Below are 91,443 nucleotides of genomic sequence, written 5' to 3' on the forward strand. Positions count from 1 at the left end.
ACGATGACCGGGTTCTTGCTGTCGTTGATGATTTCAAATTGGATGCCGGAAAAATCCGCGTTGCCCTGGGGCGTGCTACCGGTGATACTGTCCCGCTTTTCAACGGCAATGCCGCCCCGGACCACTTCGTTTTCGGCAGTCACCACATAAATCTTTTTGTGCTCTCTGACCTGCACTGTCTGCTCCGTGAAGGTCTGGAGCATGGATTCATTAGTGGCAACCTCTCGCACGGTATAGGTGCCGTATGGGAGAACCTCGTCCTCCGTGCTCGCATAGCCGCTCTCGTCAGTAACAAGGGTGGTGACCACCTGACCGGGAGCGTAGGTAGTGCCCTCCACCTCTACCGGGTTCCGGCTGCTGTTGACAACCTCAAAGGTGATGCCGGAGAAGTCCGCGTTGCCCTGGGGAGTCTCCCCAGTCTTGCTGTCCCGCTTTTCTACAGCAATGCCGCCCCGAACCACGTCATTCTCTGCCGTGAAGGTGTACATTTTTCCATTCTCGGCAACCGTAACCGGGATTTCCTCGGTGAAAGTTTTGAGCATGGACGCGTTGGTGGACTTCTCGCGGATGAGATAATCACCATAGGGCAGCACATTGGGGCCGGTGGTGGCCACGCCCTGGGCGTTGGTGGTTATAGTGACAGCCACCTCGCCGGGCGCGGCTTTCTTGCCGCCCACCTCCACGGGGTTCGTGGACTTGTTGACGATCTCAAACTGGATGCCGGAGAAGTCCGCGTCGCCCTGGGGACGCTCCCCGGTCTTGCTGTCCCGCTTCTCAACAGAAACACCGCCCCGCATGACCGTATCCGTCACGCTGGCGGTGTTGTCGTTGAACTCATCGTTTGACCCTGCGGGGATCTCGCAGAGCTGGGTGGACACGTCGCTGACCAGATACCCCTCGCCCGCGCTGATCTCCCGGAGCGTCCAGTCCTCTCCGTAGGGATAGTAGTCCGTGGTGAACTGGCCGTTCTCGTCCGTAGTATATTCCTTGACCAGCTCGTTCTCCTTGTATACACCATACTTAGCGCCAGCCAGAGAGCCGTTGCCCTGGGGTGTGGAGCCGGTTCTGTCGTCTGTTTTGGTGACTGTCACCCGCCAGCGTTTCAGCTTGTTCTCGAAGTGGATGGAGGCTGTCTGGCCCTCGGTCAGCGTAAAGGTTTGCGACTGAGGTTTCACATACTTGTTGGGGACGTTGATTTCTGTGGCGGTGTATGTGATTTTCGAGCCATCGGCGGCATAGATGGGCAGGCCCTCGATGTCGATGTTGCCATTGGCGTCGGTGGTCTTGGTGGTACTGCTGCCATCGCTGCCGGTGATTTGGAACTGGATACCCTCCACCTTGCCGTCCTCGGAGGTCTTGACCAGACCTGCGCTGCCTACCGCGTCGGTCTTGACCTTGATGTAGCAGCGGACCGGTTCGCCACCGTCCGCGTTGTAGGTTGCAAAGTTCTGCTGGGATGGGTCACTGGTTCGCCAGACTGCTACCGCGCCCTTGCCACCAGCTTGAGAATCCACATTGGTGACCGCTGAGGAAGTTTTGGGGCTGAGAATGGCCTCCGTCGATGAGAGGGTAAGTGTGTTTCCATTGGCACTAACCTTCACGCCGGGCAGACAAGCCTCAAAGCGGAAATTATCCAGCACTTTATTGCCATCCGTTACAGTAGCGCTATATTTGGTACCATCCCACTTCATGGTGATGGTGCTGGCTTTGTCTGGCTCCTTATGTGCAAAGCTGGGCACCTTCATGTAGTCGTTAAGCCGTTTCTTGAAATCCCGGTAGTATTCCAAAAACTTGGTGGGATTGTAAGCGTGGGGTGCGCACTTTTCCATATCCTCGTCCACCGCGGCCTCCACGCCGAACAGTCCGTCCCCCTGCATAAAGGCATGGCCGTTTATGGTCTCCCAAATCAGCAGCTGGGTCACAGCCCACTTGTCGCCATTGTCGCTGGGGCCTGCCCAAAAGTCCGCCGCGTTCCACTGGAAGCCCAGGGCCATGATGGTTCCTACCGTATCCTGTGCGTTTACGGTAAGGTCTGTCCAGGTATAGGGGGTTCCGCCTGTAGCGCCTTTTTCATGCTCCAGGCAGTACGCCGCTATGTTTGTGCCGTTAATGAGCATGGTCTTGGCGGGCATCTGGCTCACATATTCTCCCAATGTAGTCAGGGTTCCCACATCTGATTTGAAACAGTAATACCCCATCTGGAGGACGCCAGCCGTGCCCGCTCCCGCGGCGGCCCTGGTCCTGGCCCTTTGAAGGGAGGACCAGATCTGCGTGGCGTCCACCTGGGCCAGCTCGGTTTCATAGGGGCTGTCCGGCTGGGCGGCAGGCTCCGGGCTGGCGCTTGATTCAGCGCTTGGTCCTGGCGTTGAATCAGCCTCCGGTGTGGGGCTGGGTTCTTCATCCTGGCTTGGCTCCGGGGATTCCTCCGGGCTGGGTGTGGCCTCCAGGTCTGGCTGGGGAGCAATGTCCGGCCCGGCGCTGGGTTCGGGCTGGCTGCTCTCTGCGGGGGCCTCGCTGGGCGGGGCCTGAGAGGAGAGAGGTTCATCCGGCGGGGCCTCTGTGGCAAAGGCAGAGTAAGGCAGGCCGCTCAAGCAGAGCATAACGGCCAGAATCAAGGCCAGAGTTCGTTTCATTGTTTTCTGCATATATTTTATTCCTTTCTGATAATTATTATAAGTGTTAAAAGAGAGCACAAAAAAAGGACCTTCTGTTTTTCAGAAGGCCCTTGGCGTTAACCGTCAGTACAGGAGGTAGAATACTCCCGGCTCCGGTTCCGTGAGATAGTATCTGTCTGTGTAGGGATGCAGCTCCAGCAGGTAGTATTCGATTTTCTCCGCTATCCCCTGTGCGCCGCTGTATTGCTCCCAGCGCATAGGGCCTGCCCAGCCAGCGCCCTCATAGCAGAGGCCCCGGTCATACTGAACCGGGCGGGTCAGGTTCAGCGCCGCTTTTATTTCCTGCATTTTCTGACTGTCAGGTTTATCTGCTGGGTGGTAGAGTAAGGCGAAATATCCGTCTTCTTCCTTTGCCGTGATGAAGAAACGATCGCTCGCAGTGCGGGTGAGTGTCTGCTGGATGAGATTGCCTATGGCAGACGAGCTACGGGAGTCGCTTTCTTCATTTTCCCAGCTTCCCGCTGGGACGATAGCACAATCCGATGAATTCAACAGTGTGGGGTCCCACTTGGCGGTCGTGCCATCATAGGAAAAGTAGGGGTCATCGTTCTTGCCATGGAGCACATAGTCCAGAATCTTTTCCGGGTCCTGGTTGGGTTTGAGTTTGGCCCGGACCTCGTCCGTTATGGGAATTCTGGGCGCATCCGGGTCGGGAGAGGGGCTGGGCGTTACATCCGGGCTGGGAGAGGGCGTGGGAGGCTGGGGGTTCTCACTGCCGCCGTTTGCCAACAGTTCCCGGCTGCTGTAGAAGATCTGCGCCACCTGCGCCCTGGTGGCTGTGCCGCTTGGGTCCAGTTTGCCGCCGCTGCCGTTGATGATTCCGTGGGTTATGGCCCATTCCATGGGGTACTTGGCATAGTTGGACACCTTATTCCCATCCGGGAACTGCTCCAGCAGGCCAGCCCGGACCGTCAGGTCGCAGTTTGTGAACTTGGCGTAATTGTAGAGAATCACCGCCATCTGTTCCCGGGTCACGCTCTTGCCGGGGCTGAATTTTCCGCCCCCTGTGCCGTTCACAATGCCGTTCTGCGCGGCCCACTCCACATTGGGGGCGTACCATACCCCGGCTTTCACATCGCTGAAACTGCTTGTGGGATAGTCCTTCGGGTCAATCTTGGCTTTGTTCCCCAACACCGTCACGAACATCCCACGGGTCATGGGTTCTTCCGGGGAAAAGGTGGTCGAGGAGGTCCCGCTGAACAGCTTTTCGCTCACGGCATAGTCCACCGCCGTATAGTACCACTTACCCGGCTTTACGTCCGTGAACTTCTCTGCCGCTGCATTTGCAGGAAAGGGTACGCTCGACAGCATGACTACAGCCGCACCCGCTGCCAAAAATCTTTGAAACAACTTTGACATAGGTTACACCATCCTTTTGTGGTTTGAGAATTTTTCTAACCACAGCATACCGCAAATGGTGTGCCTATGTCCAGCGCTTTTTGAAAATATCCTGCAAAAAATTGCGAGAAATTTGTATGGTTAACCGAACAGCGCAGAATCAGGCTCTTTTACATGGACGGGCCGCAGTCAAAAGGGAGATCGTCCTCCGGGTCGAGATCCTCCGGGGTCGGCGCATATTCCCTCTCCGGCGGGACGTCCTCGTCTCTAAAACTGAGCCTGGCGTCCTCCTGGCGCTGGCCCTGCTGCATGGTCAGTTCGTAGGAGTGGAGTATCTGCCCATACAGGGCCTCCCGCGCCTCTTTCGTGACCGGGAAGAACACCGGGCGGGTCAGCTCGGTGCCGTCCTTGACGTAGCTCTGCTCCGGCTCTTTCACGAACAGGCCGTTCCTGGAATCGAAGATACGGAATCCTCTAACAGCAAAGGCCCCGGCAATGTTGACGTTTGCCGTGGCCTTGAGCTTGCTTTTTGAGCTGCTGATGGGGAAGACGCGGACAGTCAGATCCGGGAGCGGGGGCGGGGCCGGAGCCTCTTGGGGGATTGCCCCGGCGCCGGTCTGGGCCTGTTGGGGAGCGTCCGTCTGGGTGTGTTCTTTTCTCTTTGCCATTTTAACCTCCTGCTATTCTTCATGGCTGTTCTCCGCCCAATCCGCGATGATCTTCGCCGCAGCCTCCAACTGCTGGGCGGGAGAGAGGCTGGTTAGAAACTCAAAGGTCCTCTGGCTCTGGGGGCTGCTCTCAGCATGGTGCATGGCCTGGACCAGCAGTTTGATCATCTGCGGAGGCTCCGTGGAACAATTATCACAGATGCGCTCCCGCTTGATCAGGGCGCAGTCCTCGCTGACTACGGCGAAGCTCACCACGTCACCCCGCGCCATGCCGATGGCGTCCCTCACCTCCTGGGGGATTGTCACCCGGCCGCGTTTGCCGAGAATTCTCAAAGTTTTTTCATCGTTCATTTCCATATATACTTCCTTTCCACCGGGGCAAAGCCCGACAATGATATTTGCTCTGGCAGCACCAGCGATGTATCGTAGTTGGAGATGAGCAGCTCCTGATACATATTCCCAGGGTCGTACCTCTGGGCCAGATTGTTGATGCGCTCGATCTTCTCGATGTAGACCCCCGGCACACTGTACAGCGCCCGGATGGTGTCGCAGTCATTGTAGGACAGTAACCAGCGGGCTTTTATTTCCAGCAGGATCTCTGCCAGCAGCATATGGTCCGGGAAGCCGAACAGATTGCCGTAGTAGTCCTCGGTCAGCACATAGGGAGGGTCCAGGTAGAAGATGGTACCCTCGCTGTCGTGGGTCCGGAGGAGCCGCTCATAGCTCATGTGCTCCACCACCACATACTGGAACCGCTCCGCGACCGCGTCTATCAAGGGGAAAGCCGCCCAGGTGGACCGTGGGCTGGCCCCGAATGATGTTCCTCCTCCGCCGTAGCTCTGCCGGATGAGCTGATAGAAGTCCCGCGCCCAAAGGACAGGGTCCTTGTTGTGCCCTCTGGCAAGCCGGGCCTTAACAGTGTCGAAATCCTCCCGGGAGTTGAGGATGTACCGAAGGGCGGCTTGCAGCTCCTTGGGGTGATCGCGGACCATGCGGAAGAGGTTGACAAGGTTGGAGTTGAAGTCATTGTAAAATTCTTTGGCGGAACGCTCCTTGTTCAGCAGGACAGAGGCCCCGCCGCCGAACACCTCCACATAGGTTCGCTGCCTGTAGTCTGCCGGGAACCGGCTGATAATTGCCCTGCATAGGGCTTGTTTCCCGCCTATCCACGGGATCATGGACTGAATAGTACCACCTCCATTTCTCTGGGTATTTTTACTCTAATGGGCGGCCCCCTGACCATATTTCGCTCACTCCTATTTATCGGTGTTGACCGGGTGCTTGACCCGGTCCTTTTCCTCGGCGCGTTTCGCGCTGTTCCAACCGTCCAGCGTTCCGGTAAGGTAACCAGTGATGCGCCGGATGCGCTCAAATTCGCGGCCCTCGCCAACTGCCTTTTTGCAATACTTCATAGTGACAGCTCCTGCATGGGTTGCTGACCCGCTGCCAGCACATTGGCCCTTTCCTCGATTTCATGCCAGATAGTTTCCTGCTGGCGGCTGTCTTTCCCCTTGACCGTATCGCACAGGTCCGACATGGCGTCCGGCAGTTCCAACAGGGCCTTCGCCTGTTCATCGTCCAGCTCGTTATACTCCATCGTCAGCAGGATGTCCTCCCGCACCAGGTACTCCCATGCTTTATACAAGATTTGCTCGGGAGGGAGGGCCAGCAGTTCATCCCGGAAGGCTGCCTGCTCCTGGCACAGCTTTTCATACAGCTGCTCGTCCGGCGTAGCCTGCTGTTCATTTTGGATTACCGTGAAACTGTCCTCGAAGGGCATAAGGCTCAGCGACCGCCCGTTGTCCCACTTCATGAGCAGGCTTGGCTGGTCGTCTACACCGACTACCGTCCCGCAGAGACCGGGCGGCATATCCCGCTCGTTGTTGCACAGGCTGTGCAGTTGGATTCTCGTCCCCACCGGGTACTGCCGCCTGACCCGCTCAACCTTATTTCTGTCAAAGTTCATCCGGTTTCCTCCCCTCTGTAAATAGCAGCCGGTTGGCCGCACTCAGTCCATAGCCCCGGATCAGCATGGCGGTCTGTATCACCAGGAAGTACCGGGGGGACAGCACACTTGTGTCGGCCAGTTCTGTGAGAGATACCGTCCTGCTGCCTGTGATGATGTCCTTTGCCACTGTGAAGCAGACGTAGGCCATGGCGTCCAAACGCCTGGGCTTTATGGCAGTGATGTCGATTTCATTAGTTCCGATGTGATTCTCGGCCTGATGCCAGAGCCGGGAGTCTGCTGTCAACAAAAAAAGGGCTGCAGTCATCTTGCGACTACAGCCCTTGTGGTACCTGATTTCTTTCTCGAACAGTACGCCGTGGTTATCGTTGCGGAAAACCATATCACATTCCACCCATCTCCAAAATGTTTTTTGACTCAGGCTTCGGCGACGGCCCAGCCAGCCTCGTCTCCCAGATTACCGGGTCATCGTAGTTCCAGTGGTTTATACAGCTCAGTCTCTGCTCAGGTTCGACAAATTTCTGATACAGGCGGGGGAAATAATCCGGCAGGTCGAGGGCCTCATATGGATAATTGATCCCCTTGTTGTACTCGATATGATGTTACTTTGATTTGTTTCCATCGCGCTCTCCTTTCCTCCGCTGCTTTCTCTCCAGATCCTGTTGTATCTCTTTGGCCTCCGGCGGCTCCCGCTGGAAACCGGGGATCTGTTTCATGAAACTTTCGTAAGCCCTGTCTGTTATGCTTTCTGTGAAGTTTGGCATAAAACTTCCTCATCCCTTTCGGTTAAAATTATTTTCGGGCAAAAGAAAAGGGCCAGGAATTTCTTCCTGGCCCACCCGAATTTCTTTATTTATTCTTTCTTTTTCCGCTCTCTTTCTGAACCACGCAGGTTCAGATCCCAAAATCAGGGGTGGCATCCCCCAAAACACGGGATTTTTTACGGCCCTTTTTTGGCCCCTTGAACGCCAAAATTCCCCGGAATTCCGGGGAATTTTGGGGATGGCATCTTTTTTGTTAGGTCATCTTGGTGGACCATCAGGGACTCGAACCCCGGGCCGACCGGTTATGAGCCGGTTGCTCTAACCAACTGAGCTAATGGTCCCTAACAAATAATTGAGCTTATAAAACATCTAGTTTAAGATTATAATACCACATTTCCTTCCAGTTGGCAAGGCCTTTTTTATGAATCATGGATTGAAATTCAACTACTTATACTTATATAAAAAAAACGAGCTGAAGCGTTGGCTTCTTACCCGTCTTTTCAGACTCTTTTATGAAAGCTTCTTCCCATAACATATTGACTGAAAAACAGCATTTCATAAAGCTTTTGGATGCTACAAATCAGATCCCGAAAAAGTCTAGTGCCTTTTGTATGGACAAGTCCCAAAATGGCCACTCATGCCCATAGCCAGGAACTTCAAAAAATTCTGCTTTTAAGCCAATTTCTCCGGCATGTTTTTTGAATTTTTTGTATTTTTCCCATATAAGCTTGTCACTTTCTCCACAGGAAAAGAAAAGTTTAGGGAATGAAGCATTTTCCATCATCTCTGGCAGGCGGTCCCAAATATTGGCCGGAGACGCCAAATAGCTTTCCATGCCGCCCAAACTGTTTACCAAATTCTCTACACGCTTATTGAACATTTCACCAGCGGCGCCTTGCGCGTCTCCATCATATTTCGGCGTTTTCATCTCGTGGAGATTGGTAGGCGCGTTGGATAAGCTGGCAGCTCCCGCAAATTTTTCAGGGTTAGACACAGCATATTGCATCGCGCCGTTTCCCCCCATGGAAAGCCCCGCAATAAAATTATCCGGTTGGGCGGACGAGGCCGGTAACCACCCGTACACCAGGGGCATTAATTCATCCAGCAGATAGTCCCATGCATAATAACCCGTACCAAAGTTTGGCCAATTTAGATAATAAGCATTTGCTCCACTGGGCATTACCACCATAAGATTTCGCTCACAGGCATATGCTTCTATGTTTGTCTTTCGCACCCAGTCGGTATAATCGCCAAAGGTGCCATGCAGCAACCATAAAACCTTATATTTTTTCTCTGGGTTGTAAAATTCGGTGACGGAATCCTCCATCTGGCGGTCTGGAAGTATTATATTCACATCCGTGTTATTGCCTAAATACTGACTAAGGAAATTTAAATGAATAAGCGCCACACTGCTCACCTGCTATTCTCAAATTTTAGCAAAGGCTCGGTCTAAATCCTCCAAAATATCCTCCACATTTTCAAGACCTATGGACAAGCGAATCATTCCACCATCAATGCCGGCCGCAGCCAGTTGCTCGTCGGTTAATTGCCGGTGGGTCTCGCTGGCTGGGTGCAGCACACAGGTGCGAATATCCGCCACATGCACTTCATTAGAGGCTAATTGTAGCGCATCCATAAACTGGGCCGCTGCCTGCCGCCCGCCTTTGATCACAAAAGAAGTCACACCGCTGCAACCCTTCAGATACTTTTGGGCCAGCGCATAATCCGGGCTAGAGGGCAGTCCTGGATAGGAGACACTGACCACCTTTGGAGATTTCTCTAAATATTCAGCAACTCGTTGTGCATTTTCGCAATATTTGCCCATGCGGACCGGGAGAGTTTCCAAACCTAAATTCAGCAAAAAAGCCGAATGTGCGGCAGGATACATGCCAAAGTCACGCATTAGCTGCATCCGTGCTTTAATAATATAGGCCATTTTCCCATAAGTTTCTGTGTAAGAAATACCATGATAGGACTCGTCAGGCTCGGTCAATTCAGGAAAGTTTCCGTTTGTCCAGTCAAAGTTTCCGCTGTCTACAATCACGCCCCCCACCTGTACAGCATGTCCATCCATATACTTTGTGGTGGAGTGAATTACAATATCCGCGCCAAACTCGAAAGGCTTACACAAGATAGGGGTTGCGAATGTATTATCAACTACCAGCGGCACGCCCATTTCATGCGCAATTTTGGCAAAACGTTCAATATCCAAAACCTTCAGCGCAGGGTTTGCAATGGTCTCGCCAAAAACCAGCTTTGTGTTTGGTCTAAAGGCAGCCTTGATTTTCTCGTCGCTTTCGGCAGAATCCACATAAATACATTCTATCCCCAGTTTTTTCAACGTAAAGGAGAAAAGATTGATGGTTCCACCATAGATGGTAGGCAGACTAACAATACTATCTCCAGCCTTGCATATATTGAGAATTGTCAGCAGTGTGGCCGCCTGGCCAGATGTTGTGCACATGGCGGCCACGCCGCCCTCTAAAGCGGCAATTTTATCCTCCACGGCCATCACCGTAGGATTTCCAAACCGGGAATAACATAATCCCTTGGTGGGGTCATCAAAAATCTCTGCCACCTGGGCGGCAGAATCATAAACATACGTGGTACTTTGCACAATTGGCAGCACACGCGGCTCACCATTTTTAGGCGTATAGCCCGCGTGCAGGCATTTTGTTTCATCTCTCATTCTTTGCCACCTCCTATTCGCTGATGTGGCCGGAACTGACCCCCTGCACCGCATCACCTAGGGGCAGCCATTCCATAACCTTCAAGATGTACTCATCCCAGAACTTCCAGTCGTGCCCACCCGCGCTCTCACGCCAGGTAACGTCATACCCCAAGCTCTGCAATTTATCCCGGAACTCATGGTTAGGCTGAATCAGGCCGTCCTCGGTGCCACAGGCCAAATAGAACTTTGGTTTTTCCGCACAGTCCGCCTGCCTTTCCGCCAATGCGGTATAGTCGTTTTCACCGCCCAGAACTTTATCCAACTCGCCAAAAACAGACTCATAATAGCCACGGTTTGTCATCAAATTATCCGTGTATTCCGAGTTCAAGTTTTGCTCGTTAAGAACCAGCGCGGCAGACAGGCCACAGATGCAGCCAAAGGTCTCTGGATGCTGCAAACCATTGACAATGGCGCCGAAACCGCCCATGGACAGCCCGCCAATGAAAGTGTCCTCCCGTTTTCTGGACAAAGGAAAGCTGCGGCGGGTAAACTCCACCAGATCTTTCGAGATGAAAGATCCATACAGGGCGCTGGTTTTCCTGTTATCTACATAAAAGCTGTTGTCACCGCTGGGCATCACCACTGCCAGGTTTCGGTCCTGAGCCCAAGCCTGCAGCCGGGTACCTGTGACCCAGTCTGTGTAGTTGCCAAAAATGCCATGGAGCAAGTAAAGGGTTTTAAAAGGATGTTCTTCGGGCTGGGGCTGGCCGGGAAAAATGATCTTATCCGTGGGCAAAATCACGTTGATGGGAACCATCCTCATCAGTGATTTTGAACAGAAATTGCATGTGATAAGCGCCATAATTTACCTCCTGATTTTATATAAATTGTTGTGGCTACACATAGGTAAAACTTACCGCCAGCTTTGCGCAGCTTATTCCAAAGCCGCCAGGGATTCCTGAATCATCCGCACCTTCTCCGCCAGTTTTTCACCGTTAGATCGCACGCCCGCCACCACATTTTCTGGGGCTTTGCTCATAAAGGTCTCGTTATTCAGTTTGGCGTGGACCGTGTCCAGCTGCTTTTGGGCCGCGGCCAGCTCCTTGTTCAGCCGGGCCCGCTCGGCCTCTCGGTCAATCAGGTCGTCCATGGGTAGGTAGCCCTTGCAGGCAGAGGTCACCACAGCCACCGCGCCCGGCACCTGGAAGCTCTCGCCGGTCTGCACGCCGCTGCAAAATGCCAGCCGCTGTATGGCATTTTTCTCAATTTCAAAGGCCTCGGGTTGTGCGGTTTCTATATAAAGATGGGCCTTGCGGCTGGGCGGCACATTCATTTCGCTGCGGCGGGTGCGCACACCGGTGATCAGCTCCATCACCTTTTCCATCTTCACCTCTTCCTGGGGGAAGTCCAGGCTTTCGTCAAACTCCGGCCACTTGGCCACCATAATGGCCTCCCCCTCGTGGGGCAGGCTCTGCCAAATTTCCTCGGTGATAAAGGGCATAAATGGGTGCAGCAGCTTCAGTGTGTTGCCTAAAACCCACACCAGTACCTGCCGGGCACGCTGCGGGGAATTATCAGAAATATTTTCGTCGTTTTGGGCCATGCGCAACTTAGCCAGCTCAATGTACCAGTCGCAGAAATCGCCCCAGAGGAAATCGTACACTTTCTGCACCGCCACGCCCAGCTCAAAGCGCTCCAGGTTCTCGGTCATGTCTCTGGCTACACGGTTGAACTTGCTAACGATCCACTTGTCCTCCAGCTCCAGCTCCTGGGGCAGATGAGGGGAGACGTCTCTGCCGTCAATGTTCATGTGGATAAACCGGGCGGCATTCCAGATCTTATTGGCAAAATTCCGGCTGGCAGCCACCTTCTCGTCGGAGTACCGGGTGTCATTGCCCGGGCTGGTGCCAGTAATAATGGTCAGCCGCAGGGCGTCGGCGCCGTACTGGTTAATCACGTCCACTGGGTCAATGCCGTTGCCTAAGGACTTGGACATCTTCCGGCCTTGGGCATCCCGCACCAAGCCGTGGAACAACACGGTGTCAAAGGGCGGCTGGCCCATGTGCTCAATGCCGGAGAAGATCATCCGGGCCACCCAGAAGAAAACAATGTCGTATCCGGTCACCAAGGTGTTGGTGGGGTAAAAATATTCTAAATCCCTGGTATTTTCCGGCCAGCCCAAGGTGGAGAAGGGCCAAAGCGCCGAGGAAAACCAGGTATCCAGGGTGTCAGGGTCCTGGTGTAGCGCGCCGCCGCAGTGGGGGCAGGCTGTGGGGTCCTCCTGGCTGACAATGGTCTCGCCGCAGCTGTCGCAGTACCAGGCGGGAATCTGGTGGCCCCACCACAGCTGCCGGGAAATACACCAGTCCTTAATGTTCTCCATCCAATTATAATAGACCTTCTCCATGCGCTCGGGAATAATCTTCACCTTTTTGCCGCGCACCGCGTCAATGGCCGGGCCTGCCAGGGGCTCCATCTTCACAAACCACTGGGTGGAGATGCGGGGCTCCACCGCTGTGTGGCAGCGGTGGCAGGTGCTCACGTTATGGCGCAGGGGCTCGGTCTTTAGCAGGTAGCCCCCGGCCTCCAGGTCGGCCACAATCTGCTTACGGGCGTCCTTGCCGCTAAGGCCCGCGTATTTACCGCCGTTTTCGTTTATGGACCCGTCGTCGTTCATCACGTTAATGATGGGCAGATCATGGCGCTGGCCCACCGCAAAGTCGTTGGGGTCGTGGGCAGGGGTAATTTTTACCACGCCGGTACCGAAGTCCATCTCCACATAGTCGTCAGCCACAATGGGGATTTCCTTGTTCATCAGGGGCAAAATCACTTTTTTGCCAATTAAATGCTGGTACCGCTCATCGTTGGGGTTCACCGCCACGGCGGTATCCCCCAGCATGGTCTCCGGGCGGGTGGTGGCCAGCTGGATGTCTCCGCTGCCGTCGGCCAAGGGATAGCGCAGGTGCCAGAAGAAGCCGTCCTTTTCCTCAAATTCCACTTCCGCGTCAGAAAGAGCGGTGCGGCAATTGGGGCACCAGTTAATCAAGCGCTCGCCCCGGTAGATCAGCCCCTTCTCGTACAGCTTGACAAACACATGGCGCACCGCCCGGCTGCACCCCTCGTCCATGGTAAAGCGCTGGCGGTCCCAGTCGGCGGAGGAGCCCAGCAGCTTTAGCTGGCTGATGATGGTGCCTCCGTACTTCTCGTTCCAGGCCCACGCCCGCTCCATAAAGCCGTCCCGGCCCAGGTCCTCCTTGCTAATCCCCTCCTTGCGCATGGCCTCTACAATTTTCACTTCGGTGGCCAGGGCGGCGTGGTCGGTGCCCGGCAGCCACAGGGCGCTGTAGCCCTGCATCCGCTTCCAGCGGATGAGCACATCCTGGGTGGTCATGGTCATGGCGTGGCCCACATGAAGCTTGTCCGTAATATTGGGCGGGGGCATCATAATGGTATAGGGCTTTTTGGCCGGGTCTGCCTCCGCGTGGAAAAAGCCCCCCTTTTGCCAGAAATCATAGATGCGGCCCTCCACCTCTTTGGGCTCATAGGCCTTTGCCAGTTCTGTCTGCATTTTTTACTTCCTCCCTTATCTAAGGTTACGGGACTCTGGTCTCGTCTGCCGACTGGGCCGGCACTGTACAAGAGCAATGCTTTGCTCTTTGCCACGGGCAATCAGCGCCCCGCACCCTGCTGGGAAACTTTTTAAAAAAAGTCCCCCTGGACCTTTTAAAAATTTTCACTTCGAATGATTTCGGAGAACCATAGATTGATGAACTTCTGCCACGAGCCAGTAGAACCTGGAACCGGGAACGTTTCGAGACGAAGGGCATTTCTGGGCCGCCATAGCCCCCATGGCTTCCTCTGTAACCAAAGCCCCGCACGGACGCGCCCAGAACCCAGCCCCCACCGGGGGGCGCAGGCCCATATCATTACCATAAATCAAAACCGTCTCCGGCCCCGCTTATTCCACCGCGCCGGTGTATTGTGCGTACCGGGCGAACAAAGCCGCCGCCTCGCTGCGCTTGGTATTGTTCCGGGGATGAAAGCTCCCTTTGTCATCCCCTTTCACCAGGCCCACCGCCGCGCAGATATATACCGCGTCCCGGGCCCAGCCCGCTATGACCGCGTCATCCGGAAAATCCGCTACCCCAGCGGCGCCCGCGTCCAGATCAAAGGCGTTGCACAGCACCAGACACATTTCCTGGCGGGTAATAGGGTCTCCGGGCCGGAATTTTCCCCCGCTGCCCTGCATGGCGCCGGTCTCTTTGGCCCAGGCCACCACCGGCGCATACCAGGCCCGGGTGGGCACGTCGGGAAAGCTCTCCACTCCCTGGTAGGGGGTTAGGTCAATGCCCTGCACGTTGGCTACGGCTTTCACAAATTCTGCCCGGGTAATGGTCTTATTGGGCAAAAAATTGCCCTTTGCGTCTCCGGAAAAATACCCCAGGCCAGCCACTAGCTCTACATTGTCAAAATACCAGGCGTCCCGCTTTACATCTGGAAAAGTGGGCTGGGGATAGTCCTGGCCGATATACACATAGGCTTCCCGGCTTTTGGTGGGATAAATTTTACCCGGAACCGTGATGTTTTCCGCCTTATAGGCGTCCCACTCCACGTGGGATTCCTGCTGGTCAAAAATCTGGCCCTGGGCGCGGGTTTTGCTGCCAATCAAAAAGTAGGTGTATACCCCGAGCCGGTCCTGTCCGTCGTCCCAGGTCAGGTCCAGGTTATACCACAGGCCGTCATCCATGAGCACGTTGTTCCACATGTGGGTGGCGCTGGAGACGCAGACGCAGGGAATGTCCAGCAGGTCGCAGACCAGCTTCATGGCTTTAGAGTAACCGTCGCAGACCGGGTCGTAAATATCCCCGCCAATCAGGCCGCTGTAGGCGCTGTGGCTTAGGATTTCTTCCTTTTCGGTGGGCCGCACATGGTTATAGCTGGACCGTTGTGCCAGCAGGTCGTGGGCCACCTTCAGTTTGCTGTAGGTATCTGGCTGCCTTGCGGCCTCGTCGGCCACCTTTTGGGCCTCTTGCATCATCTCGGTCCGCATGGCCTCCTCCTGGCCCCCATGGGGCAGCTCAAAGCCATAGTAAACATTGCTGACCTGCACCTTTGAGGCCCCCCAGGCACTGCTATAAAACACGCCGTAGGTGATGGTCCCGTCCAGCCACAGCAGGTCTGGCCGGTCGTAGCGCAGGGCAATGACAGCCGCGCCCATATCATTATAAATAGAGTTATACACCTGCTGGGCGGCCTGGTCAGCGGGATAAAAGGTGTGGTCTCGAATGCTCCCGTCAATGGAGACGCCGTTGATTCCAGAGACGTTTACATAGACCGCTCGAATGCCGTCAATATTTACCGCATTGCGAATCTGGTCAAAAGTGATGCTTTGCAAAGCGTTGTAGCAGGCCTTCTGCCGGGTGTTCAAACAGCTATACATAGAGCCACTTATCCCGGCGTTGGCAGAGGACTGGTAGCTTTCGGCGGGTAGTGCGCCAATCTCCTCTCCCAGTGCCATCTCTACATGGGCCGAGGCGCTGGGGTCCGCCGCGGCTATCGCCACAGGGGCCGCGCCCATAAGAACCAATACGGCCAGCGCGCCTGCCAAAAGCCGCTTGAGGTCCAATATGCTAAAATTCATTGCCGCACATCCCTTCATTAGGAGAGTTTATTCTCTGATATTATCCCTCATTTTCCCGAGATTGTCAAGTATTTGTGGCATAGGGGGAGTGTCCAAAACGAGGAGATAAAAAACAAGCTCCCGGCGAGCGCCATGAAAAGTTTCGTCAACCTTTTCAAAGGTTGCGGGGGTTTTTAGGGGCGGCGCCCCTAAACCGCCGGAGGCCGCTCTTTCGTCATAAACTCTTCTTTTCGGACACTCCCTGGCATAGGCCCGCCTTGTAGGCTACAGGACGGGGCGCAGGGGCGTCAATCTTCCAACATCCCTGCAAAAAAACGGAATACGCCCAGTCCGTCCACTGTGTCAGGGCGGGCATGGGCCAGGGTCATGCGCTCGGGGTGCCACTGCACCGCAAATACCCTTCTCTCTGGGCAGGCCAGGGCCTCCACCACGCCGTCTCCAGCCAGGGCCGCTACCTGGAACCCCTTGGCCACCTGCCCGGCCCCCTGGTGGTGGGCGCTGTTAACAAAAAATTCCTCTCCATATATTTCTCGCAAAAAGCCCTCTCCCGCAGTCACCCGGTGGGCTTTGTCACCTGTGGACTCCTCCCACCGGTGGGCGGCCGCGGTGGGCAGGTCCTGAACCAGCGTGCCCCCAAAGGCCACGTTCAGCACCTGAAGCCCCCGGCAGATTCCCAGAATGGGCCTGCCGGAAAACTGTGCCACCAGCCCTAGCTCCGCCCGGTCCAGGTCTGGGTCCACCCCCCGGCTCCCCTGGTTCTCCTGGCCAAACAGAGCGGGGTCCAGGTCTCCGCCCCCAGGCAGCAGCAGGCCATGGCATCCCTGGGCTAGGGTCTGGTCCCAAGAAACCACCGGCGTTAGGCCGCAGGCCGCCAGGGCCGCTATGTAGTTGGCCCGGTGTTCCGCCTGGCCGTAAATAAATATTTTTTTCATAACAGCCTCCCGCTTGTATAATGAAAAGATTGATCAGCGCCCCGTTTAAACCAGCGGATAGCCGCTGGCTAAAAATCGAGCGCTATTATTATGCGTGGGTCTGCCATCAGGAATATTCCCGTCTATGTCTGTCAGTCGCCGTGGAATTTTCAGAAAATTCAACCTTTTTTTCTTGATTTTGCCCCCGCTTTCCCTTATAATGGGAAAACCTCGACCGAATGAAGAAAAGGGGCTTTTGCAAAAGTGTCTGCCTATATTTATATGCCTCGGGTAAAGATTCCGCCACAACTTTTTTGCGACCATTCTCCTCTGGCCTCTCTTCTTTTGGGTGTCAAGGGAAAACGGAGCTGAATTCTCAAGGCCTTGCCCCGGCCCTTACAATAAAACAGCAGGGCTTCTCCAACGAGGCCCAGAGAAAAGGGGAGACAGCTTATGAATCGATATAATTCCACAGAGAGGGTCCGTTTCTCTGTTGAACAAAGAGCTTTGGCACAGCAGCCCCAGGAACAGAAGGAATATGTTCGCCGCTCTCAAGGGCGGCAGCCCGCTGAACGCAAGGCCGCCCTGGTTATTATGGGCGCGGCGATAGCCTGTGTGCTGATTGTGGCCGGTGCCATCTGGCACACGGGGCGTTCCACCGGCAGCGCGGCCGACCCGGCGGTGCACCTGGAGGTAAGCCGGAACAACGACAGCTTCGCTGTGCAGGCGGGAGGTTTTACGAACGCCCCGGCCTCCACGCCTCTGCCGGGCCAGGACTACCAGCAGCTCTCGGACCCCCTGCTGGTGCTGGTCAACGACCAGGTGCCCCTGCCCCAGGACTGGGAGGTAACCCCTAACTTTATTGGGGACGAGATTGTGGATATTCGGGCCTATAGCCAGCTGGACGCCATGTTTTTGGCAGCGGAGCAGGACGGCGTCTCTTTTTGGGTGTGCTCGGGTTACCGCAGCGTGGAGGACCAGGAGGACATCCTGGCCCGGGAGATCCGCCTGCACATGCAGAACGACGGTATGAGCCAGGAAGAGGCCCAGGAGCTCTCTTTGCGCACCATTGCCCGGCCCGGCTACAGCGAGCACCACACGGGCCTGGCCGTGGATCTGAACGACGTGAGCGACAATTTTGAAGAAACCGAGGCCTACCGCTGGCTACAGGCCCATAGTGCAGACTACGGCTTTGTGCAGCGGTACCGCCAGGACAAGGTGGATATTACCGGCATAGACAACGAGAGCTGGCACTACCGGTATGTAGGGGTAGAACACGCCCAAGAGATGAACCGGCTGGACCTATGTCTGGAAGAATATGTGGAGTATTTAAAGGAGCAAGGGGTACGGTAGCCTCCTTATGTTGAAAGGGAATGCCCCTTCTGTAACCTGGCGGAAATATTGCCCGGCCCAGGAAATGAAGAAAACTGGTATACAGCCAATCGTTTTAATAAAGCCGTGCCTGCCGATGCGTGGCCCCACGCCCCAGGGCCTTCGAAATCCCGTCACGATTCGGCAAAATCAAGCGATCAAGCGGATCGCCGCATCACAACAAAATGGCACCCGTGCGCGCGGGGGCCATTTCTGGTTTTGACGTGGATCTCTATGTGTGGGAAGCGGCAGTGGCGGGGCATAAAATCTCACGATAGAACGTTTCAAGAAGTTTCAATCGCTGGAAACAACGCTAGGGAATATCCTGCTCCTCCTAATCTACTTTAATTCCTCCTGAAATGTTAAATGATCAATGGCAATTAGGCCAGTGACAAAAATTTTGATGGATTTTAGCAAAAGCTCAATGACGGTAGACTCATCTGGTCCATGGGCGCCGCCATGGCCCGGGCGGAAAATGCTTCGGTCCGCATATTGAGAAAGGTCCCCGCTAAATCCCATTCCATAGGAGATGGAATAGGGCAGTTTTCGGGCGTAGGTCCCGCCAGGCAGTACAAAGGGTTTGAGCTCCTGATGCATGATACGGTTAAAATGATGGGTAAGAATGTCCACCACCGGGTGATCGGCAGGAAAATGATGGGCCGGGTCCACCCTCTGGGGCTGGGCCTGGTACCCGTGACTTTTACAGACCCCCGCCATATCCGCCAGAATCTTTTCCGCGTCTCCTGTGATGGGATAGCGGATGTTTACGGTCAGCCGGGGTCTGCCCTCTTCCAGAGACAGCATAGAGCCCACACAGGTCATTTTACCAGAGTCCGGGTCCTCACAGCCAATGCCCAGGGTCTGGCCATAGCAGTCTGTATTTACCATGTCCGGCAGGGCCAGCACCGCGTCGTCTTGGGGAGACAGCGCGCCGCTTTCCCGCAGCCCTTTGATCAAAATGCCAATGGCATTCCGGCTGTGTTCGGGAAACGCTGTGTGCCCGGCGCTTCCCTTGGCTGTCAGTACCAAGCTGCCTCCCCTGTCCTCCAGAATGAATTTTTCCCGAAGGGCATCCTGGGCTGCTATTACCCGGCTGGTCTTTTTCAGCTGGGCCAGGGCGGAATCAGGCACTACGTTATCTGCCACACCTCCCTCCAGCCGAAGAATGCTGTCGCTCAAGGGCTCTTCAGAGGCCAAAATTTCGGTAATAATACCCTTCTCTCCATAGCACACCGGGTAGTTACTGTCCGCGATAATGGAGAAGGGCGGCGTGGGGTAGTGTGCCAGATAGTACTTTATATCCTCCATGCCCTGCTCCTCATTAGTGCCCAAAAACAGCTTCAGGTTGTGGCGCAGAGGAATGCCCAGGTCACGAATACAGCGCAGCACATAAAAGACCGCCATGGTCTGGCCCTTGTTATCTTGGGCGCCCCGGCCAATGATCATCCCATTCTTAATAACGCCCTGGTAGGGCGGGAAATCCCAGTCCTCTCCTTCCGGCACCACGTCCAGGTGCCCCCAGAACCCAATGGTCTCTCCCTTGCCCCCCATATCGATGCCGCCCATATAGTCCTCATAATTTTCTGTCAAAAAGCCGTGCCTCTTCCCCAGGTCCAGCATAGCGTGCAGCGCGTCCCGGCAGCCCTGGCCATAGGGCTTTACCGGGCTGTTCTTTTCCGCCACACTCTTAATACGCACCTGGTCCACAATGTCGTTGATAAGCTCCTGTCTGTGTTCTTCAATCCACTGGTCTATTTTTTCCTCCCAAATAGCTGTTTCCATGGTTAATCCTCCCACATTGCTTCTCTTACCCAGCGGAACCGCTCCAGCTCAAAAGGCGGCAGAATGGAACAGTCCGCCCCCAGTATCAGCCCCTCCAGGCCGCCCTGCTCCCTGCGGTATTCGGCGGCCAGCCTTCTGGCCTCTTGCTGAATTTCCTCTTTTGTTCCTAAATATAGCAGACTGCCCACCCGGTTGTCAAATCCGCCCAGCACCGAGCGGCTGCCAAAATACGCCTTGCCCTGGGCCAGGCTAAGGCCGTCAATATAGGCGGCCCAGTTTACAGTCCCGGCGGGGTATCCCCGCCAGCGGGACAGCCGGTTTTTATTGCCGTCCCAGGCACAAAAATGCGCTATATTATATTGAGAATACCGGTTGGCTGTTTCCAAAATCTGTAGGTCCGCCGGGCGGACAATTTCATCATATTCTTCATCCGAGAAGCGGGCCTCCTCCGCGCCCTGAAAGCAGACGAACAGCCCCAGGCAGCCGGTCTGGGTTAAAATGCGCTCCTCCACCCGGCAAAGGGTGCTGGTAATCTCCTGTAGAGCCAGCAAAACAGACTTTTTATCTTGACGGAGCAGCTCTGCCAGAACATCGTCGCCAATCTTTCGCAACAGCATAAAGGAGGAAAATAGGTTAAAGTAGGTTACCACCTCATCCTTTAGCAGTTCGCTGGTCCACGCGGCTCTTTCATACAGGTCTTGGCTATACTTTTCCCGGGGGCCGTCCGCCACGGCCTTTACCAGGTCGGATACGGTGCGGATGTTTTGGAATTCAAAAGGAGCCGTAAAACCATCGTACATAATCTTGATAAAGTCCATCCCTGTTTCCTGGTAAAACTTCAGATGATATTGGGCGCTTTCTTTTCCCATAGGCGGCCTGCCGTTTTCGTCCCGAAAATGCCGCCAAAAGCTGACTGGCACATGGTCCACGGGTTCGCCCCGCAAAGCCGCCAGCACTCTTTCCTTTCGGTTCACAATCATTCCTCCTTATAAAAAAAGCCGGCGCCCCCCAAAAATCATTTTCTTTCTTCGTTTAGAGCGCCGGCTTTTTCTATGGCAATACCGCACAATTCTATGTACCGTATTGCGCAGCCAGATTTTTCTTCAGAGTGTACAGATTGAGCGCCGTCCATCTCACCATTGACAAGCGAAAGCTGTGCCCTATCACGGAAAATCTGCAAGCAAGACGGTGCTTAGAATGGTGCGGTGTTGCCCTATATTTTATTGATCCAAAAGCGTATGGTGGCAAAGAGAGCCGGAAGCTTAGCCCTTGCCGTTCATACGGTCAAACGCTTTTTGAGAGACCTCTATATAGGTCTGTAAGCCGATATTGTCCAGTTCCTTTACATATGCGTCCCAGTCGCTGTCAATATTCATGTCGCCTGTGGCAAAGCGCGCCATGGATTCTTTTACATAGGTCTCCAGAGAAGTCTTGATGTCCGCAATCTGGTCCGCCTCATCGGGGTCGTAAATAATCAGGGTGCAGGCCTCTTTAGGAGACTTGTCAATTAGTGTGGCGGTCGACTGGGCTATCATATACTCCGCGTCGGTGGGGTCTCCGTTCCACTGCTGGCCGTCCATCCACTTGCGCAGCATGATGTTGGGGGTCACGTTGCTCCAGTGGGACTTGTGAGAAGAGCCGCCCCACACCAGAATGGCCTTAATCTCACACTCTGCTCCGTAAGCGTCGCCCAGGGCCACGCCCTCTGGGTCGGGCTCCACCCAGTCCACGCCGGGCTCGCCAAAGCGGCTGAACAAGGTGGCCTCTTGGTCAAAGAAGAAGTCCGCCAGCCGGAACATGATATCAGGCTTCTCGCAGTCCTTGGTAATGGCCATAATGGGCGAGGGAACTGTGGGATAATAGGCCGCATACTGCACGCCCTCTGGGCCCACCATAGGATCTAAGGGAGAGTACTCGGCCTTTCTGTCCGTCATGGAAGTGGTGAACAGCTGCCCCATGCCCGCGGTGCAGATAACGCCAATGGTGTTCCGGTCGCCGGCGGTAGCCACAGACTTAAAAGCAGGACCGTCCTGGGTAAAGGTAAGCGGGTCAAACAGGCCTTCCGAGCAAAGGCGGTTCAGGTAGCGCAGCCCCTCGCGCCACTGCTCTTTGTTGTATGGAACATCCAGGGTGCCGCCGCTTACGTTCCAGCGCAGTTCGCCGTCGTCATAGATGAAGGAATTCATCATCCAGTCGGCAGCCATCTGGTGCCAGTTGCCGCCGCCCATCATGCCAATCTCGTCGGCCTGGCCGTTGCCGTTGGGGTCCTGCTCCCGGAAAGCCTTCAGCACCTCATACAGTTCTTCGGTGGTGGTGGGCTTTTCCAGCTTCAGGGCGTCCAGCCAGGTCTGGTTGATATACGCGCGCAGGCTGTGCTCGTTGCTGGTCTGCTCATGGTACTGGGGCAGCGCATACACATGGCCGTCAGGAGATTTAACCAGCTCCATCAAATCCTTGTTCTGGGCCTGGGCCGCCATGTTCTTAATATTGACGCCGTACTGGTCCAGCAGCTCGTCCAGCTGGATAAAGGTGCCATTTTGGGCGTGGCGGTACACGGTTAGCTGCTTGCTGCTGCCAAAGAAGTTTCCGCCGCTAAAGGCATCCGGCAGCTCGGCGCCAGAGGCGATAAGCACCTCCATCTTCTGGTTGGCCTCCGCGCCGGGGTAGATCTCCAGGTTCAGCTTCAGCCCGGTTCTTTCCTCAATATACTTGGTAAAGCTGTTGTCTACATAGTCCTCTACCTGGCCGCTTTTTTCAATGGCCAGATGGATCTCCACCGGTTCGGCGACTATGGGAAGCTCACCTGCTGCGGACATTTTTCCGCCCTCGGTTTCAGATGTAGAGACCTGAGAACTCGTCTGGGAAGCAGAGCTGCTCTCTTCCTTGCTGGATGTGCCGGCAGAGCTTTGACCACCGCCTCCACAGCCGGCCAGGGCCAGGCAAAACGCCAAGGCGGCCGCTGTTACAGAGCATAATCTTTTTTTCATTTTTTTCTTCCTTTCTTTTCCCTTTTTAGCGGCATCCGCCGCATATTCATCAGTAAATAGCAAGATTTACCGATTACCGTGATTAGAAACCTTCTCATCCCTTAATGGAACCGATCATCACGCCCTTGACGAAGAATTTCTTCACGAAGGGGTACATGATCAAAACCGGCGCGCTGGAGACGATGATCAGCGAATATTTCAGCAGGTCCGCCAACCCCTGCTGCTGCTCGGCCAGGGCTGTGTCCACCACCATGCTGGTGTCCATACTGTTCGCCACCAGAATTTCCCGTAAAATTAACTGTAGGGGGAACTTCTCTGGCGAATTCAAATAAAGAAACGCGTTGAAATAATTGTTCCAGTGCCCCACCGCATAGTATAGGGTAATCACCGCCATCACGGGCTTGGCCAGGGGAAGGACCATACTGAAAAAATACCGGGCGTCCGAGCAGCCGTCAATCTGCGAAGCTTCCAGCAGCGCCACTGGAATACCGCTCATTAAAAAGGTCCGGGCAATAATCAGGTTGAACACGTTAATCGCGCCGGGTATCACCAGCGCCCACATGGTGTCAATCATCTTCAGGTCCTTGAGCAGGATATAATCTGGAATCATGCCGCCGTTGAACATCATGGTAAAGGTAAACAGAAACATAATCAGTCCTTTGTGGGGCATATCCGGCCGAGACAGCGGGTAGGCCGCCACCATGGTAAAAATCAGGTTCATGCCTGTGCCCGCCACTGTATAGACAAAGGCGTTTTTATAGCTGTTCCAAATGCTGGGATGCTTAAACACCGCCTTGTAGCCCTCCAGCCCCGGGTCCACCGGCCACAAAAGCACCCTGCCAGAGGTGACCGCCTGGGCGGAAGAAAAGGACGCGGAGACAATGAAAATGAGCGGATACAGAATCAGCAGCAGAAATAAGAATAAAAACACATAGGTGATTCCATAGTAGAGCTTATCGTCTAAGGAGAGCTTTACCTTGTTCTTTCGGTTTTTCATGGAAATCCCCTCCTTTACCACAGGCTGTTTTCGCCGGCCTTACTGGATATGGTGTTAACTGTAACCAAAAGCGCCATGTTGATTACCGAGTTAAACAGCCCTATGGCAGAGGCATAGGAAAAGTCGCTGCCCTGCACAAAGCTGACCTTATACACATAGGTGCTGATAATTTCAGAAGCGCTTAGGTTCAAGTCCGTTTGCATCAAATAGACCTTTTCAAAACCAATGGACATGATATTGCCCGCGTTCATAATCAGCATAATGGTCACTGTGGCCAAAATGGCGGGGAAATCAATGTACATGATCCGGCGGAACCGGCTGGCGCCGTCGATCTGGGCCGCCTCGTGCAGCTCGGGATCCACCCCGGAGAGGGCCGCTGTGTAAATAATGGTGTTCCACCCCACGTTCTGCCATATGCCGGACCACACGTATAGATGGGAAAAGGCCGTTGGGCTGCCGAAAAGGTCCGGGGCCTTCATGCCGAAAAGCCGGAACACCGCCCCCAAAACCCCAATGTGGGGGTTCATCATTTGCATCATCATCCCCACCAAGACCACAATGGAGATAAAATGCGGGATATAGACAATGGTCTCCAGGGTATTGCGCAAGCGCTTCCTGCGCAGGGAATTGAGCATTAGGGCTAAAATAATGGGCAATGGAAACCCGGCCGCCAAGCTGTAAAAGGAATTAATCAGGGTATTTTTCATAACCCGTGGAAACTGATAAGAGGCGAAGAATTTTAAAAAATTATCCCAGCCAACCCAGGGGCTTCCCCAAATTCCGCCATTGGGATTGAACCTTCGAAAGGCGATCTGCGCCCCCAGCATGGGGTAATACTTGAAAACCAGCAGCCAGATCACAGGAATCAGCAAAAACAAATACAGCTGCCAGTGTTTGCGGAAGCTATGCTTTCCGCCTTTTTGTTTTTTTGTGCTTTCCATCACCAAACCTCCTGTTCAAGCTCTTGGAGCAGCCGGTCCGGGTTCAGGGGCTGTAGCTCTTCGGGCAGAAAACGCCCGTCTTTTCGAATGAGTTGTCCGTCAAACCACAGCTCGCCGCCGCCGTCCTCCGCCCGCTGAGAGAGGACAATGTCCCAGTGAATGGCGCTGGGGGAATGGCCAGGGGTAAAGTGCAGGGTGCCCCACATTTTTTCGTCAAAAAGAGGGTCGCCAATGGCGTGGAACACCTTTGGGTGAATGCCCAGAGAAAACTCCCCAATATACCGGGCGTTTTCGTCTGTATCCAAAATCTGGTTCACAGCCTTGTCCAAGCTGGGGCTGCCGCCCCGGGCCTCCACAATTTTTCCATCCTGAAAGCGAAAATAGATCTGAGAAAAAGTGACTCCGTTATAGGTGGTGGGGATATTGTAGGTAATCTCCCCGTTTACGCTGTCTTTCACCGGGCAAGAGGCGCACTCGCCGTCTGGCAGGTTCAGCTTGCCGCAGCCGGTATCATTGGGAAAGGCCGGCTGGCCGCCGCGCTGCCCCTTGATAGAAAAGCGAAGGCAGGTGCCCGGCCCAGCAATCTTCACCTGGTCCGTGTGCTCCAGCAGCTTTTCCAGGGGCCTTGCCCGCTGGGTCATCTTCTCGTAGTTGGTGACGCAGGCTTGAAAATAGTATTCCCGAAAGTGTTCTGTGCTCATATGGCACATCTGCGCCATGCTGGCGTTAGGATATCGAAGTACGCACCACTTGGTGCCCTTCATCCGCCGGGTTTTCACCGGGAGCATGGCCCGGTTGAACAAGGCCATTTTCTCCTGGGGCACATCCTCGTATTCGCAGCTATTGTCCATTTTGCGCACCATCACACAGGCGTCCATGCGCTCCATGCGGGCCAGCTCTATCTGTGCCCAGCGGCGGAAGCTCTCTTCTGTGCCGCCCAGCAGCTGCTGCCTGCGAACCAGGGCGTTTTCCCGGCAGACAAACGGAACGCCCCCCACCGCGTAAGCGGCCCGCACCAGCTCCTGGGTTATATCGTCCGCCTCATCCCAAGTCTCGATTAAAATATTTTCCCCTGGCCGCAAGCTGACAGAGTATTCCACAATCAGCTTGGCCAGCCGCTTCATATTCCCATTTTCCATCCCTGTATGCTCCTTACGATGTTCCTTACAGAATGATTAGTTCCTTAGGGCTTTTCGTCAAATTCTCCACGCCGCTTTCTGTAACCGCCACCATATCCTCAATCCGAACTCCAAATTTTCCAGGCAGATAGATGCCGGGCTCCACTGTAATCACCATATTGGCCTCTAACTTTGTATTGCAGACTGGATTGAACCGGGGGTCCTCATGAATTTCCAGCCCCAGGCTGTGGCCAAGACCATGGCCGAAGTGGTCTGCATAGCCCTGGTCCCGGATATAATTTCTGGCTATTGCGTCCACTTCTTTACATATCTTCCCCGGCGCCACCGCATGAATGGCCCGCTTTTGGGCTTCCAACACAATGTTATAAACCTTTCTCTGCTCTTCCGTCACAGCGCCCACCGCCACGGTGCGGGTCATGTCTGCCGCGTATCCGCCCACCATGGCGCCCACGTCCATCATGATAAAGTCGCCGTACTCCACCCGGCGAAGCTCCGGGTCCCCGTGGGGCAGCGCGGTTCGGTCCCCTGACGTGAAGATCATGTTAAAGGATCTCTTTTCACAGCCCTGCCGGGCCATTTCCTCACCTAAAAACATCATCAGGTCCAGCTCGGAGGCTCCGGGCTGAATCCGGCCCAGCAGAGCCTGAAAGGCCTTGTCCGTAATCTTCTGCGCGGCCCGCAGGCATGCCAGCTCTTGTTCGTCCTTCTGGCTGCGCATTTTTAAAAGCAGCCTGCCAAATTCCCCGGTTTTTTTCAAAACCACTGGGGCAATCTTCTTTTGCAGCTCCTCTGCGGCGTCCACGCTAAGATAATTTGACTCAAAGGCAAGCTCTTTCACTCTCAGTTCCTGTAAAAGCCGGAACAGCTGGCCGCCGTTTTCTTCCAAAAGGACCTGGCAGTTTTGCACCTGTTCCTTTGCTGCCTGTATGTAGCGGGAATCCACCAAAAGAAAGGACTGCCTCTTTGTAATGAATATAGTTCCGGCAGAAGAAGAAAAGCCGGTTAAATAAAAGCGGTTGACCCCAGAAACCACCACCGCGGCCTGACAGGTCATCTCCGCTTGTACACGGGCAATCCGGTCCATGCCCATCCCCCTCCTTATTTACGATATGTACGAAAACCTCTCGCTGTCTTTCAGCTTGTTTCGTGCTTTTTACAATAAAACCATAACACAGCGCCCCGGGTTTTAAAAGGTACAATTACAAAAAGAGAGTACCCTGCTTATGATTTTGCAGGGTACTCTTTCTAAAAAAGGGCACTTTCTATAAACACATTGCATATATTCCACTATTTATTTCGGCTTTCGCTTGGCAAATACCCCCAATAGCGTTTAAAAGCCCTTCGAAACGCGTGGGGGCTGCTGTAGCCACAGCTTTCCGCCACCTGATTGATGGGATTCTTTTCGTCCTTTAGCAGCGAAAGAGCATAGTTCATTCGTATTTTTTCCAGATACTTGGAAAACGTGGTGGCCATCTGCTCTTTAAATAGTCTGGACATATAAATTTCACTGACCGCAAATTCTTCCGAGAGCATGGCCAAATTCATGCTGGGGTCCGCAAAGCGCTGATCCAGGTATTCACAAATGCGCTCCCGCAGCCGGCTGCTTTTATGGTCCCGCAAACCGGCAATCAGCCCGCACAGCTCATGAAAGCGGCCGCGAACTCTTAAAAGGTCCATGTCTGTGCAGCCTAAATCATGCTGAAAGAAAAAGGGCCGCAGTTTTTCTGAAGAAACCCCCAGTTCATTGACGCTGGAGAGGACTTTTGCGTACGTTCCGGTCAGTTCTTCAATCAAACCCTGCATCATCATGGGGGTCAGCTTGCGGATCTCCACATTTTCCCGCTCCAGCTCTTCAAACACATTCTCTACCGCGCTCCAGTTGCCGCTCATCATAACGCGCATGAGTTTTATCTCTATCTCTGTTGGAAAATAGTAGAAGGTGGTCTGGGCCTGGTAAGAGTCGTAGGTCAATAGTACTTCGTCATCCTCCACGTGCACACTGGCCAGCAGCCTTTTCGCCTGCGCAAAGGAGATAAACGTGTCCGCCAAAAAGACGTATGGGATGCCAATGGCCGCCTGCATTCGGATCCCATAATTTTTCATCTGATCCATGACAGAACGACAGATCTTTCGAATCCAGGCTTCCTGCTCAAAGGAATCCAGCCCCAGAATCACAGTAACCCGCCGCTCCTCGTTGGCGTAGATAATGGAGTTTTTCCCCGCATAGCGGCGGACTAGGCTTTCCAATGTCATCTGAATCGCCGAAACCCCCTCCCTGTCATCTTCCAAGGTTCCAAAATTTGTGACCTGCAGCACAGCCACACAGTAACAATTCCCGCTTAGATGAATCTGTAGGTCCGCCAGCTGCCCTTCCAAATCTGTATAGTCCGTAATGGTTCCACTTAGCAGCCGCTCCACAAAGCCGGCCTGCATCAGGGGGATTCTCCGCTCCAGCTCCTGGTTCAAAGCGTTTCTGTCCTCCAGCAGCTTTGCCATCTGGTTCTGAATAAAGACATATACGTTTTCTTTTCCCGTGAAGGAATCTTCCTGGGCGGCGGAAAGGCTGGTAACAATATTAGAGATCGGGCGGCTATTCCGCCGCGCAAACCAAACGCAAAGTCCCGCGGCAATCAGAAACGCCAGCAAAATCAGAGAAATATTCATTAGCAGGTTCTCATACCAGCCCTTTAAAACCGCGCTTTCCGAGGCCAGGCATTCATAGGTTTTTCCAGAGCCCGAGGTTTTCGAAAGAGAAAAGCATTTATCCTGGGCCGCCCCCATAATCAAAGGAATTTTTCCCTCCTTCTGCCTGGGAAGCCCAATGCTGAATTCCAAAATCTCGCCGCTATTCACCACAAGGTTTTGCAGGCGGTTTTCAGAAACATAAATAAACACCTGCCCAGCGTCCTCCATACTAAACTTGGTGGTGGCCAAAGGCTGGGAATATAGAATCACACTCTGTTCGTCCGACCCCACCCGCACCCGCTCCAGGCTGACCCGCCCAGAATTGCCCTGGGAGGACAAAATCCCCTCCAGCCAGTTTTGGTACGTCCCCTGCTCTACTCCATAACGAACGCGGTGAAAAAACTCTGTGCTGGAAATAATTCCATCGCTTCCAATAATCTTCTCCTGCTCTGGCAGCACCACATAGATTGCGTCGGCAAAACTGTTTAGGTAGGCTTGGTTTTGAATCTTCTGCATCAGCTTATAGAACGAGTAATAGCCGGCCTCGGGGTCGTTCTGAATCTTCAGAAGATTTTCATCGCTAGAGATATTTTGTATTAAATTGGAAAATTCTGTAAACCGGTCCTCAATATTGTTCACACTCTGCTCCATGGTCAGCTCTAAAACAGAAAAGGCCTCCTTCTGTTTCTGGGTTAAATTCTGTATACTAACCCCCAGCATAGCCAGCAGCAAAACTAAAAGTATCAGCACATAGGACAAAGCAAAATGCAAAAAGATATTTTTCTTCCATCTGGCAAACATAGTCCACCCTCCAGCTTGTGTCTTGCCTGTTCTTGCAGCCGGCCGCCGCCTCTTTGCCCCGCGCCGCACACATGGAGTCTATTTAGCAATTATACCACACTGTTCCTTCGAATTTCAAGACAGTCGTATGCCTGGGCGTGTCCAAACGTGGAACAGAGAAAGTTTCGTCCACCTTTTCAAAGGTGGTAGGGTTCTTAGGGACAACGTCCCTAAGCCGCCGGAGGCCATTTGCTACTCCATAGCAAAATATCCCAGACGCGCCCGTATGCCTTGCTCCACTTACCCTGCCCGGAATATTGGGAGCCTGTTCACACAAATCATCGCACTCCTCTTGTATCAATAAGCTCTCACGGCCATTGCCCTGGAAAACTTGGGAATGAATCCACACAAAAAGGCCCTGTCCGCAAAAAAGCATAGACAGGGCCTTACATCTATCCGCTCATTCTTTCGTCTCCGCCAGGGCCCGGCGCAGGGCCTTTCGACAGCGGTCCTCGCTAACAGCCACCAGCTCGTCCCCAGCATGCAGCACCGTGGAGCCATTGGGAATGGTCAGCTCGCCGGCACGTATAACAGAAATAACCAGCGCCCCCCTGGGGATGTCCACATCCTTTAGGGCCATACCCTCCCAGGCGGTATTATGGGGCAGCGTCATGGAGACAATCTCCCCCTTACCCTGCTCCAGGCTGGCGATGAGGTGCATATGGGCAATATCCGCCTCTTGCTCAATAAGCTGCACCACAATCTCTGTGCTGCTCACCACATCTGGGATTCCCAAAGCCCGAAACATCTCGGCGTTGCGGGGGTCGTTGACCCGGGCGATCACTTTCTTGGTGCCAAAATGCCCCTGGGCCAGCTGGGCTGCCACCAGGTTGTCTTGGTCCACGCCGGTCACGGCCATCAGGCAGCCGGCGTTTTTGGCCCCCGCCGCCTCTAGAACAGAGACGTTGGTGCCATCTCCTGGAAAAATAGCGGCGTCCAGGTCGTCGGCCAGTTCCGTGCAGCGGGCAGGATCTTTCTCAATCAGACAGACCTCATGCCGCCGCTCCAGCAGTACCCGGGCCAGGCTGCGGCCCGCCTTGCCGCCGCCCACAATGATCATGCGCATGACAAACAAGCGCCTCCTTGTACTCCTTCATTTTATAAGCTGTTTAAAGCTCGTTTTAAAACCGGGAAAACCATCCGTTTGCCCTGCCAAGGCCATTTTCCACGTAAACCGCCGGAAAACCGGGCAGGCTTTGCGGTCTTTCCCCGCCCTCGACTCTATCTGCCCAAATACCCGGCACCGCCCCGGCGAAAAAACAGGCTCTAGTCGATTTTCCGGCTGTACACCACCTGGTCTCCCTCTTCCAGAAAGATATGCCCCGCCGTCTCTTTCAGCACAAAGCGGCCGTCGGCCCGGACCACCCCGAACACCCCCTGGCCGGGCAGGTCAATTTCCGCCGTAGTACGGCCGAACAGGCGCTTTTCCACCGGGCGGGCCTCCAGGGCCACCGTGGCAGCCCCAAAGGTCACCTGGCGGCTCTGCCAGGGGCTTACCAGGCAAGAAACCAACTTTTCCCCAGCCATATTCGTGGGACACACCGTGCGCAGGCCGATATTCTCAAAAATGTCCTCCCGCTCCGGGTCAGAGATCCGCGTGGCCACCCGCTCCACCTGAAATACCTTTTTGGCAATCTGCCCCACGGCAATGTTCAAGTTGTCGTCCGCCGTGGTCACCGCCACCGCGTCGCAGCTCTCAATGCCCGCCCGGCGCAGCACGTTTAAATCCATGGGAAAGCCCACAAAGGTCACCCCGGTAAAGTCCGGGTCCAGCAGGGCCAGGTTGGCGGGGTTTTCATCCACCAGCACCACCTCGTGGCCCAGGCGGTCCAGCTGCTGGGCGGTCTCCCGGCCCAAAAGGCCCCCGCCAATGATTAGCACGTTCATGGCCTGCCTGCGCCCCCTTACTCGGCGTCCTGGTTATCCGCCGGCTGGGCGGAGGACGCGGAAGCGGTGGACCCGCCGCTTTCCGGCGAACTGCCGTTCTCGCCGCTGGAATCGGGGTCCGGGGTAGGGGTGGCCTGGGCCACTGCCCCGGCCTTCAGCTGGTTATACTGCTCCATGGTCACGTCCACCACCTGGGCGTAGTCTGCGAAAACATAGGCCGGCGAGCCCTGGTAGGAGACCTGGTACCAGCCGTTCTGGGGCGTTTCAATAAGCAGGGCCAGCTTGTCGCCCTCTGCCACCTCGGCCAAAATCTCCGCGTCGGTAGAGCCGCTTTTACGCACGTTTACCACATCGCCTGTAATCTTCACGGCCTTGGCGGCAGGGACCGGGGTGGGGCTGGGGGTGACAAAGCTGGAAGAGGAGCTAAGCCCGCTGGAATTCATGCTGCTCTCTTCCTCATTTCCGCCGCAGGCGGCCAAAGAGCAGGCCAGCATACAACCGGCCAGCAGCGTGACAAATCCCCGGCGGATATATATAACATTAGAAATGTTTTTTCGTTTCTCCAGTTTGCTGTTCTCGTCTTTCATTTTTCACATTCCCTTCTTCATTATTTTATTGTTAACTATTGCTTCTATCTATAGTAAAAACTTCTCATTTTCCGGCGGAAAAACCGCGGTCCGCCATGTAAGAATATTCTATCATAATTTGCGGAAAATTCCAACGCTTTTTTTCAATTTCTGTACGTTTCTCTATAAAAAGAAAAATTCCCCTCTTTTGACAAATCCCCTTGATTCTCCGGCCTTTCCGTGCTATAATACTAAAGCCAAAACACACGCCGGTTATTTTCGCATCTGGTCCGGGCCGTTTTTTTAGGTATGGTCTCTTTATACTCCTAAAGAAGTCCCTTAGCGGCCCTTTGGTCGCACCCGGTTGACCCGAAAAAAATTCCGGCGGAGGAAAAAACCAGGAGGTAATATCAAATGGCAGTAGTATCCATGAAACAGCTGCTGGAGGCCGGCGTCCACTTTGGACACCAAACCCGCCGCTGGAATCCCAAAATGGCCCCTTACATCTTTACCGAGCGCAACGGAATTTATATCATCGACTTGCAGAAAACCGTGCGCAAGCTGGAAGAGGCCTATAATTTTATCCGCGATCTTTCCGCCGAAGGGAAAAACATCCTGTTTGTGGGCACCAAGAAGCAGGCCCAGGAATCTGTGCGGGAAGAGGCCGTTCGGGCCGGCGCTTACTATGTAAACGCCCGCTGGCTGGGCGGCATGCTTACCAACTTCTCCACCATTCGCACCCGCATCCAGCGCCTGGCCCAGCTGCGCAAGATGGAAGAGGACGGCACCTTTGACCTGCTGCCCAAAAAAGAGGTCACCAAGCTTCAGCTGGAGATTGAGAAGCTGGAAAAATACCTGGGCGGCATTAAAGAGATGAAAGGCTACCCTGGCGCGCTGTTCATTGTGGACCCCCGCAAGGAGCGGATTGCCGTCTCCGAAGCCCGTAAGCTGGGGATTCCCATTGTGGCCATTGTAGACACCAACTGCGACCCGGACGAGATTGACTATGTGATCCCCGGCAACGACGACGCGATCCGCGCCGTGAAACTGATTGCCAGCGCTATGGCTGACGCCGTCATTGAGGGCCGCGAAGGCCAGATGGGCGCCGCCGCCCGGGAAGAGGCGCCCGAAGCCGAGGCCGAGGAAGCCCCCGCCGAAGAGTAAAACTAAAGAAAAACCCGCGGTTGACTGGCGGAGGCGAAGCCGCTGACCAGAGCAAAAGTTTTCGGCAAGCTTTTTGAAAAAAAGCTTGCTGGATTGCGGGGCTTGGAGCGGCGCTCCAAGGTCTTGCCGCAGGGCATTGCCCGAAGGCCCTCCATTATTCAAAGAACAACCCCCATCAACCGCGTCTTAACGTAATAAAACCACAACCACTATAAAGGGGAGTATAGCATATGAATTTTACCGCTAAAGACGTAGCCAGTCTCCGCGAAAAGACCGGCTGCGGCATGATGGACTGCAAAAAAGCCCTCACCGAGGCCGACGGCAACATGGAAAAGGCCGTAGACCTGCTGCGGGAGAAGGGCCTGGCCGCTTCTGTGAAAAAGGCCGGCCGCATCGCCGCCGAGGGCGTGGCTTTTGCCCAGACCGCTGGCGACATTGCCGTGGCCATTGAGGTAAACGCCGAAACCGACTTTGTGGCAAAAAACGCAGAGTTCCAGGCTTTTGTTAAGACTTGCGCCGACACGGTGGTGGAGCAGAACCCCGCCGACGTAGAGGCCCTGTTGGCCTGCAAGGCCGCGGGCAGCGACATGACTGTGGACGCCCTCTTGAAGGACAAGATCCTCACCATTGGCGAGAACATCAAGGTCCGGCGCTTCGCCCGCTATGAGGGTCCTGTTACCGCCTATGTCCACGCCGGGGGCCGTATCGGCGTAATTGTAAAGTTTGACACAGACGCCGCCATTGCGGGCACCGAGGGCTTTAAAACCTACGCCCATAACGTGGCCATGCAGATTGCCGCTCTGAATCCCGAGTACCTGGACGAGGCTTCTGTACCCGCCGAGCGGGTGGAGAAGGAGAAAGCGATTCTCACCCAGCAGATCGTGGACGAGGGCAAGCCCGCCAATATTGCCGAGAAAATCGTTACCGGCCGCTTGGGCAAGTTCTTCAAAGAAATCTGCCTGGTGGATCAGGCCTATGTGCAGGACAGCAGCATGAGCGTGAAGCAGTACACGGAACATGTTGCCAAAGAGCTGGGCGGCAACATTAAGATTGCGGCGTTCACCCGTTTTGAGAAGGGCGAGGGCCTGGAAAAGAGAGAGGATAACTTTGCCGAGGAAATAGCCAGCATGGTAAAGTAATCCGCAAGAATACACGTAACTTTAGGGAATGCCCTGCGGGGAATTCCCTTTTGTAATAGGGATAAACCAATGGAACCTCTGTATTCTGATTTATATAAGCTATACAGCCGGTGCTTTCCCCAGTATCCTGTGTCCCAAGAGACCTTTTGGCAGCGGCTTTGCCCAGAAAAAGCACGGGTGTTCGCCGAGTATGGCCAGGGACTACTGATCGGCTGCGCTCTGGTCCACAAAGCCTCCATCCCCCTGCTATGCGTGGACAGAGAATACCGGCAACAGGGCGTGGGCGCCCGGCTCTTGGCTTCTGCCCAGGGGTATATTTTAGGTACAGGAGCCCGGCAAATCACCTTGGGCTGTGGGGAACACTACCTGCTGCAAGGCGTGCCGGAAGACCCCCCCGCCCCGGTCCGCTTCTTCCAGCGCCACGGGTATACCGCCCCATGGACCAGCGTTAACATGGAGCTGGACCTGAAGAGCTTTTCCCTAAAGACAGCAGCCATTCCCCCCGCGCCGGAAAACGTAGCTTTCCGCATGGCCAGGGTGACGGACGCGGATGCTCTATTGGCTGCGGTGGAGGACGCCCAAGCCAGCTGGGTCCCCATTTTTGCCAGCTGCCAGGACCCCGTCCTGTTAGCTGTTGCAAGGGAACAAATTATGGGCTTTCAAATCCTCTCCCCCAGTGGCGGGCATTTTCTCCGTAGCGGGCATATTGTGGGGTCCATCGGCTGTGTGGGGGTCGTTCCCGGGGCGAGAAACCAGGGCATTGGCCTGCGCATGGTAGCCCAGGGGGCCCAGTGGCTGAAGGACCAGGGCTGTACGCTGGTCGAGCTGCGGTATACCTGGTTAGAAAGCTGGTACGGCAGGCTGGGGTTTCGTACCGTTTCCCGCCAGTGGATGGGGGAAAAATCTCGATAAATCCGAAAAAACTGGCGAAGCCCGGCGCTTCGCCAGTCTTTTATTTTGATAAAATTTCACCTATTGCCATTTTAAAACTCCCTCCTAATGGTTTAGATTTCTTTACTAAAAATATTTGTCATCTTTCCTTTTTGGAATAATATAGAATTTTTTATATGTTATAATGCCAACAGTGGTTTGCTAATGGCAAATTTTGAACTAGGAGGGTTTCAAATGAAGAGAATTCTATCCTTATTCTGTGTAGTAGTTTTTGCGATAGCTCTTGCGGTACCCGCTGGAGCTGCGGACATGGAGCAGCCATCTGCTGATTCTGCCCAGGCCACCCAGGAAATTACCAATGAGAGCTTGCGAGAAATAGCCCGGCAGGTATACACGCAAAAGGGCTATACCGAAGTTCCCGCCCAGCAGACCTTCGCTGTTCAGGAAGAGTTTCCCCAAGAAGTCTATGAGCTGGCGTACATGGACCTGGACAAGGCGGAGGGCCAACTGAAAAGAGAAATCTTGATGGCCCGCCGGAAGATTGCTTTTAGCTATGACTGGGGCACAGAGGCCTGCGTGGGCGTTGAATGGGACGACGAAGCAAAAACCTTCAGCCTTCTGCCCAGCTTTGAGGACCTATTCCCCGGCTGGGATGTGCCCAGCGACAGCGACCTGGTGGACGCACCCTCAACAGAAACAGCGGAATAGAACCCCGCCGCTTCTGCCCGCGATGTGGAAGCGGCGTCCGCCGTTTCCGCCAGAGAAATTGTTCTATCCAGTCCGGTAACTTTATGAAATCATACCACTCGGGTTGAATCGAATAGTGGTACAACCAACGCAAAAGATTTTTATTCCATAAACACTGTCCGTTCAAACGTAAATTACTACGAAATGGACGTTCTAAGTATGCCAGCCAGCATGGCCACCATCAACCTGAGATTTACAAACGCGGGCACGGGAGCCTCCCTGCACAGCAAGCGCAATCTGACTCTCGCTACCGCTAATCTTGCAGCATTTATTAATCCAAATGACGTAAGCCGAATTGGCTTTCGCACCAGCACAAACTCCACCTCAGGAAGCGCAAGGGTAAGTGTTGTGCGATCCTTGCTTTTAAGTGCGTAATATGTGTTATGATTAATTTATAATACTTATTATTCTCCATATACCGCGTCATTGGTGTAAATTAGCAAACCGCAAAAAAGAGGGCGATTTTCTTTCAATCGCCCTCTTCCTTTTTATTTTATGCTGTGTTTGTGATTTACAGTTTCAAATCTTTTGGCGAAAACCCCAGGCTTTGCAGGGTCTCCGGCCGCTGCCGCCAGTCCTCTTTCACCTTTACCCACAGCTGCAAGTTTACCTTGCAGCCAAAAAAGCGCTCCAGGTCCCGCCGGGCCGCTGTGCCGATCTCTTTCAGCATAGCCCCGCCTTTGCCAATGAGGATGGCTTTATGGTTGGGTTTTTCGCAGTAAAGGGTCACGTGCAGCTCCAGCAGGCTGTTTTCCTCCCGCATCAGCTCCGTCACCGCCGCCACCCCATGGGGCACCTCCTGGTCCAGGCGGCGCAGCACTTTTTCCCGCACCAGCTCCGCGGCCAGCACCCGCTCTGGCTGGTCTGTAAGCACGTCCGCGTCAAAAAGCCAGCCCCCAGGCATGGCCAGGGCCTTCAGCTCTGCCAAAAGAGCCTCCATGCCGTCTCCATCCCGGGCCGAGACCGGCACTACCGCCTGGAAATGGTACAGGCCCGCGTACTGGCTGATCTGCTCCATAATTGGGGCCTTGTCTGGCAGTAGGTCCACTTTGTTAACAGCCAGTACCGCCGGGATCTGGATTTTTTTAAAGCGGGCAATAAGCTCCTGGTCCGCCGGGGATACCGGCGCGCCCGCCTGGGTCACCAGCAGGCAGGCGTCCACCCCTTCCACCGTAGAGGTGACAGAGCGAACCATATAATCGCCCAGGGAGTTTTTCGGCTTTAGCAGCCCGGGGGTGTCCAAAAACACCAGCTGGTCCGTGCCAGCGGTAAGCACCCCCATGATGCGGGTGCGGGTGGTCTGGGGCTTTTTAGAAACAATGGCGATTTTCTCGCCCACAAGACGATTGAGAATGGTGGACTTCCCCACATTGGGCCTGCCCACAATCGCGATATACGCTGATTTTTGGTTGTCCATAACTCCCTCCACTTTCAAAAGGTAAACACGCCGCGGAATGTGGCAGGGGGGCTGGAGGAACGATCCTCTGAACTCCCTTCGCGTTCTTTCTTTTTGGGCGCCGCGTTTTATTAAAACCTGTTTTCAAACAGACTCTAGCGCTCCACAAAAAATTCTTTATACCACACCAGGAAGGTGTACACGGTCCACACCCGGCGGCTGTTGTCCGCCTTTCCCGCTTTATGGTCGTCCAAAAGCTTCACCAGCTTTTCCGTATGGAAGAACTGTTCCGCCTCGGCCCCGGTAAAGGCCGCTTTTACCCGCTGATAATATTCCTCCTGCTTCAGCCATACCCGGGTGGGCACCGGGAAGCCCAGCTTCTTCTTGTCCGCCCACTTTTCCGGCATCCGCCGCAGGGCCGCTTTGCGCATGGCAAACTTGGTATTCTCGCTGTTCACCCGGTACCGGGTGGGAATCTTCCCGGCCAGGGCCATAACCTCCTTGTCCAAAAAGGGCACCCGCAGCTCCAGAGAATTGGCCATGCTCATCTTGTCCGCCTTTAGCAAAATGTCCCCTACCATCCACATGTTCAGGTCCACAAACTGCATCCGGGTCACCGCGTCCTTGTCCCCCACCATACCATAATAGGGTTTTACCAGCTGTTCCGGGGCGGGGGCTCCCGCCGGCTCCTTTAGCAGCGCCCGGCGCTCTTTCTGGGTGAACATGTACGCGTTGCCAATAAAGCGCTCTTCCAGCCGCTTGCCCCTGCGCACTAAGAAATTCAGCCCCCGGTGGGCGGGCAGCAGCCCCGCCACCCGGCCGATGAACCGCCGGATGGGAAAGGGGATCTTATCATACCAGGCCATCTCTAAGGGCTCTTTATAGATGTTGTATCCCCCAAAAATCTCGTCCGCCCCCTCGCCAGAGAGCACCACCTTCAGGTGCTGGCTGGCGGTGTTGCACACAAAGTACAGGGCCACTGCCGAAGGGTCCGCCAGGGGCTCGTCCATGTGATACTGGATCTTGCCAAAGTTCCCCCAGAACTCCTCTGGGGTAATGACCTTGCTGATATTCTTCACGGGAATCAGCTCAGAGAGCCCTTTGGCATAGCTGATCTCGTTATACTTCTCTCCATTGTCAAAGCCCACGGTAAAGGTCTTGTCCACGTGGGCCGAGCAGGCCACATAGCTGGAATCCACCCCGGAGCTGAGAAAACACCCCACCTCTACGTCGCTGATTTTGTGGGCCGCCACGCTGTTGTCAAAGGTCTTTTCTATCTCGTCCACCCACTGGTCCAGGCTCTTGTCCTCCTGGGCGTTAAAAGTGGGCAACCAATAGCGCTTTGTCTCCATTTTCCCGGCTTTCCAGGTAAAGAAGTGGGCCGGGGGCAGCTTGTACACCTCCTTAAAAAAGGTCTCGGGTCCCGGCGAGTACTGAAAGCTCAGGTAGCTTTCCAGGGCCCGGGGGTTCAGCTCCTTGTGAAAAGCCGGGTGGGGCAGAAAGCTTTTAATCTCCGAGCCGAACAGGAAAGCGCCGCCCATTTGGGCATAGTACAGGGGCTTAATGCCAAAAAAATCCCGGGCCCCAAAAAGCTCCCGCTTCTTTTTGTCCCAGATCACAAAGGCAAACATGCCCCGCAGCTTGCCCAGCAGGTCGGGGCCGTACTCCTCGTAGCCGTGAAGCAGCACCTCGGAATCGGCGGCGGTCTTAAACGAATGCCCGGCGGCCAGCAGATCCCGCTTTAGATCCTGGTAGTTGTAAATCTCGCCGTTGAACACCAGCACCATGGAGCCGTCCTCGTTTTGCATGGGCTGGCGGCCCCCGGAGAGGTCTATAATGGACAGCCGCCGAAAGCCCAAAGAAACGTCTCCGTCTTCATAATAATCCGCGTCGTCCGGCCCCCTGTGGGCAATGGCGTCCGCCATAGAGTGCAGAACGCCCTGGTTGGGGTCCCCTGTAAAACCAACAAATCCACACATATTTTTAATTCCTTTCTTTTGGAAAAAGCTCGGCTCTCGCTCCTTCCTGACAAAAAGAGAAAGCCAGTCGCTTTACTATACCATAATTCCGCTGGGAGAAAGCCGGTGCTTAAAGGCCTCTCCTTGTGTTTCTTAAAACATAGTATACCACATTTTTCCGGAAAATGGTAGGGGCATTTGCCAGAAGACCGCGGGCAAAAACAGATTGTGCGGTCCAGGGGCAGGGAAGGGGCCGCTTCTGGGCAAAAAAACGGGTTCTATTATGCCCTCCACAGCCGCCCTTGGTGCATCCCGCGCCCTGATTTTTCTATTCCGGCCGCTCCTCCTGGGCCGCCTCTTTCTCCATTCGCTCCAGCACCTTATCAATGACTGCCAGGGCCCGCACATAGGTGTGGCTGGCGTCAATGCGGCCCTTGCCCTCTTCCCCCTGGGTTCCCAGCAGGTTCAGCCGCTGATACACATCCTCCACCGCGCTGCGTGCCCAGCGGGGCAAGTCCTCAAAGGTCTTATACCGGCGCTCGTTTTCATTGTACACGGTCTGTGCCTCTTGGCGCGCCAGCTTCGCCACTTCTTCTCTTGTCATGTCCGTCCAGTCCTCCCCTTCTATAATGGCCGGATAATCCCGAAAAGCCCGATTCATGTCAAATATTTTTCCGTTAATAATCCCCCGGTCCGTATACTGCCACATGCCCGCCCCGGGGTAGTCCAGCGTACTGTTCCACTGGGCCACCCAGCGGTCGATATGACTAAGGCGCGGACTGTTCAGCCGGTTCAGCATCCAGCTTAAACTGGCGTAAATGCCGCAGTAGTACCCGGCCCTGCGCATTTCCTCGCAATAGGTCAGGCAGTTGTCCACCAGCTGCTCCCCGGTGGGCAGGGTTTTGTCCTCCACGTCGTACCACACGCCATACAGGGCCCGCTCCACCCGCATTTCCCGCAGCAGCCGCAGGGTGTGCCTGGCCTCGCTGCGGGCCATGTCCGTATTCCGGGCGTAGGAGTACAGGTACACCCCAAAAGGGATGCCCGCCGCCCGGCACTTTTGCACGTTCAGCCGGTACTGGCTGTCGTCCTGGCTGCTATAGTCCCCGCCAAAGCCGCAGCGGATGATGATAAAATCCACCTTTCCCCGCAGGGCGGCAATGTTCACGTCCCCGTTAAACTCTGATATATCGATTCCGGTGGCAAGATAGTCCGGCAAAGCGCCCACCTCCATAAAAAAATCCTCCCAGGCCATCCTATGCGGGAGGGCCTGGAAGGGTGCTCATACAGCCGGCAGGGAAACAGCTTTTATTCCAGCAGCGTCACCGTCTGCCGGTCCGCGTCCAGCTCTAGGACACCCCCCCACAAAGACCGGCCTGCGTGTGTCTCACCGGCCGGTTCGGGAGGGTCCCCAGTGGGGGCCCTCCCCCTTTGCACACGATTTGCTTGCACTTTTCCCCTCATAGCTGGTTGCAGCTATTGCGCGCAATCTTTGTTGCGGTGTGTTGCCCTAGTTTTTTTCCCATGGGGAGCGTGAGCATGGGCGCTGGGTGGCGGCAGTCGAATTCCGCCAGAATGGGAAACCGCCTCCCACGCATTTTTTTATGGATTTATTGGTTACGCAGCCGCTCCATGGCCTCCACGGTCTTGGCCGCGTCGCCAAAGGCCGTTAGCCGCATGCAGCCCGCGCCGTTTTTGCCAAAGCCCTCGCCGGGAGTGCCCACGATTTCCTTTTCGTTGAGCAGATAGTCAAAGTACTCCCAGCCGCTCATGCCCTCTGGGCACTGGAACCACAGATAGGGCGAGTTCTCCCCGCCAGTAAAAGAAATGCCCATGTCCCGCAGGGCCCCGGCCATCACCTGGGCGTTCTTCTGGTAATAGGCGATGTTTTCCCGCACTTGGCGCATCCCCTCTGGACTGAATACCGCCTGGGCGGCCCGCTGGGTCACGTAGCTGACGCCGTTGAACTTGCTGCCCTGCCGGCGCTGCCACAGCTTGTTGACCTGTACGCCGTCGAACTCCAGCTCATTTTTTATCACGGTGTAGCCGCAGCGCATGCCGGTAAAGCCCGCCGTCTTGGACAGGGAGCCGAACTCAATGGCGCAGCGCTCCGCCCCGGGAATGGCGAAGATGCTCCTGGGCAGGTCCCCGGTGACAAAGCACTCGTAGGCCCCGTCGAAGAGGATCACCGCCCCCTGCTCCAGGGCGTAGTCCACCCAGACCTGTAGCTGGTCCCGGCTGTACACCGCGCCAGTGGGGTTGTTGGGGGAACAGAGGTAGATAATGTCCGCCCGCTGCCCCGGGTCCGGCATGGGCAAAAAGCCGTTTTCCATGTTGGCCCCAGCGTAAAGGATCTTCCGCCCGGCCATCACGTTGGTGTCTACATACACCGGGTACACCGGGTCCGGCACCAGCACGGTATTGGCGTTATCAAAAATGTCCACAATATTGCCCACGTCGCTTTTGGCCCCGTCGCCCACAAAGACCTCCTCTGGCTGCACATCCACCCCAAAGCCGCCGTAGTATCCGGCAATGGCCTCCCGCAAAAAGGGGTAGCCGTTGCTGTCCGGGGAGTAGCCCCGGAAGGTCTCCTTATGGGCCATCTCGTCGGTGGCCTTGCGCATGGCCTCAATCACGGCAGGGGCCAGGGGCAGGGTCACATCGCCAATGCCCATGCGGATCAGGTGGTTTTCCGGGTGGGCGGCGGTGTATTCGTTCACCTTTTTTGCAATGGTAACGAATAGATAGCTCTGCTCAAGATTCTGGAAATTGCTGTTTAGTTTCATGGGGGTTCATCCTCTCTGTATGTCGGTTTTATTGTGCCATCAGCCTGGCTCTTGTGTTCTGGGGGAATTTCTCTAGGGCGTAGCGGAAAGCCGCCCGGGGCATTTCCCGGCAGTGGGCGGCAAGGTATGCCTCCACCCCGCCGGGGTCTGTTTGGGAGAGGCATTTCAGCATCCAGCCATAGCCCTTTTGCACCAGATTGTGCTGGTCCCCCAGCAGCCGGTCCACTATGGCATAGGGCCAAAGGCCCTGCCTGTCCTCCCGCAGGATGGAGGGAATGAGGACTACCGCCGATGCCCTTCTCACCCAAAAGTCCGCGTCCTCCGTCCATTCCGCGACCTTTGAAAAAAGCTCCTTCCGCTGCCGGACCAGCTCCCCAAAGGCATGGGTGCAAAAATCGTCGCAGTCGCCCCAGCCCCGGACGTACTCCTTCAGCCAGCGATAGAACCGCTCATAGGTGTCCGCTGTATACTGTGCCTTTACACGGTAGGCCCAGTCAAAGGCAATCACGCCCAGGGCCCAGTCCCGCTGGGCTAAAAGCTCTTCGCACAGGGCCAGCACGGGGTCTATCTCCTTTAGGGCCGCCTGCCGGTACAGCCGGCTGGACAGCCGCCGAATCTCTCCGGTAGCAATGTGCTTTCCCGGCGGCGCGGCCTGGGCCATGCGTTCCAGCTCAGCCGCCGCCCGCTCTACTATATCCGCCATAGCTCACCCGTTCTTCTCCTCCATATAGGCCACCGCTGCCCCCACAAAGCCTTTGAACAGCGGGTGGGGCCGGTTGGGCCGGCTCTTAAACTCCGGATGGAACTGCCCGGCCACAAAAAAGCGCTTTTCCGGCAGCTCGATGGACTCCACCAGCCGCCCGTCCGGCGAGGTGCCGCTGATCACCATGCCCTTCTCCGCCACGGCCTCCCGGTAGTCGTTGTTAAATTCATACCGGTGCCGGTGGCGCTCGTGGATCAGCTCCTCTCCATAGCACTCCGCCATTTTGGTGCCCGGGGCCACCTGGCAGGGGTAGCTGCCCAGGCGCAGGGTGCCGCCTTTGTTGACATCCTTATTTTGGTCTGGCATAAAGTCAATGACCTTGTTGAGGCCGTACTCGTCGAACTCGCCGGAGTTGGCGTCCAGAATGCCGCAGACGTTGCGGCAAAACTCAATAACCGCCACCTGCATGCCCAGGCAAATGCCCAGATAGGGGATGTCCTTTTCCCGGGCGAACCGGGCCGCCAGCACCATGCCCTCAATGCCCCGGCTGCCAAAGCCCCCGGGGATAATGACGCCGTGGACATCCCCCAGCTGGGACTCGATATTCTCCTCGTTAAGCATTTCCGAGTCCACCCAGCTGATGTCCACCTTGGCGCTGTACTCGTACCCAGCGTGGGCCAGGGCCTCCATCACCGAGAGATACGCGTCGTGCAGCTTCACATACTTCCCCACCAGGGCAATGCGCACGTTCTTCTTTCTGCCCCGTATTTTGTCCACCATCTCCAGCCATTCGCTGGTGTCCGCATCCTTGGCGCACAGGTTCAGCTCCCGGCAGACAATGTCTGAGAAATGGCTTTTTTCCAGCATAATGGGGGCCTCGTACAGCACGGGGATGGTCAGGTTTTCAATGACGCAGTCCGGGCGCACGTTGCAGAACATGGCAATCTTCTGGAAAATGCTGAAATCGTCAATGGGCACGTCGGTGCGCAGCACAATAATATTGGGCTTAATGCCCATGCCCTGCAACTCTTTTACCGAGTGCTGGGTGGGCTTGGATTTGTGCTCGCCAGAGCCCTTTAGGTAGGGCACCAGGGTCACATGGATAAACAGCGCGTTGCCCGGGCCCACCTCTTGGCTAACCTGGCGGATGGCCTCTAAAAAGGGCTGGCTCTCAATGTCGCCGGCAGTGCCGCCGATCTCGGTAATAACCACGTCTGCGTTGCTTTTGCTGCCCACGCTGTAGATGAAGCTCTTGATTTCCGAGGTAATGTGGGGAATCACCTGGATGGTCTCCCCCAGGTACTCTCCCCGGCGCTCCTTGTTCAGCACGTTCCAGTACACCTTGCCGGTGGTCAGGTTGGAAAACTTGTTCAGGTCCTCGTCAATGAACCGCTCGTAGTGGCCCAGGTCCAGGTCGGTCTCCAGGCCGTCCTCGGTCACGTACACCTCCCCGTGTTGATAAGGGCTCATGGTGCCGGGGTCCACGTTGATATAGGGGTCCAGCTTCTGGGCCGCCACCTTCAGCCCCCGGGACTTCAGCAGCCGTCCCAGGGAGGCGGCGGTAATGCCCTTGCCCAAACCGGAGACCACGCCGCCGGTGACGAAAATATACTTTGCCATGTTCTTTTCTTCTCCTCTTATGGATGATTTGTTTCTGTTGGGGGTGTTGGGATATTACCCCGGCACGTAACAGTGGGAAAATTGCGCGGTCAAAGGGCGAAGAGTTGGCCGAAGCCCACTCCCGGCCCCTTGTGGGGTTCTTAGGGGCGCTGGTCGCCAGTGGCGACCAGCGCCAACCGAGGCGGCAGCCGAGACCAACGCCCCTAAACCGCCGGAGGCCAAAGCGTACAAAGAGGGCCGTAGGCCCCTTTGGGGCGGAGCTCCGGCTTATTGGCGAAGTAACAGCAATACAAAAGGTCAAGGGCCGGGGACTGCGCCCCCGGACCCCCGCGCGGCGGCGCGGCCTATGTTCTCTTCTGAACGAGGGGAGTGGGGGAGTTGAGTGCTCCATTCTGCCCCTTGCGCCGCCTTTTAAGGGCAAGACCGTGGAGCTCTGCTCCACACCTCGCCACCTTTGAAAAGGTGGACGAAACTTTTTCTTCGCGCCCCTTACTGCTGACTTTTGGTGTGCTGGTCGTCCGCCGGGTTTCTACAGCTCCACTTGTCCCTGGAACACCTCCACCGCCTCGCCGGTCATAGTCACCCGCTCTTCGGTATAGTTGATCGTCAGGTCACCGCCCCGCAGGCGCACGGTGATATTCTCCCCCATCTGGCAGCGCCCATTCAGGCACGCCGCCACCGCCGCCGCGCAGGCCCCGGTGCCGCAGGCCATGGTCTCGCCGCTGCCCCGCTCCCACACCCGCATCTTCAGGGTATGGCTGTCCAGCACCTGGACAAACTCGGTGTTCACCCGCTCCGGGAACAGCGGGTCCCCCTCAAACAGCGGGCCTACGGCCTCCAGGTCCACCTCCATGGGGTCGCCCCCGAACACCACGCAGTGGGGGTTGCCCATAGACACGCAGGTGATCTCATGTTCCCCCCCGGCCACCGGAACCTTCCGGCCCACCACGCTCTTACCTGTCAGGTTGACAGGAATCTGCTCCGGGGCCAGCACGGCCGAGCCCATATCCACAGAGACCGCCACGGCGCGGCCGTTCTCCACCACCATTTCGCAGACCTTCACCCCGCTTTTGGTGTCGATATGGAGCACGGGCTTTTGGGCAATGCCGTGGTCGTACAGGTACTTGGCCACGCAGCGCACCCCGTTGCCGCACATCCTGCCCTCGCTGCCGTCGGCGTTGAAAATACGCATCAGCCCGTCGGCCCTCTCGCTGGGGCAGATGAGGATGACCCCATCGCCCCCCACGCCCTTGTGCCGGTCCGAGAGCCGCACCGCCAAAGCGGCGGGGTCCTCTACCGTCTCCTCAAAGCAGTTGATATACACGTAGTCGTTGCCGCAGCCGTGCATTTTGGTGAAATGTAAAGTTTTCGGCATAGTGCCTTTCTCCTCTCATGCTGATTCAACGTCCCGCCCCAAACAGCCACGCGCCCAGGGGGAAGTCCCAGTTCAAAAACCAGGTGCAAAGCAGGCTGGCCAGCAGGTACACAATAATCACCAGGCCCACCACCCCGCTCACTTTGCAGTGGAAGTCATAGTCGTAGCTGGACTCGGTAGCGCCGTTGGATTTCCACTTCTCGAAGATATTCCACAGAACCTCCGGCTTCAGGATGCTAAAGACGCACAGCGCCGCGCCCCCTAGACAGAGGATGGTCGCAATGACAAAACCGGTGTTTTTACTCACTCTGCTCCCTCCTAAGATAAAGAGGCCTCTTGGGAAAATAATTTTTTGAGTAATAAAAGCTCTCGCCTGCCGATGAAATCGGCTGGGCTCGGTGGGGTGATAACGGTTCCCTTCCTTGGCTTTGCCAAGTACCCAGGGACCTTCCCCCTCCGGGCGCAAAGGTCGCGGCCTCGTCTGCCGACTCGGGTGCTGTGTGCCAGCGGCCCCACACCCTGGAAGAGGCCGAGAGCTGGATTCGCCAACTCTTCGCCCCTTCACCGCGTTCTCTGGTTGACTCTCTGCTATTTCGCAAGAGGTTCCGTGAAAACCTATCCGGCAAAAGCTTGGAGCGTTGAGCCGCCGCGCGCCTCAATCTCTTGAGCACTTCTCCGCGTCGATGGCCAGCACCAGCATCAGGGCGTACAGGGCGTCGTCGGGGAAGGCCACGTCAATGGTGTAGGTGTCGGTCCAGTTCCACAGCTCTTTGCTGACCACGGCCACCAGGTCCCCCTGGGGGCCCAGCACCCGGTAGTCCCACTCGGTCCAGTTCCCCTCCACCTGCCAGCCGTTGCACTCGATATTGTACCGGGGCTTAAAGAAGGTGAACTCCTTGCTGATGCAGCCCAGGTACTGCCCGCCCACGTACAGCTCGAACTTGGGCAGCCAGGTCAGTACCTTTTCCTGCACCATGCCCACCTCGTTGCCATAAGGGTCGTAGATTTTCAGGCAGTGCCCCCAGCTAAGCTGTCCCTTCACCACATAGGCCACGCTGCCGTCCTCGTAGTAAATGTCATAGCTGTCCAGCCAGGAAAAGAACCTCTGTTTGAATAAAAGCTTCATGGCGGGCCTCCTTTTTCTTTTTGGTTGTGCCGTTCCCGCCGCAGTCTGGTAAAGCGGCGTCTATTCGTCCTCGCCCAAAACCGAGGCCACCGCGCCCCCGGTCTCCGTCTGGGGCTCCTGCCCCGCGCCGCGCATATCCACTTTGCTCCACAGCTCCGGCTCTTTTTCCAAGAAACGCTCCAAACTGTGGGCAGGCAGTTCCGCCATGGCCCAGTGTTCCCCCAGCCGCCACCGCAGCCGCATCCGGACCGCCTGGCCGCTCTCGTCCACTGTGGAGTCCGTCTGCTCAAAGCCCGCATAGCCCTCCACCGGCGCCCAGGCCATTGGGCAATCCGTCAGCTCCGGCACCGGAAGGTCCGGCGGCGGGGTAACGCCTTCCTCTTGGATAATAATAGGAAGGGGCTGGAAATCCATCCCGTCCCATTCCCCGGGCTCCCGCTCCTGCCAGGTCTCTGGCACAGGGCAGTCCCCTTCCACGGGCCGAAGGGTCACGTACAGCTTCAGCTGTTCAAAGGCAATCCACCAGTCCGTGCCGTTTTTGCCGTGAAGTGCCTCCACCGTCAAGCCGTGCCGGGCGGTCAGCGCCTCCTCATCATAAGAAATACGAAAATAGAACTCCAGCAGCCCGTCAGAACACGAGGCCGCGTCGCGGGATTCAGGGTCTATGGCAAAGACCTCCCGCACCCGGTCCTCATTGGGCCACCAAATTTCCTCCGGCACATCCTGGCCAAAGCTCCACACATCTTCCAGCAGCATGTCGTGGTCTGCAAAGGCCGGGCTGGAAACCGTAGGGTCGTAGCCGCCCCGGACGCTCTCGGGCTCTTCCGTAGGAGCGGGCGTCTCTTCCGGCTCCGGCGCGCTTGCCGAAGCTTCCTGCCGGGCCCCCGCCCCGGGGCGGGACTCGTCGTCCGGCCCGCAGGCAGGCAGGGCCAGCAGCATCGCCGCCAGACAAAAAATCGCCAGCTTTTTCATTGAGATGACCTCCTTCTTTGCATATGGGCGGGCAAAAAAATCCCGTTCCCTTACACTTCCACCTCTCCGTCAAACACCTTCAGGGCCTCGCCGGTCATTATGACCCGCTCATCCGTATAGTTGATGATCAGCTCACCGCCCTTTAGAATCACCCGGATGTCCTGGCCCTTCTTGCAGTAGCCGTTTAGGGTGGCGGCCACCACCGCCGCGCAAGTGCCGGTGCCGCAGGCCATGGTCTCGCCGCTGCCCCGCTCCCAGATGCGGGCCTTTAGGGTGTGCTCGTCAATGACCTCTACAAAGCCCACGTTCACCATCTCTGGAAACAGGGGGTCATGTTCCATTACAGGACCCAGCTTTTCCACCTCGGCCTTGTCCACCGAGGGCACGAACACCGTTACATGGGGGTTGCCCATAGAGCAGCAGGTAACCTCGTACCGGTTTCCGCCCATCTCCACCGGCCGGCCCACCACCGGGCCGCCCTCCAGCTTCACCGGCACCTTTGCGGGGTCCAGCTCCGCCCGGCCCATGTCCACCGCCACCCGGTAGGTCTGGCCGTTTTTGGTAATCACCGTGCACTCCTTCACGCCGCTTTTGGTGTCAATGCGCAGTACGCTGCGGCCCACCCCGGCGGGGGCGCCCTGGGCAATGCCGTTGTCATACAGGTACTTGGCCACACAGCGGATGCCGTTGCCGCACATGGCGCCCTCGCTGCCGTCCCGGTTGAACATAGTCATTTTGGCGTCCGCCTGGTCCGAGGGCTCGATCAGGATTATGCCGTCGCTGCCCACGCCGTTGTGCCGGTCCGACAGGCAGACCGAGAGGTACTCCGGCGAGGACGCCCGGTTCTTGGGGTCAAAGCAGTTGATATAAATATAGTCGTTGCAGCAGGCGGACATTTTGGTAAAGGCAATCTTCCGCTTCTCGGTTTTCAAGTCGTTGATGTCCACAATCTCCGTGTTTTCCGGGGTGTAGCGGCTCATCAAGGAGTCCGCCAGGGCGTTGGCCGTGTCAATGGCCGTAAGGCAGGGAATGCCCAAAAGGCTTGCCTTGCGGCGGATCTTCACGCTGTCCCGGGCGGGGTTGCGGCCCTTGGCCGAGGTGGAGATGACATACTGGATGTCTCCGCTTTCCAGCAGGGTGATGGTGTTGCGCTGGGAGTTCTCGTGGATTTTGTCCACCACGTTTACCGCGAGGCCCGCCTTAAACAGCAGTAGGGCGGTGCCCCCAGTGGCGTACAGCTTAAAGCCCAGCCGGTCGAACTTCTTGGCAATTTCGGCAATCTCCGGCTTGTCCTGGTCCCGCACGGTGATAAACACCCCGCCGCCCTTTTTCATCTGGTGGCCGCTGGCAATCAGGCCCTTATAAAGGGCCTCCTCCAGGCTGTTGCCAATGCCCAGCACCTCGCCGGTAGACTTCATCTCCGGCCCCAGGTGGGTGTCCACATCCGCCAGCTTTTCAAAGGAGAACACCGGCACCTTTACCGCCGTATAGGGCGAGGGCTTGTACAGCCCGGTGCCAAAGCCCAGGTCCCGCAGCTTGTAGCCCAGGCTCACCTTGGTGGCCAGGTCGCACATGGGCACGCCGGTTACCTTGCTGATATAGGGCACGGTGCGGCTGGCCCGGGGGTTTACCTCAATAACGTAGATTTCCCGGTCCATAATGATATATTGCAGGTTAATCAGGCCAATGCCCCGCAGCTCCCGGCAAAGGGTGGCGGTGGTCTCCACAATTTTCGCGCTCATGCCGTCGTCAATGTCCGAGGCCGGGTATACGGCGATGCTGTCGCCAGAGTGGATTCCCGTGCGCTCCACGTGCTCCATAATGCCGGGAATCAAAATCTCCTCCCCGTCGCAGATGGCGTCCACCTCTATCTCCATGCCGGAAAGGTACTTGTCAATGAGCACCGGGTTGTCCTGCTTGGTAGTAAGGATAATGCCCATGTATTCCTCAATGTCCTCTGGGCAGGTGGCAATAATCATGTTCTGCCCCCCCAGCACATAGGAGGGCCGCATCAAAACCGGGTAGCCCAGGCTTTCGGCGGCGGCCAGGGCCTCCTGGGCGGTCATGACGGTAGAGCCCCGGGGCCGCTGAATGCCCGCCCGTTCCAGCAGCTCGTCAAAGCGCTCCCGGTCCTCGGCCATGTCAATGGTATCCGCGCTGGACCCCAAAATGGGCACGTTGTGGGCGGCCAGGGTCTTGGTCAGCTTAATGGCGGTCTGCCCGCCAAAGGCTACCACCACGCCCATGGGCTTTTCAATGGCAATAATGTCCATCACGTCCTCGGGGGACAGGGGCTCAAAGTACAGCCGGTCGCCGGTGTCAAAGTCTGTGGAAACGGTCTCTGGGTTGTTGTTGACAATGACCACCTCATACCCCAGCTTTTGTAAAGCCATAACGCAGTGGACGCTGGCGTAGTCGAACTCAATGCCCTGGCCAATGCGGATGGGCCCAGAGCCCAGCACCATCACGGTCCGCTTCTCCCGGTCCTTTCCAATAAACTCCAGGGCCTCGTCCTCGCCGCCGCTTTCCTCCGTGTCGTAGGTGGCGTAGAAATAGGGGGTGTGGGCCGCAAACTCTCCGGCGCAGGTGTCCACCATTTTAAAGGTGGTCTTGCGGGGGAATTTCACCTCTTGGCCAGAAAGCCGGGCCAGGGTGCGGTCCGGGTACCCCATCCGCTTGCCCTCGGTGTACAGCTCCAGGGTCAGGGGTTCCTTTGCCAGTCGCCCCTCGTAATCTATAAAGTTCAGCAGCTTATTTAAGAACCAACGGTCGATCATGGTCAGCCGGTACAGCTCCTCCACCGGCCGGCCCCGCTTTAACAGCTCGTACACGGCGAACAGCCGCTCGTCGGTGGCGCGCTCCGCAATGTCCAGCAGGACCTCGTCCCTCTCTGTGGCAAACTTGGGCAGGTTCAGGGTATCCAGGCCAATCTCCGCCCCCCGCACGGCCTTCATCAGGGCCATTTCAAAACTATCGGCAATGCTCATCACCTCGCCGGTGGCCTTCATCTGGGTGCCCAGGTCCCGCTTAGCGTACACGAACTTGTCAAAGGGCCACTTGGGGAACTTCACGGCCACATAGTCAATAGAGGGCTCAAAGGCGGCGTAGGTCACCCCGGTGACCGCGTTTTTAATCTCGTCCAGCCGGTAGCCAATGGCGATCTTGGTGGCCACTTTGGCAATGGGGTAGCCGGTGGCCTTGCTGGCCAGGGCCGAGGACCGGCTTACCCGGGGGTTCACCTCAATCACCGCGTACTCAAAGCTCTCGGGGTGCAGGGCAAACTGCACGTTGCAGCCGCCCTCTACCCCCAGCTCGCCCACAATGTCCAGGGCGGCGGTGCGCAGCATCTGGTACTCCCGGTCCGCCAGGGTCACGGTGGGGGCAATGACAATGGAGTCTCCAGTGTGCACGCCCACGGGGTCCACGTTTTCCATGGAGCAAATGGTGATGGCGTTTCCATCCCCGTCCCGCATGACCTCAAACTCGATCTCCTTCCAGCCGGAGATGCACTTTTCCACCAGCACCTGGGTAATGGGGGAAAGGGCCAGGCCATTGGCGGTGATCTCCCGCAGCTCCTCTGGGGTATGGACAATGCCCCCGCCGGTGCCCCCCAGGGTAAAGGCCGGGCGGATGATCACCGGATAGCCGATCTCCCCGGCAAAGGCCTCTGCCCCCTCTACGGTGGTCACCACCTTGCTGGGCACGCAGGGCTGGCCAATGCGCTCCATGGCGTCTTTAAAGAGCTGCCGGTCCTCGGCCTTGTCAATGGTCTCGGGGCCGGCCCCCAGCAGCCGCACGTTGTGCCTCTTCAAAAAGCCCTCCCGGGCCAGCTGCATGGAAAGGGTCAGGCCCGTCTGCCCCCCAAAACCAGAGAGGATGCTGTCTGGCTTCTCCTTCTCGATAATGCGCTTCACGGTGGTCAGGGTCAGGGGCTCGATGTAGATGCGGTCCGCCATGGCCTGGTCCGTCATGATGGTGGCGGGGTTGGAGTTCACCAGCACAATCTCAATGCCGTCCTCCCGCAGGGCCCGGCAGGCCTGGGTGCCCGCGTAGTCGAACTCGGCGGCCTGGCCAATGACAATGGGCCCGGAGCCGATCACCAATACTTTTTTAATGTCCTGATTCAGTGGCATAGTATCCTCCTTACAGCGTCTTTTCCCGTTTGTTGCCTACATAGGGCCCGTCCACGCACTGTCCCCCGCGCAGGCGGAAGCCCTTTTTCTCGTAATATTCGTTGAGCGGGGCGTTGCCGGCGTCGCAGTCCAGCCGCAGGGCGGTAAGGCCCCCCTCTCTCGCCAGGTCCGCGGCGTGGTCCAGCAGCCGGCCCCCCGCGCCCCGGTCAGCCAGGGACGCCACCAGGTTGTGCACATACAGGGCCGGGGCCCCGGGGCTGTCCTCCCACTGCCCGTCCTCCCGCCGCAGCACCACCGCGCCGGCGATGGCCCCGTCCCCCCGCCGCAGCAGGTACAGCCGGCCGGCCTGCGCCTCCTCCCGGTAATACTCCTCCGGGTACGCCTCCAGGTAGTGGTTCGCGTTCCACTGGCGGATGCCCACCCGGTCCATCCAGGCGGTACGCTCTATCACCAGGGCCACCACCCCGGGGGCGTCCCCCGGCAGGGCCCGCGCAAATTCATACTCCATCTTGTCCTCCCTTTCCCGGCCAGGGGCCGCATACAGGTCGTTCCGCACAGCCCCCGTGGGGCTGTCGTAGGCCATGGGCAAAAAGCCCTCTCCCCCCAGGGCGCAGCGGACCAGCGCCTTGGTCAGCCCCGGCACGTCCGGCCGGGCCAGGGCCTCGGCGGCGTCCATCCATACCACCAGGTCGTTCTCGTCCTGGTCCGAGACCGCCTCGCCGCTGACATACTCCGCCGCGAACGCCGCGTACCAGTCCTTCTCCCCAAAGCGCACCCCCAGCAGCCGCCCGGGCTCCACGGCAACGCCGGTCTCCTCCAGCAGCTCCCGCTTTACCGCCTCTTGGGGCGTTTCGCCATACTCCACGTAGCCCCCGGGGACAATCAGCAGCCCCTTGCCGCCGCCGTAGGTGTGCCGGGCCAGCAGCACCCGGCCCTCTCGCAGCACCACCCCGGCAACGGACTGGCTCCAGTTCGTATTCCCCCGCTCCATGGCTTACCGCTCCATCAGCCCGAAGAACTCCTCAAACAGCTCCCGGGTGTCCAGGGGCCCGGCGCAGGCCTCGGGGTGGAACTGCACCGTAAAGGCGGGCATGTCCGTGTAGCGCACGCCCTCGCAGGTGCCGTCGTTGACATTCTTATACAGCTCTCTGCCCCACTGGGGGTCAATGCTCCCGCTAACCACCGCGTAGCCGTGGTTTTGGCTGGTAATGTAGATACGCCCCGTCTCCTGGTTCTTCACCGGCTGGTTGCCCCCCCGGTGGCCATACTTCAGTTTCTCGGTGGCGCAGCCGTGGGCCAGGGCCAGCAGCTGGTGCCCCAGGCAAATGCCAAAGGTGGGCAGCTTCAGCTCCATAATTTTCTTCAGGTTTTCCACCAGGTCCACGTTTTCGGCGGGGTCGCCGGGACCGTTAGAAAGCATCAGCCCGTCCACGCCCAGGGCCCGAACCTCCTCCGCCGTCACGGTGCAGGGGCACACCGTCACCTGGGCGCCCCGGCGTACCAGCTCCCGCCAAATATTGTCCTTCATGCCGTAGTCAATCAGGGCCAGCTTTTTCTTGGCCGGGCCCTGGGGCTTTATGGTAAAGGCCTCTTTCGTAGAGACCGCCTTTACCGCCCCCCGCACCCGGTAGGCGGAAAGGGCCGCCATATCCACGCTTTTGGGGTCGTCGGTGATCATGCCGTTCATTACGCCCTTTTCCCGGATCATCTTGGTCAGGGCACGGGTATCCACCCCTGAAAGGGCGGTCAGTCCCCTTTCTTTAAAAAAGGCGTCAAGGCTGCCCTCTGACCGAAAGTTAGAAGGAGCTTGGCACCAATGCTTTACAATATACCCTTTGGGCCCCACGCCGCCGCTTTCAAAGTCGGCGGGAATCACCCCGTAGTTGCCGATAAGAGGAAAGGTCTGCACCACGATCTGCCCCCAGTAGCTGCGGTCTGTAATGGTCTCCAAATAGCCGGTCATGCCGGTAGAGAAAACCACCTCGGCCATCTGTTCGCCGCCGGCCCCAAACCGCCGGCCCTGAAACACCCTGCCGTTTTCCAGCACAAGATACGCCGTATTCCCCATGATCACCACAATCCTTTCAAACAAGTTTCGCTTTTTCAATCTATTATTGTACAGGAAACCGCGGCCAAGCGCAAGAGGAAATTTTATTTTGTGGGGCAGTTTATCAGGGTAGTATAGAAAATCCGCCTTTTGGGGCGGCAAGCTTGTCCGGTTTTTTTCGGGGCGGGCTGTTGGGCGGGGGCGTCTTGACATTTTCTCAAGATGTGGTATAATAAACACGGAAAGGGCGTTGCCACATGGCGGTTAGCCCCTAGATATCAGTTTGTTAAACTGACCGTTCGGGTACCGGCCGAGCGGTCAGTACGCTTTCATAGGCGCTATGTACGACAGCAGTATGGCTACCGCGATCAACATCAGCACGAAACGCAAGACTCTTGTCCAGCGTATTCTTCCCATAAAGCACTCACCTCCCTCCTTAAAAAAGTCGGGAAATGAACCACCCCTTTTCGGGATGGCTAACCGCCTCTATGCAGCAACGTCCTTTTCCGCCCCGTTGGGGGTTTTTTTATTATAGGGGATTTGCCGTATTATGTCAACTCTTGTTTGAAGGGGAAGGGGCCGCCCCATTCCCCCGTTGACAAATTCCCCATAAACCGCTAAAATAGGACCAGCCCGCCCCGGAACCTTTCCGGCGCGCCAGGCTTATTATAAAGCAGACATCCCTTCCCCATACATTTTATATAGAAAGAGGTCTTTTCTATGGGAACTTGTTCTGAAAACCGCAAGTCTGTCCCAAAGCTGTTTGGCTCTGCGGTCTTTAACGACGATGTGATGATGGAACGCCTGCCCAAGGACGTGTACCGCTCCCTGCGCAAGACCATTGACGAAGGGAAAGAGCTGGACCTTACCGTGGCAAACGCTGTGGCCAGCGCCATGAAAGACTGGGCTGTGGAAATGGGCGCTACCCACTACACCCACTGGTTCCAGCCCCTAAACGGCATTACCGCCGAAAAGCACGACAGCTTTATCTCCCCCACCAGCGACGGCCGGGTGATTATGCAGTTTTCCGGCAAGGAGCTGATTAAGGGCGAGCCAGACGCCTCCTCCTTCCCCTCGGGGGGGCTGCGGGCCACCTTTGAGGCCCGGGGATACACCGCCTGGGACCCCACCTCCTACGCCTTTGTCAAGGGGGGCTCGTTGTACATACCCACCGCGTTCTGCTCTTACAGCGGCGAGGTGCTGGACAAAAAAACCCCCCTGCTGCGGTCCATGGAGGCTCTTAGCACCCAGGCCCTGGCCGCGCTGCGGCTTTTTGGCGATACAAAAACCCAGCAGGTCACCACCACGGTGGGCCCCGAGCAGGAGTATTTTTTAATTGACAAAGACCTCTACCGCCAGCGCCCAGACCTGGCGTTCTGCGGGCGCACCCTTTTTGGGGCCAGGGCGCCAAAAGGCCAGGAAATGGACGACCACTACTATGGGGCCATCAAGCCCCGGGTGGCGGAGTTTATGGCCGACCTGGACCGGGAGCTGTGGCAGCTGGGGGTGCTGGCCAAAACCAAGCATAACGAGGTGGCCCCCGCCCAGCACGAGCTGGCCCCGATCTTTACCACCACCAACATTGCCTGCGACCACAACCAGCTGACCATGGAGGTGATGAAAAACGTGGCAGGCCGCCACGGGCTGGTGTGCCTTTTGCACGAAAAGCCCTTTGCCGGGGTGAACGGCAGCGGCAAGCACAACAACTGGTCCCTGACCACCGACTCTGGCCACAACCTGCTGGACCCCGGCCGCCGCCCCTGGGAAAACTACCCCTTTTTACTCATTCTGGCCGCTGTCATCAAGGGCGTGGACGAGTACCAGGACCTTCTGCGCATTTCTGTGGCCTCTGCGGGCAACGACCACCGCCTGGGAGCCCACGAAGCGCCCCCGGCCATTATCTCCATGTTCCTGGGGGACGAACTCACCTCCATCCTAGAGGCCATTGAGCAGGGCCGCCACTATCAGGTGGCCCAGCAGAAAAAACTGGAAACCGGCGTGCGGGTGCTGCCCGACTTTAACACAGACAACACGGACCGAAACCGCACCTCTCCCTTTGCCTTTACCGGCAACAAGTTCGAGTTCCGCTCCCTGGGTTCGGCCATTTCCATCGCCTGCCCCAATATTATGCTGAACACCATTGTAGCCGAGGAGCTGCGGCAGTTTACAGAAGAGCTCTCTACAGCCGGCGACATAAACAGCGCGGTGCTGGGCCTGGTAAAAAAGGTCTACGCCGCCCACAAGCGCATTGTCTTTAACGGCGACGGATACTCGGAAGAATGGGTGAAAGAAGCCCGCCGCCGGGGGCTTTTAAACCTGCGCACCACCGTGGACGCCCTGCCCCGCTACCTGGACCAGAAAAACGTGGCGCTGTTCACCCGGCACAGGATCTATACCGAGGCCGAGATGGAGGCCCGCTACGAGACCATTATGGAAGAGTACGTGAAAACCCTGAATATCGAAAGCCTCACCATGAGCGGCATGGTGCGCCAGGATATCTTCCCCGCGGTCAGCGGCTATGTCGCCCAGCTGGCCCAGGCAGTGGCGGCCAAACGGGCGGTGGCCCCGGGCCTGCCCTGCCAGGCGGAGTGCGCCCTCATCGAACAGCTCTCCGCCCTGCTGGACCGGGCCTTTGCCCAAACAGAGGAGCTCTCCGCCCTGCTGGCCGGGCCCCAGGCAGAAAGCGCCAATGTGCTCACCGCCGCCACCCATTACCGGGACCAGGTCATTCCCGTCATGGCCGCCCTGCGGGCCACTGTGGACCAGATGGAACAGCTGGTCTCGGCCCAGTGCTGGCCCTACCCCTCTTACGCGGAGCTGATGTACAGCATCTAACCATACGGGCGCGGGCAAAGGCGGCGCCGCCCAAAAAGCCCCTTCCCCCCCTTAGGGGCCGGTAGCCCTTTCGTTGAAAAACGCCTATTTGCCCTTGCTTTTGCGAAAAAGGGACTACCCAAAGCCGCCGGAATCTGTTATAATTCCCATGGGAGTTTTTCCCATGGGAATTTTTCCTTGGAAGGATGGAGTTATAATGGAAACCAGTCAGCAGCCGGTCAACCAGCCGGTCAGGGGTGTGCGGGTGCGCACCCTAAACTTTGTCATGATCTTCCTCTCCTGCGTTCTGTACCTGGCCCTGCTGGTGGTTACCTACCACGCTGCCGGTACCTACGATCAGATGGTCTCCGCCACCAACGAGTACATTGAAAGCCAGAAAAACGCCGCCATGCTTTCTGAAGCGTCCGACTATCTCACCGATCAGACCAGGATGTTCGTGGTCACCATGGACCCGGCCCACATGGACCACTATTTTGAGGAGATCTATGTAACCTGCCGCCGGAAGCTCGCCCTAACCAGCCTCAACGAGCAGGCCAGCCCCCAGGCCCTGGAATATATGGAAAAGGCCCTAGACTACTCCAACCAGCTGATGCAGCAGGAGATCTACGCCATGGGCCTGGCCGCCCAGGCGGGGGGCCTGGACCCCGCCGCCCTGCACCCGGACGTGGCCGCGGTGCAGCTTTCTGAAAAAGACCGGGCCCTTTCTCCCGAAGAGCAGCTGGACGCCGCCCAGGAGATGGTGTTTGGCCCGGAATACCAGGCCTCGAAAGAGCTGATCAACAGCAACATCGATTTTTTCCTTAGCGACGTCATCGCCTCCACCCAAAGCGCCCAGACCCAAAGCGTGGAAAACCTGAAAGCCGCCATGCTGCTGGAGCGGGTGTTTTTCAGCATCCTGTTTGTGCAGAATCTGGTGGTCTTTATTATGATTATCTGGCTGATTGTCAAGCCCCTACAGGTATACGTCAACTGCATCAAGGAAGAAAAGATGATGGAGATTACCGGCGCCTATGAGTTTAAATATCTGGCCCTGACCTATAACGATATTTACGAGATTAACGCCGCCAATGAGGTGCTGCTGCGCCACCAGGCCGAGCACGACCCCCTAACCGGCATTATGAACCGGGGGGCTTTTGACCAGGTGCGCCATGTGCTGAAAATCAAGGCCCAGCCGGTGGCCCTGCTGATTGTGGATGTGGACAAGTTCAAACAGATCAACGACGGCTACGGCCACGAGACCGGGGACCGGGCCCTGAAAAAGGTGGCACGCCTGCTGGTGGAAAGCTTCCGCTCCACCGACTTTCCGGCCCGCGTGGGCGGGGACGAGTTCGCCGTGGTCCTCACAGACATCGCCCCCTCCCAGCAGCCGATGGTGGAAAACAAGGTGGCCGCCATAAACGCCGCCCTGCAAAACCCAGAGGACGGCCTGCCCAAGCTCTCCCTTAGCGTGGGCGGGGCCTTTTCCGAAAACGGATTTACCGAGGAACTGTACAGCCACGCGGACGCGGCCCTGTATCAGGTAAAGGAAAACGGCCGCTGCGGCTGCCGGTTCTATGAAGAGGGAATGCCCATCCCGGGGCAGGGCGCCTAGCTTTTGGCCTTCCCGGTTCTTCGAAACATAAAATCCAAGCCCTATAAACAGCAAAGAAGCCCGGCGCGTTTTTTACAGCGCCTGGGCTTCTTATTTTATTGGTTCCGGCTTTTATACCTTTCCCTTGATAATGGGGGAGATTCGCTTATAAATCAGGAAGGTGATGGCCACGCACAGCAGCCCCTTTACAAAGGTGAAGGGCATGTTGAACCAAATAAGCGCCTCCATCAGGGTGTTCACCTGGGGGTTAATGGCGCGGTACAGGTCCATAATGGCCTCCATGGGCATCAGCAGGGCATAGGCCGGGTAGGTGATGAAGTAGTTCACCGGCAGGCTGACCAGCGCCATGGCCACAGAACCCGCCAGCGAACCCAGCAGCGCCCCCCAGCGGTTCTTTTTCAGCTTGTAAATCACCCCCGCGGGCAGCACAAAGGCCATCCCCAGCAAAAGGTTGGAAAGCTCCCCCACTCCGCCGGTGCTGGTGGCCAGCAGGTGCACCAGGTCCTTGATCAGGCACACCGCCAGGCCGCTGACCGGCCCCATGCTAAACGCGGCGATCAGGGCGGGCAGGTCCGCCACGTCCATCTGCAAAAAGCTGGGCACCAGCGGCACGTTGAACCCAATAAAGTACAGCGCCGCCGAAACAGCCCCCAGCACGGCGGTTACCGCCATGGCCCTGGTGTTCACCCGGCGGCCCGGCCCGGCCGCCACGGAGGTTTCTGTTGGATTTCTCATGGAAAAACACATCCCTTTATAAAATTCGCAAAGGGTCCTTGAGTTTGCCCAAAAAGCCTTTTTCCGCAAAAAAACCCCCGAGCGCAGCCCTGTGCGTTCGGGGGAAAATTTCCAGCGGAAACCAGCGCCAGAAGCCACCGTGTCCATAAACCGGGGGCCAGCCTGGCGCGGTCTTCTCTCATCCGGACTGTACCGTCGGTACCGGAGTTCCACCGGTTCGGCAAAGGGGGGGCAAACCGCGCCCCTCTTTGTTCGCAGACTTTTACTGCCGGCCAGGAGTTTCACCTTGCCCCGAAGACCATTTGCAGCCACTATTATACCCCACCGCGCCGCAGTTGTCAAGGGGGGGATGCGCTCCACAAAAAGAGGAAAGCCGCCCCCAGCGGGAGCGGCCTCCAAAAGAGGAAGTAAGGAGTTAAAATGAGGATATGATGAAAAAGAGTCGTATCGTGGCTCTGCTTGCCACGTTTTATATATTACCCTATAAATATGAAAAATTCCTGAACGCCCCGTGAATTTTATTTGTTATTTTCTTCCTGTCCGCCTTGACTGTCCTTTCTGTAAGTAGTATTATGAACAGGTACTGATTTTTGACGCAAAGGAGCCCTTCTATGAAATTTTCTGAAATAGTCTATACCCGCCCAGACATGCCCGCTGTCTTTTCCCAGCTGGACCGCCTTACCGCCCAGCTAAAGGCCGCTTCCAGCGCCCAAGAGCAGCTGCGCCTGTACAAGGAAATGGAGGAGCTTACCGACCATTTCAGCACCCAGGCCTCTGTCTGCGGCATTCGCAACACCGTGGACACCCGGGACGCTTTTTACGAGGAAGAGCAGGCTTTTCTGGACCAGCAGTACCCCCTTCTCTCTGAAAAAACCCAGGCCTTTCACCAGGCCCTGCTCCAGTCCCCCTTCCGGGCCCAGCTGGAGCAGGCGCTGGGCTCGCTGCTCTTTGTGAACATCGAGATGGAGCTGCGGTCCTTCTCCCCGGAAATTATCCCCCTCATGCAGGAGGAAAACCGCCTGACCACCGAGTACCAGAAGCTGTACGCCAGCGCCCAAGTGGAGTTTATGGGCAAAACCCTCACCATTCCCCAGCTGGCCCCCTATAAGCAGGACCCCGACCGGGCTGTGCGCAGGGCCGCCACAGAGGCCGAGGGCCGGTTCTTTGACCAGCACCAGGCAGAGCTGGACCGCCTTTATGACCAGCTGGTGAAAAACCGCACCCAGCAGGCCCGGCAGCTGGGCTTTGAAAACTACGTGCCCCTGGGCTTTCTGCGCATGGGCCGCAACTGCTATACCCCAGAGGACCTGGAGCGCTTCCGCTCGCAAGTGGCGCAGGACCTGGTGCCCCTGGTGGTGAAGGTAAAGGAGCGCCAGGCAAAGCGCCTGGGCATCCAGGATTTCAAGTTCTACGACGACCCCCTCAAGTTTAAGGGCGGCTCCGCCAAGCCCCAGGGCACCCCGGAGGAAATTATGTCCGCTGGGCAAAAAATGTACCACGAGCTCTCCCCAGAGACCGGGGCCTTTATGGACCTGATGATGAATAACGAGCTCTTCGACGTGCTGGCCAAAGAGGGCAAGGCCCCCGGCGGCTACTGCACCAGCCTGCCAGACTACAAATATCCCTTTATCTTCTCGAACTTTAACGGCACCTCGGGCGATGTGGACGTGCTCACCCACGAGGCGGGCCACGCCTTTGCCAACTACATGGCGGACCGTACCATTGAGATAGCGGCCAACCGCTTCCCCAGCATGGAGGGCTGCGAAACCCACTCTATGAGCATGGAGTTCCTCACCGCCCCCTGGCACCACCTGTTCTTTGGGCCCATGACCGATCAATATGAGCTCTCCCACACAGAGGACGCCCTAAGCTTTATCCCATACGGCTGCCTGGTGGACCACTTCCAGCACGAGGTCTACAGCCGCCCGGAAATGACCCCGGAGGAGCGCAACCAGACCTGGGCCCGGCTGGAAAAGCTGTACCGCCCCTATATCGACTTCGCGGACCTGCCCTTCTATGGCCGGGGCGCGGGCTGGCAGCGGCAGACCCACATTTACCGGACCCCCTTCTATTACATCGACTACTGCCTGGCCCAGGTGATGAGCCTGCAATTCTTTGCCCTGTCCCTGAAAGACCGGGGCGAGGCCTGGAAAAAGTACATGGAGTTTGTGCGGCGGGGCGGCACCCAAACCTTTGTGGAGCTGGCCCACGCGGTGGGCATGCGCTCTCCCATAGACCCAGGCTGTGTAAAGGACGTCTGCCAGGCCGCCTTTGACTGGACCCAGGCCCATTTAACGGAGTGATTCTCGCGGCAAGCAAAGCGGCCCCCGCAGCGGAACCGTAAACGTTTCGCCGGCCTTTTCCAAAGGCCGTGGGCTCCAGGGGGCAAAGCCCCAGGGCCGCCGGGGGCTTTCTCGCGCGGCAAGCACTTGATGGGACTCTGCCCTACCAGGGCTTCTCGCCCTGGACCCTGGAAGGGGCCAAGGTTTGGCAAAGCCAAATCTCCCGCGCAATCTGTCCCACTTAGAAAAGCTATATTATAACGAAAGGAACTTTATCATGAGAAAAATCATTGTAAACACCCTGGACAAAAAGAGCAAGATCAACAAAAATATTTACGGCAACTTTTCCGAGCACCTGGGCCGCTGCATCTATAACGGCCTCTTTGTCGGCACAGACTCCCCCATCCCCCACGTCAACGGGATGCGCACCGACGTGGTACAGGCCCTAAAAAACATCAAACTGCCTGTGCTGCGCTGGCCCGGGGGCTGCTTTGCAGACGAGTACCACTGGAAAGACGGCATTGGCCCCAAAGAGAACCGCAAGCGGATGATTAACACCCACTGGGGCGGCGTGGTGGAGGACAACTCCTTTGGCACCCACGAGTTTTTGGAGTTCTGCCGCCAGGTGGGCTGCGAGCCCTACATCAACGGCAATGTGGGCAGCGGCACGGTGCAGGAAATGAGCGAGTGGATGGAGTACATGACCTTTGGCGGCGTGTCCCCCATGGCCCAGCTGCGGGAGCAAAACGGCCAAAAGGAGCCCTGGAAGGTGAAATATTTTGGCGTGGGCAACGAAAACTGGGGCTGCGGCGGCAATATGCGCCCCGAGTACTACGCGGACCTGTACCGCCGCTTCCAGACCTATGTGCGCAACTACGGGGACAACCGGGTGTTTAAAATTGCCTGCGGGCCCAACTCCGGCGACTATGACTGGACCGACAAGGTGATGGAGATTGCCGGAGAATACGCAGACGGCCTCTCCCTGCACTACTACACCGTGCCCGGAGACAGCTGGGACCACAAGGGCAGCGCCACCCAGTTTACCCAGGCAGAGTACTACGCCACCCTGCGCAAAGCCCAGTATATGGACGAGCTGGTGACCCGGCACGCCCAGATCATGGACCGGCACGACCCCAGCCACAAGGTGGGCCTGATTGTGGACGAGTGGGGCACCTGGTTTGACGTGGAGCCTGGCACCAACCCCGGGTTCCTCTACCAGCAGAACACCATGCGGGACGCCATGGTGGCCGCCCTGACCCTGAATATCTTCAACCGCCACAGCGACCGGGTGGTAATGGCCAATATTGCCCAAATGGTCAACGTGCTGCAAGCCGTGATTCTCACCGAAGGGGAAAAAATGGTGCTTACCCCCACCTACCACGTGTTCGACCTGTACAAGAGCCACCAGGACGCCACCCTGCTGGGGTGCTTTGTGGAAGCCGAAACCGTAGAGGGCGTGCAGGACCTAAGCGTGTCCGCCTCCCAGGACGCCCAGGGCGCTGTGCACGTTACCGTGGCCAACCTGAACGCCACAGAGCCCTGCCCGGTAGAGCTGCTGGCAAAAACGCCCCAAGAGGTGACCGGCAGGCTGCTTAGCGGAAGCATGGACGCTTACAACGACTTTGACCGGCCGAACGCGGTGGAGATTGCCCCCATGAGCGGCTTCCAGACAGAGGGGAACGCGGTGCGCTTTACCCTGCCCGCCTGCTCCGTGGCGGAGATCACCCTAAAGTGAGCCGCGCCTGCAAGCGCTGCCTGCTGCGGGACCTGGACGGGGCCTATTTTGCCTCCATCTATGAATACATAGACCACCTGCCCCAGGAGCAAAAGGCCTCCCAGGCCCTGTACGCCCAGCGGCTGGCCCTGTGCAAAACCTGCCAAAGCCTGCAAAACGGCATGTGCGCCCTGTGCGGCTGCTTTGTGGAGGTGCGCGCCGCCAAAAAGGCCCAGCGCTGCCCAGCGGGGCGCTGGGAGAAGGAGTAGCGGCGGAAGAAGCGCCGAACCCCCAGGCGTTTCGCGGCAAGGAGCCGGAGAGAAACCCAGAAAAAGGTTCGCCGTTTCAGCGGGCGGCAGACAAGCCCCGGCAAGACCCGCCCCTAAGCCGCCTGCGGCCAAAATACCGTCATAAAACCCTCCCAAAATCCGAAAAGCTCTTGACAAAATCTTCCATATCTGCTATAATTAAAGTTGCAATAGGGGAGTAGTCGGCAGGGCGTATCCTTGCAGCTATCTCAACAATCATGGACCGGCGGCCGGGGGGCCTCTGGTTCTGGGTTAGCTTGAAACGACCAGACCTGTGGCGCGTGGTATTCCTAGATGGACCGCCCGCCCACAGGTCTGTTTTGTATACACAGCCCTTTTTTCGGGCAGACTAACCAAAAAAGAGAGAGGAAGTAGAACCAATGGAATTTTTGTGGGAAGGCCTGCTGGCCATTACGTGGCGGCAGGTGGTGATGTACCTGGTGGGGGCCGCGCTCATTTGGCTGGCCATTCAGAAGGACTACGAGCCCGCCCTGCTGCTGCCCATGGGCTTTGGGGCCATTTTGGTAAACCTGCCCTTTTCCGGCGTACTGAACCAGACCATGCAGGGCGTGGGCGAGACCAGGGGCATTATCCAGTGGCTGTTCGAAACCGGCATCGAGGCCTCCGAGGCCTTTCCCCTGCTGCTGTTCATTGGCATTGGGGCCATGATCGACTTCGGCCCCCTGCTCTCAAACCCCAAGATGTTCCTCTTTGGGGCAGCGGCCCAGTTTGGCATTTTCCTCACCATTGTGCTGGCGGCTGTGCTTGGCTTTGACATTCGAGACGCGGCCTCCATCGGCATCATTGGTGCGGCAGACGGCCCCACCTCCATTCTGGTCAGCCAGGTGCTAAAGTCCTCTTACATTGGGGCCATTGCCGTGGCGGCCTATTCTTACATGGCCCTGGTGCCCATCATCCAGCCCCTGGCCATCAAGCTGGTAACCACCAAAAAAGAGCGCTGCATCCGCATGGACTACCACCCCGGCGCGGTAAGCAAGACCACCCGCATTCTGTTTCCCATTCTGGTCACCTTTGTGGCCGGGCTGGTGGCCCCGGCCTCGGTGTCGCTGGTCGGGTTTTTGATGTTTGGCAATCTCATCCGCGAGTGCGGGGTGCTAAACCGGCTTTCCGAGACAGCCCAAAACGACCTGGCAAACCTGGTCACCCTGCTGCTGGGCATTACCATTTCCTTTTCCATGCGGGCAGAGCGCTTTGTTACGATAGAGACCCTGATGATTATGGCCCTTGGCCTATTTGCCTTTATCTTCGACACCATTGGCGGGGTGTTGTTTGCCAAGCTGCTGAACCTATTTACCAAGAACAAGATGAACCCCATGATTGGCGCGGCGGGCATTTCAGCCTTTCCCATGTCCGCCCGGGTGGTGGAGAAGATGGGCATTGCAGAGGACAACCAGAACCACCTGCTGATGCACGCGGTAGGGGCCAATGTATCCGGCCAAATCGCCTCCGCAGTAGCAGGCGGCATAGTCCTAGGCTTCTTCATGTAGCCCCCAGCGCAAGCGCTGGACCATTAGTCGCGGAGGCGTTCGCTCCGGCTCACTCGCCAGTGCTAACCGCCAGCCCAGCCAGCACGTTCTTCTACCCGCTTCCGGCGCGACCCCTTCCTTATTATTTGCTCTAGCCAATACGGGCCCCCCAGCGCAAGCGCTGGACCATTAGTCGCGGAGGCGTTCGCTCCAGCTCACTCGCCAGTGCTAACCGCCAGCCCAGCCAGCACGTTCTTCTACCCGCTTCCGGCGCGCGACCCCTTCCTTATTATTTGCTCTAGCCAATACGGGCCCCCCAGCGCAAGCACTTGCCCCCCGGAAGCCCCCAGAGAAACGCGCTGGCTCGGCTAGAAGTTATCGGCGGCAAGTGAGCCCAAGCGAACGCCTCCGCGACATTGGGTGCAGCGTCACGCTGCTGTGTACTGTGTGGTGGTGTGTGTGGGTATTTTATAAAGTCGTATACAAAATGTATATTGTTATAACGATAGGTAGAAACCAGTACACACCGGCACACGCTACACGTTTCCTGGATAATATCACTCCTAGAATTATACAGCATTTTATATAACAACCTAAAATGAAACATTTATAATCATCAAAACACAATTAAAAGATTATTAAAAGGAGCTTGTTGTTTATGATATGCCATCTCTTAAGCAGCGTCGGTATCATTGGCGGGGCGGATGGGCCCACTGCGGTATTCGTTTCTTGGAGGACTTCCCCGGCGGTTCAAAAGGCCCTGGAAATTATGGTCAGCGGCATGCTGGGCATCTTTGTGGTGATCGGGGTCATTGCCCTTATCACCTCTCTGCTGGGCCGCATGGGACGGAATAAATAACCCCTCCGCTTTTTGGGGAGCGCCCCTTTCCCCAGCTTGATGCAGGGACTAATATGGTCCCCTCTGCTCCGTGGAAGAACCGGCTCCCGGGAAGAGCCCACGCTGCCCGCCCCCGAAAAAGCCCCCTGGCCAGGAAGCAAATAAAATGCGCGGTAGGGTACCCCCCTGGCTCTCTCCAAAACTTGACAATATTTCTGTATGGTTGTATAATATTCTTGAATACCCTATCAAGGAGGTTGTGCAACATGAAAAAAACCACCCGCTGGCTGGCCCTGGTGCTGGCCCTTTGCCTGTTGATGGGTTCTGCCCTGGCGCTGCCCGCCGCCGCCCAGGATGAACCGGAGCTGCCCTTTACGGACCTGACGCCCGTGGAGGAGGGCGAGAGGAACTTCTACCGCAAGGCCCTGGAACTGGGCCTGATGCGGGGCACCACGGCCACCACCTTTTCCCCTGGGCAGGGCGTTACCCGGGCCCAGGCTGTTACCCTGCTGGGGCGGGTCCACGAAAAGCTGGAGGGCGTGGACCTGGCAGGGGCCTTTCAGGGGCAGCCCACCGGCTACCCGGACGTGGCCCCCGGCAGCTACTATGCCCCCTACGCCGCCTGGGCCAAGGACCTGGACTTGGTGCAGGGCCAGGGCGACGGCTGCTTTGCCCCCAGCCGGGGCATGAGCTTTGAGGCAATGGCCGTGCTGCTCCACCGCTACCTGCTGGCCACGGGCCGGGACGGCTGGTACCCGCCCGAAGCGGTCTCCCCTGACATTGCCCCCTGGGCCCAAGAGGCCGCCGCCGCTGTGGGGGGGTACGGCTTCTTCCGCCACACCGGCCTTTTTGGGGGCAATACGGGCATGCAGCGCCACGACCTGTGCCTGCTCTCTGTAAGCCTGTATGAGACGCTTTCCTACCCCCGGATGGACCAGGACACCCCCCTGGAGTGCTACTCCTACTCCCTGGTGATGGACGACTCGCTTTACCCCGGCTACGCGGGAGAAAACGGCGCGGTGGACTATTCGCAAATGCTGCCCATGGCCCCCCGGGAGGCGCGGGTGCTGGGCAGCCTGGAGGAGTACCAGCAGCTAAAGGAGCGCCTTTTTGCCCTGGAGGTGGAGGGCTCTCAAAACCAGGTGCTTTACCTGGAGCGGGCCCCGTATTTAACGGTTACGGCCCAGACCTTTGAAAACTATGACCTGCTGGCCGTGAACCTTCACGAGCAGAACTGCTCTTCGTTCAGCGCCTACTTTGCCGGGCTGACCGTGGAGGAACACAGCGCCTGGGCGGAATTTGTGTGCAGCCGCAGCGGCGGCCATACGGCGGACCTTTGCGGCCAGCTGTTCTTTTTCCAGATCCCCAAGGGCGTTACCACCGCGCACCTGCGCGAGCTGTACTGGACCACCCCGGGCGGCTTTGCCCCTGGCGCGGCGTAAGCCCCCGGCAGAGCCCATGGTTCGTCAAATTTGCCAAGTCATTCATAAAGCGTTCAAAAAATACAGCGTTTTTCTTTAAAATATCGTGAAACCTAGGTCATAATTCCGGAGTAAACTAATACCATCGAAAGCGAAGGAGGCGATAGAAACAAAGAATAAATTCAGAAAACCCTTCATATTTTGTCTATCGAGTAAGCTATAGCTTGCTGTAAGGCGTCCCATACGGGGGCCGCTACTTCTTTACATCTTTCTTTTACTGTCCCTTCTACCGGGCGAGACCGGCAATAGCCGGACCCGCGGAACTGCCAGCCGCTTTGCCCGGTAGTTGCGGCAGACCAAAAATTCTCGTCCCTGCACCCTTTGTGCAGGGGCGTTTTTAATTTCCATCATAATTTCCTCTTCTGGTGGCAGATTAAAAAACGGGGCGAAAAGCAACGGCCTTTTTGGCGGGCGCTTTTCAAATTGACGGCAAAGGCGCCGTGGGGCAAACGCTTGTACTTCGCGTAAAGCCATACGCGCCCGCCAGCCCCGGGAAGGGGGAATTTTATGAAAAAATTTGGTTTTAGCAAAAGCGCCTTTTGCAAGGCCCTGCGCACCTTTTCGGCCAGCGTGGGCATTACGGCGGTGTGCATGCTGGCCACAGTCAGCCTTTTGGGCCTGGAAGGACCCAAAGAGGCCTGGGTTTCAGCACAGCCCGCCTGGCAGGACCAGCAGGGGGCCCAGGCCGCCGCCGCCTTTGGCGAAGCGGCCACGCCTGCCACCACCCAGGCCCAGGACCTATCCTCCCACAGCGTGGTGCCCATGGGGCAGGCCTTTGGCATCAAGCTGTTCACCGATGGGGTTATTGTGGCCTCGCTCTCCGATATTTATACCACACAGGGCGTGTGCTGCCCGGCCGCCCAGGCGGGGCTGCGGCCCGGGGACTACCTGGTCTCTGCGAACGGGGTGGAGATTGAGAATAACGCCGCCCTGGCCAGCTATATTGGCAAAAGCAACGGCCAGTCCATCACCTTTCTGGTGCGCAGAAACGGCCAGGACTTTGAGACCACGGTGACCCCTGTGTTTGGGGAGGGGTCCTTTAAAACCGGCATGTGGGTGCGAGACAGCGCCGCCGGGGTGGGCACCCTGACCTTTTACGACCCGGCCACCGGGTGTTTTGCGGGGCTGGGGCACGGCATCTGCGACAGCGACGCCGGCCATGTGATGGAGCTGAAAAGCGGCGAACCGGCGGGCATCACCCTGTGCGGCATTGTTCGGGGCGCGCCGGAACGCCCCGGCCAGCTACAGGGGTATTTCTCCTCCGACGACCCCATGGGCTCTCTGCTGGCCAACAACGAGACCGGGGTGTATGGCCAGCTGTATGAAGCGCCCCAGGGCCAGCCCGTGGAGGTGCTGCCCAGAAACCAGGTGCACCCCGGGCCTGTGCAGATTTTAGCCAGCATTGACCAGGCGGGCCCCCGGCTGTATGAGGGGGAGATTGTAGAGATCAGCGGCGCGGACCAGCCCACCCGGAACCTGGTGGTGCGGGTGACAGACCCTGTGCTGCTGCAGGCCACTGGGGGGATTGTGCAGGGGATGAGCGGCAGCTGCATCCTGCAAGACGGAAAAGTGGCCGGCGCTGTGACCCATGTGTTCACCGACGACCCCACCATGGGGTATGGCATCTTTGCCGAGACGATGTTGGAGCAGTGCCGCAAGGCATCCGAAAACACCGGCGCCGCCGCGTAGCGCCTGGGGCAAAGGCTAAAGGGAGAGCGTCCTCCCCTTGGCCTTTGCTCTTTTTTGTTATGGAGCGCGGCCCGGGCCCTTCTCAACAAAAAATATTTTTCCCCACCCCGGACCTAAGTTTTCCTCTGGGATTCAAAAGGCCTCCGCTTTTTGTGGCAGGGGCCTTTTAGGCAGGCTCCTTACTTTTCCGGCAGCCTTGCCGCCGCCCTGAATCCTCAGCTTCTTCTTGATATCCTGTTCGCTTAATTTCAAATGCTGTTGCCCTGAGTGGGAGATAGAAAACACTTGACTTTTTTTGCAAATAATGGTACTATCAAATTGTAACTAAAGTGCAGATAATATCGAAAAAATACACTTTCCTTGTACTTGACGGAAAATGTATGGCAGATGATTTTCTGTTTAGTAATAGTTTCATGAAAGGAGATATTTCCATGAAGAAGTATCTTGTTGTGCTAATCGTAGTACTGTTGATATGCTTGTTGGGTATTACAGCTTCGGCTTCTGATGAGCTTGTTTGTTACGTTGAGAGGTATAGCTCTGATGCAACAACAGATACTAGCAGTATTGTGGAAGCTTACACAAAAGCTATGAAAGAGATTGATTCTGAGCAATTAGACACCAAAGCACGCATGGAACTGATAGCAGAGGCTTATGAGAATGCCGGATGGACTGTAATAATAGAGGAACCAATCGTTGCGCGTGCGTTGGATATTGACCCGGAGACTCTGGAATTGGCCTACTCTGATATAGACAGCGCCACTGCAGAGCAAAGGGAGAAAATAATAGATGCACGTGAAACAGTTATCGATCAATATAGCTGGCAGAACGATATTGAAGCGCCTGACTGTGTGAGCTATGTTGTAAATCAAAACGACCGCGAAATTACTTTCAGTCCACTTTTCAGTGAACTTTTCCCTGGATGGGATGCGCCACGCCATGTACAAACTGAGGAAGACCTTATAGATGAAGTTTCAAATGGCGTTTTGTTAGCAGCGGCTGCTCTTTACTATGATGGCGATTATTATGTTCGCGCAGCAACTAATACAAATACGCTTTCTTTCTGTTCTGTACCGGTTGACCAAGCCTATAGAAATAAGATTTCAACTTGTGCTCATCGGTCGTATACCAACGGATTGTACCATATAAATTATGACTACAATACCAATGCTGGCGTAAGGCTAGCAACTCGTACTAGAGTTCCTATTGGATTGGCTTTTGTTGTCGAGCCAGGGCCGAATTACACTCATTCATGGGTGAATCCCTGTGTGAGTACTTTTGATACACCCGGAACTGTATATATGCGAGTGAAAAGGGAGCTCTTGTCGTGATAATATGCTTATGAATAACCGTAAGTAAACCTTTCCCTGCCATATAAAAAAGCCCCTCTCCAGCAGTTTTCCCTGCCAGAGAGGGGCTTTCATATTTCAAGTGGAACCCGGCAAAGGCCGGGCAAGGCGCCGTCCCTGCCGCCAGGAGCCACTTTTACCAGGCGATTCCCTGAAACCGCCGGAAGGCCTCCATGCTTTTTTCCACGCTGGCCAGCTGGCTTTCCATGCGGGTATAGTCCTGCTCTAAAATAATGTACTCCGCGCCTGTGTACTGGTTGGCCGCGTGGATGATCTCCTGAATGGGCATAATCCCGGTGCCAATCTCCGTAAAGGCCGTGTTGCGAATGGCCCGGGCCTTTTCCTCCTCTTCCGCCAGCTTTCCGCCCTGCTTGGCGTACTGGCTGCCGCCGTCTAGGCCAAAGGAGTCCCCGGGCTTCATCTCATAGTCCTCTGGGGCCAGGCCAATGGCGTTAATGGGAGCCAGGCTGTCCCAGGCAAAGTCTTTCTGGTGAATCAGCTTTACCCGCTGGCCATAGCGCTTTAGCTGCTCCACCGGGTCTTTTCCCGCCCGCATGGTCCAAAAGGTGTCCAGCTCCAGCGAGAGGTAGTCTGGGTCCGTGTTTTCCACAATATGGTCCAAAATGCTCTTGCCCCCAAAGGTGCGGAACTCGTGATGGTGGTTGTGGTAAAGGAAGCGCAGGCCCTCTTGGCGGCAGGCCTTTCCCAGGCGATTAAAGGCCTGGCACTGGCGCATAAGATCCTCATAGGTGGTAAAGCGGCACATGGGGTTTACAATATTCCGGTTGCCCAGGGCGCGGTTATAGGCCAGCACGGCGGGCAGGTCCGCTTTTTCCAGGGGGAAAACATGGGCGCTGACCACCTGGGCCCCAAACCGGTCGAACGCCGCTTTCAGGGTTTCTGCTTCCACCCCAAAGCCGCACCCCGGGTCCTGGATGGCATTGTGGTTGCACACCTCGATATTTTTATAGCCCAGGCCAGCCACCCGCTCCACGGTGGCAATGGGGTCTTTGGCCATTTCGTTTCGGACAGAATAGAGAATCAGTCCTACTTTCAGCATAGCGGTTCTCTCCTTTGTATAAAGATAGGGTCTATGAGACCTCTTGTGAAATGGGAACCAGCCGGCAGGCAAAGTACGCGGTCCAGGGGCAAAGCCCCACGATCTTGCCAGCGGGTGAGCGCCCGCCGCTTATTCCACCCGGGTCAGCCCCAGGGCCATGTACTCTTTGCCGGGAAGGGGCCCTTAGGCCAGGTCGATGTTGACGCCCTCCAGGCCCACATACGCGCCAGCCTTGGCCTCGTTGGCGTCCGGGTGGGCCAGCAGCCACTTGTTCCGGGCCCACAGCCGGGCGTCCTCTGGGTCCTTCTCCTGGATCTCCGGCTTGGCCGTGTTGGTGCCCTTGGGCAGAGCCACCGCCACCCGAAAGCCCGCTTCCGCCTGCACATGGCAGGGGGCGTAGTGCAGGGTGGTCTCGTACACCTGCACCACCACGCCCGCGGGTACCTGGAAGCCCCGCACCCTGGCGGTGTCCAGCTTACCGTCCACAATGTCGTCCATCTTGGCCAGCAGCAGGATAAAGTCCCCGGTACCGATGTTTACCTCGCTGTCCCGGTGGTATTCCAGGCAGTTCAGCTTGGTGTTCCGGCCCCAGCACATTCCCAGCTGAAGCGGCATGCCGCCATAGGCCCGGTCCGCCAGCTGGGAGAAAATGCCGCAGGCCTCTAACGACGCGATCCCCGGCTGGTAGGCCACCCCTTCCTCGGGCAGGGGAATGGCGTTCATGGCCGCTGCCAGCTGGGTGGTGTCATAGCCCTCCAGAACCTTTCCATAGGGCGTAAAGCTTGGGTCATACACTGATTTAATTTCCATGGTTTTGCCTCCTTTTTAGGGTGGTAGCGCTCTGCGCCACCGCTTGCTTTGGAACCTTTTTAAAAAAAGCCCCCTAAGAACCTTTAAAAACTTTTGCTGCGGCTTTTTCGGATGGCGGCCAGTTGGGCCCTGCCCCCGCCGCTTTTTCCCCCCCAGCGCCCAGCCCAATGGCCCCGGGCCCGTATCACCCAAAAAAGCAAAAATGAAGCCGCCAAGAACCGGGCTGGCCCGCACCAGCAAACGGCTATGCCCCGCTTAGCTTCTCGTGAATGGCCTTGGCCGCCGTTTTGCCCGCGCCCATGGCCAAAATTACCGTGGCCGCGCCAGTCACCGCGTCGCCCCCGGCGTACACGTTTTCCCGGCTGGTTCGGCCCGTCTGCTCCTCCACGATAATGCCCCCCCACTTCTGGGTCTCCAGCCCCTGGGTGGTGGACTTAATCAGCGGGTTGGGGCTGGTGCCAATGGCCATGATCACACAATCCAGGTCCAGCACAAAGCCCGACCCGGGCTTTTCCACCGGCCTGCGGCGGCCAGAGGCGTCTGGCTCTCCCAGCTCCATTTCCAGGCACTCCATGCCCGTTACACAGCCGGTTTCATCCCCCAGAATCCGGGTGGGGTTGTTCAGCAGCTTAAAGACCACGCCCTCTTCTTTGGCGTGCTCCACCTCTTCCGCCCGGGCGGGCAGCTCCGCTTCCGAGCGGCGGTAGACAATATACACCTCTTCGGCCCCCAGGCGCTTGGCGCACCGGGCCGCGTCCATGGCCACGTTGCCGCCGCCCACCACAGCCACCCTTTTGGCATGCTGAATGGGCGTGTCGCTGCCGGGCAGATAGGCTTTCATCAGGTTCACCCGGGTAAGGAACTCATTGGCGGAATAAACGCCCTTCAGGTTTTCCCCGGGAATATTCATAAACCGGGGCAGCCCCGCGCCGCTGCCAATGAACACCGCCTGAAAGCCCTGCTCCATCAGCTCGTCCACAGACAAGGCCCGGCCAATGACCATGTTGGTCTCTATCTTCACTCCCATTGCCTTTAGGCCCTCGATCTCCTTTTGCACAATGGCCTTGGGCAGGCGGAACTCTGGAATGCCGTATACCAGCACACCCCCGGCGGTATGGAGGGCCTCGAACACCGTGACCTCATACCCCAGCCGGGCCAGGTCCCCGGCGCAGGTGAGCCCCGAGGGGCCCGAGCCCACCACCGCCACCCTATGCCCGTTGCTCTTGGGACGCTTGGGGGCTTCTTTTGCGTGGGCGTTGTGCCAGTCTGCGGCAAAGCGCTCTAAGCGGCCAATGGCCACCGGCTCGCCCTTTACGCCCCGAACACAGTACTTTTCGCACTGGGTCTCTTGGGGGCACACCCGGCCGCAGACAGCGGGCAGGGCGCTGCTTTTGGCAATGACCTGGTACGCGGCCTCAAAGTCTCCTTCCGCCATTTGCGCGATAAACTCTGGAATGGCAATGTTCACCGGGCAGCCGCCCACGCAGGGCCGGTTTTTGCAGTTCAGGCAGCGCTTGGCCTCATCCACGGCCTGTTCCTTGGTATAGCCCAGGGCCACCTCTTCAAAATTCTTGTTGCGGACCTGGGGGTCCTGCACGGGCATCTCGTTTTTCTTCAGCGACCTATTCGGCATTTTCCGCCACCCCCTTTCGAAACAGATTGCAGGTCTCCTCATGGGCGCGGCGCTCAAAGTCCCTGTACATGGCGCCCCGGGCCATGGCCTCGTCAAAGTCCACCTCAAAGCCGTCAAAGTCCGGGCCGTCCACACAGGCGAACTTGGTCACCCGCCTGCCCTCTTGAATCAAGCTTAGGCGGCAGCCGCCGCACATGCCCGTGCCGTCTATCATGATGGGGTTCATGCTGACGGTGGTGGGGATGTGGAACGCTTTGGTCAGCTGGCAGACAAACTTCATCATAATCAGCGGGCCAATGGCAATCACCCGGTCGTAGGCCTCGCCGCTTTCAATCAGCCCCCGCAGGGCGTCTGTAACCAGCCCCTTCTCTCCCCAAGAGCCGTCGTCGCTCATTTTGCGGAATTTCGTGCTGACCGCCGCGAACTCCTCTTCCAGAATCACCAGGCCCTGGCTGCGGAACCCCACAATAGAATGGACTTCGCAGCCCAGCTGATGCAGCTTTTTCGCCACTGGATACGCGATGGCGCAGCCCACGCCGCCGCCCACCACGGCCACTTTTTTTAGTCCCTGGGTATGGGTGGGCACCCCCAGGGGGCCGACAAAGTCCTGGATAAACTCCCCCGCTTGCTTATGGTTCAGCTTCTGGGTGGTGGCCCCCACAATCTGGAAGATAATGGTGACGGTGCCCGCCTCTCGGTCATAGTCCGCCACGGTTAGGGGGATGCGCTCCCCCTGCTGGTCCACCCGCAGAATGATGAACTGCCCGGGCTGGGCCTTTTTCGCCACAGCGGGGGCCTCCACCTTCATCCAGGTCACGGTGGGGTTCAGCTCCCGTTTCTCCACAATTTTGTACAATGTTATCACAACCTTTGTGTGCAAATTTCCCCAAAAAAATGTTTGGCTTCTTGGCGTGTGCCCGGCGTATTTCCTTTTAGGCACAGGCTGGTTTTCATTATACCACTTCTGGCAGGAAAACGCAACGGTGGATGTGGGAAGGGAGTGCCCAAACGCGTTGTTTCCCTCTCTATTTCCTTACCGGCCCCCCACCCTTCCGCCACTCCCCCTGCAAAAAGCGCCGCCAGTTTCCCGGCAGCGCTTTTTTTACCCTGGTCCTATTCCTTTTACAGGCTATAGATTCCCTGCTGGTCCGCGTCGTCGAACAGCAGCCCCAGATACCGGGCGGCCTCTCGCAGCACGGGCTTATAGCTGCCGTATACCCCGCCCACATGGTGGATGTAGGGGCCAAACATCAGCTTTTCTTCCCAGCGCTTCCAGTTCTCCGTCTCCAGCCACACATAGGTGCCCGTGGTCTCGGGGCCGTCCACGGCCCGGCCCTCTCCGCCAAAGAGATAGTACTGGCCCTCGGCCTCGTCAAAGCGGCACACTGTAATGCCGCCATTGCGCATCTTAAAGCGCTCCTGGCCTTCCACCAGGCCCGCCGGGCAGGCGGCGTCCTTTAGGGAGTAGGGGAAGGGCCCGCAGTGCCACAGCAGCTCGGCGTTGTCGTTTTCCGGGTGGCGGATGGTCAGGTCCGCCAGGAACACGGCCTCCTCGCCCAGGGCGGCGGCTTGCAGCACGGCCATGGTCACCGCGCCGTTTACGTCTGTTTCGCAGGAAAGGGGCAGGCCCGCGTCGGCCATCTCGCCCAGCACGGCGCACACCGGCGCGCCCATCAGCTGGGCGGCGCTCCAGCACTCCATGGCCCCGGCGGTGCAGCGGTTCTCCTCCATCAGCCGCTGCACCGCCAGCTTTACGGCGGCAATGCGCTCCACCTTTTCCGGCGCGGTGCGGCCGGTATCAAAGCGCCCGGCAAAGTCCGCCAAATACTCCAGATGCTTCTTTTCACGGATGATTTGGTCCGCCAGGCTCCCCACTGCCACGGGCGAAATGGGCACCACCGCGGCCCCCAGCTTGGCAGCCAGGGCGCCCTCGTTGTCCATCACGCTCATAAAGGGCTGGGGCCGGGCCCCAAACTTGGCAATGCGCATGCCCTTCACGGCCTTTATCACCGCCACGGTGCGGATGAAGTTCTCGAAGCCCTGGCGGAAATCTTCGCTTTCGGTCTCGCAGTTCCAGATGTAGCTGTAGGTCACCCCAAAGCGCCGCAGCACCTTGGTGCAGGCAAACATGCCGCACTGGGTGTCCCGGCCCCGGCCCTGGTCGGTGTTGGGGCGCTCGTCCCGGGCCCCCCACATCAGGGTGGGCAGCTTCAGGGCAGCGGCCACCCCGGCGGTGCACTGCTCCTCGCCGAAATCGCAGTGGGGGGTGAACAGGGCGTCAATCCGGGCGTCCCGGAACTTCTCCACCACGGCGGAAATTTTGTCGGTTTGAAAAAGAATGCCGTTTTCGCACAGGTCGTCAATGTCCACAATCTTCACCACGTCGGGCTTTATGCCCCGAATGACGGCCATAAACTTGTCCTTTTGGCGCTTAGCCTCTTCCATGCTGAGGAAGCCCCGCTTGGTGGGGGCCACGCCCAGGATGATGGTAGGTTTTTTCATAGGTAGCTGCTCCTTTTATTCTATATTACCATTCGGTTGGCGGCTTTGGGCAGGGCGGCGGTATGGGTGGGCTGGCGCAAAGCCCCTCCCTGCCAAAGGCCCTACAGCTGGAGGCCCGCCGCGTAGAAAGCGGCGCGCCGGTCGATTTCGGTATAGTCGATCTCCCCGGTTTGCAGCAGCTTTTGGGCCGTGTCCCAGTCTGGCACCCCGGCCCGGCCCCCCATTCTTGTGCACTTAATGCACGCGGCCGCCGTGGCCACCCGGGCGCACTCCACCGGGGCCAGCCCCCGCACCGCGGCCGCCAGGTACGCCCCGTGGAACACGTCCCCTGCGCCGGTGGTATCCATGACCGGCACCTGATACGCCGGCACCTGGAAAAACCCGGCCTCCTGGCTATAGCCCACGGAGCCCTTGGGCCCCAGGGTAAAAACAGCCACCTCTGGGCCTTTGGCGCAGATCTCCTTGCAGTTGGCCTGGTAGTTTTTATCGTGGAACAGCACGTCATAGAAGAACTCGGAGCCAATGAACACGTTAATCTGGCCGATCTGCTCCATAAGCTCCGAGGAGTAAGAGTCCGCGTCTACCATCACCTTGGCCCCCGCCGCTTTCGCCTGGCGCACCCCGGCCATAGCCGTCTCGGTTACGTGGGAGATGAAGAACCACTGGCAGTCCGCCAAAACAGCCTGGTTCAGCTCATGGGGGTCCAGGGGGGCGGCGCTGCCGTGGCGGTAGACAATGCTGCGGCCCTGGGTCTCCCGGTCGCTGATGACAATGGACAGGGAGGTGGTCTCCCCCTCTCGGGGATACAGGCCGGCGGTGTCTACCCCATGGCGCTGGAAGTCCTTCTCTACAAAGCGCCCGTAGTCGTCGCTGCCCACAGCCCCCAGAATGGCGCACCGGGCCCCCAGCCGCGCCGCCGCCGCCAGGCCAGAGGCCACCTTGCCGCCCCCCTGCCAGCTTAGGGCGTTCACCCCGGTGCCGCCGTTGGGCTTTGGGAACACGTCCACGTTTACCAGCAGATCCACGCAGGGCATGTCATAGCCCGCGATATCGTATTTTTTCAAAGTTGAAGCCCCCTCCTACAGTGTGACCCCGTCCGGGTTCAGCAGGCGCATTTTGCCCCGGACAAAGTCAATGGCCCCCTGGGCGGCGTCCATCATCAGCCCGGGGAAGCCGCCCTTCTGGGCGTTCTCCACACTGGCGGCAATGCTGGCCCCGCAGGCCCGGAAGTACTCGGTGGCAATGTTAAACTTGCTCATGCCCAGCCGCACGCTCTCTTGCAGCTGCTCGTGGGGAATGTCCGAGCAGCCGTGCAGCACCAGGGGCACGGGCAGGGCCTTGCGCAGGGCGGCAATGCGGGCAAAATCCAGGCTGGGCTTTTGCACATACTCGCCATGGGCATTGCCCACGGCCACCGCCAGGGACCCGCAGCCAGTGCGCCGCACAAACTCCACAGCCTGGTCCACGTTGGTGTAGTGGCCGGCGTTGACAATATCGTCCAGCCGCGCGCCAGAGCCCACGTGGCCCAGCTCTGCCTCCACGTCGACGCCGAACACAGCGGCGGTGCGCACCACGGCGGCGGTAACCGCCACGTTCTCCTCATACGGCAGGGCGGAGCCGTCCACCATCACAGAGGGGAACCCGGCCTTAATGCCTCCCACGGCAATCTCGTAGCTGGCGGAGTGGTCCAGGTGCACGGCAATGGGCACAGGGGACTCTTCCGCGAAGGCCCGGGCAATAGACGCCACATGCCGCAGCTCTATGTAGTCGGAAAAGCCGGGATACAGCTGAATAATCACCGGCATGTTCTCTTGGCCGGCCGCCTGGGCCACCCACTTAACCGTCTCATAATTGAACACGTTCACAGCCGCCACACCGTAATGGTTCTCTGTGGCATGGGCCAGCAGGTCCTTCACCTTTACCAATGGCATTTTGCGAATCCTCCTATGATTTCAAACAAAATAATAGAATATTTTTTCACCGGGTTCCCGGCTATTTAGGAGATTGTACCACACCTTTTTAAGAAGCGCAAGCGGGTTTGGGGTTATTTTTCCAAATTTTACGCCGACTTATTGTATAAGAGGGTTCTCTTTTCCCTGGCCAGCGGCTATTTCCCCAATTCCCCGCCGCCCCATGGGGTCCATCTTTATGGGCCGGCCATATCGTTTTGCTTAAGGCAAATAAAGCACGATATTCCACGGTCCCTTTGTCAGGAGGTTCTCACCATGTCAACCGGCTCCATCAACGCCTATACCAAAAATTTAAAACTCCAAATGCAGTGGGAGCTAAAGCAGCGCCAAGGGGACTTCTCCAGCCACAAGGCCCCCAGCCCGGACGGCTCCTGCCAGGAAGAGGACGAGGAGCAGAGCAAACAGCGCCTGCGGGGCATTCAGCAGAAGGTTTTTGCGGGCCAAAAACTTACCACCCAAGAGCGCCTCTATCTGCAAACCCAGGACCCCGACTCCTACACCCAGCTGGAAGCCAACGAGCGGGAGCAGCGGATCTACCAGCAGCGGCTGAAAATGTGCCGTACCAAAGAGGAGGTCCAGCGGCTGAAGATGTGCTATGTGGGCTCTTCCCTTAGCCAAATACGGGCCATTGAGCGGGACGCAAGCCTAAGCAAAGAAGAAAAAATGAAGCGCATGGTGGGCCAGCTGGAGCGCTGCGACCTGCTGAACAAGAGCGCCAACGACTATTACCGCCGGGGCGAATACAGCCAGCTGCCCAATGAGGCCGAGCAGGCCAAGGCCCGCAAGGAAGAGGCCCAGGCCAGGCGTTTGCCCCGCCGGAGCAAAAAGAAGTATACCGTAAAGCGAAAAACCACCACTGTGGCCAGAGACCGGAACGGGAAAAAGAAAGTGGTGCGGGAGAAAAAGGAGCGGACCCGGCGGGAGGAGAAGACGCCCATGTTTAAACCCGAGTCCCCCGAGCTGCGGAAATACCGCCGGGCCCGGGCCAAGGCCGCCTATGCCGCCGCTACGGCCACCGAGCCCGCCGCCCTTTTGCGCTGCCCCTGTATGGACCTGAAAATATAGCCCCGCCGCTGGCGCTGTGCCGCCCAAAACCAAAATTTCGATCCTTTCTAATTTCTTTTTTGTTTGTTTTTCATTTAGGTCTGGTATTATATAGGAAAATATGCTACAATAGGCTGTGGACCTTTGTCCGCAGCTTATTTTCGTATAGTTCGCGCAAAGGGGCAGACGCTCTTTGGAACGGGCGGTATAGCCGCCTGTCGCGTTACTATACCTATAAGGAGTATTGCAATGGTTTATTTCCCGGTCATCTTTCTGTGTATGGCAGGGCTATTTATCACCCTGTTTCAGGACCGCTACCGCATTTGGGCCACCGTCGGGGTCACCGCCGGGGTATATATCCTTTCCATCGTGGCCTCTGTTTTGCTCAAAGGGGTGGCCCAGGGCCCTGTGCTAAGCCAGCAGCTTCCCTGCGCGGCAGGGGCCGCGCTGTTCTTTGGGGCCTCCTTTTTCATACAGACCAATAATCTGCTGCAAAAACTCTTTTTGGCCATGCTCTGTATGGCAAACTTTGCCTTTCTTCTGCTGTTCCTGCCCCTTCTTTTGGGGGTTATGCCCTTTTCTGTGGCAGGCGCGCCGGGGGGCATTATCTCTGTAATAGCCACGCTGCTTCTATACCTGCTGTTTGGCCTGTGCCTTTACCGGCCCCTACAGCGCTTTGCGGACCGGGGCCCCTCTTTCTTTATGGTGGGCATGATACTGGCCGCTGTGTTCCAGTACTTGCTGTGTTTAGGCCAGCTGGACCTGGTTTTGCGGGTGCGCACCCCCGCCGGGCGGCTGCTGGTGGCTGTGGCCGTGTATGCCCTGATGCTTTTCACCCTGCGCAGCGTGTACCAGGCCGGGCGCTGCCAGGCCGAAAACGCCAAGCAGGAGGCCCGCCGCCACATGATGGAAATGGAGTCTGGCGACTACATGGACATGCTGGCCGCGATTCGTGAGGTACGCGCCGCCCAGAAAACCGGCGAGTACGCCCTGGACACCGTGGTGCAGCTGATGCGCGAGGGCCAGCAGGAACGTATCCCTGTGTACATAAACATGACAAAACGCAACGCCGCCGGGAACCCGATTCTGGAGCGCTACCACGAGAACCACTATCTCAACGCGGTCATTGCCACCAAAGCGGCCTTTGCGGCCCAGAACGACATTGATTTCCAGTGCAGCGCCGCTATGGGCGACGTGCCCTTTACCACCGCCGAGCTGTGCATTGTGGTAAACGAGATGCTTACCCGGGCCTGCCTGGACGCGGCCGCCTTTGAAGGGCGGCGGCGCCTGCGGTTTACCGTGATTCCCGGAGAGGACGCCCTGCGGCTGGAGGCTGTGTACAGCGGCGTTCTGCCAGAAAAAAAGCGGTTTTCCCCCCGGGGAAAAAGCTTTGCGGAGCTTTTGTCCTGGTTGTTTGACGACGCCCCGGAGAAAGACAGCGAACTGCGGGGGCTGGAAAACTCTGCGGAAATTGCCCTGGCCCACAGCGGCAGCTTAACGGTGGCAGGCGCCCAGGACGAGGTGATTCTGCGTACCAATCTCCGGTATTGAGTCCATAGAAATTTTTACTAACTTTATCAAAAAGGAGCGCTTTTTCTATGAGCAGCACTGCTCTTACCCCCCCGGTTCTGGCCGCTTTTGGCCTGGACCCCGCCGCTTGCCTAGAGGTTGTCCACGGCGGCCATATCAACGATACCTACCTGGCGGCCGGAAAATACATCATCCAGCGGATCAACCGCTTTGTGTTCCCCCGCCCTGACCATATTATGGAAAACATGGTGGGCGTCACCCGCTACCTGCGGCAGCGGGTTTTGGAAAAAGGCGGCGACCCGGACCGCGAGATCCTTCAAATTGTCCCCACGGTCCAGGGCGCGCCCATTTTTGTGGACGCTAGTGGCAACCATTGGCGCTGCACCCGGCACATTGCCGGAACCCTGTCTTTCGAGACCCCGGACAGCCCGGATATGCTGGAAGAGGCGGGCCGGGCCTTTGGGGCGTTCCAGGCCATGCTAAGCGGCTACCCCGCCGCCACGCTTCACGAAATTATCAAAGATTTTCACAACACGCCCGCCCGGGTCCAGCAGCTGCGGGACGCCGCCGCCAGGGACCCTAAGGGCCGCCTGAAAGAGGTTGCGGCAGAGATGGACTTTGCCCTGTCCCGGGCAGAGCGGGCCGGCCTGCTGATGGGAATGCTGGAGCAGGGCCAGCTGCCCCTGCGGGTGACCCACAACGACACAAAAATGAGCAATATCCTCTTTGACGCGGCCACCCGCAAGGCGGTGTGCGTCATTGACCTGGACACTGTGATGCCGGGCCTGACGGCCTTTGACTTTGGGGACTCCATTCGGGCCGGAGCTTCCACCGCTGCCGAGGACGAGGCAAACCTTGACAAGGTTTGCTTTGACCTGGGGCTTTTTCAGGCCTACACCCAGGGCTTTTTGTCCTCTGCCGGGGCTGCCCTAACCCCCGCCGAGCTGGACACCCTGCCCGATGGGGCCTGGGCCATGACCTATGAAGTGGGCATTCGCTTTTTGGCGGACTACCTAAACGGCGACGTGTATTTTCGTACCGCCCGCCCTGGCCACAACCTGGACCGCTGCCGGAACCAGTTCCACCTGGTAAAGCAGATGGAAGAGCACCGGGCCCAGATGGGCCGCATGGTATCCCAGGCCGCGGGAAAATAAAAGGGGCTTCCCCCCTGCCGGCTGGCCCCCTGATCAGGCCGGGGCCTTTGGGCTAAAAAGCTTACGGCAACACCACAGAATTCCTGGCTAAGGCCTTAAGCGCCGTCTTACCTGCATCTTTTTCGGCGTATATTTCGCTGGTCAGTCCCTAGACTGCCGGCGCTCAATCTATACGATCTGACGAGGACAATACGGCACTTTGGAATTGCGCGGTATCCCTTTAAAAAGAGATAAAAAGAGCCCCTCCCCTGTGGAGAGGGCTCTTTTTTATAAAAATTTTCCGCCCTGCACCACAGCTTCCGCACAGCGGATGCCGTCTACCGCCGCCGAGATAATGCCCCCCGCGTAGCCCGCGCCCTCTCCACAGGGAAACAGCCCCCGCAGCCCCAGGCTCTGGCAGTCCTCTCCCCGCAGCACCCGCACGGGCGACGAGCTTCTGGTTTCCGGGGCTGTTAGCACCCCGTCCGGATGGTCAAACCCCGCCAGCTGCTTTCCCAAAAGAGGCAGCGCCTGCCGCAGCGCTCCACTGACAAAGTCCGGCAGGCATTCCGCCACATCCCCCGCCGCCACTCCTGGCAGGTATGTGGGCTGTACCGCCCCAAAACGCAGGGTGGGGCGGCCCTTTAGAAAATCCTCCACCCGCTGGGCCGGGGCCGAATAATTCCCGCCCCCCAGCCGCCAGGCCGCCCGCTCTATCTTTTGCTGAAAGGCCACCCCCGCCAGGGGGCCCGCCCCGCCAAAGTCCTCTGGCCCCACGCCCACCAGCAGGGCCGCGTTGCTATTGGCCCCGTCCCGGGCCCAGGGGCTCATGCCATTGGTCACCACACCCCCCGGCTCCGAGGCCGCGCCGGTCACGGTGCCCCCAGGACACATGCAGAAGGTATACACCCCCCGGCCCCCAGGCAGGCGGCAGTTCAGCTTATAGTCCGCCGCGCCCAGGCCCGGGCGCCCCGCAAAGCCTCCGTACTGGGCTTTGTCGATTTGCTCTGCCGGGTGCTCTATGCGCACCCCCACCGAAAAAGCCTTGGCCGCTAGGGGCAGGCCCTCGCGCTCCAGCAGCGCGAACACGTCCCGGGCACTGTGGCCCACCGCCAGAATGGCCGCGCCGCAGGGAATCACCGCCTCTCCCGCTGGGCCCTGCACCCGCAGGCCCTGAAGCCGGCCGTTTTGGCTTAGCAGGCCCACCAGCCGGGTGGAAAACCGCACCTGGCCCCCCAGGGCAAGGATCTGCCGCCGAATCTTCTGTACCACCCCGGGCAGGCGGTCTGTGCCAATGTGGGGCTTGGCGTCTGTAAGAATCTCCTCCGGCGCGCCGGCCCTGGCCAACTCCTCCAGCACTTTACGAATGCGGCCGTCTCCGGTGCCGGTGGTCAGCTTCCCGTCGGAAAAAGCCCCTGCCCCTCCTTCGCCAAACTGCACGTTGCACTCTGGGTCCAAAAGGCGGCTCTGCCAAAAGGCCCGTACCACCCGCTCCCGCTCCTCCACGGGCAGGCCCCGCTCCAAGATAATGGGCCGCTGGCCGCACTGGGCCAGAATTAGCCCGGCAAACATCCCCGCCGGGCCAAACCCCACCACCACTGGGGGCTGGGCCGGGGCGGGGCCCTCTGGCAGCTGGTAGCAATAGGGCTTTGCAAGCCGCACCCCGGGGTCTTTCCTTTTTGCCAGCAGCCGGGCCTCTCCCTCCACCTGGACTTCCGCAGCGCAGACAAAACACACCTGGTCTTTTTTCCGGGCGTCCACAGACTTTTTCACCAGCTGAACCTGGCCTATGGCCCCCTCTGGCACCCGCAGCTTTTTGGCGGCCGCTTGGCGCAGCCCGGCTTCGGTGAAGTCCAGCCCCAGCCGCAGCCCGCTTATCCTCAACATGTCCTTTTCCCGCTCTTTCTTTATAGTTTTGCCCCGGTCTTTCGGGCTGGTTTGAAAACGCCAAAACACGGTCTGCTTTGCCCAGAAATGGCGGCTTCTGGGTCCAAAAGTCTGGAAAGGCGCCAGCATTTCTTGCGTTTTTCCCTGGAACCCACTGATTTCTTGCGCAAAAATCCAGCATTTCTCCGATTTTAAAACAGACCTCTAGGGGCGCGCCCCGCCAAAATTGCGGGCCGCCCTACCGCCGGCCGCTTGTCCCGCCAAAATCCCCGTGACCCAGGCCCAGTGCAGGTTATAGCCGCCGCAGTCTCCGTCTACGTTCAGCAGCTCTCCGGTCAGGTAGACCCCCGGCGCCAGCTTGGACTCCAGGGTGGCCAGGTCCACCTGGCAAAGCGGCACGCCCCCAGCCGTGGCCTGGGCATTTTCCCAGCCATCCGGGCCCAAAATTTCCAGCCGAAAGCCCTTTACTTTCCCCGCCGCCTGGGCCAGCTCTTTCTCTGTTACCGCCGAAAGGGCCCGGTCCGGGTCCATGCCAGCGGCTTTCACCAGCTCCCAGCCCAGCCCAAGGGGCAGGGCTCCGGCCAAAAGCTCTCCGGCGGGGCGCTGCGGCCAAAGGCTTTTCCGCTTTTCCAAATAGGCCAAAAGCTCCTCCGCCCCCATGTCCTCCAGCAGGTCCAAAGAAAGGGCCAGTCCCTTTTGGCTTAGCCCCCGCAGCCGGGCGGTAAGGTTCATCACGCAGATGCCCGAAACCGTCTCTGTGCCAAAGATCACCTCGCCGCTCTCTCCATACAGCTCCCGGCCGTTTTGGGTCAGCGCGGCCCTGGCCCTGCACCGAAGGCCCTTTAAGGCCCGGGGCAGCTTTTTCCCCACCCGCAGGCCCACCAAAGAGGGCGCAAGCCCTGTTGGCGTATGGCCAAGCCCCTGGGCCAGCCGGTAGCCCTCTCCGGCAGAGAGCCTGGGGCTGGCCTTTCCCCCGCAGCTAAGCACCACCCGCTGGGCAAACACCTCCTGCCCCCCGGGTCCTGTTAAAAGGTAGCCGCCCCGCACCGGGGCCAGGCCCTCTACCAAATAACCGCAGAGGGTCTCTACCCCCGCCTGGGCACAGGCCCCGCACAGCGCGTGAACCACCGAGGCGGCTTGCAGGCTGTTGGGATACATCCGGCCCTCTGTCCCCTGGCGGGTTAAAAGGCCCAGCTGGTGGAACTGGGCCAAAATAGTTTCCCCAGAAAACCGCCGCCACAGCCCCTGGGGAACCGGGTCTCCGTGATAATGCCCCGGCGAAATGTCCAGGTTGGTCAGGTTGCAGCGGCCGCTGCCTGTGGCCAGCAGCTTTTTGCCGGGCTTTGGGTTGCCCTCCAGCAGCAGCACGGCCCCGGGCTTTTTCAAACCGGCGGCCGCGTGCAGGGCTGCCATTAGCCCCGAGGCCCCGGCACCCACCACCGCCACCTTGCACCTGCGCATTTAGAGCACAAGCCCCAGCAGCCCATAGGACAGCGCACACATAATGATGTCCGCGATAAGCGTGCCCAGGGCCACCGAGAGCATGGCGTATTTAAAGTCCATCTTCATCAGGGCCGCTGCCAGCGAGCCGGTCCAGGCCCCGGTACCAGGCAGGGGAATGGCCACAAAGATCATCAGGCCAATGGTCTTATACCGGTTGATTTTCTCAAATTTCCCCCGGCCCTTTTCCTCCATACGGTTCACCAGCTTTACAAAGCGGGTATTGCGCATCCAGTCAAAGATTTTGTTGATGAACAGCAGGATAAAGGGGGTGGGCAGCAGGGTGCCCACCAGGCAGATGAAAAAGGCCGGCAGCATTTGCAGGTCCAGCAGCTTGGCGGCCAAAATGCCCCCCCGCAGCTCAATGACGGGCATCAGGGAGAGGACGAAAACAGTCAGTTCGGCGGGAATGGTCTGGCTGAACAGCCGGACCAGGGCTTCTACAATGTGTTCCATGCTTTTTTACTTCCTTTATTTTTGGTGAGGTTGCTTTGGCCTCCGGCGGCTTAGGAAACTTTTTGTAAAAAGTTTCCTAAGAACCTTCAAAAACTTTTCCTCCGGGGGAATTTTGGTGGGCCCGCTGGGTTAGTGGACGTGGCGGGCAGCCGGTGGGGCAGGGAGGTTTTAGGGATTTTTTCATTCGCCCGCATCTTCCGCTTGGAGCGGGGCGGGGCTCCTCTTGGGGTTCAATAGAACCCATTATACCCTATTTCCCCATGGATTGCAAGTAGGCTTCCAGGTCTCCGAAGGTATAGCCCATGTCCTCCCACTTGCCCAGCAGCTCATCCAGAATCTCCCCGTTGGTGTTCGAGGTGCTGTGCAGCAGTACCACAGCCCCTGGGTGGGCCCGGGGCAGCAGCTTATCATAGGCCTGCTGGGGGGTGGGCTGGTCGTCCTGGTACCAGTCCACATAGGCCAGGCTCCAAAAAACCGTGTGGTAGCCCAGGGCCTGGGCCATTTTCAGGTTGCTCTCGCAGAACTTCCCCTGGGGCGGCCGGTAGAGCTTTGGCATTTCCTCTCCGGTAATGTCCTGATACAGGGCCTCGTTTTTTGCCAGCTCTGCTTGAAAACTGGCCTGGTCCCCAATTGCGGACATATCCGGGTGGCTATAGGTGTGGTTGCCAATGGTGTGGCCCTCTTCCACCATGCGGCGCACCAGCTCCGGCTGGGTCTCAAAATAGTTTCCCACCAGGAAAAAGGTGGCCTTTACCCCGTGGTTTTTTAACGCGTCCAAAATTTTTTCCGTGTTGCCGTTCTCAAAGCCCGCGTCAAAGGTAATGTACAGCAGTTTTTCCTGGGTTTGGGCGCAATAAAGGCTATCGAACTGGGCCAGGTAGTCTGCCGTGGCGTTGGCCACCGGGGGCTGGCCCTCCTGCTGAAAGCTTAGGCCCCAGTTGGTAATTTCTCCAGAAACCGCCAGCGCCCGGTTCGCCCTGGGCCAAAGCACGGCCCCCAGCACCGCCCCGGCGGCCAGCAGCAGGGCCGGTATCAGCATATACATTTTTTTCATTTTTATCATGCGCTTCATTGGGGACCCCTCCTTGCTTTTCTTAGACATTTTATGCAGATTTTGGAGAGGACAGAACTTTTTCTTTGGCCAATACGGGCCCCCAGCGCAAGCGGCAACGCAAGCGTTGCATCTTTAGTCGCGGGGGCGTTCGCTTTGGCTCACTTGCCGGAGCGAACCGTTAGCCGAGCCAGCGCGTTCCTCTGGGCGCTTCCGGCGTACTCCCCCTGTCCGCGCTGGCTTGGCTAGAAGTTATCGGCGGCGAGTGAGCCCCAAGCGAACGATTCCGTGGATAATGGTCCAGCGCTTGCGCTGGGCGCTGGGCGCTGGACCGTTAATCGCGGGGGCGTTCGCTCCGGCTCACTTGCCGCTGTATATTTTTTAGCCGAGCCAGCGCGGGCAGGGGGACGGAAGCCCCCAGAGGAACGCGCTGGCTATGCTAACGGTTTACACCAGGGAGGGCGCAGCTTCGCCCGGGGAAGGTCGCCAGTGGCGACCGTTCTGACCCGACCGAGTCGGCAGACGAGACCTCCGCGAAGTGGATGCAGCGTCACGCTGCCGGAAGCCCCCAGAGGAACGCGCTGGCTACGCCAATGGTTTACACCGACGAGGGCGCAGCTTCGCCCGACTCCGCGACATTGGGTCCAGCGCTTGCGCTGGGCGCTGGGCGCTGGGTTGACTTTGGGAGTGGATTGGTGTATGATTTTTGTAAGAAATACCTGGCCCATTTGTAAGATTCATCGGCTATACTATATGTATGGTATTCAATCTATTCATTCCATCCGCTTGGAGAAAGCCTCTGCTTTTGGGCGGCAAGAAGAGAAAGCGTTAAGTACGCTTAACTCTCGCTTCGCGTTTTTGGCTTCTCCCTGTGTTCCTTTGAACACATTATTCCTTATAGAGGGGGTAATTCTATGGACAACGAGGGAAAAAACATTTTGGTGGTGGACGATGACCGGGAAATTGTTCGGGCCATTGCCCTGAACCTGGAGAGCGAGGGCTATAATGTGTTCCGGGCCTATGACGGGCTGGAGGCCCTGGACCTGGTGACCACCAAAAACATCCACCTGATTATTATTGACGTGATGATGCCCAGGCTGGACGGCCTTTCCGCTATTATGCGCATCCGCGAGGGCAAGAACCTGCCCATTATTGTCCTCTCTGCCAAAAGCGAAAACAGCGACAAAGTACTGGGCCTCTCGATGGGCGCGGACGACTATGTGACAAAGCCCTTTAACCCTATGGAGCTGGCCGCCCGGGTAAAGTCCCAGCTGCGGCGGTACACCAGCCTGGGAGACATCAACTCCCGGGGGGAAAACGTCATAATCAACGGCAGGCTGCGCTTTCATCTGGACGAACACGTTCTCTACGCAGACGGCGAGCCTGTTAAACTGACCGCCACAGAGACCAAAATTGTAGAGCTGCTGATGCGCAACCCTGGGCGCATCTTCCCGGCGGAAGAAATCTACAGCAAAATATGGAACGAGTCCGCTTATTCCACGGAAAATACCGTGATGGTGCATATCCGGCGCATTCGGGAGAAAATTGAGATTAATCCCAGCGAACCGGAATACTTAAAGGTGGTGTGGGGCATTGGCTACAAATTCGAGAAACACTAATACCTTCGCCGGGCTACTCTCTTGGCTGTGTCTGCTGGTGGTGCTGTGCGGCGCCTGCTGCGCGGTGGTTTTTTTCACCCTGGTTTTGGCCAACCCCCATACCCTGCGCTTTGCCGCCGGGCATTTGCAGGAAATTACCGGCTCTGCCGAGGGCTACTTTCATCCCGGCCCAGTGGTGGAAGAGGCACCGCGCCAGGACCTGGTATACAACTATACGGTGCAGATTATCAGCGCTCTGGCTATTTTAGGCACTGCCCTTGTACTGATTTTCCTGTTCCGCCAGGACCGCCACGCCTTTGAGAACCTGGTGGCCAAGGGCCTGGGGAAAATTTGGGTTGAGCTAAAGCTGGGAGCGCTGGGGCTGCTGTTCCTCTTAAGCCTCCTGATCGTTTTGGAGGGCTATGGCATGAAAAAAGCCTTTGCCCTTACCGTGCTGTGTGTGCTTACTGTGTACCTGCTTTGCCTGGACATTAGCCGAAACCGGCGGTTCTTTAGCCACAATATTCTTCACTCGTTCCTGGTCCGGGTTAACCGCTATGAGACCATGAGCACCTTTGAGCAGCGGGCCCTGCGCCGGGTGTACTCGGTAGTAGGGATCATTGGCGGGCTGGTGGTCCTATATGTGGTCAGCCTTTTTGTTTTCCAGCATTTTATCTTTTACGTTCAGATCCTCTTTGCAGCCACGTCTATTGTCTCTGTGGGCGTTGTGGGCACGGTGTGGTGGTATATTCTGGCCCTAAAGCGGGACCTGCGGGACTGGAACCTGCTGATGGACCAGATCACCGAAATGTACGGCGGCAACCTGAACGCCGTAAACCATGTTTCCCCTACCTCCAACCTATATGACTGCGCCATGCAGCTGAACATGATCCGCACCGGGGTGCAGAAAGCGGTGGAAGAGGGCACAAAGGCGGACCGCACCAAGATTGAGCTGATTACCAATGTGTCCCATGACATCAAGACCCCTCTGACCTCTATCATCAGTTATGTGGAACTGCTGAAGAAAGAGCCAGACCTGCCCCCCACCGCCGCGGACTATGTGAACACCATTGCCCAAAAGGCCCAGCGGCTAAGCGGTATTGTGCAGGACGTGTTTGAGGTGTCTAAGGCCGCCACCGGGAACATCAGCTTAAACCTGGAGGACCTGGACCTGGGACGGCTGATGCGCCAGACCCTGGTGGAGATGGAGCAGACCATTCAAAGGTCCCAGCTGGTATGGCGGGTGGATATTCCCGAGGTCCCTATGGTCATTCACGCCGACGGCCAGCGGCTATACCGGGTGCTGCAAAACCTTATCCGCAACTGTACCCAGTACTCTTTAGAGGGCTCTCGGGTGTATGTAACCCTTAGCGCCCAGAGCGGCCAGGCCCTTGTAAATATCCGGAACATCTCCAAAAATGAGATTACCATGAACGGCGAGGACCTAACCGCCCGGTTTGTCCGGGGAGACCAGAACCGCACCACAGAGGGCAGCGGGCTGGGGCTGTCCATTGCCAAGAGCTTTACCGAAGCCTGTGGAGGCAGCTTCTTTGTGCGCACAGACGGGGACATGTTTACCGTGACCGTGCAGTTCCCCCTGGTGGCCCTTCGGCCCGAGAGGGTTCCCATTCTACAGGTAGAAAGCCCGCCTGCCGCCCCAGAACCTATCAACCTGGATGATGGCACAAAGGAAGGCGGCTTATCGTAACCAAAGGAAACCCAAAAGACAATTTTCTCGTTTGGAATAATCACAGCATACACCGGGGCGATGGTTGTCAATGACAGCCATCGCCCTTTTCCCCGCGTTTATTTTCATGTTACGGGCAAAGCCCCCGCTGATTTCTCTTTTATCGAATTTGCAGGTCCAGCATCACTGCGTCAAAGGAGCCGGAGAGTTTTTGTAAAATCTCCTGGCGCAATGAAAGGACTAATTCCAGCTGCGGTTCCGGCACCTGAATCCAGGCCCCCCCGTGGAAAAGCCGTACCCGGAAATCCCTAAAACCCAAAGCAGACAAAGCGCTCTCGGCCTCTTCCACTCGATGCAGGTCCTCTTTTGTAATGGGCTGGCCAGTGGGCACCCGAGTAGCCAGGCAGGCATAGGCAGGCTTGTCCCAAGTAAAGAGCCCTGCCGCCCGGGAGAGCTGACGAATCTGGGGTTTGGTTAAGCCGCACTCCCGCAGGGGCGAAAGGACTTTCAGCTGGTCCAAAGCACGCATTCCTGGGCGGTCTGTGGCCTCATCAGAGGCATTGGTGCCATCTAGCAGTATGGAATACCCATCCAGCTGTGCCTGGGCCTTTAAGGCGGAAAACAGGGCCTTTTTACAGTGGTAGCAACGATCTTTGGAGTTGGCGGACACCAAATCCAGTGAGAGAATGTCCCGTTCAATAATCTGGAGTTCCACGCCCAACTGTTGACAAAGGCGCTGGGCGTCGGCCAGTTCAAAGGCGGGCTGAAAGGCCGTTTTTATATAATAAGGCCGCACTTGGGCATGGCAGGCAAGGGCCGCATACAGCAAATAGGCGGAGTCCACCCCACCGGAAAAACCCAGAGCCGCCCGGGGGTATGTTGTGAAAAAGTCCGCTAAAGTCATAGCAACCTCCTGTTTATTCAAAAAAAAAACCTGCAACCTAAATTGCAAGTTCTTTTGGCTCCCCCTGTTGGACTCGAACCAACGACCCTGCGGTTAACAGCCGCATGCTCTACCGGCTGAGCTAAGGAGGAATAAATGAGTTATTATACAGCGCCATCATAAAGTCTTAGAAAACAAAAGACAAGTACTTGGCTCATACAACTCATGGTGACCCGTGCGGGAATCGAACCCACGTTTAAGGCGTGAGAGGCCTTCGTCTTAGCCGCTTGACCAACGGGCCGAATCTGGTGCACCATCAGGGACTCGAACCCGGGACACCCTGATTAAGAGTCAGGTGCTCTACCAACTGAGCTAATGGTGCATCTAAAAGCCGTAACCGGCGTGTACCCTAAAAACTGAATAAAGCGAAAGAAGCAGGAAAGGAATCGAATCAAGGGTGGGAACAAACTTGGTCAAGCCCTCGGCCTATTAGTACTGCCAAGCTGA

General features: G+C 57.4%; 71 protein-coding genes, 4 tRNA genes, 1 pseudogene and 1 riboswitch. Of the genes and pseudogenes, 20 read left to right on the forward strand and 56 right to left on the reverse strand.

All coding sequences use genetic code 11. From position 1 onward, the window contains the following. The 16 genes and pseudogenes from U8U68_RS09945 to U8U68_RS10020 form a co-directional block, all read right to left on the reverse strand. The coding region (locus U8U68_RS09945; protein WP_322200660.1) for a SpaA isopeptide-forming pilin-related protein at positions 1-2,645 on the reverse strand (2,645 nt) is incomplete at its 3' end. 93 nt (positions 2,646-2,738) lie between these two features. Next, complete coding sequence (locus U8U68_RS09950) at positions 2,739-4,034, reverse strand: S-layer homology domain-containing protein (RefSeq protein ID WP_322200661.1); 1,296 nt, start codon at positions 4,032-4,034, stop codon at positions 2,739-2,741. Between the two features lie 149 nt (positions 4,035-4,183). Continuing rightward, the gene (locus U8U68_RS09955; protein ID WP_322200662.1) at positions 4,184-4,681 is read right to left on the reverse strand and encodes a septation protein SpoVG family protein; all 498 of its coding nucleotides are present in this window, start codon (positions 4,679-4,681) and stop codon (positions 4,184-4,186) included. Positions 4,682-4,693: 12 nt separating this feature from the next. Further along, the gene (locus U8U68_RS09960; protein WP_322200663.1) at positions 4,694-5,032 is read right to left on the reverse strand and encodes an AbrB/MazE/SpoVT family DNA-binding domain-containing protein; all 339 of its coding nucleotides are present in this window, start codon (positions 5,030-5,032) and stop codon (positions 4,694-4,696) included. Beyond that, complete coding sequence (locus U8U68_RS09965) at positions 5,029-5,859, reverse strand: DNA adenine methylase (RefSeq protein WP_322200664.1); 831 nt, start codon at positions 5,857-5,859, stop codon at positions 5,029-5,031. The genes U8U68_RS09960 and U8U68_RS09965 overlap by 4 nt, the downstream gene beginning before the upstream one ends. 78 nt (positions 5,860-5,937) lie before the next feature. Further along, positions 5,938-6,084: pseudogene (gene nrdD, locus U8U68_RS09970) on the reverse strand (anaerobic ribonucleoside-triphosphate reductase); the annotation flags it as partial. A 5-nt stretch (positions 6,085-6,089) separates the two neighbouring features. Then, on the reverse strand, positions 6,090-6,647 hold the full coding sequence (locus U8U68_RS09975) for a DUF3848 domain-containing protein (protein ID WP_322200666.1): 558 nt from the start codon (positions 6,645-6,647) through the stop codon (positions 6,090-6,092). Next, a complete protein-coding gene (locus U8U68_RS09980) occupies positions 6,637-7,029 on the reverse strand; it encodes a hypothetical protein (protein WP_322200667.1) in 393 nt (130 codons plus the stop codon). The genes U8U68_RS09975 and U8U68_RS09980 overlap by 11 nt, the downstream gene beginning before the upstream one ends. 220 nt (positions 7,030-7,249) lie before the next feature. Next, complete coding sequence (locus tag U8U68_RS09985; RefSeq protein WP_322200668.1) at positions 7,250-7,411, reverse strand: hypothetical protein; 162 nt, start codon at positions 7,409-7,411, stop codon at positions 7,250-7,252. A gap of 264 nt (positions 7,412-7,675) precedes the next feature. Beyond that, positions 7,676-7,752 (reverse strand) — tRNA-Ile (locus U8U68_RS09990). A gap of 239 nt (positions 7,753-7,991) precedes the next feature. After that, positions 7,992-8,819 carry an alpha/beta hydrolase gene (locus tag U8U68_RS09995; RefSeq protein ID WP_322200669.1) on the reverse strand — a complete coding sequence of 276 codons (828 nt, stop codon included), beginning with the start codon at positions 8,817-8,819 and terminating at the stop codon, positions 7,992-7,994. An 18-nt stretch (positions 8,820-8,837) separates the two neighbouring features. Then, on the reverse strand, positions 8,838-10,100 hold the full coding sequence (locus U8U68_RS10000; RefSeq protein ID WP_322200670.1) for an O-acetylhomoserine aminocarboxypropyltransferase/cysteine synthase family protein: 1,263 nt from the start codon (positions 10,098-10,100) through the stop codon (positions 8,838-8,840). 13 nt (positions 10,101-10,113) lie between these two features. Continuing rightward, on the reverse strand, positions 10,114-10,944 hold the full coding sequence (locus U8U68_RS10005) for an alpha/beta hydrolase (protein ID WP_322200671.1): 831 nt from the start codon (positions 10,942-10,944) through the stop codon (positions 10,114-10,116). 72 nt (positions 10,945-11,016) lie between these two features. Next, on the reverse strand, positions 11,017-13,650 hold the full coding sequence (locus U8U68_RS10010) for a valine--tRNA ligase (RefSeq protein ID WP_322200672.1): 2,634 nt from the start codon (positions 13,648-13,650) through the stop codon (positions 11,017-11,019). A 390-nt stretch (positions 13,651-14,040) separates the two neighbouring features. After that, positions 14,041-15,723, reverse strand: coding sequence for an S-layer homology domain-containing protein (locus U8U68_RS10015; RefSeq protein ID WP_322200673.1), 1,683 nt, complete (start codon positions 15,721-15,723; stop codon positions 14,041-14,043). A gap of 287 nt (positions 15,724-16,010) precedes the next feature. Then, positions 16,011-16,655: a gamma-glutamyl-gamma-aminobutyrate hydrolase family protein gene (locus tag U8U68_RS10020; protein WP_322200674.1), complete on the reverse strand. Its 645-nt coding sequence runs from the start codon at positions 16,653-16,655 to the stop codon at positions 16,011-16,013. 432 nt (positions 16,656-17,087) lie between these two features. Between U8U68_RS10020 and U8U68_RS10025 the strand changes: the two genes are divergently transcribed. Continuing rightward, positions 17,088-17,987, forward strand: a complete 900-nt coding sequence (locus U8U68_RS10025) for a M15 family metallopeptidase (RefSeq protein ID WP_322200675.1) — start codon at positions 17,088-17,090, stop codon at positions 17,985-17,987. Between the two features lie 357 nt (positions 17,988-18,344). Here the strand turns inward: U8U68_RS10025 and U8U68_RS10030 are convergent, their stop codons facing one another. From U8U68_RS10030 to U8U68_RS10080, 11 genes are all read right to left on the reverse strand, one after another. Beyond that, on the reverse strand, positions 18,345-19,787 hold the full coding sequence (locus tag U8U68_RS10030; RefSeq protein WP_322200676.1) for a Sapep family Mn(2+)-dependent dipeptidase: 1,443 nt from the start codon (positions 19,785-19,787) through the stop codon (positions 18,345-18,347). A gap of 2 nt (positions 19,788-19,789) precedes the next feature. Next, complete coding sequence (locus U8U68_RS10035; protein ID WP_322200677.1) at positions 19,790-20,761, reverse strand: uroporphyrinogen decarboxylase family protein; 972 nt, start codon at positions 20,759-20,761, stop codon at positions 19,790-19,792. A 288-nt stretch (positions 20,762-21,049) separates the two neighbouring features. After that, on the reverse strand, positions 21,050-22,774 hold the full coding sequence (locus U8U68_RS10040; RefSeq protein ID WP_322200678.1) for an extracellular solute-binding protein: 1,725 nt from the start codon (positions 22,772-22,774) through the stop codon (positions 21,050-21,052). 94 nt (positions 22,775-22,868) lie between these two features. Continuing rightward, positions 22,869-23,771 (reverse strand): carbohydrate ABC transporter permease, encoded by a 903-nt coding sequence (locus tag U8U68_RS10045; protein WP_322200679.1) that lies wholly within the window; start codon positions 23,769-23,771, stop codon positions 22,869-22,871. Positions 23,772-23,785: 14 nt separating this feature from the next. Next, complete coding sequence (locus U8U68_RS10050; protein ID WP_322200680.1) at positions 23,786-24,712, reverse strand: ABC transporter permease; 927 nt, start codon at positions 24,710-24,712, stop codon at positions 23,786-23,788. Next, positions 24,712-25,851, reverse strand: coding sequence for an aminopeptidase (locus tag U8U68_RS10055; protein ID WP_322200681.1), 1,140 nt, complete (start codon positions 25,849-25,851; stop codon positions 24,712-24,714). The genes U8U68_RS10050 and U8U68_RS10055 overlap by 1 nt, the downstream gene beginning before the upstream one ends. Positions 25,852-25,876: 25 nt before the next feature. Then, positions 25,877-26,935, reverse strand: a complete 1,059-nt coding sequence (locus tag U8U68_RS10060) for a M24 family metallopeptidase (protein WP_322200682.1) — start codon at positions 26,933-26,935, stop codon at positions 25,877-25,879. 203 nt (positions 26,936-27,138) lie between these two features. Further along, on the reverse strand, positions 27,139-29,337 hold the full coding sequence (locus U8U68_RS10065) for a helix-turn-helix domain-containing protein (RefSeq protein ID WP_322200683.1): 2,199 nt from the start codon (positions 29,335-29,337) through the stop codon (positions 27,139-27,141). A gap of 439 nt (positions 29,338-29,776) precedes the next feature. Beyond that, entirely contained in the window at positions 29,777-30,442 is a 666-nt protein-coding gene (locus tag U8U68_RS10070) for a potassium channel family protein (protein ID WP_322200684.1), read from the reverse strand. Between the two features lie 200 nt (positions 30,443-30,642). After that, a complete protein-coding gene (locus U8U68_RS10075) occupies positions 30,643-31,263 on the reverse strand; it encodes a potassium channel family protein (protein WP_322200685.1) in 621 nt (206 codons plus the stop codon). 17 nt (positions 31,264-31,280) lie between these two features. Then, positions 31,281-31,850 (reverse strand): SH3 domain-containing protein, encoded by a 570-nt coding sequence (locus U8U68_RS10080; protein ID WP_322200686.1) that lies wholly within the window; start codon positions 31,848-31,850, stop codon positions 31,281-31,283. Positions 31,851-32,243: 393 nt separating this feature from the next. On the opposite strand from U8U68_RS10080, the gene rpsB reads away from it, so the two are divergent. The 4 genes from rpsB (at position 32,244) to U8U68_RS10100 (ending at position 35,731) form a co-directional block, all read left to right on the forward strand. Next, a complete protein-coding gene (rpsB, locus tag U8U68_RS10085) occupies positions 32,244-32,993 on the forward strand; it encodes a 30S ribosomal protein S2 (RefSeq protein WP_322200687.1) in 750 nt (249 codons plus the stop codon). 230 nt (positions 32,994-33,223) lie between these two features. Next, the gene (gene tsf / locus U8U68_RS10090) at positions 33,224-34,132 is read left to right on the forward strand and encodes a translation elongation factor Ts (protein ID WP_322200688.1); all 909 of its coding nucleotides are present in this window, start codon (positions 33,224-33,226) and stop codon (positions 34,130-34,132) included. Positions 34,133-34,201: 69 nt separating this feature from the next. Next, positions 34,202-35,044, forward strand: coding sequence for a GNAT family N-acetyltransferase (locus U8U68_RS10095; RefSeq protein ID WP_322200689.1), 843 nt, complete (start codon positions 34,202-34,204; stop codon positions 35,042-35,044). Positions 35,045-35,257: 213 nt separating this feature from the next. Then, positions 35,258-35,731 (forward strand): hypothetical protein, encoded by a 474-nt coding sequence (locus U8U68_RS10100; RefSeq protein WP_322200690.1) that lies wholly within the window; start codon positions 35,258-35,260, stop codon positions 35,729-35,731. 550 nt (positions 35,732-36,281) lie between these two features. On the opposite strand, the gene era is transcribed toward U8U68_RS10100, so the two are convergent. The 13 genes from era to U8U68_RS10165 all read right to left on the reverse strand — a co-directional run bounded on the left by era (position 36,282) and on the right by U8U68_RS10165 (position 53,907). After that, positions 36,282-37,187 (reverse strand): GTPase Era, encoded by a 906-nt coding sequence (era, locus tag U8U68_RS10105; RefSeq protein ID WP_322200691.1) that lies wholly within the window; start codon positions 37,185-37,187, stop codon positions 36,282-36,284. A gap of 134 nt (positions 37,188-37,321) precedes the next feature. Then, positions 37,322-39,145 carry an asparagine synthase (glutamine-hydrolyzing) gene (gene asnB, locus U8U68_RS10110; RefSeq protein WP_322200692.1) on the reverse strand — a complete coding sequence of 608 codons (1,824 nt, stop codon included), beginning with the start codon at positions 39,143-39,145 and terminating at the stop codon, positions 37,322-37,324. A gap of 307 nt (positions 39,146-39,452) precedes the next feature. Next, complete coding sequence (locus U8U68_RS10115) at positions 39,453-40,358, reverse strand: glycoside hydrolase family 25 protein (RefSeq protein ID WP_322200693.1); 906 nt, start codon at positions 40,356-40,358, stop codon at positions 39,453-39,455. Positions 40,359-40,734: 376 nt separating this feature from the next. Next, a complete protein-coding gene (locus tag U8U68_RS10120; RefSeq protein ID WP_322200694.1) occupies positions 40,735-41,910 on the reverse strand; it encodes an LL-diaminopimelate aminotransferase in 1,176 nt (391 codons plus the stop codon). A 28-nt stretch (positions 41,911-41,938) separates the two neighbouring features. Beyond that, the gene (locus tag U8U68_RS10125) at positions 41,939-42,613 is read right to left on the reverse strand and encodes a DNA alkylation repair protein (RefSeq protein ID WP_322200695.1); all 675 of its coding nucleotides are present in this window, start codon (positions 42,611-42,613) and stop codon (positions 41,939-41,941) included. 3 nt (positions 42,614-42,616) lie between these two features. Beyond that, positions 42,617-44,233, reverse strand: a complete 1,617-nt coding sequence (gene pyrG, locus U8U68_RS10130) for a CTP synthase (RefSeq protein WP_322200696.1) — start codon at positions 44,231-44,233, stop codon at positions 42,617-42,619. A 529-nt stretch (positions 44,234-44,762) separates the two neighbouring features. Next, positions 44,763-45,608 (reverse strand): diaminopimelate epimerase, encoded by an 846-nt coding sequence (gene dapF, locus U8U68_RS10135; RefSeq protein ID WP_322200697.1) that lies wholly within the window; start codon positions 45,606-45,608, stop codon positions 44,763-44,765. Positions 45,609-45,633: 25 nt separating this feature from the next. Next, on the reverse strand, positions 45,634-45,915 hold the full coding sequence (locus U8U68_RS10140; RefSeq protein ID WP_322200698.1) for a DUF6199 family natural product biosynthesis protein: 282 nt from the start codon (positions 45,913-45,915) through the stop codon (positions 45,634-45,636). Positions 45,916-46,263: 348 nt separating this feature from the next. After that, positions 46,264-46,734 carry an LURP-one-related/scramblase family protein gene (locus tag U8U68_RS10145; RefSeq protein WP_322200699.1) on the reverse strand — a complete coding sequence of 157 codons (471 nt, stop codon included), beginning with the start codon at positions 46,732-46,734 and terminating at the stop codon, positions 46,264-46,266. 60 nt (positions 46,735-46,794) lie between these two features. Then, positions 46,795-47,706, reverse strand: a complete 912-nt coding sequence (locus U8U68_RS10150; RefSeq protein ID WP_322200700.1) for a hypothetical protein — start codon at positions 47,704-47,706, stop codon at positions 46,795-46,797. 50 nt (positions 47,707-47,756) lie between these two features. Further along, a complete protein-coding gene (gene carB, locus U8U68_RS10155; protein WP_322200701.1) occupies positions 47,757-51,839 on the reverse strand; it encodes a carbamoyl-phosphate synthase large subunit in 4,083 nt (1,360 codons plus the stop codon). A gap of 10 nt (positions 51,840-51,849) precedes the next feature. Then, on the reverse strand, positions 51,850-52,830 hold the full coding sequence (locus U8U68_RS10160; RefSeq protein WP_322200702.1) for a GNAT family N-acetyltransferase: 981 nt from the start codon (positions 52,828-52,830) through the stop codon (positions 51,850-51,852). 3 nt (positions 52,831-52,833) lie between these two features. Next, positions 52,834-53,907, reverse strand: a complete 1,074-nt coding sequence (locus tag U8U68_RS10165) for a carbamoyl phosphate synthase small subunit (RefSeq protein ID WP_322200703.1) — start codon at positions 53,905-53,907, stop codon at positions 52,834-52,836. A 699-nt stretch (positions 53,908-54,606) separates the two neighbouring features. Here U8U68_RS10165 and U8U68_RS10170 point away from each other — a divergent pair. Beyond that, positions 54,607-56,721 (forward strand): glutamine synthetase III family protein, encoded by a 2,115-nt coding sequence (locus U8U68_RS10170; protein WP_322200704.1) that lies wholly within the window; start codon positions 54,607-54,609, stop codon positions 56,719-56,721. A gap of 196 nt (positions 56,722-56,917) precedes the next feature. Then, on the forward strand, positions 56,918-58,312 hold the full coding sequence (locus U8U68_RS10175; RefSeq protein ID WP_322200705.1) for a GGDEF domain-containing protein: 1,395 nt from the start codon (positions 56,918-56,920) through the stop codon (positions 58,310-58,312). Between the two features lie 111 nt (positions 58,313-58,423). Here U8U68_RS10175 and U8U68_RS10180 read toward each other — a convergent pair whose 3' ends face one another. Continuing rightward, entirely contained in the window at positions 58,424-59,047 is a 624-nt protein-coding gene (locus U8U68_RS10180) for an ECF transporter S component (RefSeq protein ID WP_322200706.1), read from the reverse strand. Positions 59,048-59,213: 166 nt separating this feature from the next. Then, a riboswitch (FMN riboswitch) is annotated at positions 59,214-59,350 on the reverse strand. A 308-nt stretch (positions 59,351-59,658) separates the two neighbouring features. Here U8U68_RS10180 and U8U68_RS10185 point away from each other — a divergent pair. From U8U68_RS10185 to U8U68_RS10220, 8 genes are all read left to right on the forward strand, one after another. Continuing rightward, entirely contained in the window at positions 59,659-61,350 is a 1,692-nt protein-coding gene (locus tag U8U68_RS10185; RefSeq protein ID WP_322200707.1) for a M3 family oligoendopeptidase, read from the forward strand. Between the two features lie 256 nt (positions 61,351-61,606). Further along, a complete protein-coding gene (locus U8U68_RS10190; RefSeq protein WP_322200708.1) occupies positions 61,607-63,064 on the forward strand; it encodes an alpha-N-arabinofuranosidase in 1,458 nt (485 codons plus the stop codon). Next, entirely contained in the window at positions 63,061-63,312 is a 252-nt protein-coding gene (locus U8U68_RS10195; RefSeq protein WP_322200709.1) for a DUF6171 family protein, read from the forward strand. Before U8U68_RS10190 ends, U8U68_RS10195 begins: the two co-directional genes overlap by 4 nt. Before the next feature lie 419 nt (positions 63,313-63,731). Continuing rightward, on the forward strand, positions 63,732-64,859 hold the full coding sequence (locus U8U68_RS10200; protein WP_322200710.1) for a sodium ion-translocating decarboxylase subunit beta: 1,128 nt from the start codon (positions 63,732-63,734) through the stop codon (positions 64,857-64,859). A gap of 637 nt (positions 64,860-65,496) precedes the next feature. Next, positions 65,497-65,697: a hypothetical protein gene (locus tag U8U68_RS10205; protein WP_322200711.1), complete on the forward strand. Its 201-nt coding sequence runs from the start codon at positions 65,497-65,499 to the stop codon at positions 65,695-65,697. A gap of 245 nt (positions 65,698-65,942) precedes the next feature. Continuing rightward, the gene (locus U8U68_RS10210) at positions 65,943-67,118 is read left to right on the forward strand and encodes an S-layer homology domain-containing protein (RefSeq protein ID WP_322200712.1); all 1,176 of its coding nucleotides are present in this window, start codon (positions 65,943-65,945) and stop codon (positions 67,116-67,118) included. Positions 67,119-67,664: 546 nt separating this feature from the next. Further along, positions 67,665-68,846: a SpoIVB peptidase gene (gene spoIVB / locus U8U68_RS10215; RefSeq protein WP_322200713.1), complete on the forward strand. Its 1,182-nt coding sequence runs from the start codon at positions 67,665-67,667 to the stop codon at positions 68,844-68,846. Positions 68,847-69,226: 380 nt separating this feature from the next. Further along, the gene (locus tag U8U68_RS10220; protein WP_322200714.1) at positions 69,227-70,174 is read left to right on the forward strand and encodes a hypothetical protein; all 948 of its coding nucleotides are present in this window, start codon (positions 69,227-69,229) and stop codon (positions 70,172-70,174) included. 154 nt (positions 70,175-70,328) lie between these two features. Here the strand turns inward: U8U68_RS10220 and U8U68_RS10225 are convergent, their stop codons facing one another. The 7 genes from U8U68_RS10225 to U8U68_RS10255 form a co-directional block, all read right to left on the reverse strand. Beyond that, a complete protein-coding gene (locus tag U8U68_RS10225; RefSeq protein ID WP_322200715.1) occupies positions 70,329-71,252 on the reverse strand; it encodes a sugar phosphate isomerase/epimerase family protein in 924 nt (307 codons plus the stop codon). Positions 71,253-71,435: 183 nt separating this feature from the next. Then, positions 71,436-72,062 carry a DUF4867 family protein gene (locus U8U68_RS10230; protein ID WP_322200716.1) on the reverse strand — a complete coding sequence of 209 codons (627 nt, stop codon included), beginning with the start codon at positions 72,060-72,062 and terminating at the stop codon, positions 71,436-71,438. A 244-nt stretch (positions 72,063-72,306) separates the two neighbouring features. After that, positions 72,307-73,695 (reverse strand): NADPH-dependent glutamate synthase, encoded by a 1,389-nt coding sequence (gene gltA / locus U8U68_RS10235; RefSeq protein ID WP_322200717.1) that lies wholly within the window; start codon positions 73,693-73,695, stop codon positions 72,307-72,309. Then, positions 73,685-74,551 carry a sulfide/dihydroorotate dehydrogenase-like FAD/NAD-binding protein gene (locus U8U68_RS10240; protein ID WP_322200718.1) on the reverse strand — a complete coding sequence of 289 codons (867 nt, stop codon included), beginning with the start codon at positions 74,549-74,551 and terminating at the stop codon, positions 73,685-73,687. Before U8U68_RS10240 ends, gltA begins: the two co-directional genes overlap by 11 nt. A gap of 266 nt (positions 74,552-74,817) precedes the next feature. Further along, a complete protein-coding gene (locus tag U8U68_RS10245; RefSeq protein ID WP_322200719.1) occupies positions 74,818-76,197 on the reverse strand; it encodes an L-fucose/L-arabinose isomerase family protein in 1,380 nt (459 codons plus the stop codon). A 101-nt stretch (positions 76,198-76,298) separates the two neighbouring features. After that, positions 76,299-77,261 carry a carbohydrate kinase family protein gene (locus U8U68_RS10250; protein ID WP_322200720.1) on the reverse strand — a complete coding sequence of 321 codons (963 nt, stop codon included), beginning with the start codon at positions 77,259-77,261 and terminating at the stop codon, positions 76,299-76,301. Between the two features lie 15 nt (positions 77,262-77,276). Next, positions 77,277-78,128 (reverse strand): class II fructose-bisphosphate aldolase, encoded by an 852-nt coding sequence (locus tag U8U68_RS10255; RefSeq protein WP_322200721.1) that lies wholly within the window; start codon positions 78,126-78,128, stop codon positions 77,277-77,279. 294 nt (positions 78,129-78,422) lie between these two features. Between U8U68_RS10255 and U8U68_RS10260 the strand changes: the two genes are divergently transcribed. The 3 genes from U8U68_RS10260 to U8U68_RS10270 all read left to right on the forward strand — a co-directional run bounded on the left by U8U68_RS10260 (position 78,423) and on the right by U8U68_RS10270 (position 81,895). Next, positions 78,423-79,232 (forward strand): hypothetical protein, encoded by an 810-nt coding sequence (locus U8U68_RS10260; protein WP_322200722.1) that lies wholly within the window; start codon positions 78,423-78,425, stop codon positions 79,230-79,232. A gap of 228 nt (positions 79,233-79,460) precedes the next feature. Continuing rightward, entirely contained in the window at positions 79,461-80,762 is a 1,302-nt protein-coding gene (locus U8U68_RS10265) for a hypothetical protein (protein ID WP_322200723.1), read from the forward strand. A gap of 47 nt (positions 80,763-80,809) precedes the next feature. Then, a complete protein-coding gene (locus U8U68_RS10270) occupies positions 80,810-81,895 on the forward strand; it encodes a phosphotransferase enzyme family protein (RefSeq protein ID WP_322200724.1) in 1,086 nt (361 codons plus the stop codon). Between the two features lie 267 nt (positions 81,896-82,162). Here the strand turns inward: U8U68_RS10270 and U8U68_RS10275 are convergent, their stop codons facing one another. From U8U68_RS10275 to U8U68_RS10290, 4 genes are all read right to left on the reverse strand, one after another. Next, complete coding sequence (locus U8U68_RS10275; protein WP_322200725.1) at positions 82,163-83,761, reverse strand: NAD(P)/FAD-dependent oxidoreductase; 1,599 nt, start codon at positions 83,759-83,761, stop codon at positions 82,163-82,165. A gap of 204 nt (positions 83,762-83,965) precedes the next feature. Further along, complete coding sequence (locus U8U68_RS10280; RefSeq protein ID WP_322200726.1) at positions 83,966-85,222, reverse strand: BaiN/RdsA family NAD(P)/FAD-dependent oxidoreductase; 1,257 nt, start codon at positions 85,220-85,222, stop codon at positions 83,966-83,968. Beyond that, the gene (locus U8U68_RS10285) at positions 85,223-85,717 is read right to left on the reverse strand and encodes a COG2426 family protein (RefSeq protein WP_322200727.1); all 495 of its coding nucleotides are present in this window, start codon (positions 85,715-85,717) and stop codon (positions 85,223-85,225) included. 250 nt (positions 85,718-85,967) lie between these two features. Further along, positions 85,968-86,789, reverse strand: coding sequence for a polysaccharide deacetylase family protein (locus U8U68_RS10290; protein ID WP_322200728.1), 822 nt, complete (start codon positions 86,787-86,789; stop codon positions 85,968-85,970). An 893-nt stretch (positions 86,790-87,682) separates the two neighbouring features. Here U8U68_RS10290 and U8U68_RS10295 point away from each other — a divergent pair. Together U8U68_RS10295 and U8U68_RS10300 are read left to right on the forward strand one after the other, a co-directional pair. Continuing rightward, on the forward strand, positions 87,683-88,387 hold the full coding sequence (locus tag U8U68_RS10295) for a response regulator transcription factor (protein WP_322200729.1): 705 nt from the start codon (positions 87,683-87,685) through the stop codon (positions 88,385-88,387). Then, positions 88,362-90,074, forward strand: a complete 1,713-nt coding sequence (locus tag U8U68_RS10300) for a sensor histidine kinase (protein ID WP_322200730.1) — start codon at positions 88,362-88,364, stop codon at positions 90,072-90,074. The genes U8U68_RS10295 and U8U68_RS10300 overlap by 26 nt, the downstream gene beginning before the upstream one ends. 139 nt (positions 90,075-90,213) lie before the next feature. Here the strand turns inward: U8U68_RS10300 and larE are convergent, their stop codons facing one another. The 4 genes from larE to U8U68_RS10320 all read right to left on the reverse strand — a co-directional run bounded on the left by larE (position 90,214) and on the right by U8U68_RS10320 (position 91,318). After that, complete coding sequence (larE, locus tag U8U68_RS10305; RefSeq protein ID WP_322200731.1) at positions 90,214-90,957, reverse strand: ATP-dependent sacrificial sulfur transferase LarE; 744 nt, start codon at positions 90,955-90,957, stop codon at positions 90,214-90,216. A gap of 55 nt (positions 90,958-91,012) precedes the next feature. Next, a tRNA-Asn gene (locus tag U8U68_RS10310) sits at positions 91,013-91,088 on the reverse strand. A 74-nt stretch (positions 91,089-91,162) separates the two neighbouring features. Next, positions 91,163-91,237 (reverse strand) — tRNA-Glu (locus U8U68_RS10315). 5 nt (positions 91,238-91,242) lie between these two features. Next, a tRNA-Lys gene (locus tag U8U68_RS10320) sits at positions 91,243-91,318 on the reverse strand. Positions 91,319-91,443: the final 125 nt, after the last annotated feature.

This window comes from Acutalibacter intestini (assembly GCF_034334985.1).
Lineage (GTDB): Bacteria > Bacillota > Clostridia > Oscillospirales > Acutalibacteraceae > Acutalibacter > Acutalibacter intestini.

Excerpts from the sequence above, each read along its gene's own strand:
- U8U68_RS09950 (WP_322200661.1), bottom strand. The coding sequence starts at position 4,034 with ATGTCAAAGTTGTTTCAAAGATTTTTGGCAGCGGGTGCGGCTGTAGTC.
- U8U68_RS09955 (WP_322200662.1), bottom strand. The coding sequence starts at position 4,681 with ATGGCAAAGAGAAAAGAACACACCCAGACGGACGCTCCCCAACAGGCC.
- U8U68_RS09960 (WP_322200663.1), bottom strand. The coding sequence starts at position 5,032 with ATGAACGATGAAAAAACTTTGAGAATTCTCGGCAAACGCGGCCGGGTG.
- U8U68_RS09965 (WP_322200664.1), bottom strand. The coding sequence starts at position 5,859 with ATGATCCCGTGGATAGGCGGGAAACAAGCCCTATGCAGGGCAATTATC.
- U8U68_RS09975 (WP_322200666.1), bottom strand. The coding sequence starts at position 6,647 with ATGAACTTTGACAGAAATAAGGTTGAGCGGGTCAGGCGGCAGTACCCG.
- U8U68_RS09980 (WP_322200667.1), bottom strand. The coding sequence starts at position 7,029 with ATGGTTTTCCGCAACGATAACCACGGCGTACTGTTCGAGAAAGAAATC.
- U8U68_RS09985 (WP_322200668.1), bottom strand. The coding sequence starts at position 7,411 with ATGCCAAACTTCACAGAAAGCATAACAGACAGGGCTTACGAAAGTTTC.
- U8U68_RS10000 (WP_322200670.1), bottom strand. The coding sequence starts at position 10,100 with ATGAGAGATGAAACAAAATGCCTGCACGCGGGCTATACGCCTAAAAAT.
- U8U68_RS10005 (WP_322200671.1), bottom strand. The coding sequence starts at position 10,944 with ATGGCGCTTATCACATGCAATTTCTGTTCAAAATCACTGATGAGGATG.
- U8U68_RS10010 (WP_322200672.1), bottom strand. The coding sequence starts at position 13,650 with ATGCAGACAGAACTGGCAAAGGCCTATGAGCCCAAAGAGGTGGAGGGC.
- U8U68_RS10015 (WP_322200673.1), bottom strand. The coding sequence starts at position 15,723 with ATGAATTTTAGCATATTGGACCTCAAGCGGCTTTTGGCAGGCGCGCTG.
- U8U68_RS10020 (WP_322200674.1), bottom strand. The coding sequence starts at position 16,655 with ATGAAAAAAATATTTATTTACGGCCAGGCGGAACACCGGGCCAACTAC.
- U8U68_RS10025 (WP_322200675.1), top strand. The coding sequence starts at position 17,088 with ATGAATCGATATAATTCCACAGAGAGGGTCCGTTTCTCTGTTGAACAA.
- U8U68_RS10030 (WP_322200676.1), bottom strand. The coding sequence starts at position 19,787 with ATGGAAACAGCTATTTGGGAGGAAAAAATAGACCAGTGGATTGAAGAA.
- U8U68_RS10040 (WP_322200678.1), bottom strand. The coding sequence starts at position 22,774 with ATGAAAAAAAGATTATGCTCTGTAACAGCGGCCGCCTTGGCGTTTTGC.
- U8U68_RS10045 (WP_322200679.1), bottom strand. The coding sequence starts at position 23,771 with ATGAAAAACCGAAAGAACAAGGTAAAGCTCTCCTTAGACGATAAGCTC.
- U8U68_RS10050 (WP_322200680.1), bottom strand. The coding sequence starts at position 24,712 with ATGGAAAGCACAAAAAAACAAAAAGGCGGAAAGCATAGCTTCCGCAAA.
- U8U68_RS10055 (WP_322200681.1), bottom strand. The coding sequence starts at position 25,851 with ATGGAAAATGGGAATATGAAGCGGCTGGCCAAGCTGATTGTGGAATAC.
- U8U68_RS10060 (WP_322200682.1), bottom strand. The coding sequence starts at position 26,935 with ATGGACCGGATTGCCCGTGTACAAGCGGAGATGACCTGTCAGGCCGCG.
- U8U68_RS10065 (WP_322200683.1), bottom strand. The coding sequence starts at position 29,337 with ATGTTTGCCAGATGGAAGAAAAATATCTTTTTGCATTTTGCTTTGTCC.
- U8U68_RS10070 (WP_322200684.1), bottom strand. The coding sequence starts at position 30,442 with ATGCGCATGATCATTGTGGGCGGCGGCAAGGCGGGCCGCAGCCTGGCC.
- U8U68_RS10075 (WP_322200685.1), bottom strand. The coding sequence starts at position 31,263 with ATGAACGTGCTAATCATTGGCGGGGGCCTTTTGGGCCGGGAGACCGCC.
- U8U68_RS10080 (WP_322200686.1), bottom strand. The coding sequence starts at position 31,850 with ATGAAAGACGAGAACAGCAAACTGGAGAAACGAAAAAACATTTCTAAT.
- rpsB (WP_322200687.1), top strand. The coding sequence starts at position 32,244 with ATGGCAGTAGTATCCATGAAACAGCTGCTGGAGGCCGGCGTCCACTTT.
- tsf (WP_322200688.1), top strand. The coding sequence starts at position 33,224 with ATGAATTTTACCGCTAAAGACGTAGCCAGTCTCCGCGAAAAGACCGGC.
- U8U68_RS10095 (WP_322200689.1), top strand. The coding sequence starts at position 34,202 with ATGGAACCTCTGTATTCTGATTTATATAAGCTATACAGCCGGTGCTTT.
- U8U68_RS10100 (WP_322200690.1), top strand. The coding sequence starts at position 35,258 with ATGAAGAGAATTCTATCCTTATTCTGTGTAGTAGTTTTTGCGATAGCT.
- era (WP_322200691.1), bottom strand. The coding sequence starts at position 37,187 with ATGGACAACCAAAAATCAGCGTATATCGCGATTGTGGGCAGGCCCAAT.
- asnB (WP_322200692.1), bottom strand. The coding sequence starts at position 39,145 with ATGTGTGGATTTGTTGGTTTTACAGGGGACCCCAACCAGGGCGTTCTG.
- U8U68_RS10115 (WP_322200693.1), bottom strand. The coding sequence starts at position 40,358 with ATGGAGGTGGGCGCTTTGCCGGACTATCTTGCCACCGGAATCGATATA.
- U8U68_RS10120 (WP_322200694.1), bottom strand. The coding sequence starts at position 41,910 with ATGAAACTAAACAGCAATTTCCAGAATCTTGAGCAGAGCTATCTATTC.
- U8U68_RS10125 (WP_322200695.1), bottom strand. The coding sequence starts at position 42,613 with ATGGCGGATATAGTAGAGCGGGCGGCGGCTGAGCTGGAACGCATGGCC.
- pyrG (WP_322200696.1), bottom strand. The coding sequence starts at position 44,233 with ATGGCAAAGTATATTTTCGTCACCGGCGGCGTGGTCTCCGGTTTGGGC.
- dapF (WP_322200697.1), bottom strand. The coding sequence starts at position 45,608 with ATGCCGAAAACTTTACATTTCACCAAAATGCACGGCTGCGGCAACGAC.
- U8U68_RS10145 (WP_322200699.1), bottom strand. The coding sequence starts at position 46,734 with ATGAAGCTTTTATTCAAACAGAGGTTCTTTTCCTGGCTGGACAGCTAT.
- U8U68_RS10150 (WP_322200700.1), bottom strand. The coding sequence starts at position 47,706 with ATGAAAAAGCTGGCGATTTTTTGTCTGGCGGCGATGCTGCTGGCCCTG.
- carB (WP_322200701.1), bottom strand. The coding sequence starts at position 51,839 with ATGCCACTGAATCAGGACATTAAAAAAGTATTGGTGATCGGCTCCGGG.
- U8U68_RS10160 (WP_322200702.1), bottom strand. The coding sequence starts at position 52,830 with ATGGAGCGGGGGAATACGAACTGGAGCCAGTCCGTTGCCGGGGTGGTG.
- U8U68_RS10165 (WP_322200703.1), bottom strand. The coding sequence starts at position 53,907 with ATGGGGAATACGGCGTATCTTGTGCTGGAAAACGGCAGGGTGTTTCAG.
- U8U68_RS10170 (WP_322200704.1), top strand. The coding sequence starts at position 54,607 with ATGGGAACTTGTTCTGAAAACCGCAAGTCTGTCCCAAAGCTGTTTGGC.
- U8U68_RS10175 (WP_322200705.1), top strand. The coding sequence starts at position 56,918 with ATGGAAACCAGTCAGCAGCCGGTCAACCAGCCGGTCAGGGGTGTGCGG.
- U8U68_RS10180 (WP_322200706.1), bottom strand. The coding sequence starts at position 59,047 with ATGAGAAATCCAACAGAAACCTCCGTGGCGGCCGGGCCGGGCCGCCGG.
- U8U68_RS10185 (WP_322200707.1), top strand. The coding sequence starts at position 59,659 with ATGAAATTTTCTGAAATAGTCTATACCCGCCCAGACATGCCCGCTGTC.
- U8U68_RS10190 (WP_322200708.1), top strand. The coding sequence starts at position 61,607 with ATGAGAAAAATCATTGTAAACACCCTGGACAAAAAGAGCAAGATCAAC.
- U8U68_RS10200 (WP_322200710.1), top strand. The coding sequence starts at position 63,732 with ATGGAATTTTTGTGGGAAGGCCTGCTGGCCATTACGTGGCGGCAGGTG.
- U8U68_RS10205 (WP_322200711.1), top strand. The coding sequence starts at position 65,497 with ATGATATGCCATCTCTTAAGCAGCGTCGGTATCATTGGCGGGGCGGAT.
- U8U68_RS10210 (WP_322200712.1), top strand. The coding sequence starts at position 65,943 with ATGAAAAAAACCACCCGCTGGCTGGCCCTGGTGCTGGCCCTTTGCCTG.
- spoIVB (WP_322200713.1), top strand. The coding sequence starts at position 67,665 with ATGAAAAAATTTGGTTTTAGCAAAAGCGCCTTTTGCAAGGCCCTGCGC.
- U8U68_RS10220 (WP_322200714.1), top strand. The coding sequence starts at position 69,227 with ATGGCAGATGATTTTCTGTTTAGTAATAGTTTCATGAAAGGAGATATT.
- U8U68_RS10225 (WP_322200715.1), bottom strand. The coding sequence starts at position 71,252 with ATGCTGAAAGTAGGACTGATTCTCTATTCTGTCCGAAACGAAATGGCC.
- U8U68_RS10230 (WP_322200716.1), bottom strand. The coding sequence starts at position 72,062 with ATGGAAATTAAATCAGTGTATGACCCAAGCTTTACGCCCTATGGAAAG.
- gltA (WP_322200717.1), bottom strand. The coding sequence starts at position 73,695 with ATGCCGAATAGGTCGCTGAAGAAAAACGAGATGCCCGTGCAGGACCCC.
- U8U68_RS10245 (WP_322200719.1), bottom strand. The coding sequence starts at position 76,197 with ATGAAAAAACCTACCATCATCCTGGGCGTGGCCCCCACCAAGCGGGGC.
- U8U68_RS10255 (WP_322200721.1), bottom strand. The coding sequence starts at position 78,128 with ATGCCATTGGTAAAGGTGAAGGACCTGCTGGCCCATGCCACAGAGAAC.
- U8U68_RS10260 (WP_322200722.1), top strand. The coding sequence starts at position 78,423 with ATGTCAACCGGCTCCATCAACGCCTATACCAAAAATTTAAAACTCCAA.
- U8U68_RS10265 (WP_322200723.1), top strand. The coding sequence starts at position 79,461 with ATGGTTTATTTCCCGGTCATCTTTCTGTGTATGGCAGGGCTATTTATC.
- U8U68_RS10270 (WP_322200724.1), top strand. The coding sequence starts at position 80,810 with ATGAGCAGCACTGCTCTTACCCCCCCGGTTCTGGCCGCTTTTGGCCTG.
- U8U68_RS10275 (WP_322200725.1), bottom strand. The coding sequence starts at position 83,761 with ATGTTGAGGATAAGCGGGCTGCGGCTGGGGCTGGACTTCACCGAAGCC.
- U8U68_RS10280 (WP_322200726.1), bottom strand. The coding sequence starts at position 85,222 with ATGCGCAGGTGCAAGGTGGCGGTGGTGGGTGCCGGGGCCTCGGGGCTA.
- U8U68_RS10285 (WP_322200727.1), bottom strand. The coding sequence starts at position 85,717 with ATGGAACACATTGTAGAAGCCCTGGTCCGGCTGTTCAGCCAGACCATT.
- U8U68_RS10290 (WP_322200728.1), bottom strand. The coding sequence starts at position 86,789 with ATGAAGCGCATGATAAAAATGAAAAAAATGTATATGCTGATACCGGCC.
- U8U68_RS10295 (WP_322200729.1), top strand. The coding sequence starts at position 87,683 with ATGGACAACGAGGGAAAAAACATTTTGGTGGTGGACGATGACCGGGAA.
- larE (WP_322200731.1), bottom strand. The coding sequence starts at position 90,957 with ATGACTTTAGCGGACTTTTTCACAACATACCCCCGGGCGGCTCTGGGT.